This window comes from Sinomonas sp. RB5, from assembly GCF_054063535.1.
In genome coordinates this window covers 109,881-210,964 of sequence record NZ_JBSSGJ010000008.1, presented here as the reverse complement: position 1 = coordinate 210,964, position 101,084 = coordinate 109,881, and the positions used below count along the sequence as shown (strand labels likewise).

The window sequence follows — 101,084 nt, the reverse complement described above, 5'->3', positions numbered from 1 at the left end:
GAGTTCTCAAACAACACGCCCCCGCAGGTACTCCGACCAGCCCAACCGGACCGGCCACATCCCCGCGGCAACAAGATTCAATCCTACCCGATCCGATTTCCTTTTCCAAATCCCGTTTCCGGGAGTGGATCGAGAAATTCGAATCCGAATTCCGCCATCCGGGCACACTCGAAGGTGCACCATTCCGGTGGAATTCCTAGGGGTTCTGCCGCCCTGTCCGGTCCGCGATCAGTTCGCAGCCGCTCCGGCGACTCAGAAAACATTACCGGCTCGCGGCGGTTCGGCCAAATCGGGAGGGTGTGCCCTTGGCCACTGGGGCCGGAGGGGCGGGTCCGGTGGCCGCCCGCGGGAACATACCCCCGTGGGGTACTTGACCCATACCCCGGGTGGGTATAGCTTCGGTCGCATGGACGAGATCACCCAGGCCCCCGAGCACCAGCATGCAGGGCCGCCCTACGGCTACACCGCGGACAAGGACGCCTACCTGCGGCGCCTGAGACGCATCGAGGGCCAGGTCCGGGGCATCGCGCGCATGGTGGAGGAGGACAAGTACTGCATCGACATCCTCACGCAGGTCTCCGCCGTCACCAAGGCCCTCCACGCGGTCAGCCTCGGCCTCGTCGAGGAGCACATCGGACACTGCGTGGTCGGCGCCGCCAATGTGCAGGACCCGGCCCGGCGCACCGAGGAGATCGACGCCAAGGTCAAGGAGGCCACCGATGCCATCGGCCGACTGCTGCGGTAGCGCCGCTCCCGGCCACGGCCGCGCCGGCTCCCCTGGACGGCCCGCGGGGACAGTCCGCCTGCCCCGGCCTACGCTGGGCACCACCACCGAGAACACGCACCAGAGGAGAAGCACCATGAGCCACTTCACCACCACCGTGCACGTCGACGGCATGACCTGCGGCCACTGCGTCAGCTCGGTCACCGAAGAGATCGAGTCGATCGACGGCGTCCAGGACGTCTCCGTCGACCTCAACGCCGGCGGCGTCTCGGAAGTGACCATCCAGTCGGACCGCAGGCTCAAGCACGAGTCGATCAGCGAAGCAGTCGCCGAGGCGGGCTACGTCGTCGTCGACAACGACGCCTAGGACGATGGACCAGCACAGGACCGCCCAGCTTCCCCGCATCGTCGAACTCGATATCGGGGGCATGACGTGTGCCTCCTGCGTGAACAGGGTCGAGCGGAAGCTGGGGAAGATCGAGGGCGTCCACGCCTCCGTGAACCTTCCCCTCGAGTCCGCCCGCGTCGAGGTTCCCGCCGGCGTGAGCGACGAGCAGCTGATCACCACCGTGGCGGCTGCCGGATATACCGCGAAGGTCAAGGCCTCGCCCCGCCCCGCTGCCGCCTCCGGCGAGGGTGAGGGTGAGGGCCACGGTGAGCACGCGCCGTCGTCCGCGGGAGCCGTCGAGGCGCCGGCCCGCACGCTGCTGCCCCGGCTCGCCGTCGCGGCGGCTCTCACCGTCCCCGTCGTCCTGATCTCGATGGTCCCGGCCGCCCACTTCCCCGACTGGGGCTGGTGGGCCGCCGCCCTGGCCCTGCCGGTCGTCACGTGGGCGGCGTGGCCGTTCCACCGCGCGGCGGCAGTCAACGCCCGCCACGGCGGCTCGACCATGGACACCCTCGTCTCCCTCGGGGTGACCGCGGCGTACGTCTACTCGCTCGTGCAGCTGCTGGCCGACCCGGGCCTGACCGCGCACCCGGGCATGGAGATGTCCGGCGGGGCGCTGTACTTCGAGACCGCCGCCGTGGTGACCACGTTCCTCCTCCTCGGGCGCTGGCTCGAGGCGCGCGCCAAGTCCCGGGCCGGCGACGCGCTGCGGGCGCTCCTGGACCGCGGCGCCAAGCGGGCCACGCTCCTGCGCGACGGCATCGAGACGGAGGTCCCCGCGGACCAGCTCGTGCCCGGAGACCTCTTCGTGGTGCGGCCCGGGGAGAAGATCGCCACCGACGGCGTGGTCCGCGAGGGCGCCTCCGCCGTCGACGCGTCGCTCCTCACGGGCGAGTCCGTCCCGGTCGAGGTCGCCGAGGGGAGCTACGTCACCGGCGCCACGGTCAACACCTCGGGCCGGCTCGTGGTCGAGGCCACCCGCGTGGGCTCGGACACGACGCTCGCGGCGATGGCGCGACTCGTCTCCGAGGCACAGACGAGCAAGGCCCCCATCGCCCGGCTCGCGGACAGGATCAGCGCCGTCTTCGTGCCCGTGGTGCTCGCGATCACCGCCGTCACGTTCGTCCTCTGGCTCGTGCTCGGCGGCGCGCTGCCCTCCGCCTTCACGGCCGCCGTCGCCGTCCTCGTGATCGCCTGCCCGTGTGCGCTCGGCCTCGCCACCCCGATCGGGCTGCTTGCGGGCAGCGGGCGCGGCTCGCAGCTGGGCATCCTCATCCGGGGCGCCCACGTCCTCGAGGACACGCGCGCCGTCGACACGATCGTGCTCGACAAGACCGGGACGGTCACCACCGGCCGACTGGCCGTCGACACGGTCGACGCCCTCGGGGACCTCGACCGTGGCGCGCTGCTCCGGCTCGCCGGCGCCGTCGAGTCCGCGAGCGAGCATCCCCTGGCCCGCGCCGTCACCGCGGCGGCACGCAGGGCGCACGACGGCGCGGGCCTGCCCGGCGTCGTCGGCTTCCGTTCCGCGCCGGGCGGCGGGGTGGAAGGCACCGTCGAGGGCCGCCGTGTGCTCGTGGGCCGCACTGACTGGATCGCCGGGCAGCTCGGTGCGGCGCCCGACGCCGGGGCCGCGGCAACGTTCGCCGAGCGCGAGCAGGCCGGCGCGACCGCGGTGTGGGTCGTCGTCGACGGCGCCCTCGCCGGGATCGTGGCGCTGCGCGACTCGGTCAAGCCCGGGTCCGCCGCGGGGATCGGCCGGCTGCGGGCCCTCGGCCTGCGGCCCGTGCTCGTCACCGGGGACAACGCGGCCGTCGCGGCCCGGGTCGCCGCCGAGGTCGGCATCGCGGGCGAGGACGTGCAGGCAGGCGTCCGTCCCGAGGGCAAGGTCGAGGCGGTCAGGCGGCTCCAGTCCGGCGGCGCCCGCGTCGCGATGGCCGGTGACGGCGTCAACGACGCGCCCGCGCTCGCGCAGGCCGACCTCGGGATCGCGATGGGCTCGGGCACGGACGTGGCCCGGGAGGCGGCCGACCTGACCGTGATGGGCGACGACCTGAATCAGGTCGCGGCGGCGATCGCGCTCTCGCGCAGGACGCTGGCGATCATCAAGCAGAACCTGTTCTGGGCATTCTTCTACAACGCGGTCGGGATCCCCGTCGCGGCGCTCGGACTGCTCAACCCGATGATCGCCGGCGCGGCCATGGCGGCGAGCTCGGTGCTCGTCGTGGCCAACTCGCTGCGACTCACGCGCTTCACCCCCTAGCCCCTCCCCCGTTTCGGGTACGCATCCCGACGCAGAAACGCCCTTTCGGGTACGCGCCCGCGTACCCGAAACGGTGAAAGGGCGACGAGATGCGTACCCGAAACGGAGGGGCGGGGGAGGGGGGCGGTCAGGCGGGGCGGTTGACCGCCGGCAGCGAGCCGGTCGCCAGGTCCGCCGCCGGGAGGGCCTCCGGCGCCGAGTCGGGGACCACGGCGGACGCAGGGGCGCGGAGCTCGTCCATGCGCACCATGACCACGCCGGCCACGATGAGGGCGCCGCCCACGAACTGCACCGGTCCGGGGACGTCGCCGATCATGATCCACGACGCGACGACAGAGAAGAGCACCTCGGTGAGGGAGACGAAGCTCGCGACCTTCGAGCCGAGCCGCTGCGTGCCGATGATCCCGAACGTGTAGGCGAGCACCGCGGCGACGAGCGTGATGCCCGCCAGCGGGACCACCCAGCTGACCTCGCCGCCGAGGAGCGCCACGGTCCCGAACGTCGCCCCCAGGGGCAGCAGGCCCACCACGGCGAGCAGGGCAATGGTGAGGGCCCCGGACACCATCCCCCCGGCCACGGTCACGAGAGGCGGCAGGACGCCGTCGGACTTCGCCGAGAGGACGAAGTAGACCGCGAGGCAGACCGCCGCGGCGACGCCCCACAGCACGCCGACCGGATCGACATGCTGGGCGCTCATGAGGTCCAGGACCAGCACGAGCCCGAGCATCGCCGTCACCGTCCCGACGATGGTGAGGGTTCCCGGGCGGTGCCGCGTGCGCAGCCAGGCCCAGCCCACGAGGATGATCGGGGCGAGGTATTCGAGCATGAGCGCGACCGGCGGGCTCATGCGTGCCACGGCATTGAAGTAGAAGAACTGGCACAGAGCGATGGCGATCGCGCCGTAGGCGGCCATGAGCGCCACCCCTCCTCGGAGGCGCGACCACTGCCCGCGCATCATCCATGCCGCGGGGAGGGCCATCACGAGCGCGGCGAGCCCCACCCTGCCGCCGACCACCGCGCCGGGCGTCCACCCGGCCTCGAGCAGGGACTTCCCGAGCGGTCCCGAGATGCCGAACGTCGCGGCCGACAGCAGGGCGAAGACGAGACCGGATGCGGAACGGTTCGCGGACAGCACAGGGCACCCCCCAAAGATCGTGTCATGAGTAAAGCAAGGGTATGGTGATGACAGTAGATCCCGATCCCGTCAGGAGTCAACGTGATCTTCGCCCATGACACCGAGGTGGCGCTGCGCAGCGCCGTCAACCTCGTCAACACCCTCGATCCCCTCGGAGCAGACGGCGGCGACCACCTCGCCACCGGGGAGGACCTGGACCGCTTCCTGCTCGAGGAGAAGTTCACGGGCTCCCGCACGCACGACGCCGCGGAGCTGGCTGGGGTGCGCGCGCTCCGGTCGCGGCTGCGCACCCTCTGGGACTCGACCGAGGAGGAGGCCGTGGAGCTGGTCAACGCCCTGCTCAGCGAGGCCCGGGCACTGCCTCAGCTCGTCAAGCACGACGACTGGGACTGGCACCTCCACGCCACGACCCCGCAGGCGCCCCTCGCGGACCGGATGGGCACGGAGGCGGCGATGGCGTTCGTGGACGTGATCCGCTCGAAGGAGCTCGACCGCCTGCGCGTCTGCTCGGCGGAGGACTGCGGGGCGGTTCTGGTCGACCTGACGAAGAACCGCTCGAAGCGCTACTGCGACACGGGCAACTGCGCCAACCGGGCGCACGTGCGCGCCTACCGGGAGCGCAAGGCCGCGAGCTGAGGTCAGGCCTCCGGACCGGGGCGGCCCGGGGCGCCGCCGTCGGCCTCATGGCCCGGCTCGGACGCGTCGTCCGCGGCAGGGGTGCCCTTGGCAGGGCGCTGGGCGCGCTTGAGCCGGTCCTCGGAGCGCAGGTTGACACCGTCACCCCGGCCGAGGTGCTCGGCGTTCTCCTTGTAGCTCATGGACAGCATGGCGGCGATGACGAGGCACACGATGAAGGCGATGCCGGCGGCGCTGAACGCCAGGTCGAACCGGAGGCCGTGCCCGGTCCCTCCGGAGGCGAAGATCAGCACCGTCACGAAGGCGACGACACCGAAGAACGCCGAGAACATGAGCGGGCCCTTGATCCCGACGCGGGGCCCGCGCGGTGTATCAGACATGGGCCCTCCTCAAGCGGCCGGGGAACGTGGGAAGCTTCTACGCGCAGTAGAAAGAACGTATCGATTCTAGGCCACGTCGGGCTGGGCGGCGGAATCGTGCCTCAGGCTCAGGCCGCCGATCAGGAGCAGCACCCCCGTGATGATGGCCGCGCCGCCGGCCACGCCGAGCAGTGCGTGGGCGCCCAGGCCGGCAACGAACGGCAGCAGGACCGCGGCACCGAGGTGCACCGCGCCGATGATGACCTCATCCCGCGCCAGGGGGCTCCGCCCCCTTCCGGCGATGGCCGCGACGAGGTCGGCGAGCCCGGTGAGCGCGAGGGCCGCGGCGCCGCCGGCCGCGATGACGCCGCCCGCGGGCGCGGCCCCGAGTCCCAGACCGACGGCCGCAGCCAGGCCGAAACAGGCCGAGGAGACCAGGCGGACGGCGGCGGTAGGACGGGCGGCGGGGTCCGCGGCGCGCCCTTCCTCGCGCAGCAGCCACGCGCGGGCCGCCGCGAGCCCCACGAAGTAGGCCGCGAGGCACCAGGCCGCACCCGCGGCGGTGGGCGTCCCCCAGAAGACGGTGACTGCGCCGAAGGCCAGCGCGACGACCGCCCTCAGGATCACCGGGGCGGCGAGGGAGCGCTGCTCGGCGGGGGCGAGGGCGCCGGACGGGACGGCTGCGGGCTGGGTCGAAGGGTTCTCGGGCACGGGCCAAGTCTAGCCAGCCGGCAGGTGCCGCCCCGCCGCGCGTCCCGCTAGTGCGAGCCGAGCACCATCCAGGCGTCAGAGCGCGCCCGAAGGCCGAGGGTCAGTGCGCGCGCGAGCATGTATCCGCCGGCGAACGCGGCCCACAGCCACATGAGCCCCGCCGGTCCCCCCACGCCGGAGAGCCCGGCCCACACGAGCAGGGGGGCGTAGACCACGAGGTTGAGCAGCCCTGCGATCGCGAGGTACCGGGCGTCCCCGGCGCCGATCAGCACGCCGTCGAGGACGAACACGTAGCCGCACACCGGCTGGCTCGCGGCGAGCACGAGCAGGGCGGGCAGCAGGGCCTCGTGGACCTGCCGGTCCGGGGTGAAGATCCAGCCGATCCACGGTGCGCAGGCCGCGAGGAGGGCCCCGGTGATGACCCCGTACCCGAGGGACCACCGCACCATGGTCCGTGTGAGGGCCCGCGCCCGCGCCGCGTTCGCGGCGCCGAGCTCCTTGCCGATGAGGGCCTGGGCAGCGATGGCCAGGGCGTCGAGGGCGAAGGCGAGGACGTTGAAGAGCGTCATGGCGAGCTGGTGGGCGGCGAGGTTCGCCGGTCCCTGCTGCGTGGCGACGACGACGGCCGCGAAGATCGCGGCCCGGAGCGTGAGCGTGCGCAGCATGAGCCAGGAGCCCACGTGGGCGGCGCCCAGGAGGCCGCGCCGGCTCGGGGCGAGGCCCACGCCCTCGTGCCGCATCCGCCGCAGCACGATGCCCAGGTACGCGGCCGCCATGCTCAGCTGGGCGACACTCGTGCCGATGGCCGATCCCGCGATCCCCCAGCCGAGCCCGTAGACGAACAGCAGGTTCAGCAGGATGTTCCCCGTGAAACCGACGGTGGCGACGACGAGCGGGGTCCTCGTGTCCTGGAGCCCGCGCAGTGCCCCGGTGCCCGCGAACACGAGCAGCATGCCCACGAGCCCGGGCATCGACCAGACGAGGTACTCGACCGCGTACCCCCGCACCTCCGTGGGGCCGCCGAGGAGGCCCACCACCGCCGGGGCCGCGAGCCAGCCGAGCGCCGCGAGGGCGAGGCCGAGCAGCAGCGCGAGCCAGGCGCCGTCGCGCGCGGCGGACATGGCGTGGCCCATCTTCCCCGCGCCGAGGAGGCGCGCCACGGCGGGCCCTGTCCCATAGGCCAGGAAGACCATGAGCCCCACGGCGGTCTGCAGCACCGTGGTCGCGATCCCGAGGCCCGCCAGCTCCGCGACCCCGAGGTGCCCGACGATCGCTGAGTCGGCAAGGAGGAAGAGCGGCTCCGCGATGAGCGCGAAGAAGGCGGGCACGGCAAGGCGCAGAATCTCGCGCGCCGTCGACCGCGGCGCGCTGGCCTGCGCGTGCGCGTGGACCCGCTCCCCCTGCTCCATGGGTCCCACTGTAGGCGCCCGCGCCGACACTCCAGCGCGGTGTGGGCCCGGGTGGACCCGGGCCCCTGGGATCTGGCGGCCGCGCGGACCCGAACCGATACTGATCGCATGTCAGGGGACTCAGCCTTCACCGGATCCATCCCGGAGCTCTACGACACCGTCCTCGTGCCCATGGTCTTCCAGGACTTCGCGGACGACCTCGCCGCCGACGTCGCGGCCGCGGACCCCGCGAGCGTGCTCGAGACGGCGGCGGGGACGGGAGTCGTGACGAGGACGCTCCACCGGGTCCTCCCGGGCGCCAGGATCACCGCCACGGACCTCAACCCGGCCATGCTCGTCCAGGCCGACCGCATCCTGCCCGCCTCCGACTCCATCCGGTGGCAGCAGGCCGATGCCCAGGAGCTCCCGTTCGAGGATGGGGCCTTCGACGCGGTGGTGAGCCAGTTCGGGATCATGTTCTTCCCCGACCGGGTGCGGGCCTATGCGGAGGCGCGGCGCGTGCTGCGGCCCGGCGCCCGGATGACCGCGGCCGTGTGGGGCCCGCTCGAGGGCAACGAGGTGACCCTCCTCGTCGAGCAGGCCCTGGCCGAGCTCTTCCCCGAGAGGACGCCGACGTTCTACCGCCGCATCCCGTTCGGCTACACGGACCAGGACCTCATCCGTGCCGAGCTCGAGGAGGCTGGCTTCTCGGACATCGACGTCCGAACGGTCGAGCACGTCAGCGCTCCGACGTCCGCGGACGCGATCGCGCTCGCCCACTGCCAGGGGACGCCCCTCGCCAATGAGCTGCGGGAGGGATATGGGGACCCCGTGGAGATCACGGCGGACGTAGCGCGGGTGCTCGGGGAGCGGCTCGGCGGCAGGCCGTTCTCGGGCCCCACCACGGCGATCTTCTTCTCGGGCGTCGCCTGACGCACGGCGCGCCCTGACGCCCGACGGCGCGGGGCCGGCTCCCGCTCGAGCCGGCACCGCGCCGTCGTGCCTACCTCTGGGCCGTAGCCGGCCTCAGGCGCCGTGCCCGTGGGCTTCGGCGTCGAGCTCGGCCGCCTCGAACCCGGGGGCCTCGGCGAGGGCGGGTACACCGGCCGCCGCCAGGCCGCGCCGGCGGTAGCGGGCCACGCCGATCGCGACGACCACGGCGGCGAGTGCCACCGACAGGACGAGCTCGTCACGGGTGTCGTCGAGGAAGAGCATGCCCACTAGCAGCGCGACGATCGCCACGATGGAAGCCCAGGTCAGGTACGGGAAGAGCCACATGCGGATCTCGAGCTTCGTGCCGGCGGCATCGGCCCGGCGGCGCAGGATGAGCTGGGAGGCCGCGATGACGAGCCACACGAACAGGGCGATCGCGCCCGAGGTGTTGACCAGGAACAGGAAGACCGTGTCCGGCCACAGGTAGTTCAGGCCCACCGTGACGAAGCCGACCACCGTGGAGACGAGCACCGAGCGGACGGGGACGCCGCGGGTGGAGATCCGCGACCACGATGACGGGGCGTCCCCCCGCCGCGAGAGCGAGAAGATCATGCGGCTGGCCGTGTAGAGGCCCGAGTTGAGGCACGAGAGGACCGAGGTGAGGACGACGATGTCCATGATGGTGCCCGCGCCGGGGATGCCGAACCGCTCGATGACCGCGACGTACGGGCTCTTGGCGACGGACGCGTCGTCCCACGGCAGGAGGGTCACGACGATCGCCATCGAGCCGATGTAGAACACGAGGATGCGCCACACGGTCGAGTTGACGGCCTTGCGGACAGCGGTCACCGGATCGGCAGACTCGCCCGCCGCGATCGTGGCGATCTCGGCGCCGAAGAAGGAGAACACGACGACGAGGATGCCCGCCAGGACCGCGCTGCCGCCGTTCGGCATGAGCCCGCCGTGGCCTAGCAGGTTGGTGGTGCCGGGGGCCGGGAGGCCGGGGATGAGGCCGAAGATCGCGGCGAGGCCGGCGATGAGGAACAGCACGATCGCGGTGACCTTGACCGAGGCGAACCAGAACTCGAACTCGCCGTAGGACTTCACGCTCCACACGTTGGTCAGCGTGAGCGCGACCATGAGCACGAGGGCCCAGATCCACTGGTCGACGCCGGGGAGCCAGCGGTGCATGATCGCCGCCCCTGCGGTGGCCTCGATGCCGAGGACGATGATCCAGAACCACGCGTAGAGCCAGCCGATGCTGAAGCCGGCCCAGCGGCCGAGGGCCTTGTCCGCGTACGCCGAGAAGGAGCCGGTCTCGGGGTTGGCCGCGGCCATCTCGCCGAGCATGCGCATCACGAGGATCACGACGACGCCTGCGGCCGCATAGGCGAGGAGGATTCCGGGGCCGGCCTGCTTGATCGCCGCGCCGGAGCCGACGAAGAGCCCCGCCCCGATGACGCCGGCGATGGCGATCATCGACAGGTGACGGGGCTTGAGGGTCTTGTGGAGTTCTGGTTGGGAAGCCATGAGGCTCACTTCCATCGTTAGGGTCAATGCCGGAATCAATGGTGGCCCCATACCCAGAGGGTCTGCGCGGGCGTTCGCACAGTCTTTGTTGCGCACTGCAGGGTATCCGCCCAATCACGATTACCCTCAGACACCATCTGTTCCCGCACGAGCGCCCCGAAACATCCCCGCAACGTAGGCGGCGCCACGGCCGGTGGTGATCCAGGCCACGCCGACCCTGCGGACACGGGCTGTCCTCAACGCGGTCTACCGTGCCGGTATGGCTATCGCACGCTTCCCCTCCGTTGTCATCGACTGCCCCGACGCGGCCGCGCTCGCGCAGTTCTACGCCGGCCTCCTCGACTGGACGATCGAGGAGTCCTCCCCCGACTGGGCTCGGGTCCGCGCCGACTACGGCCAGTGCCTCGACTTCCAGGGGGTGCAGGGCTATACGCCGCCCCAGTGGCCCGGGCAGGAGGTCCCCCAGCAGATGCATCTCGACGTCGTGGTGGACGATCTCGACGCCGCCGAGGCGTCGGTGCTGGGACTCGGCGCCTCGAAGCACGATCACCAGCCCGGGACCACCTTCCGGGTCTTCCTCGATCCGGCCGGGCATCCGTTCTGCCTGTGCCTCAGCTGAGCGTTCCGGAGGCACGGACGACGGCGTGGGGCCGGCCCGGGCGGGAGCCGGCCCCACGCCGTCGTGCGCCACCGCGCCGACCGGAGCGGTCAGGGGTGCACGAGGATCTTGACGTTCTCCTCCTTGTTCTCGATGAGCTCACGGAAGCCGGCATCGAGGATGTCGTCGACGGCGATCCGGCCGGTGATGAACTGCTCGGCCGGGATCTTCCCGGCCCTGAGGAGCCCGATAACTTCGGCATGGTCGCCGCAGTAGGCGCTCGTGCCGATGAGGTTCAGCTCGCGCATCACGAGGCCGAACATGTCGATCTCGGCCTTGTGGCCCCAGATCGAGACGTTGACCACCGTGCCGCCGTTCCGCGTCGCATCGAGCGCGCCCTGGAGGGCTGGCGACGCGCCCACGCACTCGAAGGCGACGTGCGCGCCCAGCCCGTCCGTGAGCTCGCGGACCCTCGCCGGGACGTCCGTCTCGGACGGGTCCAGGACCAGCGCCGCGCCGGCGTCGGGCGCCTTGGCCTTGCGGATCGACGACAGCTCGATGACGATCACCTGCTCGACCCCGATGGCCCGCAGGCATGCCGTGGTCACGAGCCCGATCGGGCCGGCGCCGAAGACCACTGCCGTCTGCCCGGCCTGGATGCCCGAGCGCTTGACCGCGTGGTAGCCCACCGCGATGGGTTCGACGAGCGCCCCGATCTCGGTGGACAGCTCCCCCAGCCCGAACACGCGCTCCGGCGGCACGACCACGAACTCCGAGTAGCCGCCACCCTGGCCGGACAGACCGATGAACCCGCCCTTGACGCACAGGTTGTACCGGCCCGAGACGCAGTACAGGCACTCGCCGCACGTGATGTACGGCTCCACGGCGACCCTGTCTCCGACCTCGAGGCCGGTGACGCCGTCGCCCAGCTCGGCGATGACGCCCGCAAACTCGTGGCCCAGTGTCACCGGAACCGACTCGCCCGTGAGGGGATGCGGGTGGGCAGCGGTGGGGCAGAAGATCGGCCCGTCCTCGTACTCGTGCAGGTCGGTGCCGCAGATCCCGCACCATTCGACGCGGATCTTGACCTTCCCCGGTTCGACGGGGGGCTCGGGGATGTCCTCGACCCGCAGGTCTTTGTTCCCGTAGTAGCGTGCAGCCTTCATGTGTCCTCCTCTGTCTGGGCTCAGCGGGTGTGGTGCGTCTCGGCGAGCGCATAGACGGGCGTCTCCAGCCCCTCGAGCCGCGCCTTGAGCTGGAGGGCCAGGTACTTCGAGTAGTGCCGCGACTGGTGCAGGTTCCCGCCGTGGAACCACAGGTTCTCCTGCTGGGTGGGCTTCCACATGTTGCGCAGCTCGCCCTGCCACGGGCCGGGGTCCTTGGTCGTGCCGGAGCCGAGGCCCCAGCACTTGCCGACCTTGTCCGCCACGTCCTGCGAGATGAGCCTGGCCGCCCAGCCGTTCATCGAGCCGTACCCCGTCGCGTAGACGACGGCGTCAGCCTCGAGGCGCGTGCCGTCGTCGAGCACGACGGCGTCCTCGGTGAGGTGGTCCACCTGGCCGCTCGCGAGCCGGATCGCGCCCTTGGCGATGAGTTCCGAGGCGCCGATGTCGATGTAGTAGCCGGAGCCGCGCCGCAGGTACTTCAGGAAGAGCCCCGAGTCGTCGTCGCCGAAGTCGAGCTGGAAGCCGGCCTGCTCGAGTCCTGCGTAGAACTCCTTGTCCCGTTCACGGATCTCGTCGAAAGCCGGGCGCTGGAAGTCGGGGAGGACCTTGTACGGGATGGAGGCGAAGATGAGGTCGGCGGTCTCGTGGTCGATCCCGTGGGCCAGTGCCTCCTCGGAATAGAGAGGCCCGAGGACAACGTCCATGAGCGAGTCGGACTTGACGATGTGGGTGCTCGACCGCTGGAGCATGGTCGGTTCGGCGCCGTTCTGCCACAGGTCGGCGCAGATGTCGTGGGCCGAGTTGTTCGAGCCGATCACCACGACCTTCCTGCCCGAGTACTTCGCCCCACCTGGGTGCTGGGAGGAGTGGTGCTGGTCGCCGCGGAACACGTCCTGGCCCGGCAGCGTGGGGACGCTGGGGAGCCCGGACATGCCGGTGGCCATCACGAGGTGCGTCGGGGTCAGGGTGAGCTCGCGGCCCTCACGCGTCACCGCGACGGTCCACTGACCGCTGCCCTCGTCGAAGCTCGCCGTCGTGGCCTCGGTGTTCGGCCAGTAGTCGAGCTCCATCAGGTGCGTGTAGTGCTCTAGCCAGTCGCCCATCTTGTCCTTGGGCGTGAATACCGGCCAGTGGTCCGGGAACGGCAGGTACGGCATGTGGTCGTACCAGACGGGGTCGTGGAGGCACAGCGAGTGGTACCGCGACCGCCACTGGTCGCCGGGCCGGGCGTGCTTGTCGATCACGAGGGCCGGAACCCCGAGCCGCTTGAGCCGCGCGGCCAGGCCGATGCCGCCCTGGCCGCCGCCGACGATGAGCACGTAGGGCTGCTCCTCGATGCCGAAGCTCTCGGCCCTGGCCGTTCGCCGGTCGAGCCAGTTCTGCGTCGAGACGTTGACGCCGTGCTCGGCGCCCCGCTCTCGCCGGCGGCCGGAGGGCTCGGGGAAGTCGTTCAGGCCCTGCGCGCTCGACAGGAAGGTCCAGGCCTTCCCGTCCCGCAGGCGCACGAGGCCCTTCCCGTGGAACGCCCCGTTGCGGAACGTGTACCAGGCCTCGGTCACGCCGCTGGCCTCGCTCGCGCTCGTGACCTCAAGCTCCCGCGGCCAGGCCTCGGGGCCGACGGCGGCCAGCATCGCCTCGATCTCGCCGCGGCCCTCGGCCGTGTGGATGTTCCACGTGACGCTCGCGAGGTCCCGCCAGTAGCTCTCCTCGCCGAACAGCGAGGCCGCCCGCGCGACGTCGCCCGCGGCGAACGCCGCGTCGAGGTCCGCGAACCAGTCCCTCGCGCCCTGCAGCGCTGCATCACCCACTGCACTTCTCCTTCGAACGCCTGAGCCGGTGCATCCGAAGGTATGGCGCAGGTCACACCTGCGGCAGGGTTGCAGAACGTTGCAGCGGCCCTCGCCGGCTCCGTCAGGGACGCATGACGGCGGCCGGTACCGTCAGTCGGTACGGTCGGCTTTCGATGAGGCCGCCGAGGCGCTTGCGCAGGCGCGAGACCTCGGCGCGGACGGTCACCTCAGTCTGGGCGCTGTCGAGGCGGGCGAGGACCTCGCGCGCCTCGAGGCCACGAGGGTGGGCGGCAAGGAGGCTGAGGAGCTCGAAGTGCCTGGCGCTCAAGGGGATCTCCGTCACCTCGGCGCCCGCGCAGAGGACCACGGAAGGCGGCGGGCCGGCCCGGAGCTCCAGCTCGGCGGATGCGCGGGCCCCTCGCAGGATCCATCCGCCGTCGAGCGGCTCGGCGTGCACCTGCCCGAGGCCGGGCAGCCACGCCAGGCCGGCCTCGAGGGCGGCGGGGAGACGGATCCGCTCGCCCACGCCGAAGCCCTCCGCGGAAGCGACCCAGCCGGCGTCGTCCACGACGATGGTCCCGCGGCAGGCGCCGCCCGGCACTGCGGCGCTCCGGTGTACGGAGCCCTCGAGCGCCAGGCGCCGCAGGTCGCCGTCGTGCGCCCGGGCGAGGTGGTCCATCGCCTCGCGTGCGGCCATGCTCACGAGGGACAGCGTGTGGGGATGGGCCGTGCGGTAGGAGCCGCTGAGCGTCACGACGCCCACGGGAACGCCCGCCTTGTGCCCGAGGATGGGCGCGCTCGTGCACACCCACGCATGCTGCTCCTCGGCGCCGTGCTCGGGGCCGAAGATCTGCACCGGACGCCGCTCCTCCATCGCCGTGCCGAGGGAGTTGACGCCGACATCGCGCTCACGCCACCGGGCGCCCTGGACGAAGCCGAGTTCCTCGCTCTTGCGGCGCACCGCGGCCGGCCCGCTGACCCAGAGGACGTAGCCTTCGTCGTCGCTGACGACGAGCTCATTGCCCGCCTCACCGGCCAGCGGGAGCAGGCGGTCGCGCAGGAGCGGGAGGACGGAGGCGAGTGCGCCCGCCCGGTCGCGGCGTTCGGCCAGCGCCGCGTCCCCGAGATGGCCCCTCCGATCTCCCGCGGGACCCTGCCGCCGCCATGCCCGGGCCACGACGGTCCGCACCGGCTCGGGGATCTGGCTCGTGGACTGCCACGAGCGGTGGAGCCGGAGGAGTTCGCGCGCCTTGGCCGTGGGATCGTCGAAGACGGTGAGGGCAGCCTCGAGGCGCGACTGCGTCACAGGCACCTCCTCGGCTGTGGCCCGCCGCGCGCGGGCCACCCCACCAGAGTGGCATGGGTCACACCCGTTTGGACAGGGGCGTGCCCCTAGAAGCCGCCGCCCTCGCCCCCGGCGTCGGCAGCCATGTTGGCGAAGCGGGAGTAGTGGCCCTGGAACGCGACCACGATGTCCTTGGTGGGGCCGTTGCGGTGCTTGGCCACGAGGATGTCCGCCTCGCCGGCGCGTGGCGACTCCTTGTTGTAGACGTCCTCACGGTGGAGCAGGATCACCATGTCCGCGTCCTGCTCGATCGAGCCCGATTCGCGCAGGTCCGAGACCATCGGGCGCTTGTCGGTGCGCTGCTCGGACCCTCGGTTGAGCTGCGACAGCGCGATGACGGGCACCCCGAGCTCCTTGGCGAGGAGCTTGAGGGCGCGGGAGAACTCCGAGACCTCCTGCTGGCGGCTCTCGACCTTCTTGCCGCTGGACATGAGCTGGAGGTAGTCGAGCACCACGAGCTTGAGGTCGTGCTGCTGCTTGAGGCGGCGGCACTTGGCCCGGATCTCCATGAGGGACATGTTGGGCGAGTCGTCGATGAACAGGGGCGACTCGTTGAGGGGACCGAGCACCGAGGCGATCTTGGCCCATTGGTCGTCGCGCAGGGTGCCGCGGCGGAGGTCCTGGAGCTGAATCGATGCCTCGGCGCTCATCAGGCGCATCGCGATCTCGTTGCGGCCCATCTCAAGTGAGAAGAACACGGTCGCCATCTTGTGCTTGATCGCTGCGGAGCGGGCGAAGTCGAGCGCGAACGTCGACTTGCCCACGGCCGGACGCGCCGCAATGACGATCATCTGGCCGGGGTGGAGTCCGTGGGTGAGCTCGTCGAGCTCGTAGAACCCGGTCGGGACGCCGGTCATGCCGCCGCCGCGGTGGCCGGCCGCCTCGATCTCATCCATGGCGCCCTCCATGACCTGCGAGAGCGGGACGTAGTCCTCGGCTGTGCGGCGCTCGGCCACGGCGTAGACCTCGGCCTGGGCCTGGTTGACGAGGTCCTCGACCTCGCCGTCCTGCCCGTAGCCGAGCTGGACGATCTTGGTGCCGGCCCCGACCAGGCGGCGCAGCACCGCGCGCTCGGCCACGATCTCCGCGTAGTAGCCGGCGTTGGCGGCGGTCGGCACGGACTGGATGAGTTCATGGAGGTAGGCGGGGCCGCCCACCCGGTTGATCTCGCCGCGCTTCGTCAGCTCGTCCGAGACCGTCACGGCGTCCGCGGGCTCCCCCCGCCCGTAGAGGTCGATGATGGCCTCGTAGATGGCCTCATGTGCCGGACGATAGAAGTCGATGCCGCGCACCACTTCCACCACGTCTGCGATCGCGTCCTTGGAGAGCATCATCCCCCCGAGCACGGACTGTTCCGCGACGATGTCCTGCGGCGGTGTGCGCGCGGCGTCCGCGTCCCTGAAGGACGGTGCTGAATCGACGTGGGACGTGGACATGGGCAACACCTCGGACCGCTGGCAACCGTCCCGGAGCAGGCCGTCGGGACCGTGCTCCGGAGGAACGTGCACACCGTATCCGGGCCCACCGACAGTCGTGAAGCTGGGTTTGCACCACCCTTGTGGACAACCTGTGGGAAAAGGGCGCCCAGGTGTTCACCAATCTGTGGATATCTGTGGACAACTCTCCGGCCCAGCTGAAAAGAGCGCTCTGACGTGCGGAAACGCTGTTGACAGCTTGTGGATCCAGAGAGTTTGTCCACAGACGAAATCCACAAGTCCACACGGGCCGCAGGCGCGGTCTCCATACGTCGGGGCACATACGCTGCCGCCGCATGTGACTCAGCCCACATGTGTCGGGGGCCGCTCGCGGTCCATGCGCTCCGAGGCATGCGCGCGCTCCCTCGCAGCAGGATGAGCGCAGGCACTACGCTGGAGGAACCCACTCCGCCACCCTCCAGAAGCCCTCATGCAAAACCTCCTGCCTCCGCTCCTGATCCTCCTCGTCGTCGCTGCCGTCGTCGTCTTCGTGCTCCGCGCCGGCGCACGGCGCAGCAGGGAATCCCTCGAGGGTGCTCTCTCCGGAGGGCCTGCCGCCGCAGCGGCCGCCTCGGCGCGGCTCAACGAGGCCCAGCACCGGGCCGTCTACTCGCTCATCGCCCGCGGCCTCACCGTCCAGGCGATTGCTGCCTACCGCGAGGCCACGGGCTCCGGGCTCGTGGAGGCGCGCAACGCCGTCATCCTCCTCGACCGCTACCCCCAGGCGTTCCGCAGCGCGGGGAACGCGCCCACGCCGGAGGACCGTCGAGCACCCGAGCAGGCCGCCGCGCCCCAGCAGTGCGCCCCACCCGAGCAGCCCGCCGCACCCGAGCAGCCGCCCGCCGTCGCACGCGGCGGCGCGGCAGAGGCGTCAGCGAAGCCGGCACGGAGCGCCGAGGGGGCGCCGTCGGCGGGAGCAGGCCGTGCCGGAGGGTCCGGCGAGGGCCGCCCCGAGCGGTTCCCGTACCGGTACCGCGCCATCGTGAGCAACGGGCGCCAGACCCTCGAGGTCGCCTCCAACATGCTCAACGACGAGATCTACAACGAGATCAAGTCCCTGGCCCGGATCGGCGACGCCGAGGACGCGGCACAGATGCTGCACCGCCACTCGGACATCAGCATCGAGGACGCGCGCGCGTTCGTCGCGCTGCTGTGAGCTAGGCGGCCGCCTCCTGGGCGCCCTCGAGCACCCGCAGCGCGTTGCCCCAGCACAGCGCGTCGAGGTCCTCGCGTGACCAGCCCCGTTCCGCGAGGGTCGAGAGCAGCGGACCGTAGCCCGCGACCCCGTCCATGCCCCGGGGCAGGTCCACGGTCCCGTCGAAGTCGCCGCCGAGCCCGAGATGGCCGGGACCCACCACCTCGCGGGCGTGCTCGAGGTGGCGCACGACGTCGCCGATCGTCGCCTCGGGCGCGGGGTGGGACTGAAGCCACGCAGAGAACTCTGCGGCGGCCTGCGGGTCCTCCTCGGGGGCAACGTCGTGGAAGTCCACGGGCAGGCCGAGGGAGAGGCGCGTCTCGCGCACGGCGAGGGCGTGCTCGCGGCACGGCTCGGAGACGAACTTGGGCACGAACGTGACCATGAGGACGCCGCCGTTGGCGGGCAGACGTTCGAGGATGCGGTCGGGCACGTTGCGGGGATGGTCGCAGACAGCGCGGGCCGAGGAGTGGGAGAAGACCACGGGGGCGCTCGTGGCATCGAGGGCGTCCTCCATGGTCTGCGGCGAGACATGGGAGAGATCCACGAGCATGCCGAGCGCGTTCATCTCGGCGACGACGCTCCGCCCGAAATCGGTCAGGCCGGTGTCACGCCCGGCCGCCATCGCCTCGCCGGTCGCCGAGCAGGCCCAGGGGACGTCGTCGTTGTGTGTGAGGGTCATGTAGGCCACTCCCAGCTGCGCGAGCATCCGCAGCACGCCGAGCGAGCCGGCGATGCTGTGGCCGCCCTCGGCTCCCATGAGGGAGGCGATGCGGCCCCGGGCTGCGGCCTCGCGCACCTCCTCGGCGCTGCGGGCCAGCGCGAAGACGTCGGGGTGCGCGGCGGCGATGCGCCGCACGCAGTCGATCTGCTCGAGCGTCGCAACCACCGACTCGGCCGGGGCCAGGGTCGAGGGGACGAACACGGACCAGAACTGCGCACCGACACCGCCCTCGCGCAGCCGCGGGATGTCGGTGTGGAGGCGCGGCTGGTGCGCGCCGAGGGCGGCCGCGGCGACGTCGTATCCGAAGTCCTGGCGGAGCGCCCAGGGAAGGTCGTTGTGGCCGTCGAAGACCGGCGCGTGGTCGGTGGCTGGCTGCTGCATCCCGCCATCGTACGTCGGGGGGTCATCCCCTGGAGGCCGCCTCTGGTGACCCCGGGAGCTGACCTTCAGCAGGTGACTCCCAGAAGGTGACCTTCAGGAGGTGACTCCCAGAAGGTGACCTTCAGAAGGCGGCTCTCAGCGGCGGGGGGCGGTGAGGTCGGCGAGGAGCTCCTCGAAGGACTTGTCCTCGGGCCGGGTGGCCATGGACGGGAGCGCCTGTGCGCCAGCCGCAGCGAACGCGGCGGGACGGGCCGCGGCGAGCTCGCGCACGAGCTCGGTGGCAGCGCGCTCGATCCGGGCCGTGAGGCCAGCCGCCTGGCCGCCGTCCGTGCCCTTGCCCCAGTCGGTCGGGGCGGCGAACACGCCCGTGGGCACCGTCCGGGTGCGCAGGTAGCTGAAGAGCGGGCGCATCGCGAGGTCGAGCACGAGGCTGTGCCGCGCGGTGCCCCCCGTGGCCCCGAGGAGCACCGGCTTGCCCTCGAGCGAGCGCGGCTCGAGCACATCGATGAAGGACTTGAAGAGGCCGCTGTAGCTGGCCGAGAAGACGGGCGTGACCGCGACGATGGCGTCGGCCCCTTCCACGGCGGCGATCGCCTCGGCAAGGTCCGGGGCGGCGTAGCCGGTCACGAAGTTGTTGGCGATGTCCACGGCGAGGTCTCGGAGCTCGAGGACGGTGACCGCGGGGTCGAGCCCCGCGGCGCGGCCGAGCCGCTCGACGGCCGCAGAGATCTGGTCTGCGAGGAGCCGGCTCGAGGAGGGGACGCCGAGGCCCGCGGAGATGACGACGATGGACGTGCTGGCTGCCATGATCCTGCCTTGCTCTCAAAATACATGCTTTTGCATCTACTTCGACCAACAGGAAGACCCGCCGCTGTATTCCCCCGACGCCCCCCGGCACGCGGAAGGGCCCCCACCGCACCAGCGGTGGGGGCCCTTCCTCAAACCCGTCATGCCAACGGCATGGGCCGGAGCCGCAGACTACTTCGCGGCGACGACCTCAAGGTTGACCACGGCCGAGACCTCGTCGTGCAGGCGCACCGAGACCTCGTACTTGCCGGTCGACTTGATGTGGCCGGGGATGACCACCTTGCGCTTGTCGATGGCGCCGAGGCCAGCGGCCTCGACAGCACCGGCAACGGCGTCCGGACGGACGGTGCCGAACAGGCGGCCTTCCTTGCCGGCCTTCACCTCGAGGCGCACCGGGGTGCCCGCGAGAGCTGCAGCCTGGGCCTGGGCGGCCTCGAGCGACTTGTGGGCACGTGCCTCACGGGCGGCGCGGATCTGCTCGACCTGCTTCTCCCCGCCCTTCGACCACGTGACCGCGAAGCCGCGCGGCAGTAGGTAGTTGCGCGCGTAGCCGTCCTTGACCTCGACGACGTCACCGGCGGAGCCGAGACCCGTCACCTCGTTCGTCAGAATGAGCTTTGCCATGAGATTGCTTCCCTTCTCAGCCGCGGCCAGCGCCGGAGTAGGGGAGCAGGGCGACCTCGCGGGCGTTCTTGATCGCCTGGGCGATCTTGCGCTGCTCCTGCACGGACACGCCGGTCACCCGACGCGCGCGGATCTTGCCGCGGTCCGAGATGAACTTGCGCAGCAGGGCGACATCCTTGTAGTCGATGACAGTGATGTCAGCGGCCTTCAAGGGGTTGGACTTTGGTTTCGGCTTACGGATTTCAGCCTTGGCCATCGTGGAGCTCCTTAGTCTCTGGAGCCCGTGGCATCAGCCACGGGATGGTTGTGATGTTGTGGTGTGGAAGGTGAATCGATCAGAACGGGGGCTCGGAGTCGTTGCCCGTGCCCCAGCCACCAGAGCTGCTGACGCCCGGGGTTGCCCACGGGTCGTCCTGCTGCTGGCCGCCGCCGCCACCCCAGCTGCCGCCGGAGCCGCCACCCGGGTTCTGCGAACCCTGGTTGCCGCCCCAGTTGCCCCCGGAGGCGCCGCCGCCGAACTGGCCGCCACCGCCGCCGAAGTTCCCGCCCTGGCCTCCGCCGAAGTTGCCGCCCTGGCCGCCGGAGCGCTGGGTGCGGTTGACCTTCGCGGACGCATAGCGCAGGCTCGGGCCGATCTCGTCGACCTCGAGTTCGATGACGGTGCGCTTCTCGCCTTCCTTGGTTTCGTACGAACGGCTCTTCAGGCGGCCGGAGACGATCACGCGCATGCCCTTGGTGAGGGACTCGGCGACGTTCTCGGCAGCCTCGCGCCAGATCGACGCGCGGAGGAACAGGGTCTCCCCGTCCTTCCACTCGTTGGCCTGGCGGTCGAACGTGCGCGGGGTCGAGGCCACGGTGAAATTGGCCACGGCAGAGCCCGACGGCGTGAACCGTAGCTCGGGATCATTCGTCAGATTGCCGATCACCGTAATGGTGGTCTCGCCTGCCATGCTTCCTCCTGGTTCGTCCGACGCGTGCTGAAGATCGATGTACTTGAGGGAATCACGCCAAGACTACTTGGCGGACACCTTCTGGTCCTCGGGGCGGATGATCTTGGTGCGCAGGATCGTCTCGTTGAGGGAGAGCTGGCGGTCCAGCTCCTGGGCCGTGGCCGGCTCAGCGGTGAAGTTGACGACGGCGTAGATCGCCTCGTTCTTCTTCTTGATGTCGTACGCCAGGCGGCGACGACCCCAGATGTCCACCTTGTCGATGGAGCCACCGCTGGTGGTGACCACAGAGAGGAACTTATCCAGCGACTGCTGGACCGTGCGCTCGTCGACCTCGGGGTCGATGAGGACCATCAGTTCGTAAGGACGCATGTGTGAACCCACCTCCTTCGGGCTAAGCGGTTGCGGTCTTTCCGCAACAGGAGGTTCATGTGCGCGCCCGTGCGCCGTCCCCGCAGAGGGCGGGAGGTGGCACACAGACTGCACAAGTCTACCCGACGCGGGCTCGTCTCCCGACCGGCCGGGCACCTCCCCCGCGATCCACGCTAGCGCCGGCCGCGCGGCGTCGTGCGTGTGGAGACCCCGATGTGGACGACACGCCCGAGACGCGGCTGTGGAGGGACGGCGGATTCCCAGACTCGGCTGCAAGGATCGGGCGCATGAAGCCTGACGCCGAGCTTTCGCATCGTGCCCGGACCGCGCGCCGCAGGGTCTGGATCATGCTGGCCACCGGAGTGGCCGTGGCCGTCCTGACCGGGATCTTCAGCTCGTGGTGGCACGCGCCCGCCGCGGGCTGGGGCGCGGCCGCCCTCGTCTACGACGTCTGGGTCTGGGTGCGCATCGCCCCCATGGACCCGGAGCAGACGCGCACCCACGCGCGCCAGGAGGACCCCCGCCGCAGCACGCGCGAGTTCCTGATCCTCAGCGCCAACGTGGCGGCGATCATCGCCGTGGTGATCGTCATCGTCTCCGGCAACAACGCCAACGGCCCGGCGAAGGCGGCCCTGGCCTTCCTTGCGCTCACCGTCGTGGCGGCCTCGTGGCTCATGCTGCACACGATCTTCACGCTCCGGTACACCGAGCTGTACTACGCGACCCCCGAGGGCGGCATCGACTTCAACCAGGACGAGGCCCCGCAGTACACGGACATCGCCTACATGGCCTTCAGCCTCGGGATGACCTACCAGGTCTCCGACACCGCTATCAGGAACCACGGCATCCGCGCGGAGGCGCTCAAGCACAGCATCCTCGCGTACGTCTTCGCGACGCTCATCCTCGCGGCGACCATCAACCTCGTGATCGGCCTCGCGGGCTAGGGTCCTCACACCGGCCCCGGCCCTCGAGCCCCGGGGCCGGCTCAGCCGGCCTGGGCGAAGAAGCGCTCCACGGCCCGGGACAGCCGCCACGGATCCTGCACCCCGGCCAGCTCGCGGGCCGAGTGCATGGAGAGCAGCGGGATGCCCACGTCCACCGTGCGGATGCCGAGGCGGGTCGCCGTGAGCGGACCGATCGTGGACCCGCAGGGCACGTCATTGTTGGAGACGAACTCCTGGTACGGCACCTCGGCCTCGCCGCACACCGTCGCCCAGAGCGCCGCGCCGGCGGCGTCGGTGGCGTACCGCTGGTTCGCGTTGATCTTCAGCAGCGGTCCGCCGCCCAGGAGCGGGTGGTTGGCCGGGTCGTGGCGCTCGGGGTAGTTGGGGTGGACGGCGTGGCCGGCGTCCGCCGAGACGTGCCACGACGCCGCGAGGGCACGACGCCGGTCGCCCGCCGAGGCGCCGAGGCCGTCGCCGATCCGGGCCAGGACGTCCTCGAGGAACGGGCCGGACGCGCCCGAGCGGGACGCGGATCCCACCTCCTCGTGGTCGAAGGCGGCGAGGACGGCAATCGGGGCCCCCTCCGCGTCGGTGGCCTCCGCGGCCTGCACGAGGGCCACGAGGCCAGCGTGCACGGAGGAGAGGTTGTCCAGCCGCCCCGAGGCGAAGAACTCGCCGTGGGCGCCGAAGACCGCGGGCTCCTGCGTGTCCGCCACCACGACGTCGAAGCCGCCCACCTCGTACGGGTCCACGCCGGCGGCCTCGGCGAGCACGCCGAGCAGGTCCTCGGCGGACGGGTCACCGAGGCCCCAGACCGGACTCATGTGCTGCTGCTTCCCGAGGGCGAGGCCCTCGTTGACCGCCCGGTCAAGGTGGATCGCGAGCTGCGGGAAGCGCAGGAGGGGACCGGTCGCGGCGAGGTGCTGCGCACCGTCGAGCGTCACGAGACGGCCGGCGAGCCGGAGGTCCCGGTCGAGCCAGGAGTTCAGCAGCGGGCCGCCGTACACCTCGACGCCGGCCTGCAGCCAGCCGAGCCGGCCCGTGGTGGGCTTGGGCTTGAGCTTGAAGGAGGGCGAGTCGGTGTGCGCCCCGAGGATGCGGAACGGCGTGGTGGCCCCCGCCCCCTCCGGCACGGTCCACGCGATGAGCGCGCCGTCCCGGACCACGGCGTACTTCCCGGGCCCGCCCGGCCACGCGTCGGTCTCGGAGAGGACCTCGAAGCCCTCCCCGGCGAGCCGCCGTGCACCCTCGGCGGCGGCATGGAAGCTCGACGGCGAGGCCATGACGAAGCGGCCGAGGTCGAGGGCGTGCGCGTGGGCGGCAGTAGGCATGCTGCGAGTCTAGCCAGCCCGGTTCACGCGCCGGTCAGTCCCCCACGGCGTAGCGGCTGACGAAGTTGGCCAAGATCTTCTGCGGCTCGCTCACGCGGGCGCCGCGCGCGCGTTCCTTGACCTGCTCGGCCTCGTGGGGCGGGAAGTAGCCCGAGTGCCGGTAGGCGTCGATGCGCCGTTCGAGGCCCGCCACGTCCAGCTCGGGGTGGAACTGGGTCGCGTAGAGGTTCCGGCGGAAGCGGAACATCTGCACCGGGCACGTGTCCGAGCCGGCGAGGAGCGCGGCGTGCGGCGGGAGCGTGCGGACGGCCTCCTTGTGGCCCACGAAGGCGTGGAACGCCGGCTCGAGGCCGGCGCAGAGGGGATCCCGGAGGCCGACGGCGCTCAGCCTCACCTTCACAGGCCCGACGGGCTCGCCGAAGTGGCGGTCGATCACGGCACCCATCTGGCTGCCCAGGAGACCGACCCCGTAGCAGGCGCCGAGGAACGGGAAGTCCGCCTCGACGATCCGGCGGAGCAGGACGCCGATCTCCTCCTCGACCCGGCGCTGGACCGGGTCCTTCTCCTCCCTGGGGTCCGAGGCGGTGAACGGGCTCCCGCCGAGGATCACCCCCGAGTAGTCCTCGAGCCGGATCTGGGGCAGGGGACCGGCCTCCGCGCGGACGCGATGCAGGTGCTCGGGCTCGAGGCCCGCGTAGGCGCAGAAGGCCCGGTACTCGTCGTCCGCCACCTCGTCGTGGTCACGGGATGCCAGCAGAAGGAAGGGCCTCATGAGCATATTGTGGGCTCCCCGGCGCCCGGAGCGAAGCGGCGGCGCGGGCGGCAGCAGCGAGGGCGAGGACGGTGAGCAGGGCTGCCGCGATGTGCGCCACCACGAGGAGGTGGAAGTCCAGCGGCGCAGCCTGCACGGCGCCGGCCGGGGCCGTGGACACCGTGCCGTGGTGGGCGTGCCCCGCCGCGGGGAAGAGGGGACCGTCCGGACCGGCAAGCGCCGTGAGCGCGAGGTGGAGGGCCTGCTGGAGGGCGCCGCTGCCGAGGGCGAGCATCCAGGGGGCGAGGGGCGCGCGGGCCACCGCGGAGGCCAGCAGGCTCACGAGCACCACGAGCGCCGCGAGGACCCCCGCGGGCGGCGCGGCCCCGCCCGAGACGAGGTGGGCCACGAGCCCGAGGCCCACCGCCGCCGGGCCTCCGACCAAGGCCCATGCCGCCGACCTGCGGCGCCCGAGGCGCGATGTCCTGTCCATGCACAGCATTCGGAGCGAGGCGCCCCGGCGGATGGCGGCCCGGCGCCGCCCCGCATCGCGGACGTCATCTGGACGGGCTGGCCTTGCCCCGAGCGCGCCCGGGAAGACAATGGAGGCGGAGCAGTCAGTGGAATGAGCCATGCGGCGACGTGCGGGTGGTGGGGATATGCCTGAGCGGGGGCCCCTGAGGGACCTGCAGTCGATGCTCCTCGGCATGCTCGGGGACCTCTCGGTCCGCCGGGTGCTCGAACGGCTCGCCGACTCGGCCCGGGACCTGGCGAGTGCCACGGAGGCGGTCATCCGGCTCTCTGCCCCCGACTGGGCGCCCCTCGTGGTCAGCTCCTCCTCACCGGAGCGGCGAGTGCCGGAGGACGGGGATCCCCCGCCCGGCGCAGCTCCCCACGGGACCAGTCCGTGGGATGCCGCCACGGACAGCGGGCGCACGCTCCTCTCCGTGCCGATCCGCGCCCACGGGGCACACCTCGGCGAGCTGTTCCTGACGGGCCGGGGCCCCTTCGCGCCAGAGGTCGAGGAGCTGATCGCAGCTCTGGCTGCGGCGGCCGGGGCCGCGGCGTGGAACGCCCGCCTCTACGAAGAGGCGCAAGGCCGCGAGCGATGGCTCGACGCGACGCTTTCGGTGACGGCAGACCTGGTCTCCGGACAGGGACTCGTGGCCGGACGCGAACTCGATCTGGTCGCAGGGCGGGCGCTGGCAGCCTCGCAGTCGACCCTGGCCCTGGTGGCGCTGCCGGACGGCGGGTCGTTCCGGATCGCCGCGGCCGCGGGGACGATGCCGTCGCCGACGCTTCTGGCCGTCCTCGCGGAGCGCCTGCCCCAGCCGACGGGGCACGCGCAGGACGGCGAGGCCGCGATCTGGCTCGGGACGGACGCTACCGAAGGCCTCGGCCCCCTGTTGGCGGCGCGGCTCGGCCGCAGCCCGGCGCCGGGCGTGCTGCTGCTGGCACGGAAGGAGGGCTCGTCCTACACGCGACCCGACGTCTCCGCCGCGGCCGTGTTCTGCTCCAACGCTGCGCTGGCCCTGGGGATGCGGGCCCGCAGCCTGGGCGGGGACGCGCTGGCCGCAGACCGTGCCCGCATCGGCGACGGCGTGCGCGAGCGGATCGTGCCGCGTCTGCTCTCGGCCGGCCTGAGCCTGCGGCAGCTCGCTCTGCTCGCCCCGGCGGCCAGCGCCGCGGCACTCGTCGAGGAGGTTTCCCGCCAGCTCGACACGGCGGTGCAGAATCTGCTGCAGACAGGCGAACTGTTCGGGACCGGGCACCTCACGCAGGGGGTCGAGGCGGCGTCCTTCTCCGCGGAGCTGCTCGCCGCGGTGAGCGCCTCTGCTGACGCCGCCGGCGTCGAGGCGCAGATCACGATCCTCGGATGCACGGAGGTGGTCCCTGCCGACGCCGCGGGCCGGCTGCTGGCGTTGGTCAACGAGGTCGTTGCTGCCGCAGGGGAAGCTCAGTCCGGCGCACGGGTCGACCTCACGGTGTCCGCCGAGGAGCAGGCCGCGGAGCTGGTGGTCCACGGGGAGGCCGCCACCGCCCGGTGGCGCATCAGGGTCCCGTTCGCCCACCCGTCCTCCCCGGCCTGACGCGAGGAGCTCCCGAGGGGTTCAGTGGCCGTCGTGCCCCTCCCCTGGATCCCGATCCGGGTTCCGCTCTCCGTCCAGCCCGCGGCTGTAGGGCGCGTCGGCTGCCCCGCCGGTCAGCTCGTTCACGGCGTGGGAGACCAGGTCGCGCTGGACCGCCGGCAGGGCGAGCACCCCGTTGAGGTAGGCGTCTACCTCGTACTCGCCGGCGTCACCGGCCAGCCCGAAGTAGCGCAGCCACACTTGCCCCGGGGTCAGGCCCGCCTGGTCCATCGCCTCGCGGGTGAGCCTCCATTGCCGCGCGTCGCCGTCGTGTCCCGTGTCCATCCCGGGCCTCAGAGGACAGGGCGGCCGGCGACGATGTCCTGGGCGGTGTCGCTGAGGGCCCGCTGCTCAAGTCGGGAGAGGTCGATGATGCGGGAAAGCGCCTCGTCGGGACCGAGCCGCTCCCGTTCCATGATGATCCCGGTGGCCATGCGGATCGCGTCACGGTCGGCGATCGCCGCCGTCATCAGCGCGCTCGCCCGCTGGGCGGCGTCCCGCGCCTGCAGGTTGGCCAGCATGATGGCCGCGGGACGGGCCAGCATCTCGAGGAGGCGCAGGTCGTGCGCGCTGAACATCCCGGCCTTGTCCGAGTAGACCTTCATCGCCCCGATGGGGGTCCCCCCTGAGATGAGGGGTGCGCTCAGCGCCGAGCGCAGGCCCAGCGAGGCGGCCGCCCGGGTCCAGAGGGGCCAGCGCGTCTCGGTCCCGATGTCCTCGATCGTCTGGCTCGTGCCCTCGGCCCAGGCGCTCAGGCAGAGGCCCTGCCCCATCTCGTACTGCAGGCGGTCGGCCTCGAGGACCACCTCGTCGGTCGCGCCGGTGCTGGTCTTGCGGCCGCGCCCGTCGATCAGGGTGGCCCCGGCACCGGAGGCATGCGGAATGGCCTCCTTCGCCGCCAGGGCTAGGGACTGCACGGCCTCCTCGGCCGACTCCCTCGTCAGCAGTAGGTCCGCGAGCCGCGCCGTCAGCCAGGCCAGCTCCTGCGCGAGCGGGAAGTCGTCCGTCATCGGCGGTGCCCCCTCGTGCAGCTCAACGCGTCCATGGTCGCCTCTCGTATCGCACAAAGGATCGTACAGAGCCAGTCTCGCGCATCCGGACCCGATCGGGAACGGCGCCGCGCAGGCCTCGGTATCAGCTCCGGATGAGCTGGAGGTCCCACCTAACTGAGAGTTTGCTGGCAATCCTGATCGCGCTCTTGTCGCGGTGCCGGAGGCCTGCGAGTCTCGGTGCGTCAGCGTGACGGATCTTGTCAATTTTGCGGAGGGCCCGTCTCCCCCGGCGTCACCATCGCGTTGTCCCCAACCAGAAGGGCATGACATGAGGAAGCTCCTCGCCGCAGCGGCGGCAGGCCTGCTGCTCGCGGGCGTCGCCGCCGCGGCTCCGGCGTCGGCATCACCCGGGCCGAACCAGCACTCGGACCGCTCGATCCAGGTGTGCGCAGCGCCGCGCGCCGGCGACGCCGCGTGCACCGCCCGGCAGGCGGCCGACCCGGCGGGCAAGCCCATCACGGGCAACGCCGCCCCGCCGTCCACGGCCCTCACCCCCACCCAGCTGCAGAACGCCTACAAGCTCACCGGCGCGACCTCCGGAGGGCGGACGGTGGCCATCGTGGACGCCTACGGATACCCGAACCTCGAGCGGGACCTCGGAGTGTACCGCCAGCAGTTCGGCCTTCCCGCGTGCACCTCCGCTAACGGCTGCCTCACCGTGCGCAACCAGACCGGCGGCACGAGCCTTCCGCGGTTCGACCTCGGCTGGTCGCAGGAGCAGGCACTCGACGTCGACGCCGTCTCCGCCGCCTGCCCCGACTGCAAGATCGCGGTCTTCCAGGCCAAGTCGGCGAGCTTCGCGGACCTCGGCACGGCCGTGCAGACTGCGGCCAAGACCCCCGGCGTCGTGGCGATCTCCAACTCCTACGGCGGCTCGGACGCCGCGGACGCGACCTATGGCAAGTACTACAACTTCCCGGGCATCGCGGTGACCGCGAGCACCGGGGACAACGGCTACCAGGGCGGGTCCTACCCGGCGTCCTCGAGCTACGTCACGGCGGTGGGCGGCACCTCCCTCACGGCCGCCTCGAACACCCGCGGCTGGTCCGAGTCCGCGTGGAGCGGCGCCGGCTCCGGCTGCTCGACGTACAACGCCGCCCTCCCGGCGGCCGCCACATTCAACACCGGGTGCGCGAACCGGGCCATGGCGGACGTCTCGGCCGCGGCCGACCCGAACTACGGCGGCCTGGCCGTCTACTACCCGACCTCGAGCACGTCCTCGACGTGGGGCCAGTTCGGCGGCACAAGCGAGTCCTCGCCCATCATCGCCTCGGTGTACGCCCTCAGCGGCACCACGGGCTCCGCAGCGACGGGAACGTACGCGAACTCGATCCCGTACGGCCACTCCTCGAGCCTGTTCGACGTGACGAGCGGCTCGAACGGCACGTGCCCCACGTCCCAGTGGTGCACCGCCGGCGCAGGGTGGGACGGCCCCACGGGCCTCGGCACGCCGAACGGGGTGGGCGGCTTCTAGCCACCTGCGCTGAGGGGTCGTGTCCCTGCCGATCGCGGCAGGGACACGACCCCTCAGCTGTCGGGGCCGGCTGGCTCAGGCGGGCTGCTCAGGCGGTCGCGGGGACGACGCCGGCCACGCGCCGTGCCGGGTGGTCGGCGGCGAGGCGCGGGCCGGCTCCCAGGACGGTCCCCCGGAACGTCGCTCCGGGGGCAGCCTCGGCGAGGAGCCCGCGACGGCGCAGCTCGGGCGAGACGAGCCGGGCGAACTCGAGCAGGTCTGCCGGCCGCACGGCCGAGGTCAGGTTGAACCCGTCCACGCCGCCTTCATCGGCGAAGCGCTCGAGCTCGTCCACGACCGTGGCCGGCGAGCCGACGATCACCGGCCCTCGGCCGCCGATCGAGACGAACTTCGCGACCTCGCGCAGCGTCCACGTCCGCTCCGGGTCCAGGAGCGTGAACTGGGCGAGGGCGGACTGGTTGGCCTCGCTCCTGATGTACGTCAGCGGCGCGTCCTGGTCCAGCCCTGAGAGGTCCACGCCCGTCCAGCCGGCGAACAGCGCGAGCGCGGCGTCGGTGTCCACGTAGGACTCGTACTCGGCGAGCTTCGCGGCGGCGGCCTCGTCCGTCTCGGCCACGATCACGGTCGCGAGGTTGAACGCCTTCACGGAGTCCGGCGCGCGGCCGGCGGCGGCGAGTTCCGCCCTGAGCCCGTCGGTGAACTTCTTCGCCTGCGCGGGCGTGGAGCTGGAGAAGAACACGGCCTCGGCATGCTTCGCGGCGAAGGCCTTGCCGCGGGCCGAGGCGCCGGCCTGGAAGAGCAGGGGGGTCCGCTGCGGGGAGGGTCCGACCAAGGCGGGGCCGGGCACCCGGTAGGCGTCGCCGTCGTGCGCGATCCCGCGGACCCCGGCGGGGTCCGCGAAGAGGTTCGCGGCGGCGTCGGCGACCAGCGCGCCGTCGTCCACCGAGCCCTCCCACAGCTTGTAGACCACGTCCATGAATTCCTCGGCGCGATCGTAGCGCTCATCGTGCGGCACCTGGGTGTCGAGGCCGAGGTTCCGCGCGGCCGACTCCTGGTAGGAGGTGACGATGTTCCACGCGAGCCGGCCGCCCGTGAGGTGGTCCAGCGTGCCGAACCGGCGGGCCAGGAGGTAGGGGTGGTCGTAGGTGACGGAGGCGGTGACGCCGAAGCCGAGCCGCTCGGTGGCCGCCGCGAGGGCGGACACGATCAGCAGCGGGTCGAGGGCCGGGTACTGGACCCCGCCGCGGACGGCCGCGTCGGCGCTGCCGCCGTAGACGTCGTACTGGCCGAGCACGTCCGCGAAGAAGATCCCGTGGAAGCCGCCGTCCTCGAGGGCCTTGGCGAGCCCGGTCCAGTAGCCCAGCTCCGCGAAGCGGTGGGCCTGCGAGTCGGGGTGTCGCCACAGGCCCGGCGACTGGTGCACCGGCACGAGCATCTCGAACGCGTTCAGCAGCAGGGGCTTGGTCACGGGGTTCCTTCCGGATTCGGGTTCCGTGGGCGGGGACTTGGGGGGGGCGGACGACGGCGGGCGGCGCCTCAGGCGCCCGCTCCGCCCTCCGCGGTGGCCGGCTGGGCGGCGCGGAGGCCGACCGGGTCCTTGGCGGCGAGGGCCGCCGCCGTGGTGAGGACGCCGAGCACGGCGAACCAGCCGCACACGAGCCACGGCGCCCCGCCCCCGGCCTGGAGCAGGGCCGCGGCGACGAGCGGGGTGACCGCCGCGGAGAGCACGGTGCCGACCTGGTAGCCGAACGAGACTCCCGAATAGCGCAGCTCGGTGGGGAACTGCTCGGCGAACCAAGCGGCCTGGGGGCCGTAGATCGCGTCATGGAGGATGTTCATCCCGACGAGGAGCACGAGCGGGAGGAAGGCCAGGCTTCCATGGTCGAGGAACCAGAAGAACGGCCAGATGAGCACCACCACGCCCACGGAGGCCGCGACGGCGATGCGCCGGCGCCCGATCCGGTCGGAGAGCCAGCCCCAGAACGGACCCGAGAGCAGCCCGATGGCGGAGACGATGAGGATCGCGGCCAGGCCCGAGGTGGTGTCGTGGCGGCGGTCCTTGAGGTACCCGAGGATGTACACGGTCATGAGCGTGTAGATGGCGGGCTGGACGAGCCGCATGCCGATGGTCACGAGGATTCCGCGCGGGTGCTCGCGCAGCACGCGCGCCACGGGCCGGGCCACGGTGCGCGCGGCATCCTTGACCGCCGTGAACTCCTCTGCGTCGGTCACGCCCAGGCGGATCCACAGGCCGATCAGGACGAGGACGCCGGAGAGGAGGAACGGCAGCCGCCACCCGAACGACTGGAACTGCTCAGGGGTGAGGAACCCCTGCGTGAGCGCGTACGCGCCGGTGGCCAGGAGCATGCCGGCCGCCGAGCCCACCTGCGTGAACGAGCCGAAGAGTCCGCGCCGGCCGGCCGGGGCGTGCTCGACGGAGAGCAGCGCGGAGCCGCCCCACTCGGCGCCGGCGGAGAGGCCCTGGATGAGCCGGAGTCCCACGAGTCCCACCACGGCGAGGATGCCGATGGAGGCATAGTTCGGCAGGACGCCGATGAGGGTGGAGGCGATGCCCATGGTCAGCAGGGAGGCCACGAGCAGGGCCTTGCGGCCGATCCGGTCCCCGAGGTGGCCGGAGATGACGCCGCCGAGGGGCCGCGCGATGAACCCGACCGCGTAGGTGGCGAACGAGGCCAGGACGCCCACGAGCGGGCTCGCGTCGGGGAAGAACTGCTTGTTGAACACGAGGGCCGAGGCCGTGCCGTAGAGGTAGAAGTCGTACCACTCGATGGTGGTGCCGACGAACGCCGAGGCGAGGATGCGGCGCTTGGCGCGCAGGGCGGTGCCGAGTCCCGGCTCGGTTCTCAGGAGGGTGGCCATACAGGTCCTCTTCGGGTCGCGGCGCGAGGCTCGCTCAGGCGCCATACTTACGGCGCCGGGGGCCCGCGCGCCGTCGAATCCTCACCTGGGGCACCCCACTACAGCCGGAGGGTTGCCGTCCGGCAAGCCAGGGCTTGATGCCGGAACTCTTGATTCTTCGCCCAGTCTGCCGGTGGGCGCCCCGCCTGACGAAACGCACCCGTCACGGAGGTTCACACTCGCCCCGCCCCGCCTCCTGAAGGTCAGCTCCTGAAGGTCACCTCCTGAAGGTCAGCTCCTGCGGGAGCGACCCGCTGGACCTGACTTCCAGGACGTGACTCTCAGGAGGTGACCTTCAGGAGGTGACTTCCAGACGGAGGGGGCTCAGTAGTCGGGGTTGCTCGGGATGATGAGCCCCGTCTCGTACCCGTACACGACCGCCTGCACCCGGTCGCGCAGGTGCAGCTTGGTCAGGATCCGGCGCACGTGGCTCTTCACGGTGGCCTCGGAGAGGAAGAACCGGTGCGCGATCTCCGCGTTGCTCAGGCCCTCGCAGATGGCCCGCAGGACCTCGAGCTCGCGCGGCGTCAGCTCCTTGAGCAGGGGGTCCGGGGCGGCGCCGCCGTTGCCCCGGGCGGGCGCGCCGGCGCTGCGGACGTAGGTCTCGAGGAGCCGCTGGGTCACGCGGGGACTCACGACGGCGTCCCCGCTGGCCACGAGCCGCACGGCCTGGACGAGTTCGGCGGGCGCCACATCCTTGAGCAGGAACGCCGAGGCGCCGGCCTGGAGGCCGGAGAACGCGTACTCGTCGAGATCGAAGGTGGTCAGGATGATGACCCGGGCAGGGCTGTGGGCGGCGGCGATGCGCCGTGTGGCCTCGATGCCGTCCATGACCGGCATCCGCACGTCCATGAGCACCACGTCGGGGCGCAGCGACTCGGTCAGCTTCACGGCCTCGGCGCCGTTGCCGGCCTCGCCGACCACCTCGATCCCGTCCTCGGACTCGAGGACGAGCCGGAAGCCCATCCGAAGCAGCGGCTGGTCGTCGACGAGCAGGAGCCTCAAGGGCCCCTCGCCGTGGTGGTGCTCCGTCTCGCTCATGCGTCCCCCTCCGCCCAGTGCTGCTCGTCCACCTGCAGCTCGGTCTCCACGACCCATCCTCCCCCGGCCCGCGGGCCCGCGCGGAGGGTGCCGCCGTAGAGGGCGGCCCGCTCACGCATCCCGGCGATGCCGCCGCCCGTCCCGAGGCGAGGCTGCGCGCCGTCGGCCGCCGCGCCGTCGTTCTCGATCCGGACCCGCACGGTGCTGCCCTCGCGTGCCAGCTCGACCTCGACGCGGGAGACCCCGCGCCCGTACCGGAGCGCGTTGGTCAGGGACTCCTGGACGATCCGGTAGACGGCGAGCTGGAAGGCGGGGTCCGCGGGCGGGGCGGCCCCGGTGAGTGTGAGGACGGCGGGCAGCCCCGCCGTCCGGAACCCGGCCACGAGCGACTGCAGGCTCTCGGTGCCGGGGGCGGGCGCGAGGCTCGCCTCCGATGCCGGCTCGCGGAGGACCCCGAGGACGCGGCGCATGTCCGCCAGGGCGGTGCGCCCGGTGCGGGACAGCTCGCCGAGGACCTCCTGGGCCCTGTCCGGGTCCTTCGCGGCGATCTTCGCGGCGCCGTCGCTGAGGGCGACCATGACCGTGAGCGAGTGCGCGACGACGTCGTGCATCTCCCGGGCGATCCGGTTGCGCTCCTGGACGGAGGCCAGCTCGGCCCTGCGCAGGGCCCAGGCCCGGATCTCGGCCTGGTGCTCGCGGGTGCCGCGGACCCAGGCTCCGAGCCCAGCGGCGAGGACGTCCATGAGCAGCACGGAGACCGCGGCGACCAGGCCCACGTAGCGGGCGTTCTCCGGGACGGCGGGTCCGCGGGGGCTGTAGACGAAGGCGTAGTACACGGAGGCCGGGACCGAGGCGAGCACGGATGCGCCGAAGGCGACGAGCGCCGGGGCGGAGACGGCCACGGCGTAGAGCGCGAAGAAGACCGCCGCGCTCATGACCGAGCTGTTCGGCGACTGGTAGAGCAGGGCGGCGTCGATCGCCACGGTCACCACCAGCACGGCCCACGGGGACCGGCGCCGCCCCAGCAGGGCCGCCTGCTGGACGGCCAGCAGGGCCAACCGCCACCAGTTGCCATGCAGGACGTACTCGGCGAAGAGCGGCCCCGCGAGGAACACGGCCGCGGCGACGACGATCCAGTCCATCGCCACGGGACGGTCGGCCAGGTACGCGCGGACGCGGCCCCGCCGTGGCGGGACCGCGAGGGCGAGCGCCTGCGCGCCGGGAGCGTGCACGGTCCTCCTACACGTCCCGCTGCTTGAGCGTGGTGAAGGCGGCGAAGAGGAGCACCACCACGTAGGCGGCGATGACCAGCGTGCCCTGCCACGGCTCGAGGAGCGAGGAGTCCAGGGGCTGGCTGGACCCTGCCTCGAGCATGGACTGGAACGCGTTGGTGGGGAGGTACTTGCGTGCCTCCTTGAAGAAGTCGTTCGGAATGAGCTGGAAGATGATCGGGAGCACGAACAGCACGGCCACAAGCGTGACGATCGCCCCGGCGGAGTTGCGCAGGAGTGCGCCGAGGGAGAGCCCCATGAGGGCCACCGCGGACACGTAGGCCGCGCTGAGGAGCATGATCCGCTGGACGTCCCAGCTCGCCATGTCGAGGCTCAGGCTGTAGTTGCCGAGGATCGGCTGGGCCACGAGGCCGCCGAGGTAGGCGCCCGCGTAGGTCACCGCGAACCCGACCACGACGGCGTAGACCGCCTTCGCGGCGAGCACGGGCCAGCGCTTGGGGACCGCGGCGAACGTCGCCCGCGACATGCCGGAGGTGAACTCCGCGCTGATCAGGAGCACGGCGAGCGAGCCGACGATGAGCTGCGAGAAGGTCACGCCTGCATCCGGAAGGTGCGGGAGCAGGGCGGTGACGTTGATGGCCTCGCGCGGATTGGTCACGGTGCCGCTGTGCTGGGCCTGGGAGACCTGGCCGAAGCCCCACGCCTGGAGCGCCGCGAAGCCCATCATGAGCGCGACGGCGCAGACCAGGAGGATCCGGGTCGACAGGAGCGAGAGGAGCTTGATCCGCTCGGAGGCCAGGACGCGGAGGAAGGTCGGGCCGGCGAGGGCCGGTGCCGCGGAGCGGCGGGCATGCTGGGCTGCGGTGCTCATCGGTGCGCCTCCTGGGTCTGGGCGGGGGTGCCCGCGGTGGGCAGGCTGGGCGCGTGGCCGGCATCGGGACGGTCGGAGCGGTACTCGACGTCGTCCTTGGTGAGCTCGAGGTAGGCCTCCTCGAGGCTCGCCTGCAGCGGCGTGAGCTCGTAGACGAGGATGCCGGCGCCGAGGGCGTCCTGGGCGATCTCGCGCGGCCCGAGGCCGGAGACCTCGAGGAGCTCGCGCTCCTGGGTCTGGATGCTCACCCCGTCACGGGCCAGGAGCGCGGCGAGCTGCTCGGGGCTGTCCGTGCGGACCCGGGTCCGTGCTCGGCCCTCGCCGTTGAGGATGTCCTGGATCGGTGCGTCCGCGATAATCTTGCCGCGGCCGATCACAATGAGGTGGTCCGCGGTCTGGGACATCTCGCTCATGAGGTGGCTCGAGAGGAAGACGGTGCGCCCCTCGGAGGCGAGGTACTTGACGAGGTTGCGGACCCACAGGACGCCCTCAGGGTCCAGGCCGTTGACGGGCTCGTCGAGCACCACGACCTGCGGGTCGCCGAGCAGGGCCGCGGCGATGCCGAGCCGCTGCCCCATGCCGAGGGAGAAGCCCTTGACCTTCTTCCGTGCCACGGCGCCGAGGCCGGTCATCTCGATGACCTCGCTGACGCGCGAGACGGGGATGCGGTGGGTGGCGGCGAGGGCGCGCAGGTGCGTGTAGGCGGTGCGGCCGGGGTGCACGGCGCGCGCCTCGAGGAGGGCGCCGATCTCCCGCAGCGGCGCCCGGTGCCTGACGTATGGCTCGCCGTTGACGGTCACGGTGCCGCGGGTGGGCGCGTCGAGCCCCATGATCATGCGCATCGTGGTGGACTTGCCGGCACCGTTGGGGCCGAGGAAGCCGGTGACGCGGCCCGGTTGGACGGTGAAGGTGACCCCGTCCACGGCCGTCTTGTCGCCGTAGACCTTGGCCAGGTCTTGCGCCTGGATCATGACATTCCCCTTCGTGTTCGCATGGTTCCACGCTAGGGCGGCCACCCGGGCGGGCGCGACGACCGCGGGGATGAACTCGCGCGTCCCCCGTGGGCGGGGCTCCTCCTCAAGGATGAGTCTGGGCGGAGGACCCCAGGAGGACGTGCAGGACACACCCACACCTGCCACAGCCCATGCTCGGCCCGACCACAGCCCAGACATAGACTTCCCCCCTAGGTTTCACCCGTGAACCGTCGCACCCTCGTGATCAACAGCGCCCTCGGGGCGGCTGCCCTCCTCCTGAGCGGAGGGATCTGGGCGACCGTCGCCGCGACGGCACGCCCCGCCAGCAGCGTCAGCAGCCGCACCGTTTCCGTAGCGCGCGCCTCGCTCCAGCAGACAGCCACGGCCTCGGGGAATGTCTCGTCGGCCGCGACCACCACGGTGGGGACCGGCAACTGCTCGGGCGCCGTCACGGCCGTCAAGGTTGCCGTCGGCCAGGCCGTCAAGGCCGGTGACGAGCTGGTGGACATCGACCCGACCAACGCGCAGAACGCCGTCGACTCCGCCCAGGCGCAGCTCGACGCGGCCTCGGCGCAGACCGGCCAGCAGGCAGCCAGCGCGGCGAACTCGGTGGCCCAGGCGCGCCAGCAGCTGACCAGCGCCCAGCAGACCCAGACGCTCGACGTGCAGCAGCTGGCGGCCTCCGTGGCGGCCGCCCAGAAGCAGGTCGACACGGACCAGACCACGCTCACGCAGGACCAGGCCACGGCATCGGCGAGCCCGAGCAGCACGCCCGCAGCCAATGCACTGACCGCGGCGCAGGCGCAGCTGGCCAAGGACCAGCAGTCCCTCAGCCAGGCCCAGAACCAGCAGGCCTCCTCGACCCTCAAGGACCAGCAGCAGGTCGCCACGGCGGGCGTCTCGCTCAGCTCAGCGCAGAACGCCCAGGCCAATGCGGCGCCCGCGAACGTCACGAGCGCCCAGATCGCGCTCAAGACCGCCCAGGGCAACCTCGCGGACTGCGTGGTCAAGGCCCCCTCGAACGGCACGGTGACCGCCATCGGCGCGATCGTGGGCGCGAACGCGGCCGGCGGCTCCTCGGGCGGTTCGAGCGCCTCCGGGGCGGGGTCTGCGGCCTCCACCGGAAGCTCCGGCTCGTCGTCGTCCGGCGCTGCCGGGTCCGGATCGGCGGCCGGCCTCGTGACCCTCACGGACGCCGGCCACCTTCAAGTCACGGCGGCCTTCTCCGAGTCGGACGTCGCGGCTATGAAGGCGGGCCAGGCCGCGACCCTCACCTTCCCGGCCCTGAAGGCCGACGCCGGCGCCCCGCCGGTGACGGGGACCGTCACCTCGATCGCGGCGACGTCCACGACTACCAACGGCGTCGTCACCTATGCCGTGACCGTCTCGATCGCGAACCCGCCCGCGGCCGTGCGCCTCGGCGAGAGCGCCACGGTGGCGGTCACGACGGCGTCGGCCGACAACGCGCTCGTGGTGCCGACCCTCGCGATCACGACTGCGGGGACGCGCCAGACGGTGACCGTGCAGCGCAACGGCGCGGACGTCCCGGTGGCCGTGACCACCGGCGTGACGGCGAACGGCCGCACCCAGATCCTCACGGGCCTGGGCGAGGGGGACCAGATCGTGCTCCCCAGCGTGACCGGCACCACGGACACCTCGACCCAGAACCCGCGGGGCCTCTTCGGCGGGGGCTTCGGCGGCGGCGCCGGGGGCAACGGCGGCGGCGGGGCGCGAGGAGGCACGAGTGGCGGCAGCAACTCCGGCACCGGCCGCTGATCCGGGCATGAGAGAGCTCGAGTACGCACGGCCGGCGGCACGTGCGGCCGCACACCGGTCGCGGCCCGTGATCGCCCTCGAGGACGTCAGCAAGGTCTACGGCCAGGGCGAGGCCGAGGTCCGGGCGCTGGACGGCGTGGGCCTGAGCATCGGCCGCGGCGAGTTCGTGGCGATCGTGGGCGCGTCCGGGTCGGGCAAGTCGACCATGATGAACATCATCGGGTGCCTGGACGCGCCGACGGGCGGGAAGTACCTCATGGACGGGATCGCGACCGGCGAGCTCGACGAGTTCCAGCTCGCCCAGATCCGCAACCGCAAGATCGGGTTCGTCTTCCAGAGCTTCAACCTCATCCCCCGCACGCGGGCCGTCGACAACGTGGCGATGCCCCTGGCGTATCGGAAGGTGGGCCGGCGCGAGCGGCACGCCCTCGCGCTCGAGGCCCTCGACGCCGTCGGCCTCTCCGCCCGCGCGGGCCACCTGCCCTCGCAGCTCTCCGGCGGCCAGCAGCAGCGCGTCGCGATCGCCCGCGCCCTCGTCGGCGAGCCGGTGCTCCTCCTCGCGGACGAGCCGACCGGGGCGCTCGACACCAGGTCCTCGCACGAGATCCTCGATCTCTTCGACGCCCTGCACGCCCGCGGCCGGACGATCGTCATGATCACCCACGAACCGGAAGTCGCCGCCCGCGCCCAGCGGGTGGTGCGGATGCAGGACGGACGCATCGTCGAGGACTCTGCACCGTCGGGAGGCAGCGCGTGATCGCCGAGTCCGTGCGCTTCGCCCTCTCAGGGATCGCGGCGAACAAGATGCGCTCCGTGCTCACCACGCTGGGAATCGTGATCGGCATCAGCGCCGTCATCACGCTCCTCGCCGTCGGGGCCGGGACGTCGAACATGATCAAGGAGCAGATCGGGCGCCTGGGCACCAACGTGCTCACCGTGAACCGCGCCGTCGCGACGGGCGGACGGGCCACCGGCGGGAGCGCGACCGCGACCCGCACCCGGTCCACCTTCCTCACCCTCGCCGACCAGCAGTCCCTCGACGACCCGGTCCTCGCCCCGGACATCGCGACGACAGCCCCGGTGGTGCAGGCGCAGTCCGTCACCGCGGCGCTGGGCTCCTCGACGCACTCGATCGCCTCGACGCTCGGGACCACGCCGTCGTACTTCGGCATCACGGCGTTCAGCGCCGCGGCCGGGCGGGTGCTCGACGACGCCGACGCCGGCCAGCCCGTCGTCGTGCTGGGCAACAGTGTGGCCGTCGACCTGGCCCAGGACGTGTCCACCCTCGTCGGGCAGACCGTCTCGCTCAACAGCCGCAACTTCACGGTGGTCGGCGTCCTCGCCGCCAAGGGCACGAGCGGGCTCAACGACCCCGACGACGTGGCCATGGTCCCGATCGACACGGCGCAGGGCGCCTTCACCGGCTACACCCAGAGCCTCTCCTCCATCGCCGTGCAGGCCAAGAGCGCCGACGTCATGACGCAGGCGCAGAACGAGATGCAGCAGATCCTCGATGCCCGGCACCAGGTGACGCCGGACACCCGCGACTACCAGGTGCGGAACCAGGCCCAGGTGCTCTCGACCGCCACCTCCACCACCCAGACCCTGACGATCCTCCTCAGCGCGGTCGCCGGGATCAGCCTCCTCGTCGGCGGGATCGGGGTCATGAACATCATGCTCGTCACCGTGACGGAGCGGACCCGGGAAATCGGAATCCGCAAGGCCATCGGCGCCACGCGGGGCAACATCGTGCTGCAGTTCCTCGTCGAATCACTCATCATCTCGGTCCTCGGCGGCATCGCGGGCATCCTCCTCGGGTTCGGCGCCTCCGGCTTCCAGTTCTTCGGCATCCAGCCGGAGGTCCAGTGGTGGACCGTGTGGCTGAGCGTTGCCGTGTCCGCAGGGATCGGACTCGTGTTCGGCATCTATCCGGCCAATAAGGCCGCCAAGCTCCGTCCCATCGACGCCCTCCGCTACGAATAGAGCCCCCATGAACGAGCACACGCCAGAATCCACTGTTCCCACCGAGCGCATGGCCGTCGGCGCGTCCGCGGAAGCAACCGAGGCGTTCACCCTTCCGCAGGCGTCCGTTCCGGCCCCGTGGGGCAGCCCCCTGCCGGCGCGCGAAGAGGAGCTCCTCCCCTCCGACGACGCGGACGAGGCCTTCGACGAACCGTTCGTCCCGGCGCCCCGATGGCGCGCCGGAAGGCTCACCAAGGTCCTGGTGTGCCTGTGCCTCGTGCTCGCGGGCGGCCTCGGCGGGGCGGCGCTGCAGAAGTCCGTGGATGCCCGCACCGGCCTGACAGGCCGGGGCCAGTTCCAGATCAGCTCACAGAACGGTGCGGGAGGCGGCAACGGCGGCTTCGGCGGCCGCAACCGCGCATCCCAGAGCACGGGGACCGCACCGGCGCCGGCTCCGTCGGCCCCCTAGGTCCTCCGAGGAACGGTCAGCCGGCGGCCCGCGGCGAGTACACCGTGAGGGCACCCCGCTCCACCCGGACGGTGGCGCGCCGGACTCCGGGGACCACCTCGCCGTCCACCGCAAGGACCAGCGGCCGCCCGAGGGCCGCGAGTTCGACCTCCTCGGCATCCCACTCGTGCAGGGCCGGGCTCCGCTCGGCGGTGCCCGTGACCAGGGCCGTCAGGAGCCGGAGCCGGGCGAAGCGGGGCCGGGCGCTGGCGGCACGGAGGTCGAGGACGCCGTCGTCCAGGATGGGGCGCTCGAGCGGCGCGATGTCGCGGGGCCAGTAGCGGCCGCGGCCGATGTAGAGGGTCCACACCTTGCGGCGGACGCCGTCGATCTCGAGCCAGGTGGGGGTCGAGGCGCCGAAGGTCCGCAGGGCCGCGAGCGTGCCGGCCGCGCGCTTGGGGAGCCAAGGGAGGCGGCGGCGGAGATGGTCCCGCCGCCGGACGAGGTTGGGGTACACCCCCACGCTCGCCGTGTTGAGCATGACGACGCGGACCTCCTCGGGTGCCTCGGGATCCCCGCGCTCGGCCCGCACGCGGCCGAGGTCGCACACGAGCGCCGTCCCGGCGGCCACGGCGTCGGCGACGTCCGCGCCCTCGAGCGCTCCGAGGTCGCGGGCGAAGTGGTTGAAGGTCCCGCCCGGCAGCACCGCGAGGGGCATGCGGAGGTCTGCACACACTCCGGCCACCGCGCCCACCGTGCCGTCGCCGCCCCAGACGCCGAGGGCGCGAACGCCGGACGTCGCGGCAAGGGTCCGCGCGACCTCGGCCGCGTCGTCGTCCTCCCCCACCTCCTTGACCATCGCGGAGGGGAAGAGCTCCCGCACCCTCGCCGCGGAGTCAGTCCCGGCCGGACCGCTGGCCGGATTGAGGACGACGGCGAGTCCCTCCCCCCGCTCGAGGGCGGGGGCGGGGACGGGGGTCGTCCGGGCTGGCGGCGCGGTCTCGAGGCGGGCCCACCAGGTGCGCGTCACGAACGCGGCGCCGACGCCGCAGGCGGAGCCGAGGACGACGTCGCTGGGCCAGTGCGCGCCCGTGTGGACGCGCGAGTAGGCCACGCCGGCGGCCAGCGGGACGAGCGCGGCGCCGAGCGGCGGGCTCAGCAGTCCGACCCCGGTGGCGAAGGCGAAGGCGGAGGCCGAATGGCCGCTCGGCAGGGACGAGCTCGTGGGCTGGGGGCTGAGGAAGCGGTGCACCGGCAGGGCCGCGGAGTGGGGCCTGGCGCGGGGCAGGAGGCGCTTGGCGACGATGTTCACGCTCGCGGAGGCGAGCGCCACGGCCATCAGGCCGTGCGCGGCGGCCCGCCGGGACGGCCCCTTCTTCAGGGCCAGGCCCGCGGCGACGGCGATCCACAGCTTCGAGTGCGTGGCGGCCCGGGTCAGCCAGGAGAACGCCGGGTCCCAGGGGCCGCGCGGAAGCCGGGCGACCCGGTCGACCAGGGCGGTGTCCATGCGCTGGACGGCATGGAAGGGCAGGCCGGGGGGACGGAGGTCGCGGAGCCTGCGGGGTCGCATCATGGCGGCCAGCCTACTGCGCCGCGCCATGTGCTGGGCCTTCCTTCCGGGTCACGCCGGCCAGGGCCAGGGCCACCAGGATGGGCACGAGGATCGCGAGCAGCGCATGCCGCAGTCCGAGATGGTCGCCGAGGAAGCCGAGGAACGGCGGCCCCGCCAGGAAGGCGATGTAGCCGATGGTCGAGACGACCGAGACCCGGGCGGCCGCCCGTCGGGGATCGTCGGCTGCCGCGGACATGCCCATGGGGAAGGCGAGCGCCGCGCCGAGCCCCCAGAACACGGCCCCGACAGCGGAGAGAAGATAGGTGCTTGCCAAGGCATATGTGGTCAGCCCGACGAGCGCCGAAAGCATGCTGAGGCGGAGGGCGGCCACCCGGCCGATCCCGTCGATGATCCGGCCCCCGAACCAGCGGGCCACCGTCATGGCGCCCACGAACACCGCGAAGAGGGCCGCGCCGGCGGCCTCGCTGGCACCCAGGCCGTCCACCACGCCCTTGGAGATCCAGTCGTTCCCCGCACCCTCGGTGAGCGTGGCGCCCAGGACCACCACGCCGATGAGCACGGTGCGGGGGTGGCGCCAGGCGTCGAGCACGCTGCCCTTCGGCGCGGCACCCTCGGGCGGTGCGGTTCCCTCGTGCGGCGACCCGTCGGCGTCGTGCGCGAGGAAGTACCGCGGGACGAGGACGATGATCGCCGCGACGACCACGACGATCGCGAACAGGTGCAGCGCGAGGTCGATCCGGGCGGCGCTCAGCGCCGCCCCGAGGAGCGCGCCGAGGACGGCTCCCCCGCTGAACGCCGCGTGGAACTGGGGCATGACGGTGCGGCCGAGACGGTGCTCGACGTCCGCGCCGCCGATGTTCTGGGCGACGTCCCAGAAGGCGATGCCGCTGCCGAAGAGGACCATGCCCGCGGTGACGACCCACACCAAGTGGGCGAGCAGGCCGACGGCGATGACGGCTGCGGCGGTGATGGCCAAGGATCCGCCGAACCGGATGGTGGCCTTGAGCCCGATCCGGTCCACGATCGATCCGGTCAGCGGCAGCGACACGAGGGAGCCGAGGGCGCCGACGAGCAGGACCGCGCCCATCTCGCCGGTGCTCAGCCCCAGCGTCTGCGTCACGGACGGAATGCGGGCTGCCCAGGAGGCGAAGATGAAACCGTTGGTCCCGAAGATGACGAAGATGGCAATGGCGGCCCCGCGGACCGTGCCGGCCGAGTCCGTGCGGGTGCTCATGCGGCGCCCACCAATGGCCCCGAATCCGTCGATCGCATGGGCCTACTCAATCACCCCGGGGTGGCGGGCTGCGCGCGCCGCGGCGGGGCGCCCGCGGATCGGCGGCTCGGACCGGGAGCCTCGCGCGGACGGTTTGGCCGCCTGCCCGCGCGGGCACAGGAGTCCGTATGAGTGACGACACCGAGACCCTCGGCAGCCCCGAACCCGAGCCACAGGGCGGACTCGACCGCGACCCAGGCGACTGGGTGACCGGCGACGAGCCGATGACTGCCGCCCAGCGCAGCTATCTCGACACGCTCGCGAGGGAGGCCGGGGAGGAGCTTCCCGCCGATCTCACCAAGGCGGAGGCCTCGCGGCACATCGACAGGCTCCAGGGCAAGAGCGGGCGGCTCTCGGAAGACCCCGGCCAGTAGCCTCGGCGCTGCCGGAACGCGCTCAGGCGCACTGGAAGCCGGCCGACGGAATATCCGGGTCGTAGATGGACACGACCTCGAGCGCGACCTCCCTCAGCTTCCGGTTCCGGTGGTTGGACGCCTGGACCAGGATTTCCTTCGCCTCCCGCTGCGTGCAGCGGGACTGTCCCATGATGATGCCGAGGGCAAGGTTGATCGCGGTCCGCGAGTCGAGGGCGGCCATGAGGTCGCTGGAGAGTTCGCTCTCCGCGGCCAGGCGCAGGGCGATCTGGACGGCGACCGACGCCTCGGATGCAACGGCGGAGAGCTCCTCCCTGTCGGTCGCCTCGAAGGCGTCGCGCCGGATGCTGTAGCAGGTCAGTGCGGCATGCGCCCCAACCCCGAGCGGGATCGGGGCGGCCATGAGCGACCGCGGGCCATGGCCCCTGATCTGGGACACAAAGACCGGCCAGCGTTGCTCGGACCACAGGTCGGGGCTGCAGACGGCCGCGCCGGTCCGGGCGGCCTCGAGGCAGGGGCCGTCGTCGGCCGCGTACTGGAGCTCGTCCCACCGCGACGCCTCCGGGTGGCTGGACGCGATGGTGGCCCCCCGCCGGCACCGCTGCAGGGTCACGCTGCAGCAGTCGGCGCCCCTGGAAGCCAGACGTTCGGCCGTGGTCTCCGCCAGCTGACCCAGGAAGGCCTGCAGGCCATCGCTCTGGAGCAGGGCCTCCTGCAGCTGGCGGGCTACACCGGGCCGCATCTCGATATTCTCGGCCGTCACCGTGCTGCCTCCTCACCCACGTCCTTCCGCGGCGGCGCTGCCCCTGTCCACACCTCCATGATCGGCCCGGCGTGCGCGATGCGCAACGATTGCGGTGGCGCATGGATCATGGATGCGTCAATGGCGGGAGACCTCGAGGGCTCGGGCGACGGCAGCCTCGGCGCCCTGCATCCATGGTTCCCCGTGGCCCGGCAGGAGGATCGAGGCCCGCGTGGACGCGAGCTCGCCCAAGGACGCCAGGGCCGTCTCGCTGTCTGCGGTCGCGGCCTGGGCGACGATCTGCGGGCCACGGCCCCCCGTATAGGGGTCGAGGGTCACGAGCGCGTCGCCGGTGATCACCGCATCCCGTTGGGGGAACCACAGCGCGACCGAACCCGCGGTGTGTCCGGGCACCTGCAGGAGCGTGGGGCTCCCCGGGAGCCCCCGCAGCGCGTCCTGGTCCAGGGTCCGCACGTCGCGCAGGCCCGGCACGGCGAACGCCCCGGCGGCGGCCATCTGGCCGAAGGCCAGGAGGGACTTCGGGTACCGGACCGGGTACAGCAGCGCGCTCCGCTCATGCCGGTAGCGGTAGGGGTGGGCCGCGATGTCATGGTCCGCGGCGTGCGCGTACACGGGGATGCCCAGCCTCGCCCTGAGGCGGGTGGCGGAGCCGATGTGGTCGAAGTGCCCGTGGGTCAGGACCAGCGCCCGGATGTCTTCCGGCCCCCTGCCGAGCTCCCGGACCGCCTGGGCGAGCAGCCGCTCGCTCGAGGGGAATCCGGCGTCCACCAGGAGGAGGCTCCCGCCCTCGTCGACCACGTACAGATTGGTGGCGGCATGCTCGAGCCGGTGGATGCCGGGGGCCGCGTTCTGGGTGAACATTGCGACCGGTTACCCCGCGGAGGTGGCTCGAAACGACGGCTCAGCCGGCCTTGACGAGGAAGTTCTTCAGCAGCGGCCCGGACACCGTCGCCCCCAGGCCGCCCTCCTCGACGAACACCGCCACCGCGAGGTCGCCGTGGGTCCCGATGATCCAGGCATGGGTCTTGGGCGGGGTGTCGGAGCCGAACTCCGCCGTGCCGGTCTTCGCTCCCACGGGACCCCCGGGGACGTCCGCGAGGAATCCGGCATGCCCGCTCGTGACGACGGCCCGCATCATGTCCTTCAGCACCGCCGCCTCGGCGCCCGTGAGCGGGGGGCCGGGCTGGGAGGAGGGACTCGCCGTCGTGCCCGCGGACGACGGCGCCGGGCTGGCCGAGCCGCTCCCGGCACCTGCGGGGGCGCTTGCGGCGGTGGCGGACGCGTCCGCGGACGGCGGGCCGCCCTGCGTGGTGGCAGCCTGGGGGTTGAGCACGAGCTGCGCCGAGACGGGCGAGCCCTTCGCGACCGATCCCGCCATGATCGCCGCCGCAAGCGGGGAGAAGAGCACCCTGCCCTGGCCGATCATCGAGGCAGCGTGGTCGGTGGAGCCGGCGTCGCCCGGGACGGATCCGAGGAAGGCCGGCGCCCCGAGCCTGGGGGCGTCGACGGCCACCCCGAGAGAGGTCGCAGCGGACTCGAGCTGCGCCTGCGAGACCTTGTCGCGCTGGGAGATGAAGGCGGTGTTGCACGAGTGGGCGTAGGCATCGCGCAAGGTGATCTCGCCGAGCGAGGACGCGGGATAGCCGGTGGCGTTCTGGAACGTCTTGCCGTCCACGGTGAGGGTCGGGGTGCACTGCACCTTCAGGTCCGCGGTGGCTCCCTGGCGGATGAGCGCGAGCGAGTCGATGGTCTTGAAGATCGACCCCGGAGCGTACTGGCCGAGCATCGCGGTGTTGTACCCGTTGCTGCCGGGACCAGATGCGGCAGCGAGGACCGCCCCGTCGGAGGGACGCAGCGCGACGATCGCCGAGGCCGGCCCAATCCCGGCGAGCTCGTCCTCCGCAAGCTGCTGGAGGCGGGGGTCGAGGGTGGTCTTCAGGGGGGTGCCGGGCACCGGCTGCTTGGTGAACAGCGTGCGCCGGGACCCGGGGTCAGCCTTGAGCTTCTCCGCCGTGAGGTCCGCGGGCTGGGCGTGGACGGTGACCCCGTCCAGGCCGCGGAGCTGGGAGTCGTACTGGGCCTGCAGACCGCTCGCACCAGCCGTCTCACCGGGCTGGATCGTCCCGCCGGAGGCCTGCACCTGTTCCGCTGTGGCCTGCCCGATCACGCCGAGGACCGGCCGTGCGAACGTGCGCGTCGGCGCCAGGGGCATGCTGTCCTTGACGGTGATGGCGCCGGGGACGGCGGCGATCTGGTCGTCGGTGGGGGTGCGCCCGGGTTCGTCACGGAGCGTGATGGCCTCCACGAAGGCCTTCTCGCCGGCAGCCTTGACCTGCTTGGCGAACTCGCCGGGGTCGATCTTGACCAGGGCCGCGAGCTTGGCGGCGGAGTCGGCCTGGCGGTCCGCCGCGAGCTGGGACTTGTCGATTCCCACGCGGAGCACGGGCCGCTCAGTCACGAGCTTCGCGTCCCCGGCACCGAGGATGTCGGCGCGGGCGGGCGCGGTGGTGTCGAAGGTGACGACCTCGGCCTCTCCGAGCTGGGGGGCGAGGAGATCAGCCTTCCACTGCGTGAGCCAGCGGTCGCCGTCCCGGGCGAGCTGCGCCGTCGTCTGGTACGTCCAGTCCTGCCCTGCGAGCTTCCAGTCATAGGCGAGGACGACGCCGGCCTTGTCGCCGTCCACTTTCGGCTCGCCCGCGGTGACGGCCGGCTTCACCGCGCCGAGGCCCTTGAAGGCGGCGGCGAGCTGCTGCTGGGCGGCGGCCGGATCCTTGCCCTGCATCGGCACGCCGCCGACGTCGCGGGCGGCGAGCGCCGAGGCGAGCTGGCCCGCGGCCTGCTTGGCCGCAGACTGGCGGCCGTCGTCGCACGAGGTGAGCGCCGCGCCCATCACGGCGGCGGCGAGGACGAGAGAGACCACGCGGAATTTCCCCACGCCGACAGCCTAAGCGGTGGCTCCGACAGCGCTGGCACCGGCCGGCCGCGTGCTGCGGCCCCGGACGGGACGCCGGGTCAGAGCCTGCCGTTGCGGGACTCGTTCGCCCGCAGGGACCAGGCCGCCAGGAAGGCCAGGGAGAGCGGATAGGCGAGGGTCCCGAAGATGCCGCCGGCACACACGAGGACGAGGATCACCGCCACGGCCACGCAGGCCGCCAACCGCACCCGCACGCGCGGGGAAACGGGGGTCTTCTGGTGAGAGCTGACAGCCATTGCCCTCGCCTCCTGATCGCTCTGGAAGGCACTGTGTGGCGAGGGCTGCCGAGCCCGAGATGAAGCCTGTTTCCCCCCGCGACCTGCTTGTCCACGATGCCCCAGCCCCCTGGATCCACTGTCGTCTCGCACCCCGGATCGGGGCCAGAGTCCAACGGCCCAGTCGGCCGGTCATGGCAGAGCGCGCCGGGGCGTACGCCTATCCGCTCCAGATGTCGCCGGCCTCGAGCCGGTGGAGCTGGGCCAGAGCCTGTTCCGCGTCGAGGCCCGCGCGCAGGAGTTCGTCCAGGATCTGCTCCTGGCGGCGCACCGCCTGGGGATCGAGGGCTCCTGCTGCGTGGGGCGGCTGCGGGAAGCGGACCGGGTCGCGGGGCGGCCGGTCGTCGGCTGCGTCGAGAGGACGGGGCGAGTGGGTGCGCCCGGCCGCGGGGCGGTCATGGTGGCGCGGGGGGCGAGCAGGGGCGTTCTTCATCGGTCTCCGTTTCGCATCCTCGAAGGGCTCCTCCAAGGGTCCGAGACGGCGGCTCTCAGCTGGAGGGCCAAAAGTCCTACGTCGTGGCCGCGCCGGGCGCGCACTCCGCAGCGCAGGGGCGCATCACAACAGGCTGAGCCGAGGATCAGTGGCCCTCGTCGGCCGTCTCCGGCACCGCGGCGCGGTCCTGGCCCGAGGACGCCGCCGCGGCCACGGCGGCGAGGAGTTCGGCGGTGCGGATGTTCTTCAGGACGAGCGCGCTGGCTCCCGCCGCCGCGGCCCGGCGGCCGAGCTCGGGGGCGTCCCACGGGGCCAGGAGCACACACTGGATCGCGGGGTCAGCGTCCCGGACGAGGCGGCAGATGTCCACCCCCGCCCACGTGAGCATCCCGGCGTCGAGCACGCACACATCGGGCCGCAGATCCAGGATCCGCGCGGCCGCGGCGGCTGGGTCCCCGTCGGTGCCGATGACCTCGAACCCCTCGTCCTGGAAGAGCTCGCGGAGGCTCTCCCGGGCCAGGTCGTGACGGTCGTAGATGAACAGCCGGGCCTGCGGGCGCGCAGCACCGGAGGACGGTTGCGAAGACAAGGGCCGGCTCCTTCAAGCTCGATCCACAACGGGACCGCGAGAACGTCGTCGCCCTCATTCGGTCCGGAAGGGGATCGTCCAGTCCTGCCATTCTCCCCCCGCCGCGCCGGGTTGGATAGGGCCGGTAGCCACGGAGGCGCCGAACGGATCCGTGAGGTTGCCGCTTCGAGGAGCGCAGCTGTCCCGGAGTGCCGAGGAGCGCCTCAGAGCCTCAGCTCGAGCAGCACGGTGTCCCGCCACGTCCCCGCAAGGGGCCCGTGGCCCATGAGCGCGATCCGTTCCCGGCGACCCACCTCGCGGAAGCCGAACTTCCGGTGGAGCGCCAGGCTCGGGGCGTTCTCGGGGAACACGGTGGCCTGGACGGTCCAGATCGCGCGATTCCGGGACTCCTCGAGGAGGGCCGCCATGAGGAAGGTCCCCACGCCGCGTCCGCCGGCCCTGGGGTCCACGTAGAGCGAGTGCTCCACGACGCCGCGGTAGACCTCCCGGGCGGACACGCGGGCCGCACCGGCCCAGCCGAGCACCCGTGAACCAGCGCCCGACTCGCAGGCCACGAGCACGAACTCCTTCGTCGCGGCAAAGGCCTCCCAGGTGGGCGGGGGTGCTGATTCGAAGGTCGCGTCGCCGGGCTCGATCCCCGCGGCGTAGATGTCGCGGATGCGCGGCCAGTCCTCGGCGGTGGCGTCACGGGCGGTCAGGGCAGGCGGGGCCTCGGCGGAATGGGCGTCCATGGGGCGATGCTACGTGCCGCGCCGCCGGCACCGTGCGGGACCGGGCCTACCGGGCCCGCTCGACGCGCCCCTCGTCCCACACGGGCTCGGAGGCCTCGCGCACGGTGCCGTCGGAGCCGAAGACGAGGAACCGGTCGAACGACTTGGCGAACCAGCGGTCGTGCGTCACGGCCAGGACCGTGCCCTCGAACGCCTCGATGGCCCGCTCGAGCGCCTCGCCCGAGTGGAGGTCGAGGTTGTCGGTGGGCTCATCGAGGAGCAGCAGCGTGGCCCCGGAGAGCTGCAGGAGCAGGACCTGGAACCGGGCCTGCTGGCCGCCCGAGAGGGACTCGTACTTCTGCTCGGACTGCCCCGCGAGCCCGTAGCCGTCGAGGGCACCCGCGGCGGCCTCCCGCGCGAGGCCCGAGCGGTGCTCGTCGCCGCGGTGGAGGATCTCGAGCAGGGTCCGGCCCGCGAGATCCGGGCGGGAGTGGGTCTGGGCGAAGTACCCGGGGCGGACTCGGGCCCCGAGCCTGACCGTCCCCTCGTGCGCAACAGGGGCGATCACGACCTCGGAGACGGGCAGGTGCTCGCGCTCGGGGTCGGTGCCGCCGAGCGCGAGCAGGCGCAGGAAGTGGCTCTTGCCCGAGCCGTTGGAGCCGAGCACGGCGACCCTGTCCCCGAACCAGATCTCGGCGGAGAAGGGCTTCATGAGGCCGGTGAGCTCGAGCTTCTCCGCCACCACGGCGCGCTTGCCCGTGCGGCCGCCGCGCAGGCGCATCCGTACGTTCTGCTCGACCGGCAGCGCCTCCGGCGGCCCGGCCGCGAGGAACTTCTCGAGCCGGGTCTGGGCGGCGTGGTAGCGGTTGGCCATGTCGGACCGGAACGCCGCCTTGGTCTTGTACATGGTCACGAGTTCCTTGAGCTTCGCGTGCTCCTCGTCCCAGCGCTTGCGCAGCTCTTCGAACCGGGCGTTCCGCTCGGCCCGGGCCTCGACGTAGGAGGCGAACCCGCCGCCGTGGACCCAGGCACTCGCGCCGTTGATCCCTGGTTCGAGGGTGACGATGCGCCCAGCGGCGTTGTTGAGCAGCTCGCGGTCGTGGCTGATGAAGAACACCGTCTTGCGCGAGGAGTTGAGCATGTCCTCGAGCCACCGCTTGCCGGGCACGTCGAGGTAGTTGTCCGGCTCGTCGAGGAGCAGGAGGTCGTCGGGGCCGGCGAACAGCGCCTCGAGGACGAGCCGCTTCTGCTCGCCCCCGGAGAGGGTCGATGCCGCGCGGTGCTGCGCGCGCTCGTACGGAACCCCGAGCGCAGCCATCGTGACCTCGTCCCAGACGGTCTCCCACTCGTACCCGCCGGCGTCGCCCCACTCGGCGATCGCGTGGGCGTAGGCCATCTGGGTGGCTTCGCCGTCGTCCTCCATCATGGCCAGCTCGGCGGCGTCGAGCGCCCGGCCCGCGGCGGCGACGTCCGGCGGTGCCGCTCCCAGCAGGAGGTCCCGGACGGTCGAGTCGTCGCGCACCTGGCCGATGAACTGCCGCATGATGCCCATCGCGCCGGACCGGCCCACCACGCCCTCATCGGGAGTGAGGTCGCCCGCGATGATCTTGAACAGGGTCGTCTTGCCCGTGCCGTTCGGCCCGATGAGCGCCGTCTTCGAGCCCTCCGGGACCTTGAAGGCCACTCCGTTCAGGAGCGGGGTGCCGTCCGAGAGGACGTAGTCGATGCCGGAGAGGTCGAGGTGGGCCACCCATCAAGGGTAGTGGCTGGCCGCTGCACCCTTGACACCGCCTGTGGCGGGCATTTCGACACAACTCGGTCCACGAACAGGCCCGGAACGGCCCCAAGAACGCCTGAGTTGTGTCGATATGCCCGAGCGTCGATATGCCCGAGCACTGTCAGAGGTGCCGGGCAACGCCTCAGTCCCCCGCGAGCCGCCTCTTCGTCTTCGCCGTCGCCACCGCGGTCCACGGGTCCTCGGGCCAGGGATGCTTGGGGTAGCGGCCGCGCATCTCGGCGCGCACCTGCGCGTAGGGGCCCGACCAGAAGGAGGCGAGGTCTGCGGTCACGGCGAGCGGCCGCCCCGCCGGGGAGAGGAGGTGGAAGAGCACCGGCACGCGCCCGTCCACGAGGCGGGGCGTCTCGGCCCAGCCGAAGCATTCCTGGAGCTTGACCGCCACGATCGGGAGCGCGCCCGGTCCCCCTGTGCTGTCCGTCGCCGCGACGTCCTCGACCGGCGGATACTCGATCCGCACCCGCGACCCGCTGGGCACCTCGAGCCGCTCCGGCGCGAGCTCGGCGAACCGGGACGCCTCGGGCCAGGGCAGGAGGCGCCTCAGGGGCTCGGCGAGGTCGATCCCGCGCGCCGCGGTGCCCTGGGCGAGCGCGTCGACCTCGGGGGCCAGCCAGTCCTCGAGGCGGGCGAGCAGGGCGGCCTCCGACACCTCCGGCCAGGGCGCCCCGAGCTCGCGGTGGAGGAGGGCGAGCCTGCGGCGCAGGGCGTCCGCGCCCTCGGACCAGCCGATGGCACCGAGACCGTCCGCCGAGAGCGCCCGGACCACGGCGGCGTGGCCCTCCTGGGGCGCGGGCCGCACCGGGGTCGAGGCGAGCTGGATGGCGCCGAGCCGCCGCTCACGCCGCGCCGCGACGCGCCCGTTCTCGAAGCCGGCCTCGACGCGGTCGGTCAGCAGGTGCGCGGCGGCCGCCTCGGCGAGCTCGCGGGTGATCAGGGCCGCGGCGCGCACGACGGCGCCCGTCCCCGCCGCGTCCCGGCCCGCCGCCCGCGCGGCGTCGGCCACGGCGAGCCATTCGTGCCCGGACAGGGAGCTGCCGGCGGGGAGCCCGGCCCGCGTGCCGGAGGCGAGCAGATAGGCCTCCCGGTCGCCGGGGACCCGGCGGGCCACCGAGCCGGGGAAGGCGAGGGCGATCACGGCCCCCACCTCCGTTGAGGGGTCATGTCCCTGCGCGGACCCGGCCCCGGCTTCCCGCGCGATCCGCTCGAACCGCCTGACCTCCTCGGCCCAGGCGCGGGACTGCGGGTCGCGGCCAGACCGCAGGGCGCCCAGGAGGCGTCCGAGGTCCGCACCGGGTGGGCGCAGGTCACGGGCGGCCATCGCGACCGCTTCGGCGGCGGCGCGCGCGCCGACCAGCCCGGCCCCCTCCAGCAGCGCGCGGGCCAGCCGCGGGTCGGCGGGGATGCGGGCGAGCCTGCGCCCGAGGGCTGTGGCCTGGCCGGCGTCGTCCACGGCGCCGATCGCCGCGAGCACGGAGAGGGCGTCGGCCAGGGCCGCGCGCGGAGGCGCGTCCGGGAGCGCGAGGCCCCGGCCGCCGGGCGCTCCCCAGCACGCGAGGACGAGCGCTGCCTCGGTCAGGTCCGCGGAGGCGATCTCGGGGGTCGAATGGGCGGGGGCCGCGGCGTAGGCCCGCTCGTCATAGCAGCGCACCACGCGGCCTGGCCCCTGGCGCGCGGCGCGCCCGGCCCGCTGCTGTGCCGAGGCGCGGGAGCACGAGACGGTCACGAGGCCGGACATCCCGCGGGAGGAGTCCCGGCGAGGTTCGCGGGCCAGCCCGGAGTCGATGACGAGCCGCACCCCAGGAACCGTGAGCGACGACTCGGCCAGCGCGGTCGAGACCACGATCCGCGGCCGGTCCCCGGGGCCCCGGCCGGACACCGCGCGGTCCTGCTCGGCGGCCGGGACCTGGCCGTGGAGCTCGAGGACCTCGGTTCCCCGCGCCCGCGCGCGCAGCCGCTCGGCGACGTGCCGGACCTCCCGTGCGCCGGGGAGGAACACGAGCGCATCGACGTCCCGGCCGGCGGCCAGCTCGGCCGCGTGCTCGGCCGCCGCGGTGTCGGCCACGTGGTCGAGGAAGGCGCGGGCCACTCCGCGCTCGTCCAGCCTGGGCGCGTCCGACGGCGCCCACGTCACCTCGAGCGGGTGCAGAGCGGACGGGCAGTCGACCACCGGCACGGGTCCATCGTCCCCGCCCAGCAGCCTGGCGAAGCGCGGTGCGTCCACGGTGGCGGACATGGCGACGAGGCGGAGGTCGCCGCGCAGCTGCCGGACCTCGGCGAGCATCCCCACCAGGAGGTCCGTCTCGAGCCCGCGCTCGTGGACCTCGTCGAGGACCACGGCGCTGACCCCGTCCAGGCCCGGGTCGGCGAGCAGGCGGCGCACCAGCACCCCGGGCGTGACGAACTCGACGACGGTATCCGCGCCAGCCGTCCGCTCGCCCCGCACGGTGTACCCGATCCGGTGCGCACCGGCGCCCTCCAGCGCGGCGAGCCGGTGCGCCGCGGCCCGTACGGCGACCCGGCGCGGCTGGGTGACGACGACGCGCGGCGGGGCGCCGCCGTCGTGCGCCTCCGCGAAGGCGAGGTTCGCCACGAGCGGCGGCACAAGGGTGGTCTTGCCGGTGCCCGGGGGCGCCTGCACGACCGCCGCGGACCCCGGGTCCGCGAGGGCCGCGCCGAGCTCCGCGAGCGATCCGGCGAACGGGAGGCCGGCGCCGATGCGGGCCAGATCGAACGGCGGCATGGGCGGGCGGGAGGTCACCGGCCCGCTGCGGCGGGCGCAGGAGCCGCCCGGCGCGCGAGGGAGCGGACCGTGACTGCATCCGGGGCGTGGTCGAAGTCGCCGCCCTGGGGGTCGTCCTGGCGGCTGCGGCGGACAGGGTCGCCGCCCGGCTCGTAGATGTCCATGACCACCCGCACGCAGAGGTAGGCGACCGCACCCATGTGCGCGAGGACGGCGCCCACGTAGTAGGGCGAGTCGATGTTGTTGGTGGCCGGGCCCCCGCTCGTGATCGCACCGAGGTACATCCACACCGCCCACCAGTGGAGGGCCTCGACGGCCATCCAGACGAGGAAGTCGCGCCAGCGTGGCCGGGCGAGCGCGAGCAGCGGGATGAGCCACAGGACGTACTGCGGGGAGTAGACCTTGTTGGTGAGGATGAACGCGGCCACCAGCAGGAACACGAGCTGGGCGAGGCGGGGACGCCGTGGGGCGTGGAGCGCCACGAAGGCGATGAGCACGAGGGCGAGGACGAAGGAGACGGCGGCGATCGCGTTGACGGCCGGTGCGTCGAGCGCGGCCCAGCGCAGCCGGCCGGCCACGAGGTTGTAGGCGTAGTACGCCGAGGAGAAGCCGGGCTGCCGGTCCCGCGTGAAGGTGAAGAAGTACAGCCAGCCGCGCAGGTCGAGGAGCATGAACGGCAGGTTGGCCAGGAGCCATGTGCCCACGGCTCCCCCGAGGGTGAGCCACAGGGGCCGGTACCTTCCGGTGCGCACGGCCAGGAGCAGGATGGCCCCGAGGGCGAGGACGGGGTACAGCTTCGTGGCCGCGCCGAGGCCGATGAACACCCCGGCCCACAGCGGCTGCCGGCGGGCGAACGCGTACATGCCGATCGCCAGCAGCGCGAGCGGCCACATGTCCCAGTTGATGAACCCGGCCAGGATGGCCCCGGGGGCCACGGCGAGCATGGCGGCGTCCCAGGGGCGCCGCGTGTTCGAGCGGGCGGTCACGACGACGGCAACGATCCACATCACGGCCACGAGCACCGCGTTCACGTCGAAGTAGCCGGTGGCCCGCGCCTCGGTGTTCCCGGTCCCCGGCACGAGGAGGGCGGTGAGGCCGGCGATGAGGCTCGTGAGCACCGGGTACTCGAACGGCGCGTTGGCGTTGAGGAAGGGCAGGACCCCGTCGGCGAGCCCCCGCTCCTTGAACAGGACCGGGAAGTCGGAGTAGCAGGTGGCGTAGAAGTGCTGCGGGGTGGTCCAGCCGTTGACCCTGCAGTAGCCCTTGAGGACCACGCCGAGCACCGCCACAAGCACGGTCAGGACCACGAGCACCCGCTCGGGGGTCCAGAATCCGCTGCGGATGATCCCGGGGGCGGCGTGCTCGCCGAGGGGCCCGCCCACGGCCTCGGAGAGCGTGTGGAGGAGGGGGTCGTTGCGGGTCGGCGAGATGACCGCCTGCCGTGCTTCGGGCTTCTCGTCGGAGCGCACCACCATGGCCTCGAGCCTACCGGCTGGCTGGGCGGGCCGCCCCAGCACGGGGGCGGGCCGGGTCAGAGGACCGGCCGCGAGAGCACGAGTTCGCGCTGGACGGCGTCGCGGTGGGCGTCGATGCGCTCCGCGTCGATCCGGGCCAGGCCGAGGGCGCGCAGGGCGCGGCGGATGCGATGGGCCACGGGGGTCACCTCCTCGGGGGCGGTCTGGGGCTGCGGGGGCACGCTGGCGGACGACGGCGGGCGGGCCGCCGTGCGCTCGGCCCGCAGGGATTCGGTGTCGGTCAGGGGCAGCGGGGTGCGCGAGGGCATGGGAGCTCCAGGGCAGGGGGCAGCGCGGCAGGGCGCGGCCTGGCGGACCGTCGCCGGCGGGCGACGAAAGGACAGGGGTTATCGCCGAAAGGGATAACGGTGAATTCCGCAGCGCAATTCGCCCGCAGAAATGCAGGGGAATTGTCAGGGCGGGAATGACCTGTGGAATATCAGGGGTCCACAGGACGTGCCGCCGTCGCAAGGCCCACGGAGGGCGCCGGGGACGGCGGGGAAAGGAAGCGCGGCGACGGCTCCGGACGGCCCGTCAGGCACGCCGGGCGTACTGATCTCCACGAACGGCCCGCGCCACGGCCCCGGGGGTGCCACCTAGAAGGCGGTACTCACTGAGGAGACGCGGCGTGAGGGCCGGTTGGCCGAGGGATCAGGCGCTGCAGGCGCCAGAGACCGGCAGGAGGCCGCGATGACCGCCCATCGCAAACGCGGTCCAACCACGGTAGAGAACCTTGGTCATCATCATCGGTCCAGCCTCCTTCTTCGCCAGTAGGTCTTTGGGCAACTGCTTCGGGAACGGCTCGAAAAAGCCGTGCATCCATAAAATACCCACTGCCGGCGATAAACCGCAAGCAGAAAAGCAGGATTCTTTGAAAGAATTCCGAGCTTCCCGCGCGGGCCGCCGCTCAGAGCCCCCAGGCCTCGACGGCCGGCGTCCTCTTGTCCCAGCCCAGGCGGCAGGCCTTCGCGGTGCCGAGCACAAAGTGGCGCCCGGCGGACGCGGGCAGGCCGAGCCAGCGTGCTGCGAGGATCCGGCAGAAGTGGCCGTGCGCCACCACGAGGGCGTTGTCGACGCCGGCGGTGCGCACCCGCTCGACGATCCTGTCGGCGCGCTCCCCGACGTGCTCGAGCGCCTCGCCGTTCGGCACGCCGTCCTTCCAGATGAGGTAGTCCGGGTTCTCGGCGCGGACGTCGGCGGACCGGACGCCCTCGTAGTCGCCGTAGTCCCACTCGACGGCATTGGGCTCCGGCTGCGCCTCGGGGAAGCCGGCGAGCTCCGCCGTCCGGCGCGCCCGCACCAGGGGTGAGGTGAGCACGAGGCCGAAGTGGATGCCGTCGAGCGCCCGCCGGGCTGCGCGGGCCTGGTCCTCGCCGACCCGCGTGAGCGGAAGATCGGTCAGCCCGGTGTACTGCCCGCTCCTGGACCATTCGGTCTCGCCGTGGCGCAGGAGCCACAGCCTCGTGAGACCGAAGTCCTCCATGCCCGGAAGGCCCATCCCGTCCACTAGTGCTCCTTGCTCTCGACGCTCTCTGCTGCTGATGCCGACTCGGGCTGCTGCGCCCACCACGCGAGCAGGCGCTCGCGCGCCTCCTCCTCGGAGGCGGGGCCATGCTCCATGCGCTCCTCGAGCAGGAACTTGTACGCGCGGCCCACGAGGGGCCCGGGGCGCACGCCCAGGATCGCCATGATCTGCTGCCCGTCCAGATCGGGGCGGATCGACGCGAGCTCCTCCTGCTCTGCCAGCTCCGAGATGCGCCGCTCGAGGTCGTCGTAGGCGAACGCGAGGCGGTCCGCCTTGCGCTGGTTCCGCGTCGTGACGTCGGAGCGGGTGAGGCGGTGCAGGCGCTCGAGGAGGGGGCCGGCGTCGGTCACGTAGCGCCGGACGGCCGAGTCGCTCCACCCGGCCTCGCCGTACCCATAGAAGCGCATGTGCAGCTCGACGAGCCGCGCCACGGCCTTGATCGTGTCATTGTCGAAGCGCAGGGCCTTCATGCGCTTCTTCACGAGCTTCGACCCCACGACGTCGTGGTGGCGGAAGGTGACCCCGCCGCCCGGTTCGAAGCGGCGCGTGGCCGGCTTGCCGACGTCGTGCATCAGCGCAGCGAACCGCAGCACGAAGTCCGGGCCGGGCACGGCACCGTCGGGTCCCGTCTCGAGCTCGGCAGCCTGCTCGAGCACCGTGAGCGAGTGGTGGTACACGTCCTTGTGGCGGTGGTGCTCGTCCGCCTCGAGGCGCAGCGCGGGGACCTCGGGAATCACGTGCTCGGCGAGGCCAGTCTCGACGAGCAGGTCGATGCCGGTGCGCGGCTCGGCGCCGTTGACGAGCTTCACGAGCTCGTCGCGCACGCGTTCGGCCGAGACGATGGTGATCCGCTCCGCCATGCCGGCCATCGCCGCGCGCACCTCGGGGGCCACCCCCACGCGCAGCTGGGAGGCGAAGCGGGCGGCGCGCATCATGCGCAGGGGGTCGTCGGAGAAGGACAGCTCGGGGGTGCCCGGCGTCCGCAGGATCCCGGCACGCAGGTCCGCCAGGCCGCCGAACGGGTCAACGAGGGTCAGCGAGGGCAGGCGGAGGGCCATCGCGTTCATGCTGAAGTCGCGCCGGCCGAGGTCCGCCTCGAGGCTCGTGCCGAAGGCCACCTCGGGCTTGCGCGAGGCGGAGTCGTAGGCCTCGGCCCGGTAGGTCGTGACCTCGATCTGGTGCCTGCCCTTGCGCAGACCGATCGTGCCGAATTCACGGCCGATGTCCCAGTGGGCGTCCGCCCACCCCTTCACCACGGAGAGCGTCTCATCCGGCGTCGCATCGGTCGTGAAGTCCAGGTCCGGGGACGTGCGGCCGAGGAAGAGGTCGCGCACGGGACCGCCCACGAGCGAGAGCTCGAATCCCGCCTCGGCGAACCTCCGCCCGAGCTCCAGGACCACCGGGTCCACCTCGAACTGGGGCCCGTGCGCTGCCGTGTCATCTGCTGCCATAGTCCTTAAAGCTTGGCAGATCCCGGCGCGTGCGCGCTCCGCGCCCCCGGTGCCGTCCCGGCCGGGGCTCGTTGGTTAGAGTGGACTGCATGGTCATCCCGTTGCCGAGCGATCCTCAGAAGAGGAGGAGTGCGCCCCTGCCGTCGGCCGTCGGGCCGCACATCGCCCCGGCCGGGCACGCCTATCCCTCGTCCCTCCCTACCGTTGAAGAGGTCTCAGCGGGCGGGGTCGTCGTGGACACGGCGGACCCCAACCTCCCGGTGGCGATCATCGCCCGGCTCAACCGAGGCGGCCGCCTCGAGTGGTGCCTGCCCAAGGGCCACCCTGAGGGACGCGAGTCGAACGAGCGCGCGGCGATCCGGGAGATCAGCGAGGAGACGGGCATCTCCGGTGAGATCCTCGCCCCGCTGGGCAGCATCGACTACTGGTTCACCGTCACGGGCCACCGCGTCCACAAGACCGTGCACCACTACCTCCTGCGGGCGGTGGGCGGGAACCTGACCATCGAGAACGACCCCGACCACGAGGCGGTCGACGTCGCGTGGATCCCCATCTCGGAGCTCACCCGGCGCCTGTCCTTCCCGAATGAGCGCCGCATCGCGGACCTGGCGCGCGAGGTGCTGCCCGAGCACCTCCTCTCGTGAGGCAGGCCGTGGCGTCACCCAAGTCCGCACCCGCCTCCGAGGCCCGCTCGAGCGCGATCATGGCGGCCGGCACCCTGGTCTCGAGGGCGCTCGGCTTCATCCGCTCGTGGATGCTGATCCTCGCCCTCGGCCTCGGCTCGACCGTGGCGGACACGTTCGTCAACGCGAACAACCTCCCGAACCTCATCTTCCTGCTCGTGGCCGGCGGCGTGTTCAACTCCGTCCTGGTCCCGCAGATCATCAAGGCCAGCAAGGCCGCAGACGGCGGGGCGGACTACATCAGCCGCCTCCTCACCCTCGGCGTGATCGTCATGCTGGTGCTCACGGCCGCCGTCACGGTGGCCGCGCCGTGGGTCATGCAGCTGACCACCTCCGGGTACAGCCCCCAGCAGCTGGCCCTCGCGACCGTCTTCGCCTACTGGTGCCTGCCGCAGATCTTCTTCTACGGGCTCTACGCCCTCCTGACCCAGGTGCTCAACGCGCACGGCGCCTTCGGGCCGGCGATGTGGGCGCCGATCGTGAACAACATCGTCGCGATCAGCGGCCTGGGCATGTTCGTGTGGATCTTCGGGGCGAACCGGAGCAATCCCCACAGCCTCGACAACTGGACCAGCGCCCACACCTTCTTCATCGCTGCGGTGTCCACGATCGGCGTCGCGATCCAGACCGCACTGCTGTTCATCCCGGTCCTGAAGCTCAGGCTCGGCCTGGCTCCGCGCTTCGGCTGGCGGGGCGTGGGCCTCGGTGCCGCCGCGAAGCTGGGCATCTGGACGCTGGCGACCACCGCGGTGGGCCAGCTGACGTTCCTGTACGTCATGAGGGTCGCGTCCCAGCCGGGCGCCGAGCGCGAGCGGCTCCAGGAGGCGGGCAATCCCCTGTGGCAGCAGGTCCCCGGCAACACGGTGCTCGAGATCGCGTCGCAGCTGTACCTCCTGCCGCACTCGATCATCGCCCTGTCCCTGGCCACGGTGCTGTTCAACAGGATGACCGAGGCGTCCCAGGCGGGGAACCGTGCCGGCGTCCGGGAGGCGCTCTCGCACGGCCTGCGCACCATGGCCGTCGCAACGGTCTTCGCGGCCCTCGCCCTGTTCGCGCTGGCCGCGCCGCTGGGCATGTTCTTCTCCGGCGGCCGCGCGTCGGACGGCGTCATGCTCGCCCAGACCCTGAGCATCCTGGCGCTCAGCACGCCGTTCATGAGCGCGAACTTCATGATGGCCCGCGTCTTCTACGCCAAGGAGGATGCGCGGACCCCGTTCAAGATCCAGCTGTGGCTCGCGATCCTCAACGTGGTGGGTGCGTTCACGATCCAGTTCCTGCCGCCGCGGTACATCATCTTCTCGATCGCCGGCCTCTACACGGTCGGGAACATCCTCTCCGTGGTCCTCAGCAGCCACTACCTCCGCCGGCAGCTCGGCCACCTCGACGGGCCCACGGTCGCCCGCTCGTACATCCGGATGGGCTACGCGGCGACGGGCTCCGCCCTGGTGGGGGCCCTCGCCGTCGGGCTGCTCGGCGGCTACAACCCGAGCGGCTTCATCTGGAGCTCCAACTGGGCGGCGCTCGCGGCGATTGTGATCATCGCCGTGCCGATGCTCGTGGTCTACTTCGTGCTGCTGCGGCTCTTCCGCGTCAGCGAGGTGCAGGACCTGCTCGGCCCGATCCTCGGACGCCTCGGCGGGCGGTTCGCGCAAGGCGGCGGCGCCCCGCCGTCGCCCGTCCCGGCGCACGACGGCGCCGCTGCCGCCGGCTCCCAGCCGGAGCGCACCGAGGCGCCCATCACCGCCGCCCTCACCACGATCTCGGATGACACCGGCATCATCCCGCGCATCTCGGGCCAGTTCGACCCGGTCATGTACCGGGCCAGGCCGGCCACGGCGCCCGTCGAGAGGATCCCGGGGCGCCACACGTTCCAGGGACCGCCAGGAGAGAATCCGCACTTCCCCGACGAGTCGGACCACCACCGCCCCGAGGCTTGACAGCCCCTTCCGCTAGGATCACTAGCAGCACAAGCGCGGCCACCGGTCGTGCCCGCGCCAGCGACCAGGAGGTATCCGTGGCCCAGTCCATCGACGTCGGCACCGTGCTCGGGGGGCGGTACAAAGTCACGTCTTCGATCGTGACGTCCCACGAGAGCGATCTTGTCCTCGGCGGCGTGGACCAGGTCCTGAACCGGCCCGTGAGCATTCTCGTTGCCGGGCCCTCGAACGCGGACCAGCTGGCCCAGAGCGCCCGCGAGGTGGCCATGGGCGAGCGGCACGGGGCCGTGCAGGTGCTGGATCTCGGGATCAGCCACGGCTCCACGTACCTCATCACGAACCACACCTCGCCCGCGGACCTGCTCGACCTGATCGTCCCGCAGGAGACGCCGTACGTCGAGCCGTTCTTCACCGACACCCTCGGCAGCGAGATCTTCGGCGAGTCGCGGTCCCGCGAGCCCGAGACGTACGACGGCATGGTCGACCCTGGCCGTCCCGACCAGTACATCCGCTACGACGACTACGGCGAGCCGGAGCATCCCGAGGACCAGGGTGCCCACGGCGGCGGTGCTCCTGGGGGTGCTCCTGGCGCGGCGGCCGCTGGGGCCGCGGGCGCGGCTGCTGCGGCAGCTGCGGCAGCTGCGGCCCGGCGGGAACACCAGCAGTACGAGTCGGGCGGGTTCCCCCCGGTGCAGGACCGGCCCACGCAGCAGCAGCCGCGTACGGCGCAGGGCGCCAGCGCACCCGGGGCGGTCCCGCCGCCTCCGCAGGCACCCCCGCGCTCGGCCGGCACGCCGTCCTCTTCGGCGGACACGTCCACCCAGGCCTTCGGTGCCGCGGCTGCGGGTGCCGCCGCGGGCGCAGGTGCGGGTGCCGCGGCCGAGCCTGCCTCGGAGGCCGCATCGCCGAAGGTCACGCCCTGGTCGTCAGCCGGTAACCGGGACGCCTCGGGCGGGGCCCCCACCGCCGCCGCTCCGCAGCAGAGGCCGGCCGTGCAGCCTCAGCCGCGCCAGCAGCAGCCGTCCGCCGGCGCCGCGCCATTCCTGCCGGCGGCGGTCAGGCCGTCGTCGCCCGCCACCGACGATGGCGACTACGAGGACGACGAGTCGACGCGCCCACGTTCGATGCCCTGGCTCGTCGGCGGGGTGCTCGCCGTCGTGCTCATCGCCGCGCTCATCTTCGCCTTCACCACCCTCGGAGGGCTGTTCCAGCCGCAGCAGGGCGGCACCGCGAGCACCGGCCAGGCCAGCCAGCAGCCGACCGCCAGCCAGGAGCCGAGCGCGTCCGCCTCGGCCGAGCCGACCGCCCCTGCGGCGCCCCCGGCCATCGACTCGGTCACCCGACTCAACCCGGAGGAGCTCTCCTTCGCGAACGCCTTCGACAGCAGGCTCCCGCTGACCTTTGACGGGAACACCGCGACCTACTGGTCCGACATGGAGTTCGCGCGGGAGGACTGGGGCGGATTCACCAAGAGCGTCGCCCTCTCGGTCAAGCTCGCAAACCCCGCCCAGATCAAGCAGGTCACCCTCATCCAGTCCGGAGGATCGGGCGGCAACCTGAGCATCTACACCAACAGCCAGCCGAGCCTCAGCGGAGCCGCCCTCGCTGGGACCACGTCCTTCACCGGGCCGCAGGTGTCGGTGCCGGTCAGCGGCTCGCCGACCGCACAGTACGTGATCATCCAGATCAATGCGCTGCCCCGGCTCTCCGCTCCCAAGACGCAGTACCCGTACGGGCTGCGCCTCGCTGAGATCAAGGTCGAGTAGCGGCCGCTCCGCACGCACGTCGTGGAGGGCCCCGGGTCACACCCGGGGCCCTCCACTGTTTCACGGGTGCGTGTGACCCCTGCTTGGGATGTGCCCCGGCCCCATGGGTACCCTTGGACCAGACAGCGTCCCGGAATATCGATATCCATCGGCGTGTTGTGGATGCTGACGCCAACCGTTGAATGCCAAGGAAGAGGTACGCACTCCGTGAGCACTGCAGAGACAAGCGCAGAGATCCGCGACGTCATCGTCGTCGGATCGGGTCCCGCGGGGTACACCGCCGGAATCTATACCGCGCGAGCCAACCTTAATCCGTTGATCTTTGCTGGTTCCGTGACCGCGGGCGGTGAGCTCATGAACACCACCGAGGTGGAGAACTTCCCCGGCTTCCCCGAGGGAGTCCAGGGTCCCGAGCTCATGGACAAGTTCGAGCAGCAGGCCTCGAAGTTCGGCGCACAGATCGAGTTCGAAGACGTCGAGTCGCTCGAGCTCGAGGGCGAGATCAAGTCCGTGACGTTGGCCAGCGGTGAGACCTACCGGGCACGCACCGTGATCATCGCGACGGGCTCCGCCTACCGCGAGCTCGGTCTCCCCAACGAAAAGCGGCTGTCGGGCCATGGAGTGAGCTGGTGCGCCACGTGCGACGGCTTCTTCTTCAAGGACCAGGACATCGCCGTGATCGGCGGCGGCGACTCGGCCATGGAGGAGGCCCTCTTCCTCACGAAGTTCGCCCGCTCGGTCACTGTGGTTCATCGCCGTGACTCCCTGCGCGCCTCCAAGATCATGGCGGACCGTGCGCTCGCCCACGAGAAGATCACCTTCGTGTGGAACTCGGCGGTTGCAGACGTGATCGGCGCTGACAAGGTCACGGGCCTCCGGCTCAAGAGCACCGTGGACGGTACCGAGTCCGAGATCGCAGTGACCGGTGTTTTCGTGGCGATCGGCAACGATCCGCGGACGAGCCTGGTCAAGGACGTCCTCGCGCTCACTCCCGAGGGCACCATCGCCGTGGAGGGCAGGTCCTCGAAGACGAGCATCCCGGGCGTCTTCGCCGCCGGCGATGTTGTGGATCCCACCTACCGTCAGGCCATCACGGCAGCCGGTTCGGGTTGTGTCGCCGCTCTCGACGTCGAACACTACCTGGCCGACGTCGAGGCCCGCTCCCTCGCAGCACAGTCCTGAGACCCACCCTAGAGATCGGATCAGAAGAGATGAGCAACGCCAAGAACGTCACTGACGCCGAGTTCACTGACAAGGTCCTCATGTCCGAGAAGCCTATCATTGTGGACTTCTGGGCCGAATGGTGCGGACCGTGCCGCAAACTCGGCCCGATCCTCGATGACATCTCCGTCGAATACGCCGACAAGGTGGATGTCGTGAAGGTGGACGTCGACAACAACCCGAACATTGCCGCCGAGTATGGGATCACATCGATCCCCGCCGTGTACCTGTTCGAGAAGGGCAAAGTCACGGGCACCGTCATCGGCGCCCGGCCCAAGCAGTACTTCGAGAAGGAGTGGAACGAGGTCCTCGCGAAGTAGGACTGGCTTCCGCAGCTGCGATGCTGGGGGGAGGACGCCAAGAGGCGTCCTCCCCCTTTTCTTATGCAACGCTGCCCCGCACACGTTCTCCATTGCACGCGCTAGTGCGGGTCGTCGGTGTTTCACGTGAAACGCCGCTGCCGTCGTAGACCAGCTCGCGCCCCTATGAGGCGCGCGAGCCGACAATCGACGCACGCGCGGCTCTCATCCTCGCAGCACCGCGTTCGCACATCCCTGCTTGCGCGTCCTATTCACCCGGAAGCCCGATCGCCCAGGCTGTTCCGACCGCTGTTTCACGTGAAACGAAGGTCCGTCGTGTGCCCGCTGTTGAGAAGCCCGCGCCGAGGATTTTCCGTAGAAAGAGACACCTCCTATCGAGGTGGTCCTGCTAATCCCACATCGACAGCAGCCCCTAAAGCCCAAGTGACCAGGCTGCATGGTGGGGCCACCACGGAACCGCAATTCCGCCGATACAACGCCGCAACCATACCTTGGGACCCGCACCCCGGGGGCATCAGATCCCACGGACGGACAGCGGTCAGCATTGAAATCAGCGCAAACTCAGGACCTGCAGGTTGGCAATACCCTGAACGGCTAGTGTTTGCAGCGGATCGCTTCGTGTCACCACCTACTCCTATCCGCTTACCTGTAACTGCCGACACACGAGCACCACCGGCCAGCAGGAACGTTCACGTGGCGGAAACGGGGTGCTCGCTACGCCGCATGCCCTCTGGACAGATTCGCGGCCCGCCGTCGTTGCGTCGTGAGCCGACGATTTTGGATTCTCGACCAGGAGCGTGAGCGGGCCGCAGCATCGGACGCAATCTCACCCGCGTCGCGCTAGTCACGCGTTGCAATGGACGAGATTTCACTAGAAGTGCGCCCGTCGGTCTTCCAGACGCCCGTAGACGATCGACGGTCGTCCCCGGCTCATGTACCGGACAACATAGCGCTTCCTCGCAGGCGGCGGTGATGGGCCGGTCCGACGATCTACACCAGCTGCCGGCGATGGATCGCTGCTGACCCCCCGGCAGCAGTTACGGTCTGTAGGCCAGCGAGACTTCTACTAGATGCCAAATCCGCGCCGATCGACGGGCAGACGCGTCGGTTCCCTCACAGAGCCGGTCGATGCCCTAGCCGATCGTCATCACGGTTTCTCGACGACTTGGGACACGCCCGAACGCGGCAAGGGCGGCCGCATCGAAACAGTCTGTCGATGTTCGGTCTTCGAACGCCCCAGTCCTGTGCTGGGGCGCTCGCCCGGAGACGTGCCGCTCGCGAGGACGGTCCGTGCACCTTGCCCAGCGTTGCGACGGACAGCAGCGCCCGCGTTCGCCCGGGCCCGGTCGGCAGACTGGCCCCGCTACGGGGCGGCACCCCAGATGCGTACGGCGACGAGGCGTCGCCCTTGAGTGGCAGGCGTGAGGAAGGGTCGTGGCCACGTCAGGGACGCGAAAGGGTGCGCAGGGCGCTGTCTCTGTTTCCCGTGAAACACCGCGCCTATGGTTTCACGTGAAACGACGCCTCTCCTTACGGCCGGGCCGGCAGCTTGTGGAACGCCCATCCATGGGTACAGGCGCCCGGGTTATCCACACCAAACCCAACCCACAGCCCAGTACTCCACAGGGTTATCCACAGGCAATATCCACAGCCGGTTCTGCCGCGCTGTGCTGGCGCGCGACGTTACCAGCTGAGGCAAGGAGAGCAAGCGGCATTGTCCCCTCCGGGCGTGGACTCGTTGTGGGCACCAATTCGCAGCCGCCGTCGACCTCCAGCGACGAAGCACCCGACGTCGCCCACAAAACTCGGCCGGAGTCGGCTGATTTCAGCCCCCACTCATCCATTGGATCACGTATCGGAGCGCCTGGGCTTACTCACTGCCGGGCCTGGATACCGCGACGACGCGATCATTGCATGAACACAAAGGACCCCAGCCCGCACCTTCCACGCCGGCGCTATACACATGTCTCCGCCCACCGCCACGGACGTCGCAGATCCACAGCACTTATCCCCACCGTTATCCACAGGCTCGACGTCGACGGCTTCGAGATCCGCACAGGGATATCCACAGGCGATCTCGTGCGCCTGGGTGGCCCATTGGCAACGGACACCGCCGCGACCGCCAGTGCGCACAGCTGGGGCCGGCCACCGACCGGGTCGAACCTCGACCGTCCGCTGTGGCCCACAGGGCTCTCGCTCATCCACTCTGTCTAATCGCTGCTCGCCTGCGGAGCCCCCCGCACGCTTGAGTACCCCGATGCGCGCTGTCGAGTCCCTGGCACCCCGGCAGCCCCAGCTCGACCAGTCGCGGAAACGGCAGCGGTACGGAAGTCTGGCCGACCCGAGCGGCCGCGCATGATCGGCCAGCCTACGCCGCCATGACTGCTCGAGCCCGAGGCTAGTGGGTAGCTCGGAGAGGCCCTACGAGCCGACACGGTGCTCGGACGTCTGCCGTCTCTGCACATCACAAACCCGCACGAACCCGCAACCGGGCGGCCTCTAACAACCCACGCCACCCCGGCGAGCTGGCGCGGCCCGGGCTGTACATATCGCAGTCGTACTGCTCGCGCGGGCCTGGACCGGCGCCTGCCCCTCGGCGCGGGAGACGAGTCCCAAGTCGCTGGTTTCACGTGAAACACCTCCCTGCGCCGGCACACCGAAGCGCCCGATCACGTCGTGAACAACGAGCTCGCGTCGAGCCTCTTCGGAAAGTGCCGGCCACGATTTCCCCGCCGGCCAAGGCCTCCGTTCGAGGTAGCACGGGTCCTTCCCATGACCAGAGAGTGACGAAGAGGCAGATCACGCCCGCTGACGCGGCTCGCAGGCGTTACTGTCTGGCCAACCGCAGCGCGAGTCGAATCCGTCCCGTGCCGTCTCTCGAACCGCGCCGGGACCGGTATGGCCGAAGTGCCACCATGGCCACGGGGGCTAGGGCCAGGTTTCGAACGAGCCCAGGTCAGGCATAGCGGGTATAGGGCCTGCCTCCCGCTCTCGGCCAGCCGCCAGGACTGTCGATCGGCGTCACACCCCGCCTCCCAACGGAGGGGTCCTGGGGACGACATGGGTGCATCGTTTCACGTGAAACACCGGTAGCAGTGCCAAAGGGCCATAGCGCGCGCAGTCCGACGACAGCTCTGCGTCCGACCCGCGGCTCTCGTGGGTCCGCAACGATTCCCTCTTGCCGGGTATCGCTGTGCTGACAGGCCCTGTCGTGAACCGGCACCCAGTGTCGGCCACGGCGGAATTCGAAAGCCGAGTGCGTACCCCCTTTAAGGACGTCGACCTTGAGCGGCGTCTCGGTGTCCGCGGTTCCGAGGCGACCACAATGACGGTAACCCTTACTTCGAATCCGCAGGTTCGAAGCGGAATCATCGCACTTCCCACGACGTACTGGCGATTCGCCCGCACACCACCTGGTTCTTGGCATCGCGCTTGCGAACACGCGCGAGCCAACAGGGGTTCCGACCACAGCAAATGGCACCCCCACGATCGTCCTCCAAGGAAACGCGGCAACACCGCCTCTTAGGCAAGTGGATTTCTCTTGCAGTGTGGCCGACAGCGCCGCCGCCGCAGAAAGGGATCAAGCTCGCGGGGGGGCACTGCTTGGGCCTCGTGGACACAGATTCTTGGGCCGCGCGGAAGTGGGCGCGCGCGACGAATACGCGGTGCCCGAGACGCCAACGGGTTGCGTGGGGTCCGACTCTAGAAGTTGTCCCCCGCCTCCCGTCCTTCGCTGCTCCCAGCACCACCTTCAGGAGGGGTCTTTGAATCCACAGATCTGAAGGATTGTCACAGTATTCCCCGTGACGTGCTGGCGATTCAGCCGCACTCTACCCGATTCCCGGAAGCGCATGCGTCGTGCAATGCGCGATGCGCCCGCAGCTCACGCCCTGGGCGCGGGCTTGTGCATTGGCGCTCGATGCGCAAACCTCCGGCAGCGATGCGCAGATCCGTGCACTTGATTCAGGCTGTCGAGCGACACCTGCAGAGGCCGCGGGGACGTTCCGCGTCCACCCACCAACGGCTGCAGCTTCCTGCCGGCGCTGCGTGCAAAGGATCGGGGCCTGTTTCACGTGAAACAGGCCCCGATCAAGCAGCAGTTCCGCTCAGCCCTCGCTGGCGGTCGGAGGATCACTCCTCTTCGGGGCTGATGAGCGTCATGATCCGGTTGAGGTCTTCCACCGAGGCAAACTCGATGCTGACCTTCCCCTTGCGTGCACCGAGGGTGATCTTGACGTTGGTGTCGAGACGATCGGCAAGGTTGGACGCCAGGAAATCGAGCCGCTCGTGGCGCGCATTGTTCCGAGCAGACGTACGGCGAGCGTCCTGCGGCTCCTGGTAGAGCGCGACGGCTTCCTCGGTGGCACGCACTGACAGCCCCTCGGCGACGATCTTCTGCGCCATGCGCTCGATTGCGGCGTCATCCGGAAGAGAAAGGAGAGTTCGAGCATGGCCAGCACTGAGCACCCCAGCCGCCACTCGGCGCTGGACGAGGGGAGGCAGGCGCAGAAGCCGGATGGTGTTTGAGACCTGCGGACGCGAGCGGCCGAGGCGATCGGCAAGTTCCTCATGCGTAGTTCCGAAGTCCTCGAGCAGCTGCTGATAGGCGGCAGCTTCTTCGAGCGGATTCAGCTGGCTCCGGTGGAGGTTCTCGAGGAGCGCATCGCGGAGGAGCGCATCGTCACCGGTGTCCCGGACGATAGCGGGAATCGCATCCAGCCCCGCGGCCTTGGCCGCGCGCCAGCGGCGCTCACCCATGACCAGTTCGTAGCTTTCGCTACCGGATTCGGTTGACTTCCGGACAACAATCGGCTGGAGGATGCCGATCTCACGCACCGAGTGCACCAGCTCGGCCATGTCTTCCTCGTCGAAGACCGTGCGGGGCTGCTTCCGGTTCGGGTGGATGTCGTCCACAGGAATCTCGGCGAACTGTGCCCCCGGCACCTCGACGAGGTCCAGCTCATCCTCCGTCTGCGCGCGCCTCGACCGGCTCCGGGGCGCCTTGGCCTGCGGCGGGGCCACCTCGTCGGGGACAGAGCCCCGACGGCCCTCCTCGTTCTCAGCCTCCGGAGCGCTGGAGGACGACTGCGAGGTCGAGGGCTTCTCGGCGCCCTGGCCTCCACGGTCAACAGCCGGCTTCTCGGCCGGAACCTCTGCAGCGGTGCCGAGGGACTCCCCCTGCTCCTGCGCTTCCTCGGCGGACCGCCGCCCGGTGTCGGGGAAGAACAGGTCAACGGGGCGCGACGGCGTCGTCGAGCCGCTAGCCGGTGCCGTGCTCGGGATGAGGGCTCCCAAACCCCGGCCGAGTCCTCGGCGCTTCTCGCTCATAGCGGTTTCCTCCCTTGAGCCCGTTCGCCCGGGCACTGGCTGTTCAGAGGTGATGCGAGACTGGTGACCCGCCAACGAGCTAGCGCTCCGCGATCTCGGCCGCGGCCTCGAGGTAGGACAGTGCACCGGTCGACGTCGGATCGTAGGTCAGCACGGTCTGCTGGTAGCTGGGAGCCTCCGAGATCCGGACAGAACGCGGCACCACTGCTTCCAGGACCTGCTCGGGGAAGTGCTCGCGCACCTCGGAGGCCACCTGGGCCGCGAGGTTCGTCCGGCCGTCGTACATGGTGAGGAGAATCGTGGAGACGCGCAGGTCCGCGTTGAGGTGCTTCTGGATCATCTCGATGTTCTTGAGCAGCTGGCTCAGTCCCTCGAGGGCGTAGTACTCGCACTGGATCGGAATGAGTACCTCGGTCGCCGCGCAGAAGGCGTTGACCGTGAGGAGGCCCAGGCTCGGCGGGCAATCGATGAAGATGTAGTCCAGGCGCTCGAGCCCAGCCTTCTGGCGCTCGGCGGCGTAGTTGTCGATGGCACGGCGCAGACGCTGCTCGCGTGCGACCAACGAGACCAGCTCGATCTCGGCGCCCGCCAAGTGGATCGTCGCGGGCGCGCAGACCAGGTTCTCCACGTCGGGGCAGGGTGCCACCACGTCGTTCAGCGGGGCATCGTTGATGAGGACGTCGTAGATGCTCTCGACTTCCGAATGGTGCTCGATGCCGAGGGCCGTCGACGCGTTGCCCTGGGGGTCGATGTCGATCACCAGGACCTGCATGCCCGCAGAGGCCAGGGCCGCGGCGATGTTGACGGTCGTGGTGGTCTTGCCGACCCCGCCCTTCTGGTTCGACACCGTGAAGACGCGGGTGTTGTCAGGACGGCGGAGCGTGCGTCCACTGAGCCTCTCGCGGCGCCGCGCCTCACTCGCGAGCTGGCTCGCGATCGGGCTGCCCTCATCGAGGTTCTGGAGGAAGGACTGGGCATCGCCCTTCGGCGCAGCCAAGAGCTCGGCCGGGACCGAGGGCGGCTGCGGACCGGTTTCCGTGGGGCCGCTGGCCGTGGCGCGTGCAGACCCCAGCGTCAAAAAGGGAGGTATGCGCTGGGCCGACGTCTCGCCACTGGTCACTGTCAACTCACTCTCGATTCGCGTCGATTGCCTCTCCCTAGACTAACGGTTCAACCCGTCCTCCCGCGGGAGTTCAGGCCTCGCCGACATCGATCCTCACGACAGTCGTCGGCTCCTCCAGCAGGCTCTCGCCCACGGTGTGCACGTCTACGGAGTGGCCCTTGAACTTCCGGATGGCCTTGGCGGCCTTCTCCACTTCCTCCGCGGCACTGCGTCCCTTGATCGCCACCAGCGTGCCGGACCCGCGCAGCAGCGGGAGCGTCATGGGCACCAGCGTCGCGAGCGCGGACACGGCTCGGGCGGTGACGAAATCGGCGTCGACCTCGCCCGCAACCTGCTCGGCCCGTCCCCGGAGCACCGCGACGTTGGCAAGGCCCAGGTCGGCGACGACCTCCTCGAGCCAGTGCACACGCCGCTCGAGCGGCTCGATGAGCGTCAGGTGAAGGTCAGGCCGTGCGATGGCAAGGCACAGGCCGGGCAGCCCGGCCCCGCTCCCCACGTCTGCGACGCGTGCGCCCTCGGGGAATTCGGACTCGATGACAGCACAGTTGAGCACGTGCCGGCTCCACAGCCGCGGGACCTCCCGCGGACCGATCAGGCCGCGCTCGAGGCCGGACGTGGCGAGGTGGCGCACGTAGCGGCGCGCGAGGTCGAGGCGGTCGCCGAACAGGTGCTCGGCAGCGGCCAGATCGTTCCCGACCAGCTCGGGCACGCCGTCGACGGCGGCCTCAGCGGGTGACTTCTCGGCCACGTCGTCAGTCGGCCGAGACGACGATGTGCCGAGCGGCGCCCTCACCCTCGGATTCACTGACGAACCCGAGCTCGGCCACGGCGTCGTGCACGATCTTCCGCTCGTAGGAGCTCATCGGGTCGAGGTGGACCGTCGTCTCGCCGGCCTTGACCCGCTCGACGGCCGTCTCGGCGAGTTCCTGCAGCCGCACGGACCGCTCCCCGCGGTATCCATTGATGTCCAGGACGAGCCGCGAGCGGTTCCCGGTGGCCGAGAGCACGGAGAGGCGCGTGAGCTCCTGGAGGGCCTCGAGGACCTCACCGTCGGCCCCGACGAGGGTGTCGAGCCCCTCGGCCTCGTCATCCCCGACCACAGAAAGGTAGGTCCGGCCGTTGCGGACCTCGATGTCGATGTCGCCGTCGATGTCGGCGATGTCGAGGAGCTCCTCCAGATAGTCGGCGGCGACGTCGCCCTCCTCCTCGAGCCGGCTGAGCGGCGTCTGGGAGGCGGCGTCCTCGGCGTCGTGGTCCTCGGGAACGTTCACGGCAGTGCTCTCGGAGGTCATGACTTCTTCTTCCTGTTCTTCCGCTGCGGCTGCTGGCGCTGCGTCTTGGGCTCCGGCGGCGGCGGGATGTCCTCGGGCCGCATGACCTTGCCCGTGGTGACGTCGATCGGGGCGAGGCCCTTCGCGGCCCTGCGCTCGTTGAGGGCCCGAGCGGCAGGCGAACCGGGAGCGGGCATCCGGCGGATCACGTAGAACTGCTGGCCCATGGTCCACAGGTTGGAGATCGTCCAGTAGATCAGGACGCCGATCGGGAAGTTGATGCCGCCGATGCCGAAGACGAGCGGGAGGATGTAGAGCAGGATCTTCTGCTGGCGCATGAACGGGCTGGCCATGGCCGCCTCGGACATGTTCTTGGCCATGATCTGCTTCTGGGTGATGAACTGCGAGGCCGTCATCGCCACAATCATGAGGATCGAGAGGATGGCCACGGCGACCGCGTCGCCCCCACCGCCGTGCAGCAGCGACGCGGAGAGCGGTGCCCCCAGAATGCTCGAGTTGTGGAACTGCTCGACCTGGTCATGGGTCATCGCACCGATGCCGGTGTTGTTCGCCTGGGCGTTGCTGATCCCCGAGAGGACCCGGAAGAGCCCGAAGAAGAACGGCATCTGGATCAGCATGGGGAGGCAGGCGGAGAACGGGTTGGTCCCGTGCTGCTTGTAGAGCGCCATCTGTTCCTGGGCCATGGCCTGGCGCGAGAGCTGGTCGGTCTTGCCCTTGTACTTCGCCTGCAGCTTCTGGAGGTCTGGCTGCAGCAGCTGCATGCCGCGCTGGGCCTTGATCTGCTTGACGAAGACTGGGATCAGCGCGCCGCGGATCACCAGGACGAGCCCGATGATGGAGAACGTCCAGGTCCAGCCGCTCGCTGCGGGCAGGCCGATGAAGGACAGGGCCTCGTGGAAGGCCACCATGACGAAGGAGACCAGCCACTCGAAGGGCAGAAGTATTGTCCCTAGAGGGTCCATGCGTTTTCCCTGTTCCTCATGTCAGTTACTCGTGTCGTTGGGGCGCGGGCCTGCGGGGCCAGCACCGTCGGTCCAGAAGCGGTCCGGGTGGTTCAGCACGACGATCCGCGGGATGCGGTCCTCGGGCCAATGGCGGTGGCCCTCCGGGACCGGATCGATGCCCCCGGCGTTCCAGGGATGGCATCGGGCCAGCCGGCGCACCGCCAGATACGATCCTCGCACAGCGCCGTGCACGGTGACGGCCTCGAGGGCGTACGCCGAGCAGGAGGGGAAGAACCGGCACACCTGTCCGTACAGGGGTGACACGACGGCGCGGTAGACCTTCAGCAGCAGGATGAGCACGTGCTGCGGAAGGGTCCAGACGAAACGGCCGACGCCGGCCGCCCACCTGACGGCCGCCGGTCGCCGCGCGCCGGCGGGCATCTCAGCCACCGCTGCCATCCGCTGTCCTCTCCCGTCCGGCGGCCCCGTCGGGGCCGGTGCCCCGCTCGAGGCGGCGCAGGGCTGCGCCGAGCGCCGATTCGTAGTCCGTGCTGAGGTCGTCCCAGCTCGCCGTCGACGACGCGGGGAGGGCGCGGACCACGACGTCGAGTCCGACAGGGCGCACGCGCACCGTCGAGGCGGCGGCCTCCCTCAGCCTCCGTTTAACGAGGTTGCGTGTGACTGCGTTCCCCACCGCCTTGGACACGATGAAACCGAACCGGCTCGCCCGCTCGCCAGTGGGGGCCGCATACAGCACGACGTTCCGGCGCCCTTGGCGGACGCCGGAACGTACGGTATGCGTAAAGTCCGCGCCGGAGCGCAGGCGGTGGGCCGCGGCGAGCATCAGTCCGCCATCAGCGCGTGCCCGCGATCCGACCCGGCCGAGTCAGGACTCAGGCCGAGAGCTCAGCGCGGCCCTTGGACCGGCGCGCAGCCAGGATGGCGCGGCCGGCGCGGGTGCGCATGCGCAGACGGAAACCGTGCTTCTTGGCACGACGGCGGTTATTCGGCTGAAAAGTCCGCTTGCTCACTTCTCTCACTCCAGTAGATCGAGCGCGTCTGCCGGACGGGTCGAAGTGCTGGCGGACGCTATGTATTCATGGCCTGCCGCCCCCGCCGCGCCTCATGCCGGCATCCGCAGCACGGGCACCCGGAGGGGCTGTGCGTGGGGCGTGCCGAGGGCATGCGACAGGAGAAGTAGGCAGACACAAAGGACTTAACGACGTTAGGGCACGGCAAGGGGCGGCGTCAATTCGCCGTGCGGGTCCCTGGCCGCGCCCGTGCGGCCAAGATCCCCCGTGATGAGGTTGTCCCCAGCTGTGGCCAACTCCACTCACAGGCCTGTGGACAGCGCCCCGGCGCGGCCCCCGCCGAGAACTTCACCAGTGTAATTCCTCGGGCCTCCGATGCCAGCTATCTTCTGGGTTGTCCCATCATCTAGGCTGTCCCAGTGCCCTCCTCCACGTCTGTGGGTATCCCTGTGGATGAAACAAGCGGTTCAGAGGATGCGGGCGCACTGACGGGGGGATGAAACGCCTCCCTGCCCGCGTCCGGTTCGCCCCCGGTCATCGTCGCGTCACGAACGCGAGGGCAGCGAGGGCGTGAGAAGCGAAGCAGGCAGGTAGAGGAGCACATGGGACCAGAGGAAGCCAACGAAGCCAACACCCTTGGCAGTTCGTGGCGCCGCGTGGTGCGCCTCCTCGAGGAGGACGACCGGGTCTCGCCGCGCCAGCGCGGATTCGTCTCGCTGGCCCAGGCCCAGGGGCTCATCGGCTCGACCCTCCTCGTCGCCGTCCCCAATGAGCTCACCCGCGAGGTCCTGCAGGGGCAGGTCAAGTCCGCCCTCGACGACGCGCTCCGTTCGGTCTTCTCTGAGGACATCCGGTGCGCAATCGACGTCGACACCGACCTCGTGCCCGTGCGGGCCGAGACGTTCGAGCCGGTCAAGCGCCCCGAGATCCGCGAAAGCATCCGGGAGGAGCTGCGCCCCGCGCCGACGCCGCCGAGCACGTCGCAGGAGGTCAGCCGCCTCAACCCCAAGTACGTGTTCGACACCTTCGTGATCGGCGCCTCGAACCGCTTCGCGCATGCGGCGGCCGTCGCGGTCGCCGAGGCTCCGGCCAAGGCCTACAACCCGCTGTTCATCTACGGCGACTCGGGCCTCGGCAAGACGCACCTCCTGCACGCGATCGGCCACTACGCACGCCGCCTCTACAACGGCATCCGCGTGCGGTACGTGAACTCGGAGGAGTTCACCAACGACTTCATCAACTCCATCCGCGACGACGAGGGCACGAGCTTCAAGACCACGTACCGGAACGTGGACCTGCTCCTGATCGACGACATCCAGTTCCTCGCCGGCCGCACGGGAACCATGGAGGAGTTCTTCCACACGTTCAACGCCCTGCACAACAGCAACAAGCAGGTCGTCATCACCTCGGACCAGCCGCCCAAGGCCCTGCACGGCTTCGAGGACCGGATGAAGTCCCGCTTCGAGTGGGGCCTCCTGACGGACATCCAGCCGCCGGACCTCGAGACGCGTATTGCGATCCTCCGCAAGAAGGCCAACAGCGAGGGCCTCTCCGCGCCGGATGACGCGCTCGAGTACATCGCGTCCCGCATCTCGGCGAACATCCGCGAGCTCGAGGGTGCCCTGATCCGCGTGACGGCGTTCGCGAGCCTCAACAAGCAGCCCGTCGACGTGGCCTTGGCCGAGATGGTGCTCAAGGACCTCATCACCGACGAGTCCGCACTGGAGATCACGTCGGAGCAGATCCTCACGGAGACCGCGGCGTACTTCAAGCTCACCGTCGAGGAGCTCAACAGCAAGTCCCGCACGCGCACGCTCGTGACGGCCCGCCAGATCGCCATGTACCTGTGCCGCGAGCTCACGGACATGTCCCTGCCGAAGATCGGGCAGGTGCTCGGCGGCCGCGACCACACCACGGTCATCCACGCCGACCGCAAGATCCGCGAGCTGATGGCGGAGCGCCGCGCGATCTACAACCAGGTGACGGAGCTGACGAACAAGATCAAGCAGGCCCAGCGGGGACTCTAGCCCGCAGGGGCCTCGCGCCCGCGCGTGCCTTATTAACAGGCGGCTGTGGACAACCCTGTGGATGCTTAAGTGCACATCCCGGCCGCATGGGCTTAAAACCCCCAGGACCGCTGTGGAGAGCCCGAACGACACGAATCCGGGGATCCACAGTCCGCCCTCAGGCTCTCCCTGCCGGATCAACACCGGATGAACAGCCCAGTTCCGCGGCAGGCCGCGGCCACAGGCGGTTATCCACAGTTTCCACAGCACTTATTAACACCACCAATTACAAGAATCTTCAGACTCGTTAGCCAACAGTTGCCCTTCCCCGCCCGGACAGCACCCGACCCGGACCGGAAGCCCGGCAGCACCGACGCCGCTGGCTTGAACCCGTCGGCGCCCATGGGGCTAAGCTGTGCTCAACGCTTGCTGTGGGTCCGCCGCCTCGAACCGAGGCCCTGGCCGGACCCGGCCGGCACCCCTGAACGTGTGCCCCCGCGGCCAATGAGACAGCGATGAAAGGCGGAACGCGTCCGTGAAGTTCCGAGTCGAACGGGATGTCCTCACCGAGGCCGTGAGCTGGGCGGCCCGCTCGCTCTCTCCGCGTCCCCCTGTGCCTGTCCTGGCCGGTCTTCTGCTCAAGGCGCATGACGGCGTCGTCAGCCTGAGCAGCTTCGACTACGAGACGTCGGCACGCCTCGAGATCCCCGCCGAGATCCGCGAAGAGGGCACCATCCTGGTCTCCGGACGACTCCTCGCGGACATCTGCCGCAGCCTCCCCGCCGCTCCCGTGGACGTGGAGACGGACGGCACCAAGGTCACCCTCACGTGCCGCCGCAGCTCCTTTCACCTCGCCACGATGCCCGAGGCCGAGTACCCGCCCCTTCCCGGGCTCCCGGCCATCCTCGGCTCCGTCTCCGGCGACACATTCGCCAAGGGCGTCGCCCAGGTGACGATCGCCGCGAGCAAGGACGACACCCTGCCCATCCTCACCGGCGTGCGGATGGAGATCGAGAACGAGCTCATCACCCTGCTCGCCACCGACCGCTACCGCCTCGCGATGCGCGAGATCCCCTGGAATCCCGCGAGCCCCGGCACCTCCACCGCCGCCCTCGTGAAGGCGAAGACCCTCAGCGAGGTCGCCAAGACCTTGGGCGGCTCCGGCGAGCTGAGCCTTGCCCTGGCAGACGACGACTCGCGGCTGATCGGCTTCGAGAGCGGCGGCCGCACCACGACCTCGCTCCTGGTCGACGGCGACTATCCCAAGATCCGGTCCCTCTTCCCCGAGTCGACCCCGATCCACGCCGTGGTCGCCACCCAGGAACTGGTGGAGGCCGTGCGCCGTGTCTCGCTCGTCGCCGAGCGCAACACCCCGGTCCGCCTCGCGTTCACCGACGGCCTCGTGACCCTCGACGCGGGCACAGGCGAGGACGCCCAGGCCTCCGAGGAGCTCGAGGCGAAGCTCGACGGCGAGGCGATCACCGTGGCGTTCAACCCGCACTACCTCATCGAGGGCCTTGCCGTGATCGAGACGCCGTTTGTGCGGTTCTCGTTCACGAGTGCCCCGAAGCCGGCCATGATCACCGCCCAGCGGGAGCTCGACGGCGAGGACGAGGTCGACTACCGCTACCTCGTCATGCCGGTGCGCCTGCCGAACTGACCCGGGTCCGGCATCCCGCCGCTCCACACGACCACAGCCCCACGAAGGGAGACCCGGCTATGCACATCGGACTCATCGGCCTCGGCAAGATGGGCTTCAACATGCGTGAGCGGCTGCGCCGCGCAGGCATCGAGGTCACCGGGTACGACCGCAATCCGGAGGTCTCGGACGCAGCCTCCGTGGACGAGCTGGTTGCCGCGCTGCCGGCCCCGCGCATCGTGTGGGTCATGGTGCCCTCCGGCGCTGTCACCGATGCGGTCGTCGCAGACCTCGCGGAGAAGCTCGACGAGGGCGACCTCGTGATCGACGGCGGGAACTCGCGCTTCACCGAGGACCAGCGCCACGCCGAGCAGCTCGCGCAGAAGGGGATCCGCTTCGTCGACTGCGGGGTCTCCGGCGGGGTGTGGGGACTCGAGAACGGCTACGGCCTCATGGCCGGCGGGGACGCAGCAGACGTGGAGCGGGCGCTGCCCGTCTTCGACGCGCTCCGTCCGGAGGGCGAGCGGGCCGACAGCTTCGTCCACGTGGGCGGCACGGGCGCGGGACACTACGCCAAGATGGTCCACAACGGCATCGAGTACGGACTCATGCAGTCCTACGCCGAGGGCTACCAGCTGCTGGCCGCGAAGGACATCATCACCGACCTCCCCGGGACGTTCCGCGCGTGGCAGAAGGGCACGGTGGTGCGCTCGTGGCTGCTCGACCTCCTGGTCAAGGCGCTCGAGGAGGATCCCGGCCTGGACAACATCGACGACTACGTCGAGGACTCGGGCGAAGGCCGCTGGACGGTCGAGGAGGCGATCGCCAACGCGGTGCCGGCCCCCGCGATCACCGCGGCGCTGTTCGCGCGCTTCGAGTCGCGCGAGGATTCCTCCCCCGCGATGAAGATGGTCTCGGCCCTCCGCCACCAGTTCGGCGGGCACGCGACGCGCCCGGCGAAGTAGAGCGGAGCTCCGCCGACCGGTGTACGTCGAACGCCTCTCCCTGACCGACTTCCGCTCCTACGCCCAGCTCGACCTCGAGCTGGGCCCGGGTGCGACGGTCCTCGTGGGCCAGAACGGGGTCGGCAAGACCAACCTCGTGGAGGCGCTCGGGATGCTCTCGACGCTCAGCTCCCACCGCGTCAGCTCCGATGCCCCGCTGGTGCGGTTCGGCGCGGAGCGCGCCCTGGTCCGGGCCGCGTTCGTGCGCGGCACGCAGCGCTCGGCGCTCGAGCTGGAGATCAACCCCGGGCGTGCGAACCGCGGCCGGATCAACCGCGGGGCCACCATCCGCGCCCGGGACCTGCTCGGGATTGCCCGCACAGTCCTGTTCGCCCCAGAGGACCTCGCGCTCGTCAAGGGCGACCCCTCGGCCCGGCGCAGGTTCCTCGACGAGCTCCTGACCGTGCTCCTGCCCCACCTGGCGGGGACCCGCGCGGACTACGACCGCGTGCTCAAGCAGCGCAACGCGCTCCTGAAGAGCGCCCGGTCCGCGCGGTTCTCGCGCCGCGGAGGCGGCACGGACGCCCGTGACGCCTCGGGCGGGGCCAGCGTCGAGTCGACGCTCGACGTGTGGGACACCCACCTCGCCCAGGCCGGGGCGCGCCTGCTGGCCGCGCGGGCCGCCCTCGTCGCGCGCCTCGCCCCGCATCTCGACGCCGCCTATGCCCAGCTCACGGACGGATCGAAGGTCGCCCGCGCCGTCTACCGCTCGAGCGTCGAGGGAGGCGTCCCCGACGCGGAGGAGGATGCGGACGACGCCGGCCCCCCGCCGTCGTCCGTCGGGGAACCCGCGGCGGCGGCCGGCTCCCCCGGCCTCGCGGGCCTCGGGGCCGACGAGATTGCCGAGCGCTTCCTCGCCGCCCTCGCGGCGGCGCGCCCGCGGGAGCTCGAGCGGGGCCTGACGCTCGTGGGACCGCACCGCGACGACCTCGAGCTGTTCCTCGGCGAGGCCCCGGCGAAGGGGTTCGCCTCGCACGGCGAGACCTGGTCGTTCGCGCTCGCGCTCCGGCTCGCCTCCTACTACGTGATGCTCGACGACTCGGCGGTGCCCGGCGACGAGCCCATCCTCATCCTCGACGACGTGTTCGCCGAGCTCGACGCCACGCGGCGCGCCCGGCTCGCCGCGATCGTGGCCAAGGCGGAGCAGGTCCTCGTCACGGCCGCGGTCGACGCCGACATCCCGCCCGAGCTGGGTGGCCGGCGGATCCGCGTGTCTCCCGGCGCCGTCGAGGACGGGGACGCCGCACTCCCGGAGCACGAGGATGGCTGAGGACAAGGACGCCGGGGTCCCCGACGCGGTCCCCGACGGCATCGACGCCGCGCGCGCGGCCCTCAACCGGGTGCGCCGGGCCGCCGAGGCGCGCGGCGAGGTCCGCGTCCGCGCCACCGGTCCGCTCGTGGCCGATCCCAACGCGCCCCGGCCCCGCACCCGGCAGCGGCCAGCGGCCGGCTACAGCGGGCGGGACCCGCAGGGCCTCGGCAGCGTGGTCACCCGCATGGTCGCTGAGCGCGGCTGGAACTCCCCCGTGTCCGTCGGGTCGGTCATGTCCCGCTGGGCCGAACTGGTGGGCCCGGAGATCTCGGCCCACTGCACCCCGGAGAGCTTCGAGGGCACGGAGCTGCGCGTCCGCTGCGATTCCACCGCCTGGGCCACCCAGCTCAGGCTCCTGGCCCCGAGCCTCATGGACCGCTTCCGCCGCGAGCTCGGCGACGGGATCGTCACCCGGATCCACGTGCTGGGGCCTTCGGCGCCGAGCTGGCGGAAGGGCCCGCGGCACGTCCGCGGCCGCGGACCGCGGGACACCTACGGGTGAGGAAGGCCGGATCCCGTGGACGGCGCGTGGGACGCCCGGCAGCCCCGGACCCACATCCCCCCTTGGACGGCGGCCGCCGCGAGTCGCCTTGAGCCGTTTGCGCCCCTCCCAGAGGCAATCGCCCGTGCGTTGGCGGCCCCCGCGCGGGGGAACCGGTAGAATTGACACGTTAAGCCTGCCGAACGGAAGAGGGGTCGAGAACGCCTGTGGCTGACGAGAGTCCAGTGGACCCAAACACCCAGCAGAACGAGCACCAGCCCAGTGGGCAGCAGGACGCGTCACAGCCCTCCGGATCCAGCCCCGAGCCCCGGGAATACGGGGCGAGCAGCATCACCGTGCTCGAGGGCCTCGAGGCCGTCCGCAAGCGCCCCGGCATGTACATCGGCTCCACCGGACCCCGCGGCCTCCACCACCTCGTCTACGAGGTCGTGGACAACTCGGTCGACGAGGCGCTGGCCGGGTACTGCGACCACATCAAGGTCACGCTCCAGGACGACGGCGGCGTGCGCGTCGAGGACAACGGCCGCGGCATCCCGGTCGACATCCACCCCACCGAGGGCAAGCCCACGGTCGAGGTCGTCATGACCATCCTGCACGCCGGCGGCAAGTTCGGCGGCGGCGGCTACAGCGTCTCGGGCGGCCTCCACGGCGTCGGCATCTCCGTGGTCAACGCGCTCTCGACCCGCGTCGACACCGAGGTCAAGCGGCAGGGCCGCGCCTGGCGCATGTCGTTCCGCGACGGCGGCCAGCCGGTCGGCGGGCTCGTCGAGGGCGAGGCGACGGACGAGACCGGCACGACCCAGACCTTCTACCCGGACCCGGCGATCTTCGAGAGCACCGAGTTCGACTTCGAGACCCTCCGCGCCCGCTTCCAGCAGATGGCCTTCCTCAACAAGGGCCTGCGCATCACCCTCACGGACGAGCGCCGCGGCGAGGAGGAGGAGAGCGAGGTCGCCGGCGAGGGCGCCGAGGCGGGGATCCCCGCCGAGGAAGCGGCCTCCACCCCCACCCGCCGCGTGGTCGACTACAAGTACGACGACGGACTCCTCGACTACGTCAAGCACCTCAACTCCTCGAAGAAGATCGAGGTCGTGCACGAGGAGGTCATCGCGTTCGACAGCGTGGACCACGAGCGGAAGATGGCCCTCGAGGTCGCGATGCAGTGGACCACCGCCTACGCGGAGTCGGTGCACACGTACGCGAACACCATCAACACCCACGAGGGCGGCACGCACGAGGAGGGCTTCCGCGCGGCGATGACCTCGCTCGTCAACCGCTACGCGCGTGAGAAGGGCATCCTCAGGGACAAGGACGACAACCTCAGCGGCGAGGACGTGCGCGAGGGCCTCACCGCCGTCGTCAGCATCAAGCTCGCCGAGCCGCAGTTCGAGGGCCAGACCAAGACCAAGCTCGGCAACTCCGAGGCCAAGGGCTTCGTCCAGCGCGTCGTCACCGACCAGCTCGGCGACTGGCTCGAGCGCAACCCCGGTCCCGCCAAGGACGTGATCCGCAAGGCCATCCAGGCGTCGCAGGCCCGCATGGCTGCGCGGAAGGCCCGCGACAACGCGCGCCGCAAGAGCCCGCTCGAGTCCTTCGGGATGCCCGGCAAGCTCTCGGACTGCTCGAGCAAGGACCCCTCGCGCTGCGAGGTCTACATCGTGGAGGGCGACTCGGCCGGCGGCTCCGCCAAGCGCGGCCGCAACCCCGAGACCCAGGCGATCCTGCCGCTGCGCGGCAAGATCCTCAACGTGGAGCGCGCGCGCCTGGACAAGGCGCTCGGCAACGCCGAGGTCCAGTCGATGATCACCGCGTTCGGCTCGGGGATCGGCGAGGACTTCGACATCGCCAAGCTGCGCTACCACAAGATCGTGCTCATGGCCGATGCCGACGTGGACGGCCAGCACATCACCACGCTGCTGCTGACGCTGCTGTTCCGGTACATGCGCCCGCTCATCGAGAACGGCTACGTGTACCTCGCGCAGCCGCCGCTCTACCGCATCAAGTGGTCCAACCACGCGCACGACTACGTGTTCAGCGACCGCGAGCGGGACGAGGCGATCCGGGCGGGCCTGGCCAACGGCCAGCGGCTGCCCAAGGAGAACGGGATCCAGCGCTACAAGGGCCTCGGCGAGATGGACTACACCGAGCTGTGGGACACCACGATGGACCCGGACCGGCGCACGCTCCTGCAGGTGACGATGGAGGACGCCGCGGCCGCGGACCAGACGTTCTCCGTGCTGATGGGCGACGACGTCGAGTCCCGCCGCCACTTCATCCAGCAGAACGCCAAGGACGTCCGCTTCCTGGACATCTGATCTCGGGTCGGAAAGCAATTAGAGGAGAGAATCTTTGAGCGACGAGACTCCCGAGGACCCCACCGCGGGCACGCCGGGAACCGACCCGACGGCCTTCGTGCCCGAGGGCCCCGCCGAAGGCGACCGCGTCGAGCAGGTCGACCTCCAGACGGAGATGCAGCGGTCCTACCTCGACTACGCGATGGCCGTGATCGTGGGCCGGGCGCTGCCGGACGTCCGCGACGGGCTCAAGCCCGTCCACCGCCGCGTGCTGTACGCGATGTTCGACGGCGGCTACCGGCCCGACCGGGCCTTCAACAAGTGCGCCCGCGTTGTCGGCGACGTCATGGGCACGTACCACCCGCACGGCGACATGGCGATCTACGACGCCCTCGTGCGCCTCATCCAGGACTGGGTGATGCGCTATCCGCTCGCGCTCGGGCAGGGCAACTTCGGCTCCCCCGGCAACGACGGCGCCGCCGCACCGCGGTACACCGAGACCAAGATGGCCCAGCTGGCCATGGAGATGGTCCGGGACATCGATGAGGAGACCGTCGACTTCCAGGACAACTACGACGGCAAGAACCAGGAGCCCACGGTCCTGCCGGCGCGGTTCCCGAACCTGCTGGTCAACGGCTCCTCCGGCATCGCCGTCGGCATGGCCACGAACATCCCGCCGCACAACCTGCGCGAGGTCGCCGACGGGGTGCAGTGGTACCTGCAGAACCCGGAGGCAACCCGGGAGGAGCTCCTCGAGGCGCTCCTGGTGCGCATCAAGGGCCCGGACTTCCCGACCGGGGCGACCATCCTCGGCCGCCGCGGGATCGAGGACGCCTACCGGACCGGCCGCGGCTCCATCACCATGCGCGCCGTGGTCAACGTCGAGGAGATCCAGGGCCGCACGTGCCTCGTGGTCACCGAGCTGCCCTACATGGCGAACCCGGACAACCTCGCGATGAAGATCGCCGAGCTCGTCAAGGACGGCAAGATCTCCGGCATCGCGGACCTCCGCGACGAGACCTCCGGCCGCACCGGCCAGCGCCTCGTGATCGTGCTCAAGCGCGACGCCGTGGCCAAGGTCGTCCTGAACAACCTCTACAAGCACACCCAGCTGCAGGACAACTTCGCGGCGAACATGCTCGCAATCGTCGACGGCGTCCCGCGCACCCTCTCGCTCGACGCGTTCGTGCGGCACTGGGTCACCCACCAGATCGACGTGATCGTCCGGCGCACGCGGTTCCGGCTGCGCAAGGCCGAGGAGGAGATCCACATCCTCCGCGGCCTGCTCAAGGCGCTGGACATGCTCGACGAGGTCATCGCCCTCATCCGCCGCTCCCCCACGGTCGAGCAGGCCCGTGACGGGCTCATGGAGCTCCTCGACATCGACGAGATCCAGGCCCGCGCGATCCTCGACATGCAGCTGCGCCGCCTCGCCGCCCTCGAGCGGCAGAAGATCCAGGACCGCAACGACGAGCTCGAGGCCCTGATCGCCGAGTACAACGCGATCCTGGCCGATCCGGCCCGCCAGCGGCAGATCATCTCGGAGGAGCTCACCGGGATCGTCGAGAAGCACGGCGACGACCGCCGCACGCGCATCCTCGCGGGCTTCGACGGGGACATGAGCGTCGAGGACCTCATCCCTGAGGAGGAGATGGTCGTCACTATCACCCGCGGCGGCTACGTCAAGCGCACCCGCAGCGACCAGTACCGCCAGCAGCACCGCGGCGGCAAGGGCGTCCGGGGCGCGCAGCTGCGCGGCGACGACGTCGTGGAGCACTTCTTCGTCACGACGACCCACCACTGGCTCCTGTTCTTCACCAACCTCGGCCGCGTGTACCGGGCCAAGGCCTACGAGCTCGCCGAGGGCGGCCGGGACGCGAAGGGCCAGCACGTGGCGAACCTGCTCGCCTTCCAGCCCGACGAGCGGATCGCCCAGGTCCTGGACCTGCGGGACTACCAGCAGGCGCCCTACCTGGTCCTCGCGACCAAGGCGGGCCTCGTGAAGAAGACCCGCCTCGAGGACTACGACACCAACCGCTCGGCCGGCGTCATCGCGATCAACCTGCGCGACGGCGACGAGCTGGTCTCGGCGCAGATCGTCTCCGAGGACGACGACCTCATGCTCGTCTCAAGGCACGGCCAGTCCGTGCGCTTCACGGCAGACGACGATGCCCTGCGCCCCATGGGCCGGGCCACCAGCGGCGTGACGGGCATGAAGTTCCGTGACGACGACGAACTCCTCGCCGCCGACGTCGTGGCCGAAGGTTCGTACGTCTTCATCGTCACCGAGGCCGGCTACGCGAAGAAGACCAGCGTCGAGGAATACCGCCGCCAGGGCCGCGGCGGCCTCGGCATCAAGGTCGGCAAGTATGCCGAGGGCCGGGGGCACCTCATGGGCGCCCTCATCGTCACCGATGAGGACGAGGTGCTCGTGGTCATGGGCGGCGGCCGCGTGGTCCGTTCCTCGGTGGCCGGGGTCCCGGCGACCGGGCGCGACACCATGGGCGTCATCTTCGCCAAGCCGGACAAGGGCGACCGCATCATCGCCGTCGCCAAGAACAGCGAACGGTCGCTCGGGGTCGACGGAGCCGACGCGGAGGAGGGCGCCGAAGGCGCTCCCGAAGCTGCCCCTGGCCCCCAGGAGGAGGCAGCGGTGGAGGCTCATGCCGTAACGTTGTCCCCAGACTCTGACCAGACTCCGGGAGGTAACGAGTGAGCACGCCCGAGAACACGCCGTCGTCCGGGGGCTATCCGCAGGCCGCGTCGCCGGCGCGGCCGCCGCAGCGTCCCACGGTGCCGCCCCAGTCGGCGAACTCCGCGGGCCAGCGGCCGGGAGCCCGGCCTGCGGAGCGTCCGCTCACCGCGGCGGCCGCGCAGCGTGCCGCCACCCAGCGGCCGGTCGGTCCTGGCCAGCGCCCCGGCCCCCAGGGCCAGCGCCCCGGCCAGGCGGGCCTCGTCCGGCCGGCGCCGAAGGCCAAGCAGCGCCGTGCGCGGCTGATCGTGAGCAAGGTCGACACCTGGTCCGTGCTCAAGATGTCGTTCCTGCTCTCAGTGGCCCTCGGCATCGTCACGGTCGTCGCCTCGATCGTGCTGTGGATGGTCCTCGACGTCACCGGCATCTTCGACAAGATCAACGGCCTCCTCGGCGAGATTGGCGGCTCGGAGAGCGGCGGCTCCCTGGACCTGAAGAAGATCGCTTCCCTCGGCCAGGTGGCCTCCTTCGCGACCATCATCGCCGTGGTCAACGTGGTGCTCCTGACCGCGCTGTCGATGCTCACGGCCGTGCTGTACAACATCTCGGCGACCCTCGTGGGCGGCGTCGGAGTGACCCTCACCGACGACTGACCGGGATTTGGCCGCGGGCCGAGGTGTGCTGTAGAGTCATATCTCGGCCCGAGGGCCACGTGAGGGCGTATAGCTCAGGCGGTTAGAGCGCTTCGCTGATAACGAAGAGGTCCCAGGTTCAAGTCCTGGTACGCCCACGGATCCTTGCGTCCGGACCATGTGGAGGTGCCCGTGAAGAGACTGATTGCCATCGCAGTCGCCGCTCTTGCGGGTGCCTTCCTGTATCGGAAGGCCAAGGAGTCCGAGGCCCAGAAGGACATCTGGAGCGGCTCGACGGACACGGTCGAGTAGCCCGTTCCAGGAACACGGGGGCATGGCGCAATTGGTAGCGCACCTGCTTTGCAAGCAGGGGGTTAGGGGTTCGAGTCCCCTTGCCTCCACCGCGAGTTGAATAGAGGAAGCCAGGCGTTCTGAACGCCTGGCTTCCTTGTTTTCCCCGGCCTGACGCGGATTTCGCCGCTGGGGACGCGGGGCGGATGCCGACGCCGAGTCAAGGACCGGCCATCCCGGATGCGTCGCCGGTGCCCGCTCAGCTCCCCCAAGTGCGCACGGGTCCGGCCGCCGTAGACCCGGTATCCGGCGCAGAAGCTCGCGGCGACACGGGCGAGCGCGGCCGCCCGGGAAGCCCCTGGCGATCCCCCGCGCGCGACGGGGGGATCTGTCTGGCGGGGCTGCCCGGCAGCTCCTAATGCGGGTGGTCCTCTCAACGAGTGTCTCCATCCTCGACGCCCTGCCGGGGCCTCACGTGCTCACCGGACATGGCCGCTGGGGCGTCAGGAGGCTTAGAATGAGAGAAGCGATCGGCAATCTTGCCCCTGGCTTTCCGCTTTCTGGTAGCGCCTTCACGGGCGCCAGCAGCCGATCGAACGGTTTCCCATCACCGTAGCTCCCAGCCTCCGCATCGCGCCGACAGCCGGCCGGCCATGATCTGGTCGGGCGAGCCGGTGGCACAGGCGCGCCCGGTTCGCACCCCTGAGGGCGTTTTCGTCCTCGATGACCACGAGCTGGTCCGCACCGGGCTGCAGGGCCTCTTGCGTTCGGCGGGGATCGACGTCGCGGGATCATCTGGGTCAGCACGGGAGGCAGCCCGCCGCATTCCCGCGCTGATGCCGGCGCTCGCTGTGCTCGATGATCAGCTCCCCGACGGAACCGGCGCCGACGTGTGCCGGGCCGTGCTGGCCATCGACCCGCGGATACGGTGCTTGATCATCACGGACGCGTATGACGAGGCCGCCCTGATCGGGGCTGTCTTGGCAGGGGCGTGGGGCTGCCTGTCCAAGCAGGACGACGGGAACGAAACCGTCCGGCTAGTCCGCCGCGTGCTGGGCGGCCGAACGGCCTACAGCCCATCGTTCCGGGCCATGCTGCTGGAATCCCCGCAGGCACCCTTCCCAGAACAGGAACTTCCGGGGCTGGCGCCCCAGGAGCTCAAGGTGCTCCTCCTCATCGGGCGCGGGCTCGCCGGCCGCGAGATCGCCGCCACGACGGGCCTTGCGGAGAAGACCATCAAGAACATGACCTCGGTCCTGCTGCACAAGCTCGGCGTCAGCAACCGGACCCAGGCAGCCCTGCTGGTCACCAGGGAGCTCGACCGGTCTGCCGAGGTCCACCGCCGACTCCGGCCTGGCCAACCGGAGGGCTCCACCGAGGCGGTGACCATGGTCCTGCTGGACTGCGTGGCCGAAGCCGACGGCCCTCTCTCGGAGGGCAGCGAGGGCGCAGGTCTCGCGCGGAGACTCGGCCGCGCCCTGGAAGACGCCCGCACCGTGCATCACACCAGCATCAGCCAGCACGCCTCAGGAGGGCCTCAAGCATGAATACAAACTACGTCCGCGGCGCTTCGATCACCGCTGCGGCGTCGCAGTCGGAGATACAGCAGATGCTCTTGGCCTCCGGTGCCACCGGCCTGCGGTGGAGCCGAGAGGACGGCAGGGCGGCGATCTCCTTCAGAGCGGGACCCCGCCGGTTCCGGATCGTCTTGGCCCTGCCGCACACGGCCGACGGTCTGCCTTCCCGCAGCACGCCGTACGCGGCCTCCAAGACCCCTCAGGACCTCGCCCGCCAGCGTTGGAGGCAGCTCTCCCTTCTGATTCGGGCAAAGCTGGACGCCGTGGACTCGGGCATCACCACGTTTGACCAGGAATTCCTGGGCTACATGCTCGATCCGGAGGACGGCGCCTATCATCTGGTGCCCTCGACGTCCTGGACGCGCCCATGAACGAGCTCGAAGCGTCACTGATCATCCGGGCGGGCGCCCAACTGCTCATGGGTGCATCCTCGGACCCGCGGTCCGACCAGGGCTACGCCGCAGTCAAGGAGAACCTCGCGGCCGCTCTGAATGCCCTCGCGGCCGCCCTCGTCAACTTCGAGGCCGGGTCGGCCGAGCCCAACCGTTCGGTCGGCTGGGCTCAGGACCTGCGTAGGGTGGCCGACGATCTCGACAATCTCGACGAGCACTAGGGCGTCTCCCAGCCTTTTCGGCCAGAGGCCGATGGACCTGGGAGCTGCTGCGCGCGAGACACCACTGCCGGCAACGCAGCCGCCGGCCCCCTGAGCGGGACTCTTGTCCTAGCCGAGGGTTGCCAGTGTCTGGCGCCGGGACTCGACGAGCACGGGCGTGCCGGCTCCGACTGTCATGACCTCGCCGTCGATCTGGAGCGGGATCGGGTCGGTGCTGGTGAACCTGTAGCTTGGCACGCTGGTCTGGACCCCGAGTCCGACGGTGACGGCCCGCAGGGCCATGAGCGCGATGCGCCACTTGGCCCCGTGGGGCAGGATGACGACTTCGAACATCCCGTCGTCCGGGAAGCCTGCCGCGCTGATGCGGCCGTACTTGGCGATCCGGGTGATGTTGGCCAGGATCAGGCTGTCCAGCACGGCCCGCGCGCCGTCCGCGCGGGTGATCTCCAGGGGTGTGAGGCCGCGCAGGGCGCGGGCCACGGAGAGCAGTTCGGTGAAGCGTCCCTTGACGCCTGCTTCGATGCCGATGGCCATCAGGGGCGTGAGCCCGAACCCCACGTAGGAATGGGCGTAGCGGGACCACTGGTCCGGCCCTTCCCCGACGGTGAGTCGGAGGAGGTCGATGCGGCGGACGTCGCCGCGGACGATCGCGTCGATGATGGGCAGCGTGCGGGTGCTTCGCCGGTGGTCGTTGGCGTTGCCGGCACCCATGACAGCGCAGACGGCCTGGCCGCCGGCGTCCATGGCGCCATTGACGACGTCGTTGTACCCGCCGTCGCCGCTGATGGAGACCAGCAGCGGGCGTCCGCCCTCGGCAGCCGCCAGGGCACGTCCATGGCCGGGGAAGGCTGTGGGGCGCAGGCTCAGCGGCGTGCCGGGCAGGCGGGCGCCCAGCTCGGTCCGGAGCTCCTCGGCCAGGAGTGCCGGGGCCCGGCCGGACGGGTTGTAGATCAGGAGGATCCTGTCGAAGGGTTCCCCTTCACCCCGAGCCCTCATCGCGCACCGACGCGTCAGGGGGTGCGAGCCTCGTGGCGGGAACGGCCCGCAGAAGTTCCCTTGCCCTCGCGCCCGGGACCGCCCTCGCTGTCGCGGGGAGCAGAAGGGGCGTGGCCGCCGTCGTCGTCCCAGACCTCGTTCTCGGCTTCTTCCTCGGCCTCTGCGCTGGGGACCGGAGCGGGCGGGTCGTGGCGGGTCCTGTAGATGTCACTCACTGTGGCCTCCTCACGGGCCGAAGTCGATGGCGGCCGCTTGCTCGGCGACGCGCAGGAAGCGTTCGTGCTCTGCCTCGTCCAGGTCGGCGCGGGCCTGGCGCGCGAGGTCCTTCTGCGCCAGCGCCTTGAGGGTGGCCGTGCGCACGATGGTGCCCACGACCTGCGCGAGGCCGTCCCTCAGCTCTTCGAGGCTGGTGTCGCTGATCAGGAGCCGCCGGTCCGCGATCTGCAGGCCCGCGTGGCCGAAGCCGGCCTCTTCCAGCTTCCTGCGGGTGGATTCCGCGTGGACGGCCTCGATCTCGAGCGGGTCCGGGCGGCGCGAGAGGGATGCTGTGACGGTGTACCGCTGCGGCCCCTCGGAGGTGAGGGTCTCGGCGGGCAGCGAGCTGAGGACGATCCCGGTCACCCGGAGGGGATCCTCCGGCCCGGTGAGGTCGCTTGGCCTGGCGAAGAGGTCCTCGGTGCGTTCTGGAGTGGTGTTCATGGCGTCTCCTCGGGCGTGGTTCCGGACTGCGGCAGGATGATCACGCCCTGGCGCCGGCCTTGCGGGACCTGCGGGCATTGGATCGGAGCTGGACGATGCGCGCAGCGCCTGCGGCCGCGACGAGGATGCCGCCGCCGACTGCCGCTATGAGAAGCGCCATGCCCAGGGTGACCGTGCCTTCCAGCCCGAGGAACAGCACCTTGGCGGGCTGCTGATTCTGCAGGATGAAGATGATCAGCAGCACCAGGGCCAGCAGTGCCACCACGACGGCGGCCCACACCATCCCGACCCTGGTGGTCCTGGGCTTGCTGCCGGTCGCGGAGGGGGCCTGGACAGCCCCGGGATCCGGGCCGTTCCGTCCCGTAGCATCTGGGTGGGGCTCTTCTCGTCCTGCGGGGCTCTGGGGGTTGACCGGTAGAGAGGTCATGGTATTCAGCCCTTCTGAGGGGCCGGGACCCGGGCCGGTCTGCGGCTCCTGGGGTCCCGATCCACTGTCTTTCAGGCTACGCCCGCAGCGCGGCGGCCGGCAGGGTAGAAAGGACCGGGTCCGTCAGGGCTGCGTGCGGCCGTGACACGGGTGCTGGGCCCGCCGTACCCTCAGAGGAGGGCAGGTGTCCGGTGCAGGAGTCTCGATCGGGGCGGTGCCCCCAGCGGATCCGAGGAACCATGGCCCAGAACAGCGAACCAGACGCCCGGGCCATTCGCCCGAACCGCGTGGTCAACAGCTATGTGGCCCTCCAGAGGCAGGTGCGGGACGCTGGCCTGCTCGACCGGAGGCGCGGCTACTACATTGCGCTCTTCGCGATCCTGGCCATCGCCTGGGCCGGCGGCTGGACCGGCTTCGCGCTCATCGGACCCTCGTGGTACCAGCTGCTGATCGCGGCTGGACTCGGGATCCTGATGACCCAGTTCGGATTCCTCGCCCATGAGGCCGCGCACAGCCAGGTCTTCGCCTCCTGGGCGGCCAACGAATGGTCCGCCCGCCTCATCGGCAACGGGCTCACGGGAATCAGCTACGCCATGTGGCAGCAGAAGCACTCGCGTCACCACTCCAACCCGAACGTGATCGGCAAGGATCCGGACATCAAGCCCGGGACCATCGCCTTCCACGACGCGGCTGCCGCCGCGCGGCCCCGCTGGCTCGGGTTCGTCACCCGCCACCAGGGCTACCTGCTCTTCCCGCTCCTGCCGTTCCTCGGCTTCGCCCTGCAGGTCGACTCGTTCAGGTTCCTGCTCCGACGGGCCCCCGTGCAGCGCAGGGCAGTCGAGCTGGCGATCCTCACCGCCCGCGTGCTGGCAGTGCCTGCCCTGGCATTCTGGCTCCTCCCCCCGGGCATCGCCGCCGCGTTCATCGGAGTGCAGCAGGGCGTCTTCGGCTTCTACATGGGCGCCACCTTCGCCCCCAACCACAAGGGCATGAAGATCTTCTCAGCATCCGCACGGGCGGACTTCCTCACCCGCCAGGTCATGTCCTCGCGCAACATCCGGGGCGGGCGCATCATGGACGTCCTCATGGGCGGCCTCAACCACCAGATCGAGCACCACCTCTTCCCGACCATGCCCCGGCCGGCCCTGGCCCACGCCGAGAGCCTGATCCGGGCCCAGTGCGCCCAGCAGGGCATCCCCTACACCGCCACGAGCCTCGTGGCCTCCTACGGGATCATCATCAGATACCTCAACGCCGTCGGCCACGGCCTCGGCACCGTCTTCGAATGCCCCCTCGCCACCCAGCACCGCCCCAACTGAGCGCCCCGCGCCGGCCGTCGAGGCGAACCCGATCCGGCCACCGGCCACGACGCGAGGGGACGCCCTTCCAGCACCGCGGCGTCGATGACAGCGCCGGGGAGGCCGGCGAGTTGATCAAGGCCCACCAGCAGCGTCCGGGCGGAAACAGGTCTAGTGTCGGGCGGCGTGACGCCCGGGGATGAGACGCCAAGACAGCGTGGCTCCTTGCCCCGCCACCGCTGCAGGGGCTCTGACCGGCGCATCATGTCAGCCAGGTACCCTGGCCGGTGTGGGCGTCGGGCCGCAGTACAGCTGCCAGAACACGGGTGAGGGCAAGGTCGGGCAGGAGAGTCGGGTTGGGCCATGGCCTCTCGCCGATCCTTCGTTGCCGCCGCCGGTTCCGCGCCGCGGGAGGGCGGAGAGGGCTGCGACGGATGCCTGGGGTCTCTTCAAGGGCCCGCTCCTGGCGGCCCGCAGGGCCTCTGCGGAGGGCGACCCAGTTTCAGCAGGTGAAGCGGACCCCTGCGGCGAGGGCCTCCACGGCCTCCCTGCGGTCCCGTTCGAGCAGTACCATGGCTTCGAGCTCGGAGCGCCGCTGGCCGTGTTGCGCCAGGGATGCGATCGAGACGTCCCGGAACAGGCGGGCAAGCTCGCCCGCCAGACCGGCCCTGAGCTGTTCGAGGTTGGTGTGCTCCACGAGTAGGCGCCGGCCGGCGATGGCGAGGTTGACGCCTTCGTAGCCGGCGTCACGCAGCCGCCGAACGGTCGAGGGGTCTTGGATCAGGTCGATCTCGTACGGCTCGGCCCGCCTGCTCAATGCGACCATGACGGTGTACTTCGATGGGCCGCGGGCGGTGCCCAGATTCCAGGGCAGGGCACTGGCGACGATCGCGTTCAGGGCAATTGCCTGCTCGGGCAGGCGGGGGGCACGCTCGGTGACGGATTCCCTGGTGGTGTCCATGGTCGTTCCACGTCCTTCAGTCGTTCTCTGGATGGCCCCGCGGGAGCCCGCGGGGCGGTCGCTCACGGCAGGGGTGCCGGAGGGTTCACGGCTGGAGGTTTCGCTGGAGACGTGTCGTCGGGCGCCTGCCGGCGCCTCCCCGAAGAGGTGGTGGCAGAAGGACGGCGGGCTCCCGTATCCCAGTCTACGCGCTCTCCGCATCGCGGAAGGGCAGGATCGGAGGCGCGGTGCAGGCAGCAGCGGGCAGGCCCGCCCGGGGGCTCGCGGCGGGTCCGGCGGTACGCTGGGGGCATGGACTACACCGGCTCGCCCCGGGCGCCCAGGGGCGGGGGCCGGGCGCTTCCCCTCACCGCGCTGGGCGATGTGCTCGGGGAGGAGTTCTACAGCCACCCCGAGGAGCACGGATTCGGGGAGTGCGACGAGGAGACCATGGAGCAGCTGCGCCGCGTGCGCCAGGATCCGCAGGCCAGGGTGCGCATCTACCGGGCCCTGCCGCCCGGGCTCGGCCAGATCAACCGCGGGGACTGGATCACCCTCTCCAGGGACTACGCACGCCAGCACGCAATGCGGGATGACGTCGCCGCTCGGGACTGGCCCATCGTCCAGGCCGAGGTCAGCGCCCGCAGCGTCTTCACCGACGGTAGGGACCTGGACGAGTACGGCTACGACGGGCCCTCCCTCGCCGGCCTGCTCGACCAGGGCCCTCAGGCGGACCCCGGTCCCCAGCGACCGCACGGCCGGGAGGAAGACTGGCCCGAAGGGCGCTGATGGCCCACGGCCCGCTGACCCTCGGCTGCGGCCGCCGGGCCCCGGCACGCAGCGAGTCCGTAGTCCCGCCACTCGTCCACCGGACTGCCTGCCCGAGAGCCTCGGCGAGGAAGCGGTGGAGGCAGCGGCACTTCGGCCGAGGTCGCATGCATACTGGAATCTGGGCTCCGGGCTCTCGCCTGCCCCGTTTGCCTCGACGATCGGTTTAGGCCCCGGGCCGGGGCGCCATTGTTCTGGCCGGCCCCCTCCCGGCGAGGAACAGCCTGATGGCGCCGCCGGGCTGCGCCGGGTGTTGCCCCGGCGTCAGTGCCGGTTCCTTGCACTGTTCGCCCTGCGCCGGATGAACTGCTGATCCTTCGGGGAGAGGGCGGCCTCTCCGTGGGGGTCGGTGACGAGTGGGGCTCCGTCGGCGTCGCTGATGGCGTTCGCGAGCGTGCGCGGCAGCATGATGGTCCCGGGATTGTCGAGGAGCCACCGGCGGGTCTCCGGGGTCAGCGAATCCCAGCGTTCTTCGACAGTCATTGCGTGCCTTCCTTGTTGATTGTGCGACGGTTCGTCATCTGCCTTCCGCGGCCCGGCGGTCCGGTGGCTACCCGCTCCAGAGGTCTCCGGCCTCAAGGCGTGCGAGCTGGGCTAGGGCCTGTTCCTCGCCGAGCCCGGCCCTGATCAGGTCGTCGAGCATCTGCTCCCGGCGGCGCGGCGTGTACAGGTCGGTAGGATCGGCCTGCGGGGGCAGAGGGGGCAGATCGCCCCAGGGGCTGTGCGGCGCCGGCCCCCGCTCGGTGCGCCCATGCCGGCGTGGAGTGTGGGACGTGGCGGCCGCAGGTGCCGTGTGGTGGCGGGGCACGTACGCTTGGGTGTCCTTCATCGGTCTTCTCTCCCGGCGCGCGAGGATGACGGGGCATAGTCCGCGCAACCGGCGACGGCTGGTCCGGCCTTCCCCTCTGCCTGCCACGATCCACGACATGACCCGCCCCTCTGGAGGGCCAAAGGTCCCCGGGACACGATTCCGGCCTGACCCACCACTCAATCGAGATGGCGCTCTCGATTGGGTGGTCGAGACTGTCGGGAAGCTGTCGAGGGACATCCCATGCCACCTTGGGCTACGGGGGTGAGGGGTGGGGTCCAGAAGACGCTGGGTCTCCAGGTGGGGTGGCGCGGTTGGACCCGTGGGAAGAGGCCGAGCAGTCGGTGGCCGAGGCCGCCGGTGCCTACGCACAGCTCGAGGCGGCTTGGGAGTCCTGCTGGTCGTCCGGGCCGGGGAGGACGTCCCCGCATCTGTCCAGTTCAGGGACCGGGGCCGGCCACTTCATCGCTCACGCGAGGAGCCCGGTGCCGGCTGCGCTCCTGTCGTTCTCGTGCTGCCTGCCGCATCTGGCCCCGGCGCAGAAGAGCCTGCAGCCGTTGGGCATCCGCCCGGATGACCCATGGCCCAGGAGATCCTTCTCGTGAACGCCCACCCGGACCTGGTGCTCTTCCAGCGCATCCGAGACGGCGAGCCGATTGCGACCGTGCCCCGGGAGGACTTCCGGGACCCGCTCGACCTCGACCCCAGATCATCGCAACCCTCCGGATCGACCTCACCGCAGGCGTCCCGTGGCCCGTTGCCGGTACGGAGTGATGCGTGGCGGGTCCTTCGCCTCTGACCCGGGCCTGCCGTGGGTCCGAGAGTTGGAAGCGGGGGATCCTGGCGCCAGAAGGAGAGGATCATGCTTCGGACAGCAGCGGTGGCTGGGCCCGCGTCGGGCATCGGCCGCGCTGCCCGGGCCGAGGCCGTGCGCTGCCACGGCGGCGGCTGGATCCACTCGGCGTACGCCGTCGCAGGGATGGCGGTCCCGATGCCGGCGAGCGTCGCCGTCAACTCCTTCGGAACCCTCGCCACGCCCGAGGGACTCCGCTTCCTGCTGTCGGGTCGGCCTCGGCGAGGACGGCCCCGGTCTGCTCTGTAGCGGCGCCCCGGCGGGCGATGCAGACCCTGGTCCCGCCGCTGGCCGCGGGGGACGCGCCGAGCGGCGCAGTCCTCCGCAGCGATTCCACCTCGTGATCCCCTGGCGCTCCCGCGCCATACTCGCGGGCATGGCACCCGCGCACATGCCCTCGGAAAGCCCGAAGGAGGGGCAGGCCATGGCAATCACTTCCCCCCAGACGACCCCGCTCCGACGGCGCCGGCGAAGGCGCCTCAAGGTCGCGGGTGCGGCGGCCGCAGTCCTCCTCTTCGTCCTCGGTATCGACGGCACGGACGTGTGCCCGCTCCTGCTGGTCCTCGCAACAGCCTGGGCCCTCCAGGCCAACGAGGTCCGCAACGGCCGCAAATGAGCTGCTTCGCAGGCCCGACCACTGTCGAATCGGGATCCTGGCCACATGGCACATCCTCTGCCCGGATTTCCCGGGCAGGACCCCGGGCCCACCCGGGGAAGGAGAAGGAAACGGAGAACATGATGAAGAAATGGATCCGCTGGGAAGACTACGTCGCGGGAGCCTGCGGCCTGTATACGGCCCTGGCAGTCCTGTGGACCGCGCAGACGTCGATGTCGAGGACCCTGATGCTCGTCTTCGGCATTGTGCTGATCGCCACGGCGGTGCTGAACCTGTCGATGCCCGGCACACCGTGGCTCGAGTACGCCCAGTGCGCCGCGGGCGTGGTGCTCTTCGCCTCGCCCTGGATGGGCGCCTACTCCGACCACACCGGTGCGGCGTGGACGTCCTGGATCGCCGGGATCATCGCCGCGGGCGTGACCGTGGCGGCCATTCGGCCTGCCATGGAAGCGCACCACAGGATGATGCCCTCCCACTGAGGGCATGGCTGAACCGAGAGCGGCCGTGAGCGCCCTCCCAGCAGTCACCTGCTGGGCCAGGGCCCGGCAGCAGGCACGCGTTCATCGGCAAGTGGACACCGACTTCTGGGACTGGGCGCTCTGCTGCAGCGTCCCGGCACCGCTCAGGTGCCGGGACCTTCTGCCGTCCGGCCCGGCACTAGAGTGGGCTGGTGATCCCCCTCCTCGTCGTGCTCGGCGTGCTCGGCGTCTCCGCGTCGGGACCGCTCATCGCCGGAACGCTCGCGGGCACGTCCGTCACCGCGCTCGCGATCGCGTTCTGGCGCAACGCGATCGGCTCGGTCGTCATGGCGGCGCCGGTCGCCGTGCGGAGCCCGGGCCAGTTCCGCCGGCTCACCCGGCGCGACCTCCTCTGGTCCTCCCTCGCCGGGGTGGCCCTCGCCTTCCACTTCGTGTGCTTCATCCTGTCCCTGACGCTGACCTCGGTGGCGGCGTCGACGGCGCTCGTGTGCCTCCAGTCCGGGTGGATCGCGGTCTTCTCGGTGCTGCGGGGCCGGAAGCTGCCCGTGGCCGTCCTCGCGGGCCTCGGGCTCGCGTTCCTCGGCGTCGTCGCCATCACCGGCCTGGACCTCGGGTCCTCCCACGAGGCGGTGCTCGGAGACCTCCTCGCCCTCGCCGGCGGCATTCTCGCTGGCCTCTACACGATGGCCGGCGGAAAGGCCCGGCAGACCATGGGCACCGGGACCTACACCGCCCTCTGCTACGGGGTCTGCGCCGCGCTCGTGGCCGTCATGGCCCTCGCGACGGGTCAGCGGCTCACCGGGTTCGAACCCGCCGGCTGGGCGGGGATCCTCGCCATCACGGCGGCGGCGCAGCTCGTCGGCCACACCGCGTTCAACCACCTCGTCGCGACCCTGAGCCCGCTCGTCGTCTCGATGTTCATCCTGCTGGAGATCCCCGGTGCGGCACTCCTGGCCGCCGTGTTCCTCGGGGAGGTGCTCCCGGGCGGGACCTACGCCGGGCTGGGGCTCATCCTCGCAGGGCTCGCCGTCGTCGTCCTCGGCCAGCGGCGGAACCGCCGCGAACCGCGGACGGCGCCTGAGCTCGGCGCGGACTGACGCTACACTCCCCCGCGCTTGACCGGGGGCTGGTTGGCCGAGTGGATGGCGCGCAGGAGCTTGGCGGGGTAGTAGACCGAGAAGATCACTGCCATGGGGGCGCGCAGCGCGATCTTCTTGATGTTGTGCGCCTTGTACGTCCGATCGAAGCGCTGCACGTAGTACCGGTAGTCCTTCGGCGAGTCCTCGAGCCGCCGCGCGGACATCCCCGAGACCATGTCGGGCCAGTACTGGATCTTGAGGCCGCGCTCGGCGAGGTGCAGGGACAGGTCGATGTCCTCGTGCATCTCGTCCCTCTCGTCCCGGCAGGTCGAGTCGCGGATGGCCTCCCACGCCGTGCGCCGGATCGCCATGTTGGAGCCGAACAGGAAGTGGTACTCGTGCCGCGAGAGCTTGAGGAGGAGCTGGCGCATCTTGTCGTCGGCCTTGAGGCCGAACCGCCGCATCGGCATGTCGTAGTAGATCACGGGCCCGGTCGCTGCCTGGACCGAGCTGTCCATGAACGCCCGCTGGACCTCCTCGACCCAGTCGGGCTCGAGCAGGGAGTCCGCGTCGATGCGGCCGAGCACGTCCCCCGTGGCCGCATCGAGGCCGAAGTTGCGGGTGGGGATCAGCCCCTGCTCCCTGTCCTGGGTGAGGAGGATGATCCGGGACTCGGGGTACTCGGACTGCAGCTGGCGCACGATCTGCGCCGTCGAGTCCTTGGACATGTTGTCGACCACGATGATCTCGTGCGCCGGGACCGACTGGTAGATGGCCGCGGTGACGCACTGGCGGATGACGCTCTCCTCGTTGTACGCCGGCACGACGATCGACACGCTCGGCGGCTCGGAAGCAGCCGCCGTGGCGGGGAGGGCAGGGTCCGGGGACATCACCACAAATCTAGCAAAGGCCCCCGCACTGTGGCGGCGTGGGGGCCATGCCGCCCTTGGATGACGGGGCATGGAAAACGGGCGCGGAAGACGCAGCCATGGCGTCTCCCGCGCCCGTCTCAGGGGGAGGAAGAGGGCGTCAGGCGCCCGGGGTCTCCTTGCCCTCCCCGCCGTTGGACGCGGCGTGGATGTTCTTCATGGCCGTCGTGGCATCCGGGGCGACGTGCTTGCCCTCGCCCGCCGCGGCGTTCTCGGCGGCGTCCTTCTCCGCGGCCTCCTCGCCGGCCTTCTCGCCCTCGAGGACTGCGGCCTGGCCGGCGTCGAGCTCGGCGGCCGCCTCCGCCTCGGCCGCAGCCGGGGCCTCGTCGACCGGCTTCTCAGCCGTGACGACGCGATCGGTGGTCGGGGCGCCGCCGGCGGGAACCGGGGACGGTGTGGCGGCGCTGCCCGTGGCGCTCGACGCGGTCGGCGCGGCCGGCTGGGGAGCCGGGGTCACCGGGGCGGGGGTCTTCCACGGGTCCTCCACCGGCTTGGCGGCCTTCCATGCCGCGACACCGGCAGCGACCGCGGCCGTGATGACGCCGAAGATCAGCAGGCCGCGGCCCTTCTTCTTCGGGGCCGGCCCGGAGATCTCCTTCGCGGCGTTGCGGACCGCCTTCTGGGCGGTGCTCACCGCTTCCTTCGCGGCCGCATCGGCCTGGCGCACCACGCCGGAGTCGGCGAGCCTCTGCGCCACGGCATCGACCCGTTCCGGGGCGGTGGAGAGGCCGCGGTTCACGGAGTCCGCCGCGTGGGCGATGCCCTCCGAGATCTTCGGGAGGTACTCGTCGGCGGCACCCTTGATCGCCGGGACCGCCCGGTCCACCGCGTGGTGGAGGTGCGGGGCGGCGCTGTCCACCGCGTCGGTGATGCGCGGCGCGAGCTGGGAGAGGCTGTCCTGGATCTTCGGCGTCACGGTGGCCACGCCCTCGGCGATGTTGTGCGCCGCGGACTTGATGCCTTCCTGGATCCGCGGGGACGCCGAGTCGAGTCCCTGCTGGATTCTCGGGACGGCCCACTGCACTGCCGCGTCGACACGGGGCTGGGCCCAGTCGCGGGCGTTCTCGACGCCGGCGCTCACATTCTGCTGGACGTCGCGGGCAAGCGACTCGGACGCGTTCAGGCTCTTCTCGACTGGTTTCTTCACGGCTACCTCCGGGAGTCTGCTGGACCAACGCCAGCCTACGTGCCACACGTGGCATAGGCTACGGTCACACGGCCGGGGCGCCCGCGGCGTTCCCGGATTTCACCGAGCGCGGAACCGTACCCGCACCCGGAGACGGGCCGCTGCCCCGTGGAAGAATGGCCGCCATGAGCGCAATCGCAACTGCCAAGGCAACCATCCACACGAACCACGGCGACATCGTGGTCAACCTCTTCGGCAACCACGCCCCGAAGACGGTCAAGAACTTCGTGGGCCTCGCGACCGGCGAGCAGGCCTGGACGCACCCCGAGACCGGCGAGGAGAAGACGGGCACGCCGCTCTACAACGGCACTGTCTTCCACCGCATCATCAAGGACTTCATGATCCAGGGCGGCGATCCGCTCGGCAAGGGCATCGGCGGCCCGGGCTACCGCTTCGACGACGAGATCCACCCCGAGCTGAACTTCAAGGAGCCGTACAAGCTCGCGATGGCGAACGCCGGCATCCAGGGCGGCAAGGGCACCAACGGCTCCCAGTTCTTCATCACGACGGTCGACACCAGCTGGCTCTACGGCAAGCACACGATCTTCGGCGAGGTCGCCGACGACGCGTCGAAGAAGGTCGTCGACGAGATCGAGGCCGTCCGCACGGGCATGCAGGACCGCCCGGTCGAGGACGTCGTGATCAGCTCGATCGACATCGAGCAGCTCTGACCGGCCGACATGACTGAAGGAAGCCCGGCGGCCGGCCCCGAGGCCGTCCCCGTCTGCCCCCGCCACCCTGACCGCGTCTCCTACGTGACGTGCCAGCGGTGCGGCCGGCCGGCGTGCCCCGAGTGCCAGCGGCCGGCCGCCGTGGGCTTCCAGTGCGTGGACTGCGTCCGCGAACTCTCTGGCGCCGCGCGCGCCCCGCAGACGATGTACGGAGGCCGGGCACAGCCCGGGAGCCGGCCCGTCGTCACCATCGGCATCATCGCGGTGTGCGTGCTCGTGTACGCGCTGCAGTGGATCATCCCGGGGAACGGCGTCTATGTCGACTTCGCCTACGCGAACTCGGCCCCCCTCACCGCGGCGGAGCCGTGGCGCATGCTCACGAGCGCGTTCCTCCACTCGCAGGGCTTCGTCCTCCACATTGCCCTGAACATGTACATGCTGTGGCTGTTCGGCCAGGCACTCGAGCCGCTCCTGGGCCGGGCCCGGTTCCTGGCCGTGTACCTGCTCTCGGCCATCGGCGGGTCGGTCGGCTTCCTGCTGCTCGCCCCGGGGCAGCCCGTCGCCGTCATCGGTGCCTCGGGGGCGATCTTCGGCCTGTTCGGCGGTCTGTTCGTGGTGCAGCGCCAGCGCGGCGGGGACGTCCGCCAGCTCGTCGTGCTGATCGCCATCAACGCGGTGCTCGGC

The 101,084-nt window shown here is 71.0% G+C and carries 98 protein-coding genes, 2 tRNA genes and 1 riboswitch (1 of these 101 only partly in view); of the genes, 42 read left to right on the top strand and 58 right to left on the bottom strand.

The window, feature by feature from the left end:
- Positions 1–406: 406 nt before the first annotated feature.
- The 3 genes from ACVWWH_RS11670 (at position 407) to ACVWWH_RS11660 (ending at position 3,375) form a co-directional block, all read left to right on the top strand.
- A complete protein-coding gene (locus ACVWWH_RS11670) occupies positions 407–745 on the top strand; it encodes a metal-sensitive transcriptional regulator (protein ID WP_066501627.1) in 339 nt (112 codons plus the stop codon).
- 115 nt (positions 746–860) lie between these two features.
- The gene (locus ACVWWH_RS11665; RefSeq protein ID WP_066501629.1) at positions 861–1,091 is read left to right on the top strand and encodes a heavy-metal-associated domain-containing protein; all 231 of its coding nucleotides are present in this window, start codon (positions 861–863) and stop codon (positions 1,089–1,091) included.
- Positions 1,092–1,095: 4 nt separating this feature from the next.
- Positions 1,096–3,375, top strand: a complete 2,280-nt coding sequence (locus tag ACVWWH_RS11660; protein WP_457316691.1) for a heavy metal translocating P-type ATPase — start codon at positions 1,096–1,098, stop codon at positions 3,373–3,375.
- Positions 3,376–3,502: 127 nt separating this feature from the next.
- Here ACVWWH_RS11660 and ACVWWH_RS11655 read toward each other — a convergent pair whose 3' ends face one another.
- A complete protein-coding gene (locus tag ACVWWH_RS11655) occupies positions 3,503–4,510 on the bottom strand; it encodes an EamA family transporter (protein ID WP_457316690.1) in 1,008 nt (335 codons plus the stop codon).
- Positions 4,511–4,591: 81 nt separating this feature from the next.
- Here ACVWWH_RS11655 and ACVWWH_RS11650 point away from each other — a divergent pair, with 81 nt between their 5' ends.
- On the top strand, positions 4,592–5,146 hold the full coding sequence (locus tag ACVWWH_RS11650) for a CGNR zinc finger domain-containing protein (RefSeq protein WP_457316689.1): 555 nt from the start codon (positions 4,592–4,594) through the stop codon (positions 5,144–5,146).
- Between the two features lie 2 nt (positions 5,147–5,148).
- On the opposite strand, the gene ACVWWH_RS11645 is transcribed toward ACVWWH_RS11650, so the two are convergent.
- The 3 genes from ACVWWH_RS11645 to ACVWWH_RS11635 all read right to left on the bottom strand — a co-directional run bounded on the left by ACVWWH_RS11645 (position 5,149) and on the right by ACVWWH_RS11635 (position 7,625).
- A complete protein-coding gene (locus ACVWWH_RS11645; protein ID WP_457316688.1) occupies positions 5,149–5,526 on the bottom strand; it encodes a hypothetical protein in 378 nt (125 codons plus the stop codon).
- 66 nt (positions 5,527–5,592) lie between these two features.
- Positions 5,593–6,216: a hypothetical protein gene (locus tag ACVWWH_RS11640; RefSeq protein ID WP_457316687.1), complete on the bottom strand. Its 624-nt coding sequence runs from the start codon at positions 6,214–6,216 to the stop codon at positions 5,593–5,595.
- Between the two features lie 47 nt (positions 6,217–6,263).
- Positions 6,264–7,625 carry an MATE family efflux transporter gene (locus tag ACVWWH_RS11635; protein WP_457316686.1) on the bottom strand — a complete coding sequence of 454 codons (1,362 nt, stop codon included), beginning with the start codon at positions 7,623–7,625 and terminating at the stop codon, positions 6,264–6,266.
- 108 nt (positions 7,626–7,733) lie between these two features.
- On the opposite strand from ACVWWH_RS11635, the gene ACVWWH_RS11630 reads away from it, so the two are divergent.
- Positions 7,734–8,537, top strand: a complete 804-nt coding sequence (locus tag ACVWWH_RS11630; RefSeq protein WP_457316685.1) for a class I SAM-dependent methyltransferase — start codon at positions 7,734–7,736, stop codon at positions 8,535–8,537.
- Between the two features lie 93 nt (positions 8,538–8,630).
- Here ACVWWH_RS11630 and ACVWWH_RS11625 read toward each other — a convergent pair whose 3' ends face one another.
- Positions 8,631–10,067 (bottom strand): amino acid permease, encoded by a 1,437-nt coding sequence (locus tag ACVWWH_RS11625; RefSeq protein ID WP_457316684.1) that lies wholly within the window; start codon positions 10,065–10,067, stop codon positions 8,631–8,633.
- 259 nt (positions 10,068–10,326) lie between these two features.
- Between ACVWWH_RS11625 and ACVWWH_RS11620 the strand changes: the two genes are divergently transcribed.
- Positions 10,327–10,686 carry a VOC family protein gene (locus tag ACVWWH_RS11620; protein ID WP_457316683.1) on the top strand — a complete coding sequence of 120 codons (360 nt, stop codon included), beginning with the start codon at positions 10,327–10,329 and terminating at the stop codon, positions 10,684–10,686.
- 89 nt (positions 10,687–10,775) lie between these two features.
- Here ACVWWH_RS11620 and ACVWWH_RS11615 read toward each other — a convergent pair whose 3' ends face one another.
- From ACVWWH_RS11615 to dnaB, 4 genes are all read right to left on the bottom strand, one after another.
- Complete coding sequence (locus ACVWWH_RS11615) at positions 10,776–11,831, bottom strand: 2,3-butanediol dehydrogenase (RefSeq protein ID WP_457316682.1); 1,056 nt, start codon at positions 11,829–11,831, stop codon at positions 10,776–10,778.
- Positions 11,832–11,851: 20 nt separating this feature from the next.
- Complete coding sequence (locus ACVWWH_RS11610) at positions 11,852–13,639, bottom strand: flavin-containing monooxygenase (protein WP_457316681.1); 1,788 nt, start codon at positions 13,637–13,639, stop codon at positions 11,852–11,854.
- 103 nt (positions 13,640–13,742) lie between these two features.
- Entirely contained in the window at positions 13,743–14,927 is a 1,185-nt protein-coding gene (locus tag ACVWWH_RS11605; protein ID WP_457316680.1) for a GAF domain-containing protein, read from the bottom strand.
- 86 nt (positions 14,928–15,013) lie between these two features.
- On the bottom strand, positions 15,014–16,402 hold the full coding sequence (gene dnaB, locus ACVWWH_RS11600; protein ID WP_066501646.1) for a replicative DNA helicase: 1,389 nt from the start codon (positions 16,400–16,402) through the stop codon (positions 15,014–15,016).
- 469 nt (positions 16,403–16,871) lie between these two features.
- Between dnaB and ACVWWH_RS11595 the strand changes: the two genes are divergently transcribed.
- Positions 16,872–17,597: a hypothetical protein gene (locus ACVWWH_RS11595; RefSeq protein WP_457316679.1), complete on the top strand. Its 726-nt coding sequence runs from the start codon at positions 16,872–16,874 to the stop codon at positions 17,595–17,597.
- Between the two features lies 1 nt (position 17,598).
- Here ACVWWH_RS11595 and ACVWWH_RS11590 read toward each other — a convergent pair whose 3' ends face one another.
- From ACVWWH_RS11590 to rpsF, 6 genes are all read right to left on the bottom strand, one after another.
- A complete protein-coding gene (locus ACVWWH_RS11590) occupies positions 17,599–18,741 on the bottom strand; it encodes a dipeptidase (protein ID WP_457316678.1) in 1,143 nt (380 codons plus the stop codon).
- Positions 18,742–18,876: 135 nt separating this feature from the next.
- Entirely contained in the window at positions 18,877–19,548 is a 672-nt protein-coding gene (locus ACVWWH_RS11585; RefSeq protein ID WP_457316677.1) for an FMN reductase, read from the bottom strand.
- A 171-nt stretch (positions 19,549–19,719) separates the two neighbouring features.
- The gene (gene rplI / locus ACVWWH_RS11580; RefSeq protein WP_066501660.1) at positions 19,720–20,172 is read right to left on the bottom strand and encodes a 50S ribosomal protein L9; all 453 of its coding nucleotides are present in this window, start codon (positions 20,170–20,172) and stop codon (positions 19,720–19,722) included.
- Positions 20,173–20,188: 16 nt separating this feature from the next.
- A complete protein-coding gene (rpsR, locus tag ACVWWH_RS11575) occupies positions 20,189–20,428 on the bottom strand; it encodes a 30S ribosomal protein S18 (RefSeq protein ID WP_026820365.1) in 240 nt (79 codons plus the stop codon).
- A 79-nt stretch (positions 20,429–20,507) separates the two neighbouring features.
- Positions 20,508–21,122 (bottom strand): single-stranded DNA-binding protein, encoded by a 615-nt coding sequence (locus ACVWWH_RS11570; RefSeq protein WP_457316676.1) that lies wholly within the window; start codon positions 21,120–21,122, stop codon positions 20,508–20,510.
- Between the two features lie 63 nt (positions 21,123–21,185).
- Complete coding sequence (gene rpsF / locus ACVWWH_RS11565) at positions 21,186–21,491, bottom strand: 30S ribosomal protein S6 (protein ID WP_066501662.1); 306 nt, start codon at positions 21,489–21,491, stop codon at positions 21,186–21,188.
- A 287-nt stretch (positions 21,492–21,778) separates the two neighbouring features.
- Between rpsF and ACVWWH_RS11560 the strand changes: the two genes are divergently transcribed.
- The gene (locus tag ACVWWH_RS11560; protein WP_066501667.1) at positions 21,779–22,435 is read left to right on the top strand and encodes a DUF1345 domain-containing protein; all 657 of its coding nucleotides are present in this window, start codon (positions 21,779–21,781) and stop codon (positions 22,433–22,435) included.
- Between the two features lie 41 nt (positions 22,436–22,476).
- Here ACVWWH_RS11560 and ACVWWH_RS11555 read toward each other — a convergent pair whose 3' ends face one another.
- The 3 genes from ACVWWH_RS11555 to ACVWWH_RS11545 are packed head-to-tail and all read right to left on the bottom strand — an operon-like array spanning position 22,477 to position 25,010.
- The gene (locus ACVWWH_RS11555; RefSeq protein ID WP_457316675.1) at positions 22,477–23,766 is read right to left on the bottom strand and encodes a M18 family aminopeptidase; all 1,290 of its coding nucleotides are present in this window, start codon (positions 23,764–23,766) and stop codon (positions 22,477–22,479) included.
- Between the two features lie 34 nt (positions 23,767–23,800).
- Positions 23,801–24,538: a glutamine amidotransferase gene (locus tag ACVWWH_RS11550; protein ID WP_457316674.1), complete on the bottom strand. Its 738-nt coding sequence runs from the start codon at positions 24,536–24,538 to the stop codon at positions 23,801–23,803.
- The gene (locus tag ACVWWH_RS11545; protein WP_457316673.1) at positions 24,507–25,010 is read right to left on the bottom strand and encodes a hypothetical protein; all 504 of its coding nucleotides are present in this window, start codon (positions 25,008–25,010) and stop codon (positions 24,507–24,509) included. The genes ACVWWH_RS11550 and ACVWWH_RS11545 overlap by 32 nt, the downstream gene beginning before the upstream one ends.
- 166 nt (positions 25,011–25,176) lie before the next feature.
- Between ACVWWH_RS11545 and ACVWWH_RS11540 the strand changes: the two genes are divergently transcribed.
- Complete coding sequence (locus ACVWWH_RS11540; RefSeq protein ID WP_457316672.1) at positions 25,177–26,607, top strand: hypothetical protein; 1,431 nt, start codon at positions 25,177–25,179, stop codon at positions 26,605–26,607.
- Between the two features lie 21 nt (positions 26,608–26,628).
- Here the strand turns inward: ACVWWH_RS11540 and ACVWWH_RS11535 are convergent, their stop codons facing one another.
- Together ACVWWH_RS11535 and ACVWWH_RS11530 are read right to left on the bottom strand one after the other, a co-directional pair.
- Entirely contained in the window at positions 26,629–26,931 is a 303-nt protein-coding gene (locus ACVWWH_RS11535) for a hypothetical protein (protein ID WP_457316671.1), read from the bottom strand.
- An 8-nt stretch (positions 26,932–26,939) separates the two neighbouring features.
- Positions 26,940–27,656, bottom strand: a complete 717-nt coding sequence (locus ACVWWH_RS11530) for a GAF and ANTAR domain-containing protein (protein ID WP_066501677.1) — start codon at positions 27,654–27,656, stop codon at positions 26,940–26,942.
- A 310-nt stretch (positions 27,657–27,966) separates the two neighbouring features.
- On the opposite strand from ACVWWH_RS11530, the gene ACVWWH_RS11525 reads away from it, so the two are divergent.
- Complete coding sequence (locus ACVWWH_RS11525; RefSeq protein ID WP_457316670.1) at positions 27,967–29,172, top strand: S53 family peptidase; 1,206 nt, start codon at positions 27,967–27,969, stop codon at positions 29,170–29,172.
- An 88-nt stretch (positions 29,173–29,260) separates the two neighbouring features.
- On the opposite strand, the gene ACVWWH_RS11520 is transcribed toward ACVWWH_RS11525, so the two are convergent.
- From ACVWWH_RS11520 to ACVWWH_RS11495, 6 genes are all read right to left on the bottom strand, one after another.
- Positions 29,261–30,640, bottom strand: a complete 1,380-nt coding sequence (locus ACVWWH_RS11520) for an LLM class flavin-dependent oxidoreductase (protein WP_218030584.1) — start codon at positions 30,638–30,640, stop codon at positions 29,261–29,263.
- Between the two features lie 68 nt (positions 30,641–30,708).
- Positions 30,709–32,052, bottom strand: a complete 1,344-nt coding sequence (locus tag ACVWWH_RS11515) for an MFS transporter (RefSeq protein ID WP_457316669.1) — start codon at positions 32,050–32,052, stop codon at positions 30,709–30,711.
- 38 nt (positions 32,053–32,090) lie between these two features.
- Positions 32,091–32,207, bottom strand: a riboswitch (SAM riboswitch).
- Between the two features lie 208 nt (positions 32,208–32,415).
- The gene (locus ACVWWH_RS11510; RefSeq protein ID WP_447420389.1) at positions 32,416–33,132 is read right to left on the bottom strand and encodes a response regulator; all 717 of its coding nucleotides are present in this window, start codon (positions 33,130–33,132) and stop codon (positions 32,416–32,418) included.
- On the bottom strand, positions 33,129–34,364 hold the full coding sequence (locus tag ACVWWH_RS11505; protein WP_457316668.1) for a sensor histidine kinase: 1,236 nt from the start codon (positions 34,362–34,364) through the stop codon (positions 33,129–33,131). Before ACVWWH_RS11505 ends, ACVWWH_RS11510 begins: the two co-directional genes overlap by 4 nt.
- 7 nt (positions 34,365–34,371) lie before the next feature.
- Positions 34,372–35,235, bottom strand: a complete 864-nt coding sequence (locus ACVWWH_RS11500) for an ABC transporter permease (protein ID WP_457316667.1) — start codon at positions 35,233–35,235, stop codon at positions 34,372–34,374.
- On the bottom strand, positions 35,232–36,206 hold the full coding sequence (locus tag ACVWWH_RS11495) for an ABC transporter ATP-binding protein (protein WP_457316666.1): 975 nt from the start codon (positions 36,204–36,206) through the stop codon (positions 35,232–35,234). Before ACVWWH_RS11495 ends, ACVWWH_RS11500 begins: the two co-directional genes overlap by 4 nt.
- Before the next feature lie 225 nt (positions 36,207–36,431).
- Here ACVWWH_RS11495 and ACVWWH_RS11490 point away from each other — a divergent pair, with 225 nt between their 5' ends.
- From ACVWWH_RS11490 to ACVWWH_RS11475, 4 genes are read left to right on the top strand one after another with little or no spacing between them, the layout of a single operon-like run.
- The gene (locus ACVWWH_RS11490) at positions 36,432–37,985 is read left to right on the top strand and encodes an efflux RND transporter periplasmic adaptor subunit (RefSeq protein WP_457316665.1); all 1,554 of its coding nucleotides are present in this window, start codon (positions 36,432–36,434) and stop codon (positions 37,983–37,985) included.
- Positions 37,986–37,992: 7 nt separating this feature from the next.
- Complete coding sequence (locus ACVWWH_RS11485) at positions 37,993–38,742, top strand: ABC transporter ATP-binding protein (protein WP_066502975.1); 750 nt, start codon at positions 37,993–37,995, stop codon at positions 38,740–38,742.
- Positions 38,739–39,968, top strand: coding sequence for an ABC transporter permease (locus ACVWWH_RS11480; RefSeq protein WP_229710849.1), 1,230 nt, complete (start codon positions 38,739–38,741; stop codon positions 39,966–39,968). The genes ACVWWH_RS11485 and ACVWWH_RS11480 overlap by 4 nt, the downstream gene beginning before the upstream one ends.
- A 7-nt stretch (positions 39,969–39,975) precedes the next feature.
- Entirely contained in the window at positions 39,976–40,416 is a 441-nt protein-coding gene (locus tag ACVWWH_RS11475; protein WP_457316664.1) for a hypothetical protein, read from the top strand.
- Between the two features lie 16 nt (positions 40,417–40,432).
- Here the strand turns inward: ACVWWH_RS11475 and ACVWWH_RS11470 are convergent, their stop codons facing one another.
- Positions 40,433–41,968: a phosphatase PAP2 family protein gene (locus ACVWWH_RS11470; protein WP_457316663.1), complete on the bottom strand. Its 1,536-nt coding sequence runs from the start codon at positions 41,966–41,968 to the stop codon at positions 40,433–40,435.
- A 10-nt stretch (positions 41,969–41,978) separates the two neighbouring features.
- Complete coding sequence (locus ACVWWH_RS11465) at positions 41,979–43,202, bottom strand: MFS transporter (protein WP_457316662.1); 1,224 nt, start codon at positions 43,200–43,202, stop codon at positions 41,979–41,981.
- Positions 43,203–43,369: 167 nt separating this feature from the next.
- Between ACVWWH_RS11465 and ACVWWH_RS11460 the strand changes: the two genes are divergently transcribed.
- Positions 43,370–43,615, top strand: coding sequence for a DUF3072 domain-containing protein (locus tag ACVWWH_RS11460; protein ID WP_066501697.1), 246 nt, complete (start codon positions 43,370–43,372; stop codon positions 43,613–43,615).
- 22 nt (positions 43,616–43,637) lie between these two features.
- Here ACVWWH_RS11460 and ACVWWH_RS11455 read toward each other — a convergent pair whose 3' ends face one another.
- The 13 genes from ACVWWH_RS11455 to ACVWWH_RS11395 all read right to left on the bottom strand — a co-directional run bounded on the left by ACVWWH_RS11455 (position 43,638) and on the right by ACVWWH_RS11395 (position 58,384).
- Entirely contained in the window at positions 43,638–44,378 is a 741-nt protein-coding gene (locus ACVWWH_RS11455) for a GAF and ANTAR domain-containing protein (RefSeq protein ID WP_457316661.1), read from the bottom strand.
- A gap of 117 nt (positions 44,379–44,495) precedes the next feature.
- Complete coding sequence (locus tag ACVWWH_RS11450; RefSeq protein ID WP_457316660.1) at positions 44,496–45,239, bottom strand: MBL fold metallo-hydrolase; 744 nt, start codon at positions 45,237–45,239, stop codon at positions 44,496–44,498.
- 40 nt (positions 45,240–45,279) lie between these two features.
- A complete protein-coding gene (locus tag ACVWWH_RS11445) occupies positions 45,280–47,313 on the bottom strand; it encodes a penicillin-binding transpeptidase domain-containing protein (RefSeq protein WP_457316659.1) in 2,034 nt (677 codons plus the stop codon).
- A gap of 77 nt (positions 47,314–47,390) precedes the next feature.
- Positions 47,391–47,588: a hypothetical protein gene (locus tag ACVWWH_RS11440; RefSeq protein ID WP_141305485.1), complete on the bottom strand. Its 198-nt coding sequence runs from the start codon at positions 47,586–47,588 to the stop codon at positions 47,391–47,393.
- 199 nt (positions 47,589–47,787) lie between these two features.
- Positions 47,788–48,060: a hypothetical protein gene (locus ACVWWH_RS11435; protein WP_066501707.1), complete on the bottom strand. Its 273-nt coding sequence runs from the start codon at positions 48,058–48,060 to the stop codon at positions 47,788–47,790.
- Positions 48,061–48,205: 145 nt separating this feature from the next.
- The gene (locus ACVWWH_RS11430; protein WP_066501711.1) at positions 48,206–48,649 is read right to left on the bottom strand and encodes a response regulator; all 444 of its coding nucleotides are present in this window, start codon (positions 48,647–48,649) and stop codon (positions 48,206–48,208) included.
- Between the two features lie 203 nt (positions 48,650–48,852).
- Positions 48,853–49,380: an N-acetyltransferase family protein gene (locus ACVWWH_RS11425; protein ID WP_457316658.1), complete on the bottom strand. Its 528-nt coding sequence runs from the start codon at positions 49,378–49,380 to the stop codon at positions 48,853–48,855.
- A 46-nt stretch (positions 49,381–49,426) separates the two neighbouring features.
- Entirely contained in the window at positions 49,427–51,109 is a 1,683-nt protein-coding gene (locus ACVWWH_RS11420) for an ABC-F family ATP-binding cassette domain-containing protein (protein WP_457316657.1), read from the bottom strand.
- 169 nt (positions 51,110–51,278) lie between these two features.
- Complete coding sequence (gene hrpB / locus ACVWWH_RS11415; protein WP_457316656.1) at positions 51,279–53,894, bottom strand: ATP-dependent helicase HrpB; 2,616 nt, start codon at positions 53,892–53,894, stop codon at positions 51,279–51,281.
- Positions 53,895–53,908: 14 nt separating this feature from the next.
- The gene (locus ACVWWH_RS11410) at positions 53,909–55,369 is read right to left on the bottom strand and encodes a glycosyltransferase family 87 protein (protein WP_457316655.1); all 1,461 of its coding nucleotides are present in this window, start codon (positions 55,367–55,369) and stop codon (positions 53,909–53,911) included.
- A 56-nt stretch (positions 55,370–55,425) separates the two neighbouring features.
- Entirely contained in the window at positions 55,426–55,677 is a 252-nt protein-coding gene (locus tag ACVWWH_RS11405; protein ID WP_457316654.1) for a hypothetical protein, read from the bottom strand.
- 638 nt (positions 55,678–56,315) lie between these two features.
- Positions 56,316–56,906 (bottom strand): histidine phosphatase family protein, encoded by a 591-nt coding sequence (locus ACVWWH_RS11400; RefSeq protein ID WP_457316694.1) that lies wholly within the window; start codon positions 56,904–56,906, stop codon positions 56,316–56,318.
- An 8-nt stretch (positions 56,907–56,914) separates the two neighbouring features.
- Positions 56,915–58,384 carry a CCA tRNA nucleotidyltransferase gene (locus ACVWWH_RS11395; protein WP_457316653.1) on the bottom strand — a complete coding sequence of 490 codons (1,470 nt, stop codon included), beginning with the start codon at positions 58,382–58,384 and terminating at the stop codon, positions 56,915–56,917.
- A 137-nt stretch (positions 58,385–58,521) separates the two neighbouring features.
- Here ACVWWH_RS11395 and ACVWWH_RS11390 point away from each other — a divergent pair, with 137 nt between their 5' ends.
- The 5 genes from ACVWWH_RS11390 (at position 58,522) to trxA (ending at position 64,311) form a co-directional block, all read left to right on the top strand.
- Entirely contained in the window at positions 58,522–59,028 is a 507-nt protein-coding gene (locus ACVWWH_RS11390) for an NUDIX hydrolase (protein WP_066502983.1), read from the top strand.
- A gap of 8 nt (positions 59,029–59,036) precedes the next feature.
- Positions 59,037–61,004: a murein biosynthesis integral membrane protein MurJ gene (gene murJ / locus ACVWWH_RS11385; RefSeq protein ID WP_457316652.1), complete on the top strand. Its 1,968-nt coding sequence runs from the start codon at positions 59,037–59,039 to the stop codon at positions 61,002–61,004.
- 77 nt (positions 61,005–61,081) lie between these two features.
- On the top strand, positions 61,082–62,770 hold the full coding sequence (locus tag ACVWWH_RS11380; protein ID WP_457316651.1) for an ABC transporter substrate-binding protein: 1,689 nt from the start codon (positions 61,082–61,084) through the stop codon (positions 62,768–62,770).
- 207 nt (positions 62,771–62,977) lie between these two features.
- On the top strand, positions 62,978–63,952 hold the full coding sequence (gene trxB / locus ACVWWH_RS11375; RefSeq protein ID WP_457316650.1) for a thioredoxin-disulfide reductase: 975 nt from the start codon (positions 62,978–62,980) through the stop codon (positions 63,950–63,952).
- A 29-nt stretch (positions 63,953–63,981) separates the two neighbouring features.
- On the top strand, positions 63,982–64,311 hold the full coding sequence (gene trxA / locus ACVWWH_RS11370; RefSeq protein ID WP_457316649.1) for a thioredoxin: 330 nt from the start codon (positions 63,982–63,984) through the stop codon (positions 64,309–64,311).
- Between the two features lie 4,131 nt (positions 64,312–68,442).
- Here the strand turns inward: trxA and ACVWWH_RS11365 are convergent.
- From ACVWWH_RS11365 to rpmH, 8 genes are all read right to left on the bottom strand, one after another.
- On the bottom strand, positions 68,443–69,639 hold the full coding sequence (locus ACVWWH_RS11365; protein ID WP_457316648.1) for a ParB/RepB/Spo0J family partition protein: 1,197 nt from the start codon (positions 69,637–69,639) through the stop codon (positions 68,443–68,445).
- 79 nt (positions 69,640–69,718) lie between these two features.
- Positions 69,719–70,636 carry a ParA family protein gene (locus ACVWWH_RS11360; RefSeq protein ID WP_371326638.1) on the bottom strand — a complete coding sequence of 306 codons (918 nt, stop codon included), beginning with the start codon at positions 70,634–70,636 and terminating at the stop codon, positions 69,719–69,721.
- A 196-nt stretch (positions 70,637–70,832) separates the two neighbouring features.
- Positions 70,833–71,471 (bottom strand): 16S rRNA (guanine(527)-N(7))-methyltransferase RsmG, encoded by a 639-nt coding sequence (gene rsmG / locus ACVWWH_RS11355; protein WP_066502988.1) that lies wholly within the window; start codon positions 71,469–71,471, stop codon positions 70,833–70,835.
- A 43-nt stretch (positions 71,472–71,514) separates the two neighbouring features.
- Positions 71,515–72,054, bottom strand: coding sequence for a Jag family protein (locus tag ACVWWH_RS11350; protein ID WP_066501733.1), 540 nt, complete (start codon positions 72,052–72,054; stop codon positions 71,515–71,517).
- Positions 72,051–73,016, bottom strand: coding sequence for a membrane protein insertase YidC (gene yidC / locus ACVWWH_RS11345; protein ID WP_066501734.1), 966 nt, complete (start codon positions 73,014–73,016; stop codon positions 72,051–72,053). Before yidC ends, ACVWWH_RS11350 begins: the two co-directional genes overlap by 4 nt.
- Positions 73,017–73,037: 21 nt before the next feature.
- Positions 73,038–73,457: a membrane protein insertion efficiency factor YidD gene (yidD, locus tag ACVWWH_RS11340; protein ID WP_457316647.1), complete on the bottom strand. Its 420-nt coding sequence runs from the start codon at positions 73,455–73,457 to the stop codon at positions 73,038–73,040.
- Positions 73,441–73,842, bottom strand: coding sequence for a ribonuclease P protein component (gene rnpA / locus ACVWWH_RS11335; protein ID WP_066501736.1), 402 nt, complete (start codon positions 73,840–73,842; stop codon positions 73,441–73,443). The genes yidD and rnpA overlap by 17 nt, the downstream gene beginning before the upstream one ends.
- Positions 73,843–73,891: 49 nt before the next feature.
- Complete coding sequence (gene rpmH, locus ACVWWH_RS11330; RefSeq protein ID WP_084249685.1) at positions 73,892–74,029, bottom strand: 50S ribosomal protein L34; 138 nt, start codon at positions 74,027–74,029, stop codon at positions 73,892–73,894.
- 602 nt (positions 74,030–74,631) lie between these two features.
- On the opposite strand from rpmH, the gene dnaA reads away from it, so the two are divergent.
- The 14 genes from dnaA (at position 74,632) to ACVWWH_RS11260 (ending at position 88,591) form a co-directional block, all read left to right on the top strand.
- A complete protein-coding gene (gene dnaA / locus ACVWWH_RS11325) occupies positions 74,632–76,056 on the top strand; it encodes a chromosomal replication initiator protein DnaA (RefSeq protein ID WP_066494069.1) in 1,425 nt (474 codons plus the stop codon).
- Between the two features lie 514 nt (positions 76,057–76,570).
- On the top strand, positions 76,571–77,695 hold the full coding sequence (gene dnaN, locus ACVWWH_RS11320; protein ID WP_066494070.1) for a DNA polymerase III subunit beta: 1,125 nt from the start codon (positions 76,571–76,573) through the stop codon (positions 77,693–77,695).
- A 59-nt stretch (positions 77,696–77,754) separates the two neighbouring features.
- On the top strand, positions 77,755–78,639 hold the full coding sequence (gene gnd, locus ACVWWH_RS11315) for a phosphogluconate dehydrogenase (NAD(+)-dependent, decarboxylating) (protein ID WP_066494071.1): 885 nt from the start codon (positions 77,755–77,757) through the stop codon (positions 78,637–78,639).
- Between the two features lie 19 nt (positions 78,640–78,658).
- The gene (gene recF / locus ACVWWH_RS11310) at positions 78,659–79,948 is read left to right on the top strand and encodes a DNA replication/repair protein RecF (protein WP_066494072.1); all 1,290 of its coding nucleotides are present in this window, start codon (positions 78,659–78,661) and stop codon (positions 79,946–79,948) included.
- The gene (locus tag ACVWWH_RS11305) at positions 79,941–80,492 is read left to right on the top strand and encodes a DUF721 domain-containing protein (protein ID WP_457316646.1); all 552 of its coding nucleotides are present in this window, start codon (positions 79,941–79,943) and stop codon (positions 80,490–80,492) included. The genes recF and ACVWWH_RS11305 overlap by 8 nt, the downstream gene beginning before the upstream one ends.
- A 335-nt stretch (positions 80,493–80,827) precedes the next feature.
- Complete coding sequence (gene gyrB, locus ACVWWH_RS11300) at positions 80,828–82,807, top strand: DNA topoisomerase (ATP-hydrolyzing) subunit B (RefSeq protein ID WP_229710885.1); 1,980 nt, start codon at positions 80,828–80,830, stop codon at positions 82,805–82,807.
- A 34-nt stretch (positions 82,808–82,841) separates the two neighbouring features.
- Positions 82,842–85,502, top strand: a complete 2,661-nt coding sequence (gyrA, locus tag ACVWWH_RS11295) for a DNA gyrase subunit A (RefSeq protein ID WP_066494078.1) — start codon at positions 82,842–82,844, stop codon at positions 85,500–85,502.
- Entirely contained in the window at positions 85,499–86,131 is a 633-nt protein-coding gene (locus tag ACVWWH_RS11290; RefSeq protein WP_084249186.1) for a DUF3566 domain-containing protein, read from the top strand. Before gyrA ends, ACVWWH_RS11290 begins: the two co-directional genes overlap by 4 nt.
- A 63-nt stretch (positions 86,132–86,194) precedes the next feature.
- Positions 86,195–86,268 (top strand) — tRNA-Ile (locus ACVWWH_RS11285).
- A 34-nt stretch (positions 86,269–86,302) separates the two neighbouring features.
- Positions 86,303–86,422 (top strand): DLW-39 family protein, encoded by a 120-nt coding sequence (locus tag ACVWWH_RS11280; protein WP_218030583.1) that lies wholly within the window; start codon positions 86,303–86,305, stop codon positions 86,420–86,422.
- Positions 86,423–86,438: 16 nt separating this feature from the next.
- Positions 86,439–86,511, top strand: a tRNA-Ala gene (locus tag ACVWWH_RS11275).
- A gap of 543 nt (positions 86,512–87,054) precedes the next feature.
- Entirely contained in the window at positions 87,055–87,948 is an 894-nt protein-coding gene (locus tag ACVWWH_RS11270; RefSeq protein ID WP_457316645.1) for a response regulator transcription factor, read from the top strand.
- Entirely contained in the window at positions 87,945–88,349 is a 405-nt protein-coding gene (locus tag ACVWWH_RS11265) for a hypothetical protein (RefSeq protein WP_457316644.1), read from the top strand. Before ACVWWH_RS11270 ends, ACVWWH_RS11265 begins: the two co-directional genes overlap by 4 nt.
- Positions 88,346–88,591, top strand: coding sequence for a hypothetical protein (locus ACVWWH_RS11260; protein WP_457316643.1), 246 nt, complete (start codon positions 88,346–88,348; stop codon positions 88,589–88,591). The genes ACVWWH_RS11265 and ACVWWH_RS11260 overlap by 4 nt, the downstream gene beginning before the upstream one ends.
- A gap of 108 nt (positions 88,592–88,699) precedes the next feature.
- Here the strand turns inward: ACVWWH_RS11260 and ACVWWH_RS11255 are convergent, their stop codons facing one another.
- From ACVWWH_RS11255 to ACVWWH_RS11240, 4 genes are read right to left on the bottom strand one after another with little or no spacing between them, the layout of a single operon-like run.
- On the bottom strand, positions 88,700–89,587 hold the full coding sequence (locus ACVWWH_RS11255; RefSeq protein WP_457316642.1) for a diacylglycerol/lipid kinase family protein: 888 nt from the start codon (positions 89,585–89,587) through the stop codon (positions 88,700–88,702).
- Positions 89,588–89,601: 14 nt separating this feature from the next.
- Positions 89,602–89,802: a hypothetical protein gene (locus ACVWWH_RS11250; protein WP_457316641.1), complete on the bottom strand. Its 201-nt coding sequence runs from the start codon at positions 89,800–89,802 to the stop codon at positions 89,602–89,604.
- A 10-nt stretch (positions 89,803–89,812) separates the two neighbouring features.
- The gene (locus ACVWWH_RS11245; RefSeq protein WP_457316640.1) at positions 89,813–90,286 is read right to left on the bottom strand and encodes a hypothetical protein; all 474 of its coding nucleotides are present in this window, start codon (positions 90,284–90,286) and stop codon (positions 89,813–89,815) included.
- Between the two features lie 40 nt (positions 90,287–90,326).
- Positions 90,327–90,569 carry a LapA family protein gene (locus ACVWWH_RS11240; RefSeq protein WP_457316639.1) on the bottom strand — a complete coding sequence of 81 codons (243 nt, stop codon included), beginning with the start codon at positions 90,567–90,569 and terminating at the stop codon, positions 90,327–90,329.
- A gap of 383 nt (positions 90,570–90,952) precedes the next feature.
- On the opposite strand from ACVWWH_RS11240, the gene ACVWWH_RS11235 reads away from it, so the two are divergent.
- Positions 90,953–92,032, top strand: coding sequence for a fatty acid desaturase family protein (locus tag ACVWWH_RS11235; protein WP_457316638.1), 1,080 nt, complete (start codon positions 90,953–90,955; stop codon positions 92,030–92,032).
- 481 nt (positions 92,033–92,513) lie between these two features.
- On the opposite strand, the gene ACVWWH_RS11230 is transcribed toward ACVWWH_RS11235, so the two are convergent.
- Positions 92,514–92,972, bottom strand: coding sequence for a hypothetical protein (locus ACVWWH_RS11230; protein WP_457316637.1), 459 nt, complete (start codon positions 92,970–92,972; stop codon positions 92,514–92,516).
- 291 nt (positions 92,973–93,263) lie between these two features.
- Here ACVWWH_RS11230 and ACVWWH_RS11225 point away from each other — a divergent pair, with 291 nt between their 5' ends.
- Positions 93,264–93,740: a hypothetical protein gene (locus ACVWWH_RS11225; RefSeq protein ID WP_457316636.1), complete on the top strand. Its 477-nt coding sequence runs from the start codon at positions 93,264–93,266 to the stop codon at positions 93,738–93,740.
- A gap of 303 nt (positions 93,741–94,043) precedes the next feature.
- Here the strand turns inward: ACVWWH_RS11225 and ACVWWH_RS11220 are convergent, their stop codons facing one another.
- Positions 94,044–94,262, bottom strand: coding sequence for a hypothetical protein (locus tag ACVWWH_RS11220; protein WP_066494106.1), 219 nt, complete (start codon positions 94,260–94,262; stop codon positions 94,044–94,046).
- 67 nt (positions 94,263–94,329) lie between these two features.
- Positions 94,330–94,608: a hypothetical protein gene (locus ACVWWH_RS11215; protein ID WP_457316635.1), complete on the bottom strand. Its 279-nt coding sequence runs from the start codon at positions 94,606–94,608 to the stop codon at positions 94,330–94,332.
- Between the two features lie 841 nt (positions 94,609–95,449).
- Here ACVWWH_RS11215 and ACVWWH_RS11210 point away from each other — a divergent pair.
- From ACVWWH_RS11210 to ACVWWH_RS11195, 4 genes are all read left to right on the top strand, one after another.
- On the top strand, positions 95,450–95,689 hold the full coding sequence (locus ACVWWH_RS11210; protein ID WP_457316634.1) for a hypothetical protein: 240 nt from the start codon (positions 95,450–95,452) through the stop codon (positions 95,687–95,689).
- A 175-nt stretch (positions 95,690–95,864) separates the two neighbouring features.
- Positions 95,865–96,056: a hypothetical protein gene (locus ACVWWH_RS11205; RefSeq protein WP_066494114.1), complete on the top strand. Its 192-nt coding sequence runs from the start codon at positions 95,865–95,867 to the stop codon at positions 96,054–96,056.
- Positions 96,057–96,175: 119 nt separating this feature from the next.
- Entirely contained in the window at positions 96,176–96,535 is a 360-nt protein-coding gene (locus ACVWWH_RS11200) for an SPW repeat protein (protein WP_229710924.1), read from the top strand.
- Positions 96,536–96,726: 191 nt separating this feature from the next.
- Positions 96,727–97,632 (top strand): DMT family transporter, encoded by a 906-nt coding sequence (locus ACVWWH_RS11195; RefSeq protein ID WP_457316633.1) that lies wholly within the window; start codon positions 96,727–96,729, stop codon positions 97,630–97,632.
- Between the two features lie 2 nt (positions 97,633–97,634).
- On the opposite strand, the gene ACVWWH_RS11190 is transcribed toward ACVWWH_RS11195, so the two are convergent.
- Positions 97,635–98,504 carry a glycosyltransferase gene (locus ACVWWH_RS11190; protein ID WP_457316632.1) on the bottom strand — a complete coding sequence of 290 codons (870 nt, stop codon included), beginning with the start codon at positions 98,502–98,504 and terminating at the stop codon, positions 97,635–97,637.
- Positions 98,505–98,643: 139 nt separating this feature from the next.
- Complete coding sequence (locus tag ACVWWH_RS11185) at positions 98,644–99,690, bottom strand: hypothetical protein (RefSeq protein ID WP_306505413.1); 1,047 nt, start codon at positions 99,688–99,690, stop codon at positions 98,644–98,646.
- A 164-nt stretch (positions 99,691–99,854) separates the two neighbouring features.
- Here ACVWWH_RS11185 and ACVWWH_RS11180 point away from each other — a divergent pair, with 164 nt between their 5' ends.
- Together ACVWWH_RS11180 and ACVWWH_RS11175 are read left to right on the top strand one after the other, a co-directional pair.
- Positions 99,855–100,400, top strand: a complete 546-nt coding sequence (locus tag ACVWWH_RS11180; RefSeq protein WP_066501747.1) for a peptidylprolyl isomerase — start codon at positions 99,855–99,857, stop codon at positions 100,398–100,400.
- 9 nt (positions 100,401–100,409) lie between these two features.
- A protein-coding gene (locus tag ACVWWH_RS11175) for a rhomboid family intramembrane serine protease (RefSeq protein WP_457316631.1) crosses the window boundary here: on the top strand, positions 100,410–101,084 show its 5' portion. The gene runs 207 nt beyond the window's last position; only the first 675 of its 882 coding nucleotides appear in the window; it begins with the start codon at positions 100,410–100,412; its stop codon lies beyond the right edge, outside the window.

Excerpts from the sequence above, each read along its gene's own strand:
- ACVWWH_RS11670 (WP_066501627.1), top strand. The coding sequence starts at position 407 with ATGGACGAGATCACCCAGGCCCCCGAGCACCAGCATGCAGGGCCGCCC.
- ACVWWH_RS11665 (WP_066501629.1), top strand. The coding sequence starts at position 861 with ATGAGCCACTTCACCACCACCGTGCACGTCGACGGCATGACCTGCGGC.
- ACVWWH_RS11660 (WP_457316691.1), top strand. The coding sequence starts at position 1,096 with ATGGACCAGCACAGGACCGCCCAGCTTCCCCGCATCGTCGAACTCGAT.
- ACVWWH_RS11645 (WP_457316688.1), bottom strand. The coding sequence starts at position 5,526 with ATGTCTGATACACCGCGCGGGCCCCGCGTCGGGATCAAGGGCCCGCTC.
- ACVWWH_RS11635 (WP_457316686.1), bottom strand. The coding sequence starts at position 7,625 with ATGGAGCAGGGGGAGCGGGTCCACGCGCACGCGCAGGCCAGCGCGCCG.
- ACVWWH_RS11630 (WP_457316685.1), top strand. The coding sequence starts at position 7,734 with ATGTCAGGGGACTCAGCCTTCACCGGATCCATCCCGGAGCTCTACGAC.
- ACVWWH_RS11625 (WP_457316684.1), bottom strand. The coding sequence starts at position 10,067 with ATGGCTTCCCAACCAGAACTCCACAAGACCCTCAAGCCCCGTCACCTG.
- ACVWWH_RS11620 (WP_457316683.1), top strand. The coding sequence starts at position 10,327 with ATGGCTATCGCACGCTTCCCCTCCGTTGTCATCGACTGCCCCGACGCG.
- ACVWWH_RS11615 (WP_457316682.1), bottom strand. The coding sequence starts at position 11,831 with ATGAAGGCTGCACGCTACTACGGGAACAAAGACCTGCGGGTCGAGGAC.
- dnaB (WP_066501646.1), bottom strand. The coding sequence starts at position 16,402 with ATGTCCACGTCCCACGTCGATTCAGCACCGTCCTTCAGGGACGCGGAC.
- ACVWWH_RS11595 (WP_457316679.1), top strand. The coding sequence starts at position 16,872 with ATGCAAAACCTCCTGCCTCCGCTCCTGATCCTCCTCGTCGTCGCTGCC.
- ACVWWH_RS11590 (WP_457316678.1), bottom strand. The coding sequence starts at position 18,741 with ATGCAGCAGCCAGCCACCGACCACGCGCCGGTCTTCGACGGCCACAAC.
- ACVWWH_RS11585 (WP_457316677.1), bottom strand. The coding sequence starts at position 19,548 with ATGGCAGCCAGCACGTCCATCGTCGTCATCTCCGCGGGCCTCGGCGTC.
- rplI (WP_066501660.1), bottom strand. The coding sequence starts at position 20,172 with ATGGCAAAGCTCATTCTGACGAACGAGGTGACGGGTCTCGGCTCCGCC.
- rpsR (WP_026820365.1), bottom strand. The coding sequence starts at position 20,428 with ATGGCCAAGGCTGAAATCCGTAAGCCGAAACCAAAGTCCAACCCCTTG.
- ACVWWH_RS11570 (WP_457316676.1), bottom strand. The coding sequence starts at position 21,122 with ATGGCAGGCGAGACCACCATTACGGTGATCGGCAATCTGACGAATGAT.
- rpsF (WP_066501662.1), bottom strand. The coding sequence starts at position 21,491 with ATGCGTCCTTACGAACTGATGGTCCTCATCGACCCCGAGGTCGACGAG.
- ACVWWH_RS11560 (WP_066501667.1), top strand. The coding sequence starts at position 21,779 with ATGAAGCCTGACGCCGAGCTTTCGCATCGTGCCCGGACCGCGCGCCGC.
- ACVWWH_RS11555 (WP_457316675.1), bottom strand. The coding sequence starts at position 23,766 with ATGCCTACTGCCGCCCACGCGCACGCCCTCGACCTCGGCCGCTTCGTC.
- ACVWWH_RS11550 (WP_457316674.1), bottom strand. The coding sequence starts at position 24,538 with ATGAGGCCCTTCCTTCTGCTGGCATCCCGTGACCACGACGAGGTGGCG.
- ACVWWH_RS11545 (WP_457316673.1), bottom strand. The coding sequence starts at position 25,010 with ATGGACAGGACATCGCGCCTCGGGCGCCGCAGGTCGGCGGCATGGGCC.
- ACVWWH_RS11540 (WP_457316672.1), top strand. The coding sequence starts at position 25,177 with ATGCCTGAGCGGGGGCCCCTGAGGGACCTGCAGTCGATGCTCCTCGGC.
- ACVWWH_RS11535 (WP_457316671.1), bottom strand. The coding sequence starts at position 26,931 with ATGGACACGGGACACGACGGCGACGCGCGGCAATGGAGGCTCACCCGC.
- ACVWWH_RS11530 (WP_066501677.1), bottom strand. The coding sequence starts at position 27,656 with ATGACGGACGACTTCCCGCTCGCGCAGGAGCTGGCCTGGCTGACGGCG.
- ACVWWH_RS11525 (WP_457316670.1), top strand. The coding sequence starts at position 27,967 with ATGAGGAAGCTCCTCGCCGCAGCGGCGGCAGGCCTGCTGCTCGCGGGC.
- ACVWWH_RS11515 (WP_457316669.1), bottom strand. The coding sequence starts at position 32,052 with ATGGCCACCCTCCTGAGAACCGAGCCGGGACTCGGCACCGCCCTGCGC.
- ACVWWH_RS11510 (WP_447420389.1), bottom strand. The coding sequence starts at position 33,132 with ATGAGCGAGACGGAGCACCACCACGGCGAGGGGCCCTTGAGGCTCCTG.
- ACVWWH_RS11500 (WP_457316667.1), bottom strand. The coding sequence starts at position 35,235 with ATGAGCACCGCAGCCCAGCATGCCCGCCGCTCCGCGGCACCGGCCCTC.
- ACVWWH_RS11495 (WP_457316666.1), bottom strand. The coding sequence starts at position 36,206 with ATGATCCAGGCGCAAGACCTGGCCAAGGTCTACGGCGACAAGACGGCC.
- ACVWWH_RS11485 (WP_066502975.1), top strand. The coding sequence starts at position 37,993 with ATGAGAGAGCTCGAGTACGCACGGCCGGCGGCACGTGCGGCCGCACAC.
- ACVWWH_RS11475 (WP_457316664.1), top strand. The coding sequence starts at position 39,976 with ATGAACGAGCACACGCCAGAATCCACTGTTCCCACCGAGCGCATGGCC.
- ACVWWH_RS11470 (WP_457316663.1), bottom strand. The coding sequence starts at position 41,968 with ATGATGCGACCCCGCAGGCTCCGCGACCTCCGTCCCCCCGGCCTGCCC.
- ACVWWH_RS11465 (WP_457316662.1), bottom strand. The coding sequence starts at position 43,202 with ATGAGCACCCGCACGGACTCGGCCGGCACGGTCCGCGGGGCCGCCATT.
- ACVWWH_RS11460 (WP_066501697.1), top strand. The coding sequence starts at position 43,370 with ATGAGTGACGACACCGAGACCCTCGGCAGCCCCGAACCCGAGCCACAG.
- ACVWWH_RS11450 (WP_457316660.1), bottom strand. The coding sequence starts at position 45,239 with ATGTTCACCCAGAACGCGGCCCCCGGCATCCACCGGCTCGAGCATGCC.
- ACVWWH_RS11440 (WP_141305485.1), bottom strand. The coding sequence starts at position 47,588 with ATGGCTGTCAGCTCTCACCAGAAGACCCCCGTTTCCCCGCGCGTGCGG.
- ACVWWH_RS11435 (WP_066501707.1), bottom strand. The coding sequence starts at position 48,060 with ATGAAGAACGCCCCTGCTCGCCCCCCGCGCCACCATGACCGCCCCGCG.
- ACVWWH_RS11425 (WP_457316658.1), bottom strand. The coding sequence starts at position 49,380 with ATGGACGCCCATTCCGCCGAGGCCCCGCCTGCCCTGACCGCCCGTGAC.
- hrpB (WP_457316656.1), bottom strand. The coding sequence starts at position 53,894 with ATGCCGCCGTTCGATCTGGCCCGCATCGGCGCCGGCCTCCCGTTCGCC.
- ACVWWH_RS11410 (WP_457316655.1), bottom strand. The coding sequence starts at position 55,369 with ATGGTGGTGCGCTCCGACGAGAAGCCCGAAGCACGGCAGGCGGTCATC.
- ACVWWH_RS11405 (WP_457316654.1), bottom strand. The coding sequence starts at position 55,677 with ATGCCCTCGCGCACCCCGCTGCCCCTGACCGACACCGAATCCCTGCGG.
- ACVWWH_RS11400 (WP_457316694.1), bottom strand. The coding sequence starts at position 56,906 with ATGGGCCTTCCGGGCATGGAGGACTTCGGTCTCACGAGGCTGTGGCTC.
- ACVWWH_RS11395 (WP_457316653.1), bottom strand. The coding sequence starts at position 58,384 with ATGGCAGCAGATGACACGGCAGCGCACGGGCCCCAGTTCGAGGTGGAC.
- trxA (WP_457316649.1), top strand. The coding sequence starts at position 63,982 with ATGAGCAACGCCAAGAACGTCACTGACGCCGAGTTCACTGACAAGGTC.
- ACVWWH_RS11365 (WP_457316648.1), bottom strand. The coding sequence starts at position 69,639 with ATGAGCGAGAAGCGCCGAGGACTCGGCCGGGGTTTGGGAGCCCTCATC.
- ACVWWH_RS11350 (WP_066501733.1), bottom strand. The coding sequence starts at position 72,054 with ATGACCTCCGAGAGCACTGCCGTGAACGTTCCCGAGGACCACGACGCC.
- yidC (WP_066501734.1), bottom strand. The coding sequence starts at position 73,016 with ATGGACCCTCTAGGGACAATACTTCTGCCCTTCGAGTGGCTGGTCTCC.
- yidD (WP_457316647.1), bottom strand. The coding sequence starts at position 73,457 with ATGGCAGCGGTGGCTGAGATGCCCGCCGGCGCGCGGCGACCGGCGGCC.
- rnpA (WP_066501736.1), bottom strand. The coding sequence starts at position 73,842 with ATGCTCGCCGCGGCCCACCGCCTGCGCTCCGGCGCGGACTTTACGCAT.
- dnaA (WP_066494069.1), top strand. The coding sequence starts at position 74,632 with ATGGGACCAGAGGAAGCCAACGAAGCCAACACCCTTGGCAGTTCGTGG.
- gnd (WP_066494071.1), top strand. The coding sequence starts at position 77,755 with ATGCACATCGGACTCATCGGCCTCGGCAAGATGGGCTTCAACATGCGT.
- ACVWWH_RS11305 (WP_457316646.1), top strand. The coding sequence starts at position 79,941 with ATGGCTGAGGACAAGGACGCCGGGGTCCCCGACGCGGTCCCCGACGGC.
- ACVWWH_RS11270 (WP_457316645.1), top strand. The coding sequence starts at position 87,055 with ATGATCTGGTCGGGCGAGCCGGTGGCACAGGCGCGCCCGGTTCGCACC.
- ACVWWH_RS11265 (WP_457316644.1), top strand. The coding sequence starts at position 87,945 with ATGAATACAAACTACGTCCGCGGCGCTTCGATCACCGCTGCGGCGTCG.
- ACVWWH_RS11260 (WP_457316643.1), top strand. The coding sequence starts at position 88,346 with ATGAACGAGCTCGAAGCGTCACTGATCATCCGGGCGGGCGCCCAACTG.
- ACVWWH_RS11255 (WP_457316642.1), bottom strand. The coding sequence starts at position 89,587 with ATGAGGGCTCGGGGTGAAGGGGAACCCTTCGACAGGATCCTCCTGATC.
- ACVWWH_RS11245 (WP_457316640.1), bottom strand. The coding sequence starts at position 90,286 with ATGAACACCACTCCAGAACGCACCGAGGACCTCTTCGCCAGGCCAAGC.
- ACVWWH_RS11240 (WP_457316639.1), bottom strand. The coding sequence starts at position 90,569 with ATGGTGTGGGCCGCCGTCGTGGTGGCACTGCTGGCCCTGGTGCTGCTG.
- ACVWWH_RS11235 (WP_457316638.1), top strand. The coding sequence starts at position 90,953 with ATGGCCCAGAACAGCGAACCAGACGCCCGGGCCATTCGCCCGAACCGC.
- ACVWWH_RS11230 (WP_457316637.1), bottom strand. The coding sequence starts at position 92,972 with ATGGACACCACCAGGGAATCCGTCACCGAGCGTGCCCCCCGCCTGCCC.
- ACVWWH_RS11225 (WP_457316636.1), top strand. The coding sequence starts at position 93,264 with ATGGACTACACCGGCTCGCCCCGGGCGCCCAGGGGCGGGGGCCGGGCG.
- ACVWWH_RS11220 (WP_066494106.1), bottom strand. The coding sequence starts at position 94,262 with ATGACTGTCGAAGAACGCTGGGATTCGCTGACCCCGGAGACCCGCCGG.
- ACVWWH_RS11215 (WP_457316635.1), bottom strand. The coding sequence starts at position 94,608 with ATGAAGGACACCCAAGCGTACGTGCCCCGCCACCACACGGCACCTGCG.
- ACVWWH_RS11210 (WP_457316634.1), top strand. The coding sequence starts at position 95,450 with ATGCTTCGGACAGCAGCGGTGGCTGGGCCCGCGTCGGGCATCGGCCGC.
- ACVWWH_RS11205 (WP_066494114.1), top strand. The coding sequence starts at position 95,865 with ATGGCAATCACTTCCCCCCAGACGACCCCGCTCCGACGGCGCCGGCGA.
- ACVWWH_RS11200 (WP_229710924.1), top strand. The coding sequence starts at position 96,176 with ATGATGAAGAAATGGATCCGCTGGGAAGACTACGTCGCGGGAGCCTGC.
- ACVWWH_RS11190 (WP_457316632.1), bottom strand. The coding sequence starts at position 98,504 with ATGTCCCCGGACCCTGCCCTCCCCGCCACGGCGGCTGCTTCCGAGCCG.
- ACVWWH_RS11180 (WP_066501747.1), top strand. The coding sequence starts at position 99,855 with ATGAGCGCAATCGCAACTGCCAAGGCAACCATCCACACGAACCACGGC.